97 protein-coding genes, 4 tRNA genes, 1 pseudogene and 1 riboswitch (2 of these 103 cut by a window edge) are annotated in these 115343 nt (G+C 67.0%); of the genes and pseudogenes, 34 read left to right on the forward strand and 68 right to left on the reverse strand.

Annotation, left to right across the window (positions count from 1 at the left end):
- The 6 genes from aceE to fabF all read left to right on the forward strand — a co-directional run.
- Window positions 1–1070 carry the 3' end of a pyruvate dehydrogenase (acetyl-transferring), homodimeric type gene (aceE, locus tag LDO22_RS05400; RefSeq protein ID WP_224026386.1) on the forward strand. Its footprint begins 1672 nt before the window's first position, so the window shows 1070 of its 2742 coding nt (coding positions 1673–2742); its start codon lies beyond the left edge, outside the window; it ends in the stop codon at window positions 1068–1070.
- Window positions 1071–1257: 187 nt separating this feature from the next.
- The gene (locus tag LDO22_RS05405) at window positions 1258–2502 is read left to right on the forward strand and encodes a helix-turn-helix domain-containing protein (RefSeq protein WP_224026387.1); all 1245 of its coding nucleotides are present in this window, start codon (window positions 1258–1260) and stop codon (window positions 2500–2502) included.
- Window positions 2503–2590: 88 nt separating this feature from the next.
- On the forward strand, window positions 2591–3520 hold the full coding sequence (locus tag LDO22_RS05410; protein ID WP_224026388.1) for an ACP S-malonyltransferase: 930 nt from the start codon (window positions 2591–2593) through the stop codon (window positions 3518–3520).
- Window positions 3517–4578, forward strand: a complete 1062-nt coding sequence (locus LDO22_RS05415) for a beta-ketoacyl-ACP synthase III (protein WP_224026389.1) — start codon at window positions 3517–3519, stop codon at window positions 4576–4578. Before LDO22_RS05410 ends, LDO22_RS05415 begins: the two co-directional genes overlap by 4 nt.
- A gap of 77 nt (window positions 4579–4655) precedes the next feature.
- Window positions 4656–4901 carry an acyl carrier protein gene (locus LDO22_RS05420; RefSeq protein WP_009359314.1) on the forward strand — a complete coding sequence of 82 codons (246 nt, stop codon included), beginning with the start codon at window positions 4656–4658 and terminating at the stop codon, window positions 4899–4901.
- Window positions 4902–5075: 174 nt separating this feature from the next.
- Window positions 5076–6311, forward strand: a complete 1236-nt coding sequence (gene fabF, locus LDO22_RS05425) for a beta-ketoacyl-ACP synthase II (RefSeq protein ID WP_224026390.1) — start codon at window positions 5076–5078, stop codon at window positions 6309–6311.
- Window positions 6312–6428: 117 nt separating this feature from the next.
- On the opposite strand, the gene LDO22_RS05430 is transcribed toward fabF, so the two are convergent.
- The 17 genes from LDO22_RS05430 to LDO22_RS05510 all read right to left on the reverse strand — a co-directional run bounded on the left by LDO22_RS05430 (window position 6429) and on the right by LDO22_RS05510 (window position 19796).
- Entirely contained in the window at window positions 6429–6932 is a 504-nt protein-coding gene (locus tag LDO22_RS05430; protein ID WP_159631751.1) for a DUF3145 domain-containing protein, read from the reverse strand.
- 241 nt (window positions 6933–7173) lie between these two features.
- Window positions 7174–8100: a tyrosine recombinase XerC gene (locus LDO22_RS05435; protein ID WP_224026391.1), complete on the reverse strand. Its 927-nt coding sequence runs from the start codon at window positions 8098–8100 to the stop codon at window positions 7174–7176.
- A gap of 46 nt (window positions 8101–8146) precedes the next feature.
- The gene (gene dprA, locus LDO22_RS05440) at window positions 8147–9283 is read right to left on the reverse strand and encodes a DNA-processing protein DprA (protein ID WP_224027167.1); all 1137 of its coding nucleotides are present in this window, start codon (window positions 9281–9283) and stop codon (window positions 8147–8149) included.
- Window positions 9284–9399: 116 nt separating this feature from the next.
- Window positions 9400–10944 carry a YifB family Mg chelatase-like AAA ATPase gene (locus LDO22_RS05445; protein WP_224026392.1) on the reverse strand — a complete coding sequence of 515 codons (1545 nt, stop codon included), beginning with the start codon at window positions 10942–10944 and terminating at the stop codon, window positions 9400–9402.
- A complete protein-coding gene (locus LDO22_RS05450; RefSeq protein WP_159631748.1) occupies window positions 10944–11300 on the reverse strand; it encodes a YraN family protein in 357 nt (118 codons plus the stop codon). Before LDO22_RS05450 ends, LDO22_RS05445 begins: the two co-directional genes overlap by 1 nt.
- 108 nt (window positions 11301–11408) lie before the next feature.
- Complete coding sequence (locus tag LDO22_RS05455) at window positions 11409–11735, reverse strand: DUF2469 domain-containing protein (RefSeq protein ID WP_159631747.1); 327 nt, start codon at window positions 11733–11735, stop codon at window positions 11409–11411.
- 49 nt (window positions 11736–11784) lie between these two features.
- Window positions 11785–12570, reverse strand: coding sequence for a ribonuclease HII (locus LDO22_RS05460; protein ID WP_224026393.1), 786 nt, complete (start codon window positions 12568–12570; stop codon window positions 11785–11787).
- Window positions 12571–12572: 2 nt separating this feature from the next.
- The gene (lepB, locus tag LDO22_RS05465) at window positions 12573–13400 is read right to left on the reverse strand and encodes a signal peptidase I (protein WP_224026394.1); all 828 of its coding nucleotides are present in this window, start codon (window positions 13398–13400) and stop codon (window positions 12573–12575) included.
- A complete protein-coding gene (gene lepB, locus LDO22_RS05470) occupies window positions 13401–14078 on the reverse strand; it encodes a signal peptidase I (RefSeq protein WP_159631744.1) in 678 nt (225 codons plus the stop codon). It abuts the gene before it with no gap.
- An 85-nt stretch (window positions 14079–14163) separates the two neighbouring features.
- Window positions 14164–14523, reverse strand: coding sequence for a 50S ribosomal protein L19 (gene rplS / locus LDO22_RS05475; RefSeq protein WP_018768283.1), 360 nt, complete (start codon window positions 14521–14523; stop codon window positions 14164–14166).
- A gap of 234 nt (window positions 14524–14757) precedes the next feature.
- A complete protein-coding gene (gene trmD, locus LDO22_RS05480; protein ID WP_224026395.1) occupies window positions 14758–15570 on the reverse strand; it encodes a tRNA (guanosine(37)-N1)-methyltransferase TrmD in 813 nt (270 codons plus the stop codon).
- Window positions 15571–16116 carry a ribosome maturation factor RimM gene (gene rimM / locus LDO22_RS05485; RefSeq protein WP_201302412.1) on the reverse strand — a complete coding sequence of 182 codons (546 nt, stop codon included), beginning with the start codon at window positions 16114–16116 and terminating at the stop codon, window positions 15571–15573.
- Window positions 16117–16232: 116 nt separating this feature from the next.
- The gene (locus tag LDO22_RS05490) at window positions 16233–16475 is read right to left on the reverse strand and encodes an RNA-binding protein (protein ID WP_013601399.1); all 243 of its coding nucleotides are present in this window, start codon (window positions 16473–16475) and stop codon (window positions 16233–16235) included.
- 1 nt (window position 16476) lies between these two features.
- Window positions 16477–16899, reverse strand: coding sequence for a 30S ribosomal protein S16 (gene rpsP, locus LDO22_RS05495; protein ID WP_043453174.1), 423 nt, complete (start codon window positions 16897–16899; stop codon window positions 16477–16479).
- Between the two features lie 246 nt (window positions 16900–17145).
- Complete coding sequence (locus tag LDO22_RS05500) at window positions 17146–17598, reverse strand: hypothetical protein (protein WP_224026396.1); 453 nt, start codon at window positions 17596–17598, stop codon at window positions 17146–17148.
- 141 nt (window positions 17599–17739) lie between these two features.
- A complete protein-coding gene (locus LDO22_RS05505) occupies window positions 17740–18615 on the reverse strand; it encodes a VOC family protein (RefSeq protein ID WP_141160153.1) in 876 nt (291 codons plus the stop codon).
- Between the two features lie 98 nt (window positions 18616–18713).
- Entirely contained in the window at window positions 18714–19796 is a 1083-nt protein-coding gene (locus tag LDO22_RS05510) for an amidohydrolase family protein (protein ID WP_224026397.1), read from the reverse strand.
- Between the two features lie 77 nt (window positions 19797–19873).
- Window positions 19874–19981: riboswitch (TPP riboswitch) on the forward strand.
- Between the two features lie 16 nt (window positions 19982–19997).
- On the opposite strand from LDO22_RS05510, the gene thiC reads away from it, so the two are divergent.
- The gene (thiC, locus tag LDO22_RS05515; RefSeq protein ID WP_275967215.1) at window positions 19998–21803 is read left to right on the forward strand and encodes a phosphomethylpyrimidine synthase ThiC; all 1806 of its coding nucleotides are present in this window, start codon (window positions 19998–20000) and stop codon (window positions 21801–21803) included.
- On the opposite strand, the gene LDO22_RS05520 is transcribed toward thiC, so the two are convergent.
- A complete protein-coding gene (locus LDO22_RS05520; RefSeq protein WP_224026398.1) occupies window positions 21800–22534 on the reverse strand; it encodes an alpha/beta hydrolase in 735 nt (244 codons plus the stop codon). The two genes, thiC and LDO22_RS05520, sit on opposite strands and share 4 nt — an antisense overlap.
- Window positions 22535–22631: 97 nt before the next feature.
- Window positions 22632–24215 (reverse strand): signal recognition particle protein, encoded by a 1584-nt coding sequence (gene ffh / locus LDO22_RS05525; protein WP_159631738.1) that lies wholly within the window; start codon window positions 24213–24215, stop codon window positions 22632–22634.
- 84 nt (window positions 24216–24299) lie between these two features.
- Here ffh and LDO22_RS05530 point away from each other — a divergent pair, with 84 nt between their 5' ends.
- Window positions 24300–25703: a glucose-6-phosphate dehydrogenase gene (locus tag LDO22_RS05530; protein WP_224026399.1), complete on the forward strand. Its 1404-nt coding sequence runs from the start codon at window positions 24300–24302 to the stop codon at window positions 25701–25703.
- A 97-nt stretch (window positions 25704–25800) separates the two neighbouring features.
- Here LDO22_RS05530 and LDO22_RS05535 read toward each other — a convergent pair whose 3' ends face one another.
- Window positions 25801–26139 (reverse strand): P-II family nitrogen regulator, encoded by a 339-nt coding sequence (locus LDO22_RS05535; RefSeq protein ID WP_159631736.1) that lies wholly within the window; start codon window positions 26137–26139, stop codon window positions 25801–25803.
- Window positions 26136–27488 carry an ammonium transporter gene (locus LDO22_RS05540; RefSeq protein ID WP_159631735.1) on the reverse strand — a complete coding sequence of 451 codons (1353 nt, stop codon included), beginning with the start codon at window positions 27486–27488 and terminating at the stop codon, window positions 26136–26138. Before LDO22_RS05540 ends, LDO22_RS05535 begins: the two co-directional genes overlap by 4 nt.
- Before the next feature lie 226 nt (window positions 27489–27714).
- Between LDO22_RS05540 and LDO22_RS05545 the strand changes: the two genes are divergently transcribed.
- Window positions 27715–28956 (forward strand): MFS transporter, encoded by a 1242-nt coding sequence (locus LDO22_RS05545; protein ID WP_224026400.1) that lies wholly within the window; start codon window positions 27715–27717, stop codon window positions 28954–28956.
- A 9-nt stretch (window positions 28957–28965) separates the two neighbouring features.
- On the opposite strand, the gene ftsY is transcribed toward LDO22_RS05545, so the two are convergent.
- Both ftsY and smc read right to left on the reverse strand, forming a co-directional pair.
- Complete coding sequence (ftsY, locus tag LDO22_RS05550) at window positions 28966–30171, reverse strand: signal recognition particle-docking protein FtsY (protein ID WP_159631734.1); 1206 nt, start codon at window positions 30169–30171, stop codon at window positions 28966–28968.
- A 62-nt stretch (window positions 30172–30233) separates the two neighbouring features.
- A complete protein-coding gene (gene smc / locus LDO22_RS05555) occupies window positions 30234–33821 on the reverse strand; it encodes a chromosome segregation protein SMC (RefSeq protein ID WP_224026401.1) in 3588 nt (1195 codons plus the stop codon).
- A 229-nt stretch (window positions 33822–34050) separates the two neighbouring features.
- Between smc and LDO22_RS05560 the strand changes: the two genes are divergently transcribed.
- The 4 genes from LDO22_RS05560 to LDO22_RS05575 all read left to right on the forward strand — a co-directional run bounded on the left by LDO22_RS05560 (window position 34051) and on the right by LDO22_RS05575 (window position 43888).
- A complete protein-coding gene (locus LDO22_RS05560; RefSeq protein WP_224026402.1) occupies window positions 34051–35073 on the forward strand; it encodes a 3-oxoacyl-ACP synthase III in 1023 nt (340 codons plus the stop codon).
- Complete coding sequence (locus LDO22_RS05565; RefSeq protein WP_224026403.1) at window positions 35067–37769, forward strand: alpha/beta fold hydrolase; 2703 nt, start codon at window positions 35067–35069, stop codon at window positions 37767–37769. The genes LDO22_RS05560 and LDO22_RS05565 overlap by 7 nt, the downstream gene beginning before the upstream one ends.
- A complete protein-coding gene (locus LDO22_RS05570) occupies window positions 37766–38737 on the forward strand; it encodes an NAD-dependent epimerase/dehydratase family protein (RefSeq protein WP_224026404.1) in 972 nt (323 codons plus the stop codon). Before LDO22_RS05565 ends, LDO22_RS05570 begins: the two co-directional genes overlap by 4 nt.
- A gap of 393 nt (window positions 38738–39130) precedes the next feature.
- Window positions 39131–43888 (forward strand): DUF4082 domain-containing protein, encoded by a 4758-nt coding sequence (locus tag LDO22_RS05575; RefSeq protein ID WP_224026405.1) that lies wholly within the window; start codon window positions 39131–39133, stop codon window positions 43886–43888.
- A 14-nt stretch (window positions 43889–43902) separates the two neighbouring features.
- Here LDO22_RS05575 and LDO22_RS05580 read toward each other — a convergent pair whose 3' ends face one another.
- The 8 genes from LDO22_RS05580 to coaD all read right to left on the reverse strand — a co-directional run bounded on the left by LDO22_RS05580 (window position 43903) and on the right by coaD (window position 50090).
- Entirely contained in the window at window positions 43903–44946 is a 1044-nt protein-coding gene (locus LDO22_RS05580; RefSeq protein WP_224026406.1) for a hypothetical protein, read from the reverse strand.
- Entirely contained in the window at window positions 44943–46217 is a 1275-nt protein-coding gene (locus LDO22_RS05585) for an MFS transporter (RefSeq protein ID WP_224026407.1), read from the reverse strand. Before LDO22_RS05585 ends, LDO22_RS05580 begins: the two co-directional genes overlap by 4 nt.
- 2 nt (window positions 46218–46219) lie before the next feature.
- On the reverse strand, window positions 46220–46864 hold the full coding sequence (locus LDO22_RS05590) for a hypothetical protein (protein WP_224026408.1): 645 nt from the start codon (window positions 46862–46864) through the stop codon (window positions 46220–46222).
- A gap of 116 nt (window positions 46865–46980) precedes the next feature.
- Window positions 46981–47946 carry a bifunctional DNA-formamidopyrimidine glycosylase/DNA-(apurinic or apyrimidinic site) lyase gene (mutM, locus tag LDO22_RS05595; protein WP_224026409.1) on the reverse strand — a complete coding sequence of 322 codons (966 nt, stop codon included), beginning with the start codon at window positions 47944–47946 and terminating at the stop codon, window positions 46981–46983.
- Between the two features lie 6 nt (window positions 47947–47952).
- A complete protein-coding gene (gene rnc / locus LDO22_RS05600; protein WP_224026410.1) occupies window positions 47953–48681 on the reverse strand; it encodes a ribonuclease III in 729 nt (242 codons plus the stop codon).
- 21 nt (window positions 48682–48702) lie between these two features.
- A complete protein-coding gene (gene rpmF, locus LDO22_RS05605) occupies window positions 48703–48906 on the reverse strand; it encodes a 50S ribosomal protein L32 (protein WP_009356569.1) in 204 nt (67 codons plus the stop codon).
- Window positions 48907–48942: 36 nt separating this feature from the next.
- On the reverse strand, window positions 48943–49467 hold the full coding sequence (locus LDO22_RS05610) for a YceD family protein (protein WP_159631723.1): 525 nt from the start codon (window positions 49465–49467) through the stop codon (window positions 48943–48945).
- 122 nt (window positions 49468–49589) lie between these two features.
- Window positions 49590–50090 carry a pantetheine-phosphate adenylyltransferase gene (coaD, locus tag LDO22_RS05615; RefSeq protein ID WP_159631722.1) on the reverse strand — a complete coding sequence of 167 codons (501 nt, stop codon included), beginning with the start codon at window positions 50088–50090 and terminating at the stop codon, window positions 49590–49592.
- A gap of 43 nt (window positions 50091–50133) precedes the next feature.
- On the opposite strand from coaD, the gene LDO22_RS05620 reads away from it, so the two are divergent.
- Complete coding sequence (locus LDO22_RS05620) at window positions 50134–51363, forward strand: aminotransferase class I/II-fold pyridoxal phosphate-dependent enzyme (protein ID WP_224026411.1); 1230 nt, start codon at window positions 50134–50136, stop codon at window positions 51361–51363.
- Window positions 51363–52151: a fused MFS/spermidine synthase gene (locus tag LDO22_RS05625; RefSeq protein WP_201302409.1), complete on the forward strand. Its 789-nt coding sequence runs from the start codon at window positions 51363–51365 to the stop codon at window positions 52149–52151. The genes LDO22_RS05620 and LDO22_RS05625 overlap by 1 nt, the downstream gene beginning before the upstream one ends.
- On the opposite strand, the gene rsmD is transcribed toward LDO22_RS05625, so the two are convergent.
- The 4 genes from rsmD to thiL are packed head-to-tail and all read right to left on the reverse strand — an operon-like array spanning window position 52148 to window position 57150.
- Complete coding sequence (rsmD, locus tag LDO22_RS05630) at window positions 52148–52792, reverse strand: 16S rRNA (guanine(966)-N(2))-methyltransferase RsmD (protein ID WP_224026412.1); 645 nt, start codon at window positions 52790–52792, stop codon at window positions 52148–52150. The two genes, LDO22_RS05625 and rsmD, sit on opposite strands and share 4 nt — an antisense overlap.
- Before the next feature lie 42 nt (window positions 52793–52834).
- Window positions 52835–55105 carry an ATP-dependent DNA helicase RecG gene (locus LDO22_RS05635; protein ID WP_224026413.1) on the reverse strand — a complete coding sequence of 757 codons (2271 nt, stop codon included), beginning with the start codon at window positions 55103–55105 and terminating at the stop codon, window positions 52835–52837.
- Window positions 55095–56081, reverse strand: coding sequence for a DAK2 domain-containing protein (locus tag LDO22_RS05640; RefSeq protein WP_159635397.1), 987 nt, complete (start codon window positions 56079–56081; stop codon window positions 55095–55097). Before LDO22_RS05640 ends, LDO22_RS05635 begins: the two co-directional genes overlap by 11 nt.
- Before the next feature lie 22 nt (window positions 56082–56103).
- Complete coding sequence (gene thiL / locus LDO22_RS05645) at window positions 56104–57150, reverse strand: thiamine-phosphate kinase (protein WP_224026414.1); 1047 nt, start codon at window positions 57148–57150, stop codon at window positions 56104–56106.
- Between the two features lie 69 nt (window positions 57151–57219).
- On the opposite strand from thiL, the gene LDO22_RS05650 reads away from it, so the two are divergent.
- Window positions 57220–57723 carry a DUF3515 domain-containing protein gene (locus LDO22_RS05650; protein WP_224026415.1) on the forward strand — a complete coding sequence of 168 codons (504 nt, stop codon included), beginning with the start codon at window positions 57220–57222 and terminating at the stop codon, window positions 57721–57723.
- Between the two features lie 128 nt (window positions 57724–57851).
- On the opposite strand, the gene LDO22_RS05655 is transcribed toward LDO22_RS05650, so the two are convergent.
- From LDO22_RS05655 to leuC, 6 genes are all read right to left on the reverse strand, one after another.
- The gene (locus tag LDO22_RS05655) at window positions 57852–59000 is read right to left on the reverse strand and encodes a D-alanine--D-alanine ligase family protein (protein ID WP_224026416.1); all 1149 of its coding nucleotides are present in this window, start codon (window positions 58998–59000) and stop codon (window positions 57852–57854) included.
- Window positions 59001–59002: 2 nt separating this feature from the next.
- Entirely contained in the window at window positions 59003–60052 is a 1050-nt protein-coding gene (locus LDO22_RS05660; RefSeq protein WP_224026417.1) for an NAD(P)H-dependent glycerol-3-phosphate dehydrogenase, read from the reverse strand.
- Complete coding sequence (locus tag LDO22_RS05665; RefSeq protein WP_224026418.1) at window positions 60049–60819, reverse strand: lysophospholipid acyltransferase family protein; 771 nt, start codon at window positions 60817–60819, stop codon at window positions 60049–60051. The genes LDO22_RS05660 and LDO22_RS05665 overlap by 4 nt, the downstream gene beginning before the upstream one ends.
- A 9-nt stretch (window positions 60820–60828) precedes the next feature.
- Window positions 60829–62154 carry a UDP-N-acetylglucosamine 1-carboxyvinyltransferase gene (gene murA / locus LDO22_RS05670; RefSeq protein WP_026265620.1) on the reverse strand — a complete coding sequence of 442 codons (1326 nt, stop codon included), beginning with the start codon at window positions 62152–62154 and terminating at the stop codon, window positions 60829–60831.
- Window positions 62155–62302: 148 nt separating this feature from the next.
- Window positions 62303–62905, reverse strand: a complete 603-nt coding sequence (gene leuD, locus LDO22_RS05675) for a 3-isopropylmalate dehydratase small subunit (protein ID WP_159631713.1) — start codon at window positions 62903–62905, stop codon at window positions 62303–62305.
- 9 nt (window positions 62906–62914) lie between these two features.
- Entirely contained in the window at window positions 62915–64369 is a 1455-nt protein-coding gene (gene leuC / locus LDO22_RS05680) for a 3-isopropylmalate dehydratase large subunit (protein WP_224026419.1), read from the reverse strand.
- A 113-nt stretch (window positions 64370–64482) separates the two neighbouring features.
- Here leuC and LDO22_RS05685 point away from each other — a divergent pair, with 113 nt between their 5' ends.
- Both LDO22_RS05685 and LDO22_RS05690 read left to right on the forward strand, forming a co-directional pair.
- Window positions 64483–65202, forward strand: coding sequence for an IclR family transcriptional regulator (locus LDO22_RS05685; RefSeq protein ID WP_009356552.1), 720 nt, complete (start codon window positions 64483–64485; stop codon window positions 65200–65202).
- Between the two features lie 43 nt (window positions 65203–65245).
- On the forward strand, window positions 65246–65791 hold the full coding sequence (locus LDO22_RS05690) for a DUF1697 domain-containing protein (protein ID WP_224026420.1): 546 nt from the start codon (window positions 65246–65248) through the stop codon (window positions 65789–65791).
- A 10-nt stretch (window positions 65792–65801) separates the two neighbouring features.
- On the opposite strand, the pseudogene LDO22_RS05695 reads toward LDO22_RS05690, so the two are convergent.
- The 5 genes and pseudogenes from LDO22_RS05695 to LDO22_RS05715 all read right to left on the reverse strand — a co-directional run bounded on the left by LDO22_RS05695 (window position 65802) and on the right by LDO22_RS05715 (window position 70638).
- Window positions 65802–67417, reverse strand: a pseudogene (locus LDO22_RS05695) (GTPase).
- A complete protein-coding gene (locus LDO22_RS05700) occupies window positions 67414–69183 on the reverse strand; it encodes a dynamin family protein (protein ID WP_224026421.1) in 1770 nt (589 codons plus the stop codon). Before LDO22_RS05700 ends, LDO22_RS05695 begins: the two are co-directional and overlap by 4 nt.
- A 7-nt stretch (window positions 69184–69190) precedes the next feature.
- Window positions 69191–70255 carry an acyltransferase gene (locus LDO22_RS05705; RefSeq protein WP_224026422.1) on the reverse strand — a complete coding sequence of 355 codons (1065 nt, stop codon included), beginning with the start codon at window positions 70253–70255 and terminating at the stop codon, window positions 69191–69193.
- A 107-nt stretch (window positions 70256–70362) separates the two neighbouring features.
- A tRNA-Glu gene (locus LDO22_RS05710) sits at window positions 70363–70438 on the reverse strand.
- A 128-nt stretch (window positions 70439–70566) separates the two neighbouring features.
- Window positions 70567–70638: transfer RNA gene (locus LDO22_RS05715), tRNA-Gln, on the reverse strand.
- Between the two features lie 383 nt (window positions 70639–71021).
- Here LDO22_RS05715 and LDO22_RS05720 point away from each other — a divergent pair.
- Entirely contained in the window at window positions 71022–72506 is a 1485-nt protein-coding gene (locus tag LDO22_RS05720; protein ID WP_224026423.1) for a hypothetical protein, read from the forward strand.
- Between the two features lie 73 nt (window positions 72507–72579).
- On the opposite strand, the gene LDO22_RS05725 is transcribed toward LDO22_RS05720, so the two are convergent.
- The 4 genes from LDO22_RS05725 to LDO22_RS05740 are packed head-to-tail and all read right to left on the reverse strand — an operon-like array spanning window position 72580 to window position 76476.
- On the reverse strand, window positions 72580–73317 hold the full coding sequence (locus LDO22_RS05725; RefSeq protein WP_224026424.1) for an HAD family hydrolase: 738 nt from the start codon (window positions 73315–73317) through the stop codon (window positions 72580–72582).
- Complete coding sequence (gltX, locus tag LDO22_RS05730; protein WP_224026425.1) at window positions 73317–74831, reverse strand: glutamate--tRNA ligase; 1515 nt, start codon at window positions 74829–74831, stop codon at window positions 73317–73319. The genes LDO22_RS05725 and gltX overlap by 1 nt, the downstream gene beginning before the upstream one ends.
- Before the next feature lie 57 nt (window positions 74832–74888).
- Window positions 74889–75665 (reverse strand): fumarylacetoacetate hydrolase family protein, encoded by a 777-nt coding sequence (locus LDO22_RS05735; RefSeq protein WP_224026426.1) that lies wholly within the window; start codon window positions 75663–75665, stop codon window positions 74889–74891.
- A 10-nt stretch (window positions 75666–75675) separates the two neighbouring features.
- Entirely contained in the window at window positions 75676–76476 is an 801-nt protein-coding gene (locus LDO22_RS05740; RefSeq protein WP_224027169.1) for an MBL fold metallo-hydrolase, read from the reverse strand.
- Window positions 76477–76627: 151 nt separating this feature from the next.
- Between LDO22_RS05740 and LDO22_RS05745 the strand changes: the two genes are divergently transcribed.
- A complete protein-coding gene (locus LDO22_RS05745; RefSeq protein WP_224026427.1) occupies window positions 76628–77221 on the forward strand; it encodes a hypothetical protein in 594 nt (197 codons plus the stop codon).
- An 82-nt stretch (window positions 77222–77303) separates the two neighbouring features.
- Here LDO22_RS05745 and LDO22_RS05750 read toward each other — a convergent pair whose 3' ends face one another.
- The 10 genes from LDO22_RS05750 to ilvD all read right to left on the reverse strand — a co-directional run bounded on the left by LDO22_RS05750 (window position 77304) and on the right by ilvD (window position 92311).
- On the reverse strand, window positions 77304–78416 hold the full coding sequence (locus LDO22_RS05750) for a branched-chain amino acid aminotransferase (protein WP_224026428.1): 1113 nt from the start codon (window positions 78414–78416) through the stop codon (window positions 77304–77306).
- Between the two features lie 103 nt (window positions 78417–78519).
- Window positions 78520–79572 (reverse strand): 3-isopropylmalate dehydrogenase, encoded by a 1053-nt coding sequence (locus tag LDO22_RS05755; RefSeq protein WP_224026429.1) that lies wholly within the window; start codon window positions 79570–79572, stop codon window positions 78520–78522.
- Window positions 79573–79665: 93 nt separating this feature from the next.
- A complete protein-coding gene (gene metG / locus LDO22_RS05760; protein WP_224026430.1) occupies window positions 79666–81222 on the reverse strand; it encodes a methionine--tRNA ligase in 1557 nt (518 codons plus the stop codon).
- Window positions 81223–81259: 37 nt separating this feature from the next.
- Window positions 81260–82015 carry an ATP-binding cassette domain-containing protein gene (locus LDO22_RS05765; protein WP_159631700.1) on the reverse strand — a complete coding sequence of 252 codons (756 nt, stop codon included), beginning with the start codon at window positions 82013–82015 and terminating at the stop codon, window positions 81260–81262.
- On the reverse strand, window positions 82012–84810 hold the full coding sequence (locus LDO22_RS05770; RefSeq protein ID WP_224026431.1) for an FtsX-like permease family protein: 2799 nt from the start codon (window positions 84808–84810) through the stop codon (window positions 82012–82014). The genes LDO22_RS05765 and LDO22_RS05770 overlap by 4 nt, the downstream gene beginning before the upstream one ends.
- 216 nt (window positions 84811–85026) lie before the next feature.
- Entirely contained in the window at window positions 85027–86616 is a 1590-nt protein-coding gene (serA, locus tag LDO22_RS05775) for a phosphoglycerate dehydrogenase (RefSeq protein ID WP_224026432.1), read from the reverse strand.
- Window positions 86617–86741: 125 nt separating this feature from the next.
- Entirely contained in the window at window positions 86742–87767 is a 1026-nt protein-coding gene (gene ilvC / locus LDO22_RS05780; RefSeq protein ID WP_159631698.1) for a ketol-acid reductoisomerase, read from the reverse strand.
- Between the two features lie 85 nt (window positions 87768–87852).
- A complete protein-coding gene (ilvN, locus tag LDO22_RS05785) occupies window positions 87853–88365 on the reverse strand; it encodes an acetolactate synthase small subunit (RefSeq protein WP_141160110.1) in 513 nt (170 codons plus the stop codon).
- A gap of 2 nt (window positions 88366–88367) precedes the next feature.
- Entirely contained in the window at window positions 88368–90275 is a 1908-nt protein-coding gene (locus tag LDO22_RS05790; protein WP_159631697.1) for an acetolactate synthase large subunit, read from the reverse strand.
- A 314-nt stretch (window positions 90276–90589) separates the two neighbouring features.
- Complete coding sequence (gene ilvD, locus LDO22_RS05795) at window positions 90590–92311, reverse strand: dihydroxy-acid dehydratase (protein ID WP_159631696.1); 1722 nt, start codon at window positions 92309–92311, stop codon at window positions 90590–90592.
- A gap of 258 nt (window positions 92312–92569) precedes the next feature.
- Between ilvD and LDO22_RS05800 the strand changes: the two genes are divergently transcribed.
- The 3 genes from LDO22_RS05800 to LDO22_RS05810 all read left to right on the forward strand — a co-directional run bounded on the left by LDO22_RS05800 (window position 92570) and on the right by LDO22_RS05810 (window position 95049).
- A complete protein-coding gene (locus LDO22_RS05800; RefSeq protein ID WP_224026433.1) occupies window positions 92570–93706 on the forward strand; it encodes a hypothetical protein in 1137 nt (378 codons plus the stop codon).
- Window positions 93660–94859 (forward strand): PQQ-dependent sugar dehydrogenase, encoded by a 1200-nt coding sequence (locus tag LDO22_RS05805; protein WP_224026434.1) that lies wholly within the window; start codon window positions 93660–93662, stop codon window positions 94857–94859. Before LDO22_RS05800 ends, LDO22_RS05805 begins: the two co-directional genes overlap by 47 nt.
- A gap of 114 nt (window positions 94860–94973) precedes the next feature.
- Window positions 94974–95049: transfer RNA gene (locus LDO22_RS05810), tRNA-Lys, on the forward strand.
- A gap of 206 nt (window positions 95050–95255) precedes the next feature.
- Here the strand turns inward: LDO22_RS05810 and LDO22_RS05815 are convergent.
- Entirely contained in the window at window positions 95256–95714 is a 459-nt protein-coding gene (locus LDO22_RS05815; RefSeq protein WP_159635391.1) for a MarR family transcriptional regulator, read from the reverse strand.
- Between the two features lie 96 nt (window positions 95715–95810).
- Here LDO22_RS05815 and bcp point away from each other — a divergent pair, with 96 nt between their 5' ends.
- The 8 genes from bcp (at window position 95811) to LDO22_RS05855 (ending at window position 105863) form a co-directional block, all read left to right on the forward strand.
- Complete coding sequence (gene bcp / locus LDO22_RS05820; protein WP_224026435.1) at window positions 95811–96284, forward strand: thioredoxin-dependent thiol peroxidase; 474 nt, start codon at window positions 95811–95813, stop codon at window positions 96282–96284.
- 96 nt (window positions 96285–96380) lie between these two features.
- Window positions 96381–96462, forward strand: a tRNA-Leu gene (locus LDO22_RS05825).
- Between the two features lie 234 nt (window positions 96463–96696).
- Window positions 96697–97389, forward strand: coding sequence for a fasciclin domain-containing protein (locus tag LDO22_RS05830; protein WP_159631693.1), 693 nt, complete (start codon window positions 96697–96699; stop codon window positions 97387–97389).
- Between the two features lie 163 nt (window positions 97390–97552).
- On the forward strand, window positions 97553–99220 hold the full coding sequence (locus tag LDO22_RS05835) for an ABC transporter substrate-binding protein (protein WP_224026436.1): 1668 nt from the start codon (window positions 97553–97555) through the stop codon (window positions 99218–99220).
- A gap of 79 nt (window positions 99221–99299) precedes the next feature.
- Entirely contained in the window at window positions 99300–100802 is a 1503-nt protein-coding gene (locus LDO22_RS05840) for a malate:quinone oxidoreductase (protein ID WP_224026437.1), read from the forward strand.
- A gap of 69 nt (window positions 100803–100871) precedes the next feature.
- On the forward strand, window positions 100872–104102 hold the full coding sequence (locus tag LDO22_RS05845; RefSeq protein ID WP_224026438.1) for an efflux RND transporter permease subunit: 3231 nt from the start codon (window positions 100872–100874) through the stop codon (window positions 104100–104102).
- Between the two features lie 190 nt (window positions 104103–104292).
- Complete coding sequence (locus LDO22_RS05850) at window positions 104293–105402, forward strand: LLM class flavin-dependent oxidoreductase (RefSeq protein WP_224026439.1); 1110 nt, start codon at window positions 104293–104295, stop codon at window positions 105400–105402.
- On the forward strand, window positions 105402–105863 hold the full coding sequence (locus LDO22_RS05855) for a MarR family transcriptional regulator (protein ID WP_224026440.1): 462 nt from the start codon (window positions 105402–105404) through the stop codon (window positions 105861–105863). The genes LDO22_RS05850 and LDO22_RS05855 overlap by 1 nt, the downstream gene beginning before the upstream one ends.
- On the opposite strand, the gene LDO22_RS05860 is transcribed toward LDO22_RS05855, so the two are convergent.
- Both LDO22_RS05860 and LDO22_RS05865 read right to left on the reverse strand, forming a co-directional pair.
- Window positions 105860–106666, reverse strand: a complete 807-nt coding sequence (locus LDO22_RS05860) for a transglutaminase family protein (protein ID WP_224026441.1) — start codon at window positions 106664–106666, stop codon at window positions 105860–105862. The genes LDO22_RS05855 and LDO22_RS05860 overlap by 4 nt on opposite strands.
- Window positions 106667–106737: 71 nt before the next feature.
- Entirely contained in the window at window positions 106738–107565 is an 828-nt protein-coding gene (locus tag LDO22_RS05865; RefSeq protein WP_224026442.1) for a hypothetical protein, read from the reverse strand.
- A gap of 180 nt (window positions 107566–107745) precedes the next feature.
- Between LDO22_RS05865 and LDO22_RS05870 the strand changes: the two genes are divergently transcribed.
- Both LDO22_RS05870 and LDO22_RS05875 read left to right on the forward strand, forming a co-directional pair.
- Window positions 107746–108408 (forward strand): DUF1684 domain-containing protein, encoded by a 663-nt coding sequence (locus LDO22_RS05870; RefSeq protein WP_224026443.1) that lies wholly within the window; start codon window positions 107746–107748, stop codon window positions 108406–108408.
- Window positions 108409–108433: 25 nt separating this feature from the next.
- A complete protein-coding gene (locus LDO22_RS05875; protein WP_159631687.1) occupies window positions 108434–108922 on the forward strand; it encodes a GtrA family protein in 489 nt (162 codons plus the stop codon).
- A 13-nt stretch (window positions 108923–108935) separates the two neighbouring features.
- Here LDO22_RS05875 and LDO22_RS05880 read toward each other — a convergent pair whose 3' ends face one another.
- Genes LDO22_RS05880 through LDO22_RS05900 form a run of 5 tightly spaced genes read right to left on the reverse strand, consistent with a single transcriptional unit; the run spans window position 108936 to window position 114812 of the window.
- Window positions 108936–110102, reverse strand: a complete 1167-nt coding sequence (locus LDO22_RS05880) for a cysteine desulfurase family protein (protein WP_224027170.1) — start codon at window positions 110100–110102, stop codon at window positions 108936–108938.
- Between the two features lie 7 nt (window positions 110103–110109).
- Window positions 110110–111027 carry a carboxylating nicotinate-nucleotide diphosphorylase gene (gene nadC / locus LDO22_RS05885; protein ID WP_224026444.1) on the reverse strand — a complete coding sequence of 306 codons (918 nt, stop codon included), beginning with the start codon at window positions 111025–111027 and terminating at the stop codon, window positions 110110–110112.
- Window positions 111020–112792, reverse strand: coding sequence for an FAD-binding protein (locus LDO22_RS05890; RefSeq protein ID WP_224026445.1), 1773 nt, complete (start codon window positions 112790–112792; stop codon window positions 111020–111022). Before LDO22_RS05890 ends, nadC begins: the two co-directional genes overlap by 8 nt.
- Window positions 112792–114096 (reverse strand): quinolinate synthase NadA, encoded by a 1305-nt coding sequence (gene nadA / locus LDO22_RS05895; RefSeq protein ID WP_224026446.1) that lies wholly within the window; start codon window positions 114094–114096, stop codon window positions 112792–112794. The genes LDO22_RS05890 and nadA overlap by 1 nt, the downstream gene beginning before the upstream one ends.
- Window positions 114093–114812, reverse strand: a complete 720-nt coding sequence (locus LDO22_RS05900) for an NUDIX domain-containing protein (protein WP_224026447.1) — start codon at window positions 114810–114812, stop codon at window positions 114093–114095. The genes nadA and LDO22_RS05900 overlap by 4 nt, the downstream gene beginning before the upstream one ends.
- A gap of 284 nt (window positions 114813–115096) precedes the next feature.
- On the opposite strand from LDO22_RS05900, the gene LDO22_RS05905 reads away from it, so the two are divergent.
- Window positions 115097–115343, forward strand: the 5' end (the start) of a protein-coding gene (locus LDO22_RS05905; RefSeq protein WP_159631682.1) for an amino acid permease. It continues 1151 nt past the right edge of the window; 247 of the gene's 1398 nt are visible here — the first part of the coding sequence; the start codon lies at window positions 115097–115099; its stop codon lies off the right edge, out of view.

The raw sequence follows: 115343 nt of genomic DNA on the forward strand, positions 1-115343 counted from the left end.
CCAAGGGGCAGAACTACCTGTCGGTGGACCGGGACCTCGTCCTGGCCTACAAGGAATCCCCCGCCGGCCAGCTGATCCACCCCGGCATCAACGAAGCCGGCGCCGTGGCAGCCTTCACCGCCGCCGGAACCTCTTACGCCACCCACGGCGTACCCCTGGTCCCGGTCTACGTGTTCTACTCCATGTTCGGCTTCCAGCGCACCGGCGACGCCTTCTGGGCCGCCGGAGACCAGATGACCCGCGGCTTCATCATCGGCGCCACCGCAGGACGGACCACCCTCACCGGCGAAGGCCTCCAGCACGCCGACGGACACTCCCCCCTGCTGGCCTCCACCAACCCCGCCGTCCTCACCTACGACCCCGCCTACGGCTACGAAATCGGACACATCATGCGCTCCGGCCTGGAACGGATGTACGGTGCGGATTCGACGGACAAGAACGTCATGTACTACCTCACGGTGTACAACGAACCCATCATCCAGCCCGCAGAACCGGAGAACCTCGACGTCGAAGGCGTCATCAAGGGCATCTACCTGCTCGCCCCGGCCAAGATCGACGGTCCCCGCACCCAGATCCTTGCCTCCGGCGTCTCCGTGCCCTGGGCCATCGAAGCCCAGCGCGTGCTGGCTGATGACTGGAACGTCTCCGCCGACGTCTGGTCCGTGACCTCCTGGAACGAACTGCGCCGCGACGGCCTCGCCGCCGAAGAGGAAGCCTTCCTCAACCCCGGCCAACCCGCCCGCGTCCCGTTCGTCACCCAGCAACTCGAAGGCGCCACCGGCCCCATCGTCGCCGTCTCCGACTACATGAAAGCCGTCCCCGACCAGATCCGGCAATTCGTCCCCAACGAATACGCCACCCTCGGCGCCGACGGCTTCGGCTTCTCCGACACCCGCGCAGCAGCCCGCCGCTTCTTCAAGAACGACACCCACTCCATCGTGGTCCGTGCCCTTGAAATGCTGGCGCGCCGCGGCGAGGTGGATGTCGACGCCCCGGTGAAGGCGATCGAGAAGTACAAGCTGCTCAACGTCAACGCCGGCACCACCGGCAACGCCGGAGGCGAAGCCTAGCCTTCCGGCTGGACATCGGAACCAGCAGCGCTACACGACGGCGGCCCTCACCCCACAAGGTGAGGGCCGCCGTCGTTCTGTCCCGGGGTAAGCCGCCGGCAGGTGACGGAGGCTGTGACGCAGCGCAAGGCGCGTTGTAGCCTTCGCACAAATGGAGCTTGCGCGGCGGTGGCCGTATGCTCAGAGAATGCCAGCACCAGCCAGCCAGTCCTCGAAGCGGAAACCCTCGCCGCCGAAGGTCACGCCGGAGAAGTCCGAAACCCTAAAGCAGCTCCGCGCCAACGTGGGCCAGCTGTCCACCACCACCATGCGCAAGCTCGAGCAGTCCCTCCCCTGGTACAGCCGGCTCAGTGCAGACGAGCGTTCCGCACTCGGGATGGTGGCGCAAAACGGTATTGCAGCCTTTGTCACCTGGTACGAACGGCCCAGCTCACCGTCGTGGATCCTGACCGACGTTTTCGGGACGGCACCTACGGAGCTGACCCGTTCCATCAGCCTGCAGAAAGCGCTGCAGCTGATCAGGATCGTGGTGGAGGTGGTGGAGGACCAGGTTCCCGTCATTGCGCCCGAGGCCGACCAGCCATCCCTGCGGGAGGCCGTGCTGCGCTATTCGCGGGAAGTCGCATTCGCTGCCGCGGACGTCTACGCCCGCGCCGCCGAGTCCCGCGGCTCCTGGGACACCCGGCTGGAAGCTTTGATTGTGGATGCGATCCTGCGCGGCGAAAACACGGACGCCCTGCGCTCCCGTATCGCCGCGCTGGGCTGGAAGGCGCAGGAGCGCTTCACCGTCATGGTGGGCAACTCCCCGTCTGAGCCCAGCGCCAGCTATGTCAGTGAACTGCGTCGGATGGCCGGCCGTTATGCCGAGGACGCGCTGGTGGGCATCCAGGGCGACCGGCTGATCCTCATCCTCGGCGGGGTGCAGGACCGCGAAACCGCCTATGTGAAGCTGAGCGACATGTTCGCCCCCGGGCCGGTGGTCTATGGACCCGAGGCCAGTTCGCTGCTGGAGGCCAGCGGATCCGCCCAATCCGCCTTCGCCGGATTGACGGCAGCCCGGGCGTGGCCGTCTGCGCCGCGTCCGGTGGCCGCGGACGACCTGTTGCCGGAGCGGGTGATTTCCGGGGATGACGCTGCCCGGCGCTCACTCGTTAAGAACATCTACCGGCCGCTCCTGGCCGCCTCCAACGGGCTGGTGGAAACCCTGGGAACCTACCTGGAACTGGGCCACTCGCTGGAGGCCACGGCCCGGGAACTCTTCGTCCATGCCAACACGGTGCGCTACCGGCTGAAGCGGGTCTGCGATGTTACAGGCTGGGACCCGCTGCTGCCGCGGGAGGCATTCGTGCTGCAGGCAGCACTGGTGGTGGGCCGCCTTTCGGCGCCGCCGAAGGCCGCCACGGAGCGCCAGGCGTCCCGGAACCAGGCCTGAGGCATTGTAGACTTCCTACAACCTGACCCCGTGAGCTTGGTGCGGAGAAACACCGCTGGATCACACAGTAATTTGGAAAGCTGGTTACGTGCTTGCAATAGTCTGCCCTGGACAGGGCTCACAGACCCCGGGTTTTCTTGCCCCCTGGCTGGAACTTCCCTCGGTGGCAGGCCAGCTGGCCTCCCTGAGTGACATCGCAGGCATCGACCTGATAGCCCACGGAACCACCTCCGATGAGGAAACCATCAAGGACACTGCCGTGGCGCAGCCCCTGATCGTTGCTGCCGGGCTTGTCGCCGCGGCTTCCCTCTTCGACGTGGAACTCAACTCCCTCCCGGTGATCCTCGCCGGCCATTCCGTGGGTGAGATCACCGCAGCAGCCCTGGCCGGTGTGCTGACCGAACAGGAAGCCATGACGTTCGTCCGTGAACGGGCCAACAGCATGGCCGCCGCGGCAGCCGTCACCCCCACCGGCATGAGCGCCGTCGTCGGCGGCGACCCCGCCGAGGTGCTGGCCGCCATTGAAGCCGCCGGCGCTGCCCCCGCCAACGTCAACGGTGCCGGCCAGACGGTGGCGGCAGGAACCTTCGAACAGCTGAAGGCCCTTGCCGACAACCCTCCGGCCAAAGCCCGGGTCATCCCGCTCAAGGTGGCCGGCGCGTTCCACACCAGCCACATGTCGCCCGCCGTCGATGCGCTCAAGGCGCTGGAACCCACCTTGAACCCGGTTGCCCCCAAGGTGCCCCTCCTGTCGAATTACGACGGCGGCGAAGTCACCGACGGTGGTGCCGCCGTCGCAAGCCTGATCGCCCAGGTTTCCCGGCCGGTCCGCTGGGACCTGTGCATGGAAACCATGGTGAAGCGCGGTGTTACCGGCGTGATCGAACTCGCGCCTGCCGGCACGCTGGCGGGCCTGGCCAAGCGCGGCATGCCCGGCGTCAAGACCGTTGCCGTCAAAACCCCCGATGACCTGTCCGCCGCACTGGCGCTCTTCGCAGAACTGGAGGGCAACGCATGAGCGTTCCCACGCTGAAACAGGCTCCCATCCAGGAGCACACCCGCATCCTCGGCCTCGGCGCCTACCGGCCGGACGTCATCGTCACCAACGAAGATGTTTGCCAGTGGATTGATTCCTCCGACGAATGGATCCGCCAGCGCACGGGCATCGTGACCCGCCACCGTGCCGCGGCCGACGTCAGCGTGATCGATATGGCCGAAGGCGCAGCCCGTGAAGCCATGGCGAAGGCAGGCATTGAAGCCTCTGAACTCGGTGCAGTCATTGTGTCCACCGTGACCCACCCCTACGCCACTCCCTCCGCCGCGGCCAGCCTGGCCGACCGCATCGGTGCCACTCCGGCCCCTGCCTTCGATATCTCCGCTGCGTGCGCCGGTTACTGCTACGGCATTGCCCAGGCCGACGCGCTGGTCCGGTCCGGCACCGCGAAGTACGTCCTCGTGGTCGGTGCGGAGAAGCTCTCCGACGTCATCGACAACCGGGAACGCACCATCTCCTTCCTCCTCGGCGACGGCGCGGGCGCCGTCGTCATAGGCCCTTCCGACACGCCGGGCATTGCCCCGTCCGTGTGGGGCTCGGACGGCAGCAGGTGGGACGCCATCGGCATGACGCGCTCCATGCTTGACGTCCGCGACCTCGGCCTGGCTGCCCGCCAGTCGGACTCCACGGGCGATCTCGCACTGCTGGAAGAAGCCCAGGAGCTGTACCCCACCCTTCGCCAGGACGGACAGACCGTGTTCCGCTGGGCCGTGTGGGAGATGGCCAAAGTGGCCCAGCAGGCACTCGATGCCGCCGGGATCCAGGCGGAAGACCTGGTGGCCTTCATCCCCCACCAGGCCAACATGCGCATCATCGACGAGATGGTGAAGAAGCTGAAGCTGCCCGAGACGGTTACAGTGGCACGGGACATTGCCGAGGCCGGCAACACGTCCGCTGCCTCCATCCCGCTCGCAACCCACCGGCTCCTGCAGGAGAACCCCGGACTGAGCGGCGGGCTGGCCCTGCAGATCGGTTTCGGTGCCGGACTGGTCTTCGGCGCACAGGTAGTTGTCCTTCCCTAGATACGCCCAAGGGTCGCAACCGCGGCCCGGACCGTTTCCGGCAGCCCCTGCCGGCAATACAAGAAAAGGAGCCACCAATGGCTAGCAACGAAGAGATCCTGGCCGGCTTGGCTGAAATCGTCAACGAAGAAACCGGCCTGGCCCCGGAGGCCGTCGAGCTGGACAAGTCCTTCACCGAGGACCTGGACATCGACTCCATCTCCATGATGACCATCGTGGTCAACGCTGAAGAGAAGTTCGGCGTGCGCATCCCCGACGAAGAGGTCAAGAACCTCAAGACCGTTGGCGACGCCGTCAGCTTCATTGCCGGAGCACAGGCCTAATAACAGGCTTTCCGCCGTCTCACGGCTTGGCAGGGCTGCCGGTCCGGACTGACCGGACCGGCAGCCCGCCGCATTTATCCGGGCAGAACCCCGACCGGGACTGGCCGATCATCAACATGTGCGGGACCCTGCGACAGGCGCAGACGGACTCCCCACCGACGAAAGAGTGATCCCATGACGCGCAAAGTAGTCATTACCGGTCTGGGTGCCACCACGCCCATCGGCGGCGATGTACCCACGATGTGGAACAACGCCCTTAAAGGGGTCTCCGGTGCCCGCACCCTCGAGGACGACTGGGTAGCCAAGTACGAGCTCCCCGTCCACTTCGCCGCCCGCTGCAGCACCCCGGCACTGGACGTGCTCAGCCGTGTTGAAGCAAAGCGGATGGACCCCTCCACCCAGTTCGGCGTCATCGCTGCCCGGGAAGCCTGGGCCGATTCCGGCATCACGGAAATCGACCAGGACCGGCTGGCAGTCGCCTTCGCCACCGGCATTGGTGGCGTCTGGACCCTCCTGGACGCCTGGGACACCCTGAAGGAAAAGGGCCCCCGCCGGGTCCTGCCCATGACCGTCCCCATGCTGATGCCCAACGGCGTTGCCGCAGCCGTCAGCCTGGACCTCGGCGCCCGCGCCGGCGCCCACACCCCCGTCTCCGCTTGCGCTTCCGGGACGGAGGCCATGCACCTGGGCCTGGAACTCATCCGCTCGGGCAAGGCAGACGTGGTGATGTGCGGTGGAGCAGAAGCCGCCATTCACCCCATGCCGCTGGCGGCCTTCGCCTCCATGCAGGCACTCTCCCGCCGGAACGACGATCCGCAGCGCGCCTCCCGCCCGTACGACACCGCACGTGACGGCTTTGTCATGGGCGAAGGTGCCGGCGCCCTTGTCCTCGAAGCCGAGGAGCACGCCCTGGCGCGCGGCGCCCGCATTTACGCCGAACTTGCCGGCACGTCCGTCACCGCCGACGCCTACCACATCACCGCACCGGACCCCGAAGGTCTGGGTGCCACCCGTGCACTCAAGGCTGCCATGTTTGATGGCCGCATCCAGGCTGAAGACGTGGTTCACGTCAACGCCCACGCAACCTCCACTCCTGTTGGTGACAAGCCGGAGTACACGGCCCTGCGTGCCGCCTTGGGCAACCACGTGGACAATGTGGCCGTTTCCGCCACCAAGTCGCAGATGGGCCACCTCCTGGGCGCGTCCGGCGCGGTGGAGGCTGTCCTCACCGTGCTGGCCGTCCATGAGCGCAAGGCACCGGTCACCATCAACCTTGAGAACCAGGATCCGGAGATCCCGCTCGACGTTGTCACCTCCGCCCGCGACCTGCCTGCCGGCAATATCGTGGCGCTGAGCAACTCGTTTGGGTTCGGCGGCCACAACGCCGTCGTGGCAATCCGCAGCGTCTAGGCATTGCCGGGGAAGCGCCCCGGAAACGCAAGGGAGGCCCCGCCAACTGGCGGGGCCTCCCTTTTTTGCTATGGAAGTGTTGCAGTACCCCAGGTCACCGGGGACGGACGACGGCGGTCAGCCCACCTGGTGGAGCCAGCGCACCGGGGCGCCTTCGGCAGCGTGGCGGAACGGTTCGAGTTCCTCGTCCCAGGCTTCCCCGAGGGCCAGCGAGAGTTCGTGGTACACCGCAGCCGGGTCCCCGGCGCCGGACTCATAGGCGTAACGGATCCGGTCCTCGGACACCATGATGTTGCCGTGGACGTCCGTCACGGCATGGAAAATCCCCAGTTCGGGAGTGTGCGACCAGCGGCCGCCGTCCACGCCCTGGCTCGGCTCCTCCGTCACCTCATACCGAAGATGCGCCCAGCCACGGAGGCAGGACGCCAGTTTGGCTCCCGTGCCGGGGGTACCGGTCCAGGACAACTCGGCCCGGAACATGCCGGGCGCGGCAGGCTGCGGGGTCCACTCAAGGTCCGTCCGCTTGTCCACCACAGCGCCAACCGCCCACTCAACGTGGGGGCACAGCGCCGTAGGGGCCGAGTGAACGAACAGCACACCGCGGGTCATTGCAACAGACATTCCATCCTCCATAGCTATAGGTACGTCTTCCCCAACGACCTCTGCCTGGATGGAACTGCCGTGCCCTGCTCTGCGGCGGTGGTTCCCTGCGCGTATTCAGATGTATCACATAAAGCTGAGTCCGGACTTGCCGCGCCGCACAAAGCTCAGGGAGCTTCAAGCGACACTTGAAAGTTGCCGGACGTGACTCTTATTGTGCCGTACCCCGCAGAATTACGCCAGTGCGATTAGCCACACCGGATCAGGCCCTTGGATGCGCCTGCTGATAGCTCTTCCGAAGGCGGTCAACCGAGACGTGGGTGTAAATCTGGGTGGTCGCCAGGCTGCTGTGGCCCAGGATCTCCTGCACCGCGCGCAGGTCCGCGCCCCCATCAAGCAGATGCGTGGCGGCCGAGTGCCGCAGCGCGTGGGGCCCGGACGCCGAGGTGTCGCCCAGTGCCGCGAACAGCGTGTTGACCAGGGCACGGACCTGCCGTTGATCAATGCGGCCGCCGCGGGCTCCAAGAAAAAGGGCAGGCCCGCTGTTGCCTTTCGCCAGCGCCGGACGCCCCCGCCGAAGCCAGTCGTCGACCGCCACGGCAGCGGGAACGCCGAAGGGAACTGTGCGTTCCTTGTTGCCCTTGCCGATCACGCGGAGCGTGCGCCGGTCAGGGTCAAGATCGTCGACATCGAGCCCGGCCAGTTCGCCCACCCGGATGCCCGTGGCGTACAGGAGTTCCACCAGGGCGCGGTTTCTGACAGCGAGTGGCTCACCGTCCGTGGCGGAGGCCTCCAGACCATCCAGCAGGCGCGTGAGCTGCGGCGCCTGAAGCACCCCCGGCAGGGATCCTTCCCGTTTGGGTGCCTTCAGGCGAAGGGCGGGATCTGTGTCGATGAGCTCTTCCCGGAGTGCCCAAGCTGTAAAGACCCGCGCCGTGGCGGACCGGCGGGCAAGGGTCGCCCGCGAGGCGCCCGCAGAGCTTTGGCTTCCGAGCCACCGGCGGAACGTTCCCAGTTCAAGGTCCTTCAGTTCTGCCACGCCTTCCGATGCCGCATGGACCAGGAGGCTGTGCAGGTCGCCCAGGTAGGCGCGCCTGGTGTGGCCTGACACCGCACGCTCCCCCGACAGGTAGCCGGCGAACGCGTCCAGTGCCTTGCCGAGTGCCCCGGGCAGTTCTTCATGTTCCACTCCTCTACTTTCCCAGTTGCGGGCCCTGCACCGTGCGCGGACACGGCTATCCTTTGCCGCGTTTCCAGCCTCCCCGCTCCGACACGGCCAGGCCCAGCAGCCCCAGCCTGCCAAGTCCGGCCCGCACCGAGTCCTGTCCCAGGCCGGCCACGGCGGAGAGCTTTTCCACGGATGTGGTGGAGCGAAGCGGCAGTGCGTCCAGCAGGATCAAGTCCTCCAGGGTCAGGCCGTCCTGGACTGCCGCTTCCGTAGTCCGTTGCCCTGGCAGGGCAGTTCCGCTGGGCGAGGCAAGTTCAGCCACCTCCGCCGCATCGGTGACGCAGACCGCCCCTCCGTCCCGCAGAAGACGGTGGCAGCCGGCGGAGTTGGCGCTGTGGACTGATCCGGGAACGGCACCAACCGCACGGCCCAGGGTCTCGGCGTGGTGGGCCGTATTAAGAGCTCCCGAACGCCAGCGGGCCTCGACCACCACCGTCACCGCGGAGAGGGCGGCAATCAGCCTGTTCCGCTGCAGGAACCGGTAGCGGGTGGGGGCCGATCCCGGTGGCACCTCGGCCAGGACGGCTCCCTGGTTGGCCACGGCGCGCAGCAGGTCCTCATTGCCGGACGGATAGAACCTGTCCACTCCCCCGGCCATGACGGCGACCGTTGGTACCGCCGTGGAGCTGCCGGCGAGGGCTGCCCGGTGCGCATGGGCGTCGATGCCGTAGGCTCCTCCCGAAACGACCGTGAAGCCCCGCTGCGCCAGCGAGTAGGCCAGGTCGCCTGTGACCGCCGCTCCGTAGCTCGTGCTGTCCCGGGACCCCACCAGGGCGATGGATTTATCCAGTGCGGGCAATGGCTGTTCCTCTCCCCGCCACCAGAGGCAGATGGGCTCCTGGATGCCCAGGTCTGCGACCTGGGCCGGCCATAGTTCGTCGCCCGGGATGATGATGCGGCCGCCCAGCCGGGCCATGGTGGCAAGGTCACGTTCGGGTGCGAGGTCAGGGATCCGTGGCTGCCACCGCTTCAACGCTGCGGCAAGGCCGGCCCAACTGCCGGCCGCCGCGGTGTCCGCCAGCAATGCGGTGATTTCCCGCTCAAGGCCAGGGCCGGCCGACACCTGTCCGGTAGCGATGAGCAGGGCGTCTGTTGCCCCCGCAGTCCGAACGAGGGCAAGGCCCGCCGCGTCCTGGGGTTCCATCAGCCGTGAGAGGGCGGCCCGGGCCAGCCGTTCCTTATCAATGCTTCGCGTCTTTTCCACGACCCGTTCCTTGTCCACCCGCAGTTCCTTTGGTTCGTTCCGTTCCTGGAGGCTTGTCATGCCGCGGCCGCCGTAGCCTGCCGCAGGCCCAGTGCCTGTCCGATGTCGTTGGTGTCCGGCGTATCCCGGCGACCCAGGTCCGCCAGGGTCCAGGCGAGCCGAAGGACGCGGTCGTACCCGCGGGCGGTCAGGATGCCGCGCTCAAGGGACTGGTCCAGGATCCGGGTTGCTGCCGGCGCGAGCCGCAGGTCACCGCGGAGGATTCGCCCCGGTACCTGGGAGTTCGTCTCAAGCCCGAAGCATCGCAGGCGATCCGCCTGCCGCGCACGGGCACCCCGCACCCGGTCCGCCACGGAAGCGGTGTCCTCCTCGGCCCCTGCCTGGCCGAAGTCAGCCAGGGAAACCCGCTCCACCTGGAGCTGGATGTCCACTCGGTCCAGCAGGGGCCCGGACATTCTGGCAAGGTAGCGGCGGCGCATCACGGGAGTGCAGGTGCAGTCCAGCCCTTTGCCGGAGGCCTTGCCGCACGGGCAGGGATTAGCTGCAAGCACCAGCTGGAACCGGGCCGGGTACGCCGCAGTCCCGGCGGATCGGTGAATCACCAGTTCCCCGCTCTCCAGGGGCTGCCGCAGCGCGTCCAGGACGCGCCGCTCGTATTCCGGCGCCTCGTCCAGGAAGAGCACGCCCCGGTGCGCACGGGATGCCGCTCCAGGCCTGGGCAGGCCCGACCCGCCGCCGATGATGGCTGCAGCGGTGGCGGAGTGGTGCGGGTTCTCGAAGGGCGGCCGGCGCAGGAGCTGCACGGTGGACGACGGGAGGCCGCACAGCGAATGGATGGCCGTGACCTCCATGGACTCATGGTCGCCAAGGTCGGGTAAAAGACCGGGCAGCCGCTCCGCCAGCATCGTCTTGCCGGCGCCCGGCGGCCCGGTGAGCAGCAGATGGTGGGCACCCGCGGCGGCCACCTCCAGGGCTTTGCGGGCGTCGCCCTGGCCGGAGACATCTGCCATGTCGGGAGACGGGCCGGGAAGGGCGGGCCCGTCGCCGCCCCCATCCGCGTCATCGGGTTCGAAGTCCAGGGCAAGTTCCTGCGGATCTGCCCCGAAGTCGAGGGCGAGCCGGGCAAGCGTGCGGTATCCACGCACCACGGCACCCGGGACAAGGGAGGCCTCGGCGAGATTGGCCTGCGCCACCACGACTTCGGGATAGCCGGCCTGCACCGACGCCATGACGGCCGGCAGGATTCCGCGCACGGGGCGGAGCCTGCCATCGAGCCCCAGTTCCGCGATGAAGACACTGCGCCCCGTGGGCTTGATGTCGTTCGCGGCCCGGAGTACGGCCATGGTGACGGCAAGGTCGAAGCCGGAACCGCGCTTGGGAAGTGAGGCGGGAATGAGGTTGGCGGTGATCTTCCGGCGGCTGAGCGGGATCCCGGAGTTCTTGGCGGCTGAGCGGATGCGCTCCTTGGCCTCGTTGAGGGAGGCATCCGGCAATCCCAGGAGGACGAAAGCGGGCAGCGTCTGGCCGATGTCCGCTTCCACCTCAACCATGTAGCCATTGAGCCCTACGAGGGCGACGGAATAGGTCCGGCCCAGCGCCATCACCCCACCCCCTTGAGGTGTTCCACCAGGGGTTCCCCGCCGCCGTCGTCCAGCACCGCCACAACGTCCACACGCCGCAGCGGCATCCGCAGCTCGCGGTCGCGGCACCACGCGGCGCCAAGCCGGTGCAGCCGCGCCAGTTTTTCCGGACCCACCGCCTCAAACGGGTGGCCGTAATCCAGGGAGCGGCGGGTTTTGACTTCAGCGATGACCAGCGCGTCACCGTCCAGGGCAACGATGTCGATCTCGCCCCCGGCGCACCTCCAGTTGCGCTCCACCACCAGCATGCCCAGCGATTCAAGGTACCCCACGGCGAGGTCTTCGCCGTGCCTGCCCAACAGGTCTTTCGATTTCATTTCTACCTCCGCAACCAGCCTGGCGGCGGAGGCAAGCGGAGAACAGAAGGCCCCTGTCCTATGTGGACAGGGGCCGGTGTGGAGGGAAAGTCGGGAATTCCGGGGTGTCTAGTTCCCCAGGTCCACGTCCTTGGGCAACGCCAGGTCCTCGTTGCGGGGCAGTTCCTCGACGTTGACGTCCTTGAACGTCAGGACCCTGACGCTCTTGACGAAGCGGGCTGAACGGTAGACGTCCCAGACCCAGGCGTCCTGCAGGGTCAGGTCGAAGTAGACCTCGCCGTCAGCGCTGCGGGCCTGGAGGTCAACGTGGTTGGCCAGGTAGAAGCGCCGCTCGGTCTCGACAACGTAGCTGAACAGACCGACCACGTCGCGGTATTCACGATAGAGCTGAAGCTCCATGTCGGTTTCATAGTTCTCAAGATCCTCAGCACTCATGCTTCCATCTTGCACCATGTCCGGCACGGCTGGCGCCGGGCGGCGGGAGTCAGTCTCCGTAGGGCCCGTCCCCGTCGGGGACCTCCGCGGCCTGCAGTTCCCCGCCGAGGAGCCGCCAGCTGACCCGGTGGTAGGGGGTGGGTCCCGCTGCGCGAAGCACGTTCCGATGGGCTGCCGTGGCATAACCCTTGTTGATGTCCCAGCCATAGTCCGGGTACTCGGTGTGCAGTTCGCGCATCATCCGGTCCCGCTCCACCTTGGCGATGACGCTTGCGGCGGCCACGCTGAGGCACTGCATGTCGGCCTTGACCTTGGTGTGGACCGGGGCCTCGCACGCGGCCTCCAGGACGGGCTGGTCGAACAGGGACAGCTGCTCCGCCGGGGAAAGCCAGTTGTGGCTTCCATCCAGCAGGACCGCTTCCGGGACAATGCCTGAACCGAGGATGCTCCCCCAGGCCCGGGTTCCGGCCAGCCGCAGGGCCGCGATGATGCCGAGCGAATCGATCTCGCCGGCGGTGGCGTGCCCCACCGCGGATGCGACGCTCCAGCGCCGCACCAGCGGATCCAGCCGTTCCCGTTCAGCCGGGCTCAGGAGTTTGCTGTCCCGCACGCCGGCAAGCGGTTTTTGGCGCTCCAGGTCCACGACGGCGATTCCCACGCTGACAGGGCCCGCGAGGGCACCGCGGCCAACCTCGTCAACGCCTGCCAGGAACCGTATCCCCTGTGCCTTGAAGGTTCGCTCGTGCCGCAGCGTCGGCGCCTTGGCTCCGCGGGGCGCGGGCTTGGTGGCGGGACGGGACGTGGCGGCCGGGGAGGCCTGTACTGCGGAAGACATGGTCAGCGGGCCGCCGGCACGTTCTTGAAAACGTCCGGGTAGTTGTCCAGCGTCTTGATCCTGTTCAGCGGCCACGCGATGATTGCGGCCTTGCCCTCGAGGTCCTTGAGGTCGACGAATCCGCCGTCGGTCTCCATGTGCGCGCGGGAGTCCGCAGAGTGGTTCCGGTTATCACCCATCACCCACACCTTGCCCTCCGGGACGGTGACGTCAAAGTTGCGGACCTGCGGGACTTCGGCGGGATTGATGTAGGTCTCGTCGACGGAGGTCCCGTTAATGGTCAGTTTACCGCCCGCGTCACAGCAGACCACGTGGTCGCCCGGCAGTCCGATGACCCGCTTGACCAGGTGCTGCTCTGAATTGTCCGGCAGGAGGCCTACGAAGGTCAGGCCGTCCTGGACCCAGGTGAACGGGCCCTGTGCCTTGGCCGGGGCGGGACCGAGCCAGCCCTTGGTGTCACGGAACACCACAACGTCCCCGCGGCTGAGGGCAAAGGGCTCGGGGACCAGGAGGTTGACGAAGATCCGGTCATCCACGTCCAGGGTGTTCACCATGGACTCGGAGGGGATGAAGAAGGCCCGGAACAGGAAGGTCTTGATGAGGAAGGACAACACCACCGCGATGACCACCACGGTGGCAATTTCCTTCAGCCATCCCAGCAAGGGATTGCCGGCGGACTTCCCGGCAGCTTTGGACCCCTGCCGGTCCCGCCGGTGGACGGGTTCTGACGCCTCCGGACCCTCGGCGGGCGTGGAGGAAACTGGAACGGTCGGTACTTCTGAAGCGCCGTCGTGGCGGGGCTCAGGTTTCCGCGCGTGGTTCTCGGGCATTTACCGTCCGTTCTGTGTTGTCGGCCCCGGTGCGGGCGGCCGTGCTACTGGGGCAAATCTATCAAGCGGCCAGAGGATCTGGACCGGCCTGCCGATGACCCGGTCCAGCGGGACGAGTCCGCCGCCGGGGGCGCCGAGCAGGCTCCGTGAATCGGCGGACACCGAACGGTGGTCCCCCATCAGCCACAGCCTGCCTTCGGGAACCACGGTGTTGAACTTCTGCGTACTTGGCGCATCTCCCGGGAAAATGTAGGGCTCATCCAGGGCAGCCCCGTTCACGGTGACCTTTCCGCCGGCGTCGCAGCAGACCACCGTGTCACCGGGGAGGCCGATCACCCGCTTGACGTAGGTGGTGTCGCTGCCGGTCAGCCCGAGCCATTGCATGGCGGAGGCTGCGGCATCCACCAGCGGGCCCTTTCCGCTGTTCAGGGGCGCAAAGCTGCCACGCCCGTCGAAGACCACAACGTCCCCGTGCCGGATGGGGTCGGACTGGAAATCAGTGCGCGAAACCAGGATCCGGTCCCCGCCTTCCAGGAGCGGCTCCATGGACTCGGACGGAATGAAGTAGACATCCAGCCACAAAGACCTCACCAACCCGCTGATGGCGACCGCAAGGAGCAGCGCCAGAAAAACAAAACGCCAGCCCATTTTGCGGGGCTGGCGTTTTGTCTGGTGCATGGTCCGTATCCTGGCGCTGGTGCATGTGCTCCGGCGCTTGCCGGGTACGGCCGCGCTCCTGCCTGGCGGTAAGTCCGGTAAGGACTTACTTGGCGGAGCTGAAGTCGCGCTTTTCCTTGATCTTGGCGGCCTTGCCACGCAGTGCACGCATGTAGTACAGCTTGGCGCGGCGGACGTCACCCTTGGTGACAACCTCAATCTTTTCGATGATCGGGGAGTGCACCGGGAAGGTACGCTCCACGCCGACACCGAAGGAAACCTTGCGGACGGTGAAGGTTTCGCGCACGCCATCGCCCTGGCGGCCCAGGACGAAGCCCTGGAAGACCTGGACACGGGTGTTCTTGCCTTCGATGATGTTCACGTGCACCTTGAGGGTGTCACCCGCGCGGAATTCGGGAACATCGTTGCGCAGCGAGGCTGCATCGACGGAATCGAGAATATGCATAATTGCACTCCTGGTGAACGCCACAGGTCATTCACTTTGGGTCACGGCAGGCAAGTCGGGCTGCTGGAATGCAGGCCGGGTCTCGCCGCCGAAGTAAAGTCTCCGGCCGCTTCAAGGGTTGATGGGGCCGGTTGTCCGGCTGTTGGCCGCGCAACCCCCTGTGGCAGGTGCGGACCCAGCAGACACAAGGGTTAATTTTGCCACAACGGCAGGGTTACGCCAATTCCGGCGGCGCTAGTCCTGGTGCTCAGCGGCCGTCCCGGGGCGGCGGGAGAGCCTGCCGTCCACGACGTCGTAGCCAAGGTTGTGCAGTTCGGTGCGGTCGGCGCGCGGGAGGCTGCCGGCATCGAACCCTTCCAGCAGGTCCGGACGGCGCTCCGCGGTGCGGCGGTACTGTTCGTGGCGGCGCCACTGGGCGATCCGGCCGTGGTTGCCGCTGAGGAGCACCGGGGGCACTTCGCGGTCCCGCCAGACGGAGGGCTTGGTGTAGACCGGGTACTCCAGGAGCCCGTCAGAGTGGGATTCCTCCACCAGCGACTCGGGATTTCCCACCACCCCGGGCAGCAGGCGGCCAATGGCCTCCACCATGGCTAGGACGGCCACTTCCCCGCCGTTGAGGACGTAGTCGCCCAGGCTCACCGGACGGACAGTGAAGTGCTCCTGCGCCCATTCGATGACCCGCTCATCGATGCCCTCGTACCGTCCGCACGCAAAAGCGAGGTGCTGTTCCTCAGCCAGTTCGTAAGCAAGGGCCTGGGTGAACCGCTCGCCGGCGGGCGAGGGGACGATCAGCACGGGCTTGCGGTCCGGGTCCGGGCGCCCGTCGGCCACTGCCGCGAGTGCCTGAGCCCAGGGCTCGGGCTTCATGACCATGCCGGCGCCGCCGCCGTACGGGGTGTCGTCGACGGAACGGTGCTTGTCCGTGGTGAAGCTGCGCAGGTCGTGGACGTGCAGGTCCAGGATGCCGTCCTGGCGGGCCTTGCCGATCAGTGAGAGTTCGAGCGGGGCAAGGTATTCGGGGAAGATACTGACGACGTCGATCCGCATCTAGGCGTTGCCTTCGGCTTCCGGGGCGGCGGCTTCGTCCGAGTTGACGTCGAAGAGGCCGTCCGGCGGGGTGAGGAGGATGAAGCCTTCCTCGATGTTCACCTCAGGGACGATCTGCTCCACGAACGGGATGAGGATTTCGTCGCCGCCCGGGGTGGTGACCACCAACAGGTCCTGGACCGGCATGGTGTTCAGGGCTGTCACCTTGCCCACCACCTGGGACCCGACCCGTGCTTCCAGGCCGACCAGTTCGTGCTCGTACCAGCCCTCGTCGTCGTCCTCGTCCAGCTCTTCGGTTTCGATGAAGAGCTTGGCTCCGCGGAGGGTCTCGGCACGGTTCCGGTCCGCCACTTCCTCAAAACCGAGCAGCAGGATGTCCTTGTTCCAGCGCGCACTGCTCACGGTCAGGGGACCGGCCGCGGCAGGCTCGACCACGAACTCCGTTCCGGGGACAAACCTGTCCTCCGGGGCGTCGGTCAACACCTGGACGGTGACTTCCCCGCGAATGCCGTGCGGCTTGCCAATCCGTGCCACCTGTAGCTGCATCTGTTCCTCTGTTCCGCGTTCTGGTGTTTCTACTGAAAGCACTTTGTTGTGAAAGAACTCCGGCCCCTCCACCTGGTGGTGGAGGGGCCGGAGCAAAAACTGGTATTGCCGAGCGCTCAGCGGCGACGGTCGGTGTCGACGACGTCGACCCGTACCGGTTCGCCGCCGGCCAGTGCAGCCACCACGGTGCGCAAAGCGCGCGCGGTGCGGCCCTGGCGGCCAATCACCCGTCCGAGGTCGTCCTGGTGAACGCGCACCTCGAGGGTGTCCCCGCGGCGGTTGCTCTTGGAACTGACCTTGACGTCGTCCGGGGAATCAACGATTCCGCGGACCAGGTGCTCCAGCGCTTCTGCCAGCAATCTACTCAGCCTCGGTGGTCTCAGCTTCGGCGTCGGCCGGGGCCTCGGCAGCGTCAGACTTGGATGCCTTCTTGGTGATGGCTTCCGGGATGATGACCGAACCCTTTTCCGGGGCAACGAAAGCTTCCTTCTCGACCTTGGTCTTGAGGGTGCCTTCCTGGCCCGGCAGGCCCTTGAACTTCTGCCAGTCACCGGTGATCTTCAGGATCGCGGCAACCTGCTCGGACGGCTGGGCGCCGACGGACAGCCAGTACTGTGCACGCTCGGAGTTGACCTCGATGAACGAGGGCTCTTCGGTGGGGTGGTACTTGCCGATTTCCTCGATGGCGCGGCCGTCACGCTTAGTGCGTGAGTCCGCGACGACGATGCGGTAGTACGGGGCGCGCATCTTGCCGAAGCGCTTAAGGCGAATCTTTACGGCCACTTTTGTGGTCACTCCTGTTTCAGAAAAGGGGTGAACCCGGCGTTCTGCACCCGTGGGGCGGGCCATACTTGCGGGCTCGAAGGACAGGATCCGGACGCGGAGAGAGGGGCCACGCAGATCGAGTACCTGTTTATTGTGCCAGATGAGCGCTGTTATTTCGACTTGGCACTGCCGTCCGTGGCGCCGCAGGCCGCCCGAAGACTGCCTGCGGCCCGCAGGGCAGTTCCGAAAACGGGCCGGGAAGGGTCAGGCGGACCAGACGTACAGCCCGGTACGTTCGGAATCGTCGATTCCGGCAGCAAGTTCCGCCAGCTGCTGCACGTACGTCCGCGCCTGGGCGGCATCAAACGGCATGTCCTCCTGGGCGGCCCATTGCTCCGCCACGTCGTCAAGGACGTTGCCTTCGCCCTCGGTTTCATAGGTGAGCAGGTCGGCCAGAGCCCGGACCATTGCCGGCGGAACGGCAAGGAGGGAGTCGCTGGCGACATCGACCATGGTCAGCTCATAATCGGCCCCGCCGGCGTGGACGGCCGTCCCGGCAAGATCGCCGAGCTGCTCCACCTCGAAGTCGCTAATGCCCTGGATCCGCACGGCCTGGCCGGCAGCTGCGCCGTCCGCGGAGCCGCGTCCTTCATCAAGGAGGCCGGCGCGTTTCAGCGCGGCGTCATGGGTGGCGACAAAGATCTCGGTGAAGCCCATGGCTGGTGCCCTTCTTCCGTTGGCGGAGCTGCGCGCCGGGCGCTGCCTGCCGCCCGGCCGTACGGGATTAGCCTAGTAGCTGCGGGGCGGCCGGCGCACACCCGCGGGCCGCCCGCGCAGTGCGGCCCGGGGCGGGATCAATCAGCGGACGGCCACGCGGATCCGGTTCCGCCACGGGTCCTCGAACCTGAGTTCCGAACCGGTGTGGTGGGCGGGCACCCCGGCAACCTTCAGGCGGTCGGTCAGCGCCCCGACGTCGTCCCCTGACGGAACCTCGATGAGCACCTCACCCAGCCCAAGGGTGTCCTTGCGCGGACCTGCGCCGCGGCTGTTCCAGACGTTCATGGCCATGTGGTGGTGGTAGCGGCCTGCGGAGACGAACAGTGCCTGCCCGTGCCAACCCGCGGTCTTTTCGAAACCGAGCGTTCCCACATAGAAGTCGCGGGCGGTCTGCACATCGCCAACCTGGAGGTGGACGTGGCCTACGCCGGCCGCCGTCTGCCGCTGGCCTTCCAGGGACTCCTCGGTGAGGTACTGCTCAAGGTAGCGCTGCGGCGGGAGCGCCAGGCTGTCCATGACCACGTCGGTCCCGTTCCAGGACCAGTTGCTGCGGGGGCGGTCCCAGTACAGCTCGATGCCGTTGCCCTCGGGGTCGGTGAAGTAGAAGGCTTCGCTGACCAGGTGGTCGGCACTGCCCGTGAAGGCCCGCGGCTCGTACTGGGCAGCAGTGGCGACGGTCGCGGCCAGGGAGGCCTGGTCCTCGAAGAGCAGCGCGGTGTGGAACAGGCCCGCCTCTCCCCTGCCGGGAAGGTGCAGTCCGGGAGCCGGCGCAAGGTGGACCAACGGCCGGCCCAGGCGGCCAAGGTAGAGCCCGCCGTCCTGCTCTGCCACCACCTCAAGGCCCAGCGCACGCTGGTAGTAGTCGGTCATGACCTTCATGTCGCCCACCTTGAGCATCACGGTGCCCATGGCGAGGTCGGCAGGAAGAAGATCCTGGCTGCTGGCTGATGCGGTCATTGAAGGCTCCTTGCATTGGCGGCCGTCCCATTGGCGGCCTGTCACCTATTAAAATTACTTGAAGCTTCAATTTATTCCAAGTCCCCGGGAACCGTTTGTCAGCGAATGATCCGCCCGCCCAGCACCACGTGCTCCAGCGCCGTAATGGTCTCCGGTACAGCCCGCGGATCTTCCCGGCATACGACGACGTCGGCGCGGGCCCCCTCTTCCACTCCATCCGCTCCCAGCCAACTGCGTGCTGCCCAGCAGGCGGAGTCGAGGGCCGCGTCCATGGGGAGGCCGGCGCCGTGCAGGGCGAGGATTTCGTCGGTGATCCTGCCGTGCCGGATCACGCTGCCGGCATCGGTGCCGGCAAAGATGCGCACACCCGCTGCGTGGGCTTCCGCCACCCGCTCGAGCCTGCGTTCCCATAAGGCGCGCATGTGGGCTGCATAGCGCGGGAATTTCGCGTCCGCCTGGGCGGCAATGTCGGGGAAGGTGGCGATATTGATGAGCGTGGGCACGATCGGTACGCCCTGCTCCACGAACCGGGGCAGGTGGCGGGACAGGAGCCCGGTGGCGTGCTCGACGCAGTCGATGCCGGCGTCCAGCACCTGGTCCAGGGTGTCTTCGGCGAAGCAGTGCGCCGTCACCCTGGCGCCTTCGTCGTGCGCCGCCTGGACGGCATCGCGGACGACGGCGGCGGGAAACGATGGCGCCAGGTCACCGGCGCTGCGGTCAATCCAGTCACCCACCAGCTTGACCCAGCCGTCGCCGTCGCGCGCCTGCTTGCGGACGGCCTCCACGAGGCCGTCCGGTTCAACTTCCTCAGCGAAGCCGCGCAGGTAACGGCGCGTCCGGGCGATATGGCGCCCGGCACGGATCAACACCGGGAAGTCCCTGCCACCCTGCATCCAGCGGGTATCCGCCGGCGAGCCGGCATCCCGGACCAGGAGGGTTCCGGCGTTGAGGTCCGCCTGCGCCTGGTCCCTGGCGGCTGCGGGCTCCACGGGGCCCGCGGGGCCCAGGCCGATGTGGCAGTGGGCGTCCACGAAGCCCGGCAGGACCCAGCCGTCGAGTACCCGGCCGGGAGGAGTGTCCGGCTTGTTGAACGTGAGCCTTCCGTCCACCGACCAAAGTCCATGCCGCACCCGGTCCGGCGCGGTCAGGACGGGTCCACGGAAGTGGATGATGTCTGCCATGGGGCTCCTTTCGATGCCCGGTCAGGCTAGCACCGCAATTATGACAAGCCTGGTTCAGGGGCCTGTGGTAGCTTCGTTCCTGACCACACGGGTGCCCTTGCAGGGGCTGAGATCGGGCTGACGCAGCCTGCGACCGTTGAACCTGTCCGGGTAATGCCGGCGAAGGAAGTGAGTATTCCCTTGAGTACGCAAAACACGCAGTTGAACCCTGCCCTGCTGCCGTCCGCCGGGGAGCCCGGCGACACATCCGTTCCGCAGGTAACCCAGTCCCTGAAGTCCCATTCCCTCGCCTACCTTGCGGATGAGGCGTCCGGGATCCGGGTACCGGTGACGGAAATTTCCCTTGAACCATCACCCAACGGCCAGCCGAACGCACCCTTCCGGACCTACCGGACTGCCGGACCCGGCAGCGACCCCGTCCGCGGGCTGCAGCCCTTCCGCGCAGAGTGGATCGCCGCGCGCGGGGACACCGAACCCTACGGCGGCCGGGAGCGCAACCTGCTCGACGACGGCCGCTCGGCCGTGCGCCGCGGTGCTGCCTCCGCGGAGTGGAAGGGCGCACAGCCGGTGCCACGCCGCGCCGTCGACGGCCGGACGGTGACGCAGATACACTATGCCCGGCAGGGAATCGTGACGCAGGAAATGCGCTTCGTGGCGCTGCGCGAAAACTGCGACGTTGAGCTGGTCCGCAGCGAGGTTGCTGCCGGCAGGGCCATCATCCCGAACAACATCAACCATCCGGAATCCGAGCCGATGATCATTGGCAAGGCTTTCCTGGTGAAGATCAACGCGAACATTGGCAACTCCGCGGTGACGAGTTCCATCGCGGAGGAGGTGGACAAGCTGCAGTGGGCCACCCAGTGGGGTGCCGACACCGTCATGGACCTCTCCACCGGCGACGACATCCACACCACGCGGGAGTGGATCATCCGCAACTCCCCCGTGCCGATCGGGACGGTGCCGATCTACCAGGCGCTGGAAAAGGTCAACGGCGAGGCCAACGCCCTCACGTGGGAGATCTTCCGCGACACCGTGATCGAACAGTGCGAGCAGGGTGTGGACTACATGACCATCCACGCCGGCGTGCTGCTCCGCTATGTCCCGCTGACGGCCAACCGGGTGACCGGCATCGTCTCGCGCGGCGGCTCCATCATGGCCGGCTGGTGCCTGGCCCACCACCAGGAGAACTTCCTGTACACGCACTTCGACGAGCTGTGTGAAATCTTCGCCAAATACGACGTCGCCTTCTCCCTGGGTGACGGCCTCCGCCCTGGTTCCACGGCGGACGCCAACGACGCCGCGCAGTTCGCGGAGCTGGACACGCTCGCCGAGCTGACGCAGCGGGCCTGGGGGTACGACGTCCAGGTGATGGTGGAGGGGCCCGGCCACGTTCCCTTCCACCTGGTCCGTGAGAATGTGGAACGGCAGCAGGAGCTGTGCAAGGGTGCGCCCTTCTATACCCTGGGCCCGCTGGTCACCGACATCGCTCCCGGCTACGACCACATCACGTCGGCAATCGGCGCCACCGAGATTGCCAGGTACGGGACCGCCATGCTCTGCTACGTCACGCCAAAGGAACACCTGGGCCTGCCCAACAAGGACGACGTCAAGACGGGTGTCATCACCTACAAGATCGCGGCGCACGCGGCGGATCTGGCCAAGGGCCACCCGGGGGCGCACGAACGGGACGACGCCCTGTCCAAGGCACGGTTCGAATTCCGCTGGCGCGACCAGTTCGCCCTGTCCCTGGATCCTGTGACCGCGGAGGCGTTCCACGACGAGACGCTTCCCGCTGAACCGGCCAAGACGGCGCACTTCTGTTCCATGTGCGGCCCCAAGTTCTGCTCCATGCGGATCAGCCAGGACATCCGTGACGAATACGGGTCGGCAGACTCGCAGGCGGCACTGGCGGACATGGCATCCGGCATGCGGGAGAAGAGCCAGGAGTTCCTGGCCAAGGGCGGCAAGGTGTACCTGCCGGAACCGACGGTCGCTGCCGGCAGCTAGGACGCCCGGGCGGGCTGGCTTCGGCTGACCCCGCTGATGAACTGGCGGATGGCCCGGTCCCCGTCCAGGGAGTCCTGGGGCCGGTGCCCTCCCGCGGCAACGCGGTGCAGGGCACCGGTCTCCCTGAGGTACCCGGCAATTTCCTCATAAAGCGGCTCCCAGCCACCGGTCAGGACCAGCGTGGGGACACCGGGAACAATATGCAGCGGCGCATCCCAGGACGGCGCCTGAAGGCGCAGCCTGCGGGCGGAGCGTTTTTCCTCGATGGTGGCCGGCTGCTGGAGGTCGGTGGCGTAGACGCGGCGGACGAATTCGCGCTGGAAGTCGTCGTCACTGAGCTGGTGGCGGACGTCGAAAAGCGGCTGCATCAGGCTGATATGCGCGGCCGTGGCCGGCAGTTCCGCCGTCAGCGACAGGCAGGCCGGTTCCACCAGGGTCAGGGAAAAGACCAGGTCCGGGCGTTCCACCGCGGCCATCATGGCGGGGATCGCCCCCTGGGAGTGCGCCACCACATGTCCGCCGGCGGCGCCGCGGCCATCGTCGGCAAGCGACCTTAGGATGATCGCGGTGTCTTCCGTGAAGGAGGATTCCAGCGGCTCCGCGGCGGAATCGTAGCCGTGCCTGCGGAGGAACAGGGCATCATAGGCAAGTCCCATGCCGTGCTGGCGGGGCCATGCGGCGGCGCCAAAGGTACCGGCGCCGTGCACGAACACTACCCTCTGCTTGAACATATCCCAACCCTATTCCACGGTGCCGGCATCCCAACGAAAAAGCGCCAGGTGTCGTCTTGAGCGGTCAAAACGGCACCTGGCGCTACTCAGTTGGTTGCTACTTGCCCATGAACTTGTCGAAGCCCTTGGGAAGGTTCAGCTGGGACGGGTCGAAATCGCCGCCCTGCTGGCCGAAGGCCGCGCCGGTGGGCAGTGCCTTGGCAGCGTTGGCCCGGCGGGCCTCGGCCTCCTTGCGCTCCTGCGCAGCCTTGGCCGGGTTTCCCGACTTCGGCTTCTTTTTCGGCGCGTTCTTGGCGTTCTTGCGCGCACCGCCGCCGGCTCCGGGCAGGCCGGGCATCCCGGGCATTCCCGGCATGCCGCCCTGTGCCATCTTCTTCATCATTTTCTGGGCCTGGGCGAAGCGCTCCAGCAGGCCATTGACCTCGGAGACGTGGACACCGGAACCACGGGCGATGCGGGCGCGCCGTGAGCCGTTGATGATCTTGGGTGCCAGCCGCTCGTGGGGGGTCATGGACCGGACGATCGCCTCGACGCGGTCAATCTCCCGCTCGTCGAACTGTTCGAGCTGCTGCCGGATGTTCTGCGCGCCCGGCATCATCATGAGCATCTTCTTCATAGAGCCCATGTTGCGGATCTGCTGCATCTGGGCCAGGAAGTCTTCGAGGGTGAAGTCTTCCTGGTCGGCGAACTTCTTCGCCATGCGGGCAGCTTCGTCTTTGTCCCAGGCCTTTTCGGCCTGCTCGATGAGCGTGAGGATGTCGCCCATGTCCAGGATGCGCGAGGCCATCCGGTCCGGGTGGAACAGCTCGAAGTCGTCCAGGCCTTCACCGGTGGAAGCGAACATGACCGGCTTGCCGGTGACCGACGCAACGGACAGTGCGGCACCACCGCGGGCATCGCCGTCGAGCTTGGACAGCACGATGCCGGTGAAGTTCACGCCTTCGTCGAACGCCAGGGCCGTGTTGACGGCGTCCTGGCCGATCATGGAGTCGATCACGAACAGGACTTCGTTGGGGACGATGGCCCGGCGGATCTGGCGGGCCTGCTCCATCATGCCGGCGTCCACGCCAAGGCGGCCGGCGGTGTCCACGATGACGACGTCGTGCAGCTTCTGTCGTGCTTCCTCCACACCGGCGCGCGCGACGGCGACCGGGTCACCGGCGGGCTGGTCCAGCTCCGTGGAGGTGGCTCCCGGGTGCGGGGCGAAGACCGGCACGTTGGCGCGCTGGCCCACCACCTGGAGCTGGGTGACGGCGTTGGGGCGCTGGAGGTCGCACGCCACCAGCAGGGGGCTGTGGCCCTGGGCCTTCAGCCACTTGGACAGCTTGCCGGCCAGGGTGGTCTTGCCCGCACCCTGGAGGCCGGCCAGCATGATGACGGTGGGGCCGTTCTTTGCCAGCCGGATCCGCCGGGTCTCGCCGCCGAGGATCTCCACGAGTTCCTCGTTGACGATCTTGACGATCTGCTGGCTGGGGTTCAGGGCAGCCGAAACCTCGGCGCCGAGTGCGCGTTCGCGGACGCGGCCCGTGAATTCACGGACCACCGGAACGGCGACGTCGGCGTCCAAAAGGGCACGGCGGATCTCGCGGACAGTGGCATCAACATCGGCCTCCGTCAGGCGGCCCTTGCCGCGGAGATTCTTGAAGGTTGCTGTCAACCGGTCAGAGAGTGAATTGAACACGCGCCGTGAACTTCTTTCAGGAGATGATCGGGACTCGACTATCTAGGGTATCAAGTCAGGCACGGTAGATGGCATGCTGGCAAAATGACGAGCCAAACAACTGTCAAGACCCTGCTTATCCTCGGCGCCTCGGGCGACCTCACGGGCCGGCTCCTCCTGCCGGGCCTCGCCCGCCTTGTCGCGGCAGGCCGGGCGGAGGGCCTCAGCCTGGTGGGCGCAGGTTCGGATCCGTGGACACCGGAACAATGGCGGGAGCGGGTGGAGTCGTCCTTTGCCGCGGCGGCCGGCACAGCTGACCAGCCGGGGAAGGACGCCTTGGAGGCCATGCAGAAGGAGACGGCCTACCACCAGGTGGACGTCACGGCCGAGGGTGCCCTTGCTGCCCTGCTCGCCGGGCTGCACGGCCCGGTGGCCGTCTACTTCGCCCTTCCGCCCCGGATCAGCCAGCTGGCCTGCGAGACGCTCCAGCCGGCGGAGGTTCCGGAAGGGACCCGCCTGGTGATGGAGAAGCCGTTCGGCTCCAGTGAGGAGTCGGCCCGTTCCCTGAACCGGACCCTGAGCCGTCTTGTCCCGGAGGACCACATCCACCGGGTGGACCACTTTTTGGGCAAGGCCACGGTCCTGAACATCCTGGGCCTGCGGTTTGCCAACAACTTCCTTGAACCCGTGTGGAACCGGCAGCACGTGGAAAAGGTGGAGATCTTCTTCGACGAGGACCTGGCGCTGGAAGGGCGTGCCCGGTACTACGACGGCGCCGGCGCGCTCCGCGACATGATCCAAAGCCACCTCCTGCAGGTCATGGCCATCATGGCGATTGAACCGCCCGCCACCATCGGCGAGCGCGACCTCCGGGACGCGGTCTCCGCCGTCCTCCGCGCCAGCAGCGTCAGGACCCCCTTCACCGACTCAACGCGGCGGGCCCGCTACACGGCGGGTTCCGTGGCAGGCAAGGAGGTGCCGGACTATGCCAAGGAGGACGGGGTGGACCCGGCCCGGGGCACGGAAACCCTCGCCGAGATCCAGGTGGACATCGACAACTGGCGCTGGCGGGGCGTCCCCTTCATCCTCCGCTCGGGCAAGGCCCTGGGCGACAAGCGGAAGGAAGCGGTGGTCACCTTCCTTCCGGTGCCCCACCTCCCGCAGGGCTTTACCGGGGTGGACTCCCCCAACCAGCTGCGGATCGGCTTCGGTCCCGACACGCTGGAGTTCGACGTCGACGTCAACGGTCCCGGGAACATTTTCAGCCTGGGCCGGGTCACCCTGGAAGCGGAACTGAGCGCCTCCGACCTCCTGCCCTACGGTGAAGTGCTCGAAGGTGTCCTGACCGGCGACCCGCTGCTGTCCGTCCGGAGCGACACTGCCGAGGACTGCTGGCGGATTGTCGAGCCCGTGCTCAAGGCCTGGGAACAGGGCAAAGTTCCCCTGGAGGAGTACGACGCCGGATCGGCCGGGCCGGCGTCATGGCCCACCAACCGGCACAAGGACTGAGCCTTCACGGCAGACAGGACGGGCGGGAACCTTTCGGTTCCCGCCCGTCCTGTATCACTCTTCAGTTGTTGCCCTGCAGGGGACCGTGCCGCCCCGCCTAGATGGCGGCCACTCCGCGTTCCCCGGTCCGGACGCGCACTGCCTCATGGACGTCCATGGTCCAGACCTTGCCGTCCCCGGCCCGGCCGGTGTTGGAACTGGCAATGATCACGTCCAGGATGTCGTCGGCCTGTTCGTCAGTGGCCAGGACTTCCACCCGGATCTTGGGCAGGAGGTCCACGTTGTATTCCGCTCCGCGGTAGACCTCGGTGTACCCGCGCTGCCGGCCGTACCCGCTTGCCGCGCTGACGGTCAGGCCCTGCACGCCGTAGGCTTCCAGGCCCTCCCTGATGGCTTCGAGCTTTTCCGGCCTGACGATTGCAGTGATCAGTTTCATGCCCCCACGCTTTCCTTACCTGTTGCCGGCTGTGCCTTTTGCGCACCCGGTGCTGCCTGAACCGTCTCGCCCTGGCCCTTGCCGGTGATCATGTCGTGCAGCGGCTGGAAGCTTCCACCGTGGCCGCTGAGACCGAACTCGTAGGCAGTCTCGGCGTGCAGGCTGAGGTCCACACCCACCGTTTCCTGTTCCTGCGAGACCCGGAAGCCCATGGTCTTGTGGATGGCCAGCGCAATGATGGACGTCAGGACCGCTGAGTAGGCAATCGCGATGCCGGCTGCCGCGAGCTGCGCCCACAGCTGGGTGAGTCCGCCGCCGTAGAAGAGGCCGCCGCCAACACCGTCGGTGGGCAGTGCGATGAAGCCCAGGGCCACGGTGCCGATGATGCCGGAGACGAGGTGGACGCCGACGACGTCCAGGGAGTCATCGAAGCCCCAGCGGAACTTGAGTCCAACGGCGAGGGCTGAGGCGACACCGGCGACCACGCCGAGGCCAAGGGCACCGACCGGGCTGACGTTGGCGCAGGCGGGGGTGATGGCCACGAGGCCAGCCACGACGCCGGACGCGGCACCGAGAGAGGTGGGGTGTCCGTCGCGGATGCGCTCGGTGACGAGCCAGCCGAGCATGGCCGCGGCCGGGGCTGCGAGGGTGTTGATCCAGATGAGGCCGCCCTGTTCGGCAGTGGTGGCCGCGCCGCCGTTGAAGCCGAACCAGCCGAACCAAAGGATGGCTGCGCCGAGCATGACGAACGGGATGTTGTGCGGGCGGTGGTTGGGGTCCTTGCCGAAGCCCTTGCGGTTGCCGATGATCAGGACCAGGATCAGTGCTGCCACACCTGCGTTGATGTGGACCACGGTGCCGCCGGCGAAGTCGATGGCCGGGCCGAGGGCCTTGCCGATGGCGCCTTCGGGGCCGAAGAGGCCGCCGCCCCACACCATGTAGGCCAACGGGCAGTACACCAGCGTGACCCAGATGGGAACGAACACGGACCAGGCGCCGAACTTGGCGCGGTCGGCGATGGCGCCGCTGATCAGTGCCACGGTGATGATGGCGAAGGTGGCTGCGTAGCCCACCTTGATCAGCCCGTCGGGGGTGGTGATCCCTTCAAGGCCGAATGTGGCGAACGGGTTGCCCACAATTTCCATGAACCCTTCCCCGGAGCTCATGGAGGCGCCCCACAGGACCCAGACAACGCCCACCATGCCGATGGAGATGAAGCTCATCATCATCATGTTCAGGGCTGCCTTGGCGCGGGTCATGCCGCCGTAGAAAAATGCCAGACCGGGTGTCATGAACAGCACGAGAGCTGCCGCTACCATGACCCAAACGTGACCTGCGGTAAGTTCCATGGTGCACGTCCTCTCTCATCGAATCTTGCGGAATACTCCGCCTGCCAACGCCTTTTTGCGTCCTGTAATGAGTGTGTGGTCGGCGTGTTTCGCCCGCGGAGGATTTAGATTGCGGGCCTGTTACAACAACCTCTAGGAAGTAAATGGTGCATATCCGCCTTGTTACGGTTATGTTTCCGCACCCGCGCAGCCACCCGGCTCCCTTTCCAGCAAGGACTCCTGCACCATGACGGCACCACCCCGCGCAAGCGGCGCCACTTCGAGGTTTTTGGCCCGGCTGAGGCCCCAGCGGGAGAAACTCCCCCGGGACATTAAGGTGATGCTGGCCGCTGCGTTCCTGATCGCGCTTGGCTTCGGGCTTGTTGCGCCGGTATTGCCGCAATTCGCAACAACCTTCGGGGTGGGGAACACTGAGGCCGCTGTCATTGTGGCCATCTTCGCCTTCATGCGCCTGGCGTTCGCCCCTGCCGGCGGCGCCCTGATCGGCAGGCGCGGGGAACGCCCCATCTACGTTGCCGGGCTGCTGATCGTGGCGCTGTCCACTGCGGCGTGCGCCTTTGCCCAGGACTACTGGCAGCTGCTGCTTTTCCGCGGGCTGGGCGGGGCCGGGTCTGTGATGTTCACGGTGGCATCGATGGCCCTGGTGGTCCGGCTGGCGCCGCCCCGCAGCAGGGGCAGGGTCTCGGGGGCCTACGCGTCGGCCTTCCTGATCGGAAATGTGTGCGGGCCGATCGTGGGCGGCCTGCTGGCGGGACTGGGCCTGCGGGTCCCGTTCCTTGCCTACGCCGCCGCACTGCTTGTGGCCGCGTTCGTCGTCCAGACCCAGCTGAGCCACCAGCGCCGGGGAGGCGCCGAGGTACAGGACCGCGCCCCGGACATGCGCTTTGGCGAAGCGCTGGCTGCCGGAACCTACAGGTCCGCCCTGGTCTCCAGCTTTGCCAATGGGTGGGCGACCTTTGGCGTCCGGATGGCAACGGTGCCGCTGTTCGCTGCGGCGGCCTTCGGAGCAGGTCCGCAGGCCGCCGGCCTGGCACTGGCAGTATTTGCAGCCGGCAATGCCGCTGCCCTGACCTTCTCGGGACGGCTGGCGGACTCGGTGGGGCGGAAGCCCATGATGATCTCCGGCCTCCTGGTGGCGGCCCTGTCCACTGCAGCCATCGGCATCACCTCAGACCTGCCCTGGTTCCTGGCAGCGTCGACGCTCGCCGGCGTGGGGTCCGGTCTTTTCGGTCCCGCCCAGCAGGCCGCCGTCGCCGATGTCATTGGCAACGGGCGGTCCGGGGGCAAGGTGCTGGCGGTGTACCAGATGACGTCCGACGTCGGAGCGATCGTTGGGCCGCTCGTGGCGGGGATGCTGGCCGACAGGCTGGGGTTCGGCTGGGCTTTCGGCGTGACCGGCGGGGTCATGCTCCTTGCAGCCGCCGGCTGGCTGCCCACCCGCGAGACACTGCGCGCGGCCGGCTCCTAAGCGCCCCTGTCAGTTCAGCAGGGCGTCAACAAAGCCTTCGGTGTCAAAGGGGGCAAGGTCGTCGGCGCCTTCGCCCAGCCCGATGAGCTTGACGGGCACACCGAGGGTCTTCTGAATGGCGACGACGATGCCGCCCTTCGCAGTTCCGTCCAGCTTGGTCAGGACGATGCCGGTGATGTTGACCACCTCCGAGAAGACCCGCGCCTGGTTGAGCCCGTTCTGGCCGGTGGTGGCATCCAGCACCAGCAGGACCTCGTCCACCTCGGCCAGCTTCTCCACGACGCGCTTGACCTTGCCCAGTTCGTCCATCAGGCCCACCTTGTTCTGCAGGCGCCCGGCGGTGTCGATCATGACCACGTCGACTTCCTGCTCGATGCCGGCCTTCACTGCCTCGTAGGCAACCGATGCCGGGTCGGCGCCGTCGATGTCCGACTTCACGGTGGGAACGCCCACGCGCTGGCCCCACGTGGCCAACTGCTCAGCGGCAGCGGCGCGGAACGTGTCCGCGGCGCCCAGCAGGACGTCCTTGTCCTCGGCTACCAGCACGCGGGCAAGTTTGCCCACGGTGGTGGTCTTGCCCACCCCGTTCACGCCCACCACCATCATCACGGCGGGCTTGTCGGCATGCCGCTGTACGTTGAGGCTGCGGTCCATGGTGGGGTCCACAAGCTTGATGAGTTCTTCCCGGAGCATGGTCTTGACGTGTTCGGGGGTGCGGGTGCCCAGTACCTTGACGCGCTCCCGGAGGGCGTCCACCAGCTGCATGGTGGGTTCGGTGCCCAGGTCCGCGAGCAGGAGGGTTTCCTCCACTTCATCCCAGACGCTCTCGTCGATCCGGTCGCTGGACAGCAGCGCCAGCAGGCCCTTGCCCATGACGTTGTTGGAGCGGGCCAGCCGTTCCCGAAGCCGGGCCAGGCGGCCGGCGACGGGCAGCGGGGTTTCGACGGGAATGGTTTCCAGCCCGGCCGCATTGTCCGGAACGGTGGTGGTGTCCAGCCCTTCGAGGTCCACACCCTCCGGAGCCCTGCCTTCGATGGTTCCTTCGCGGTCCGCCACCGCCGTGCTTCCGCCGGAGCGGATTTCGGGGTCGTTGGCATCCCTGGTGCCCGGGTAGCGGGTGATGTTCCTCCGCGTCTTCAGCAGGACCGGAATCAGCCCGCCGATGACCACCAGCGCAGCAAGAATGGACAGAACAATGGGAAGGATGTCATTCACTCCCCTAGCTTCTCACAAACGGGCCGCCCGCTTCCGGCAGCCATCAGGCAGCTGACCAGCCGCTATACCTCGGCCCCCAACCGCTGGCTGATGACAGTGGAGACGCCGTCGCCCCTCATGGTGACCCCGTACAGCGCGTCCGCCACTTCCATGGTCCGCTTCTGGTGCGTGATGACGATCAGCTGGCTGGATTCCCGGAGTTCTTCGAAAATGGTGATGAGCCGGCCGAGGTTGGTGTCATCCAGGGCCGCCTCCACCTCGTCCATGACGTAGAAGGGCGAGGGCCGCGCCTTAAAGATGGCCACCAGGAGCGCCACTGCGGTCAGGGAGCGTTCGCCGCCGGAGAGCAGGGACAGCCGCTTGATCTTCTTGCCGGCAGGGCGGGCCTCCACTTCGATGCCGGTGGTGAGCATGTCCGCCGGGTCGGTCAGGACCAGGCGTCCCTCGCCGCCGGGAAAGAGCCGCCCGAAAACCCGGACGAACTGGGCCTGCGTGTCCTCGAACGCTTCGGCAAAGACCCGCTGGACCCTGTCATCCACTTCCTTGATGATGTCCAGCAGATCCCGCCGGCTCGCCTTCAGGTCCTCAAGCTGGGTGCTGAGGAACTGGTGCCGCTCCTCCAGCGCCGCGAATTCCTCCAGCGCCAGGGGGTTGACCTTGCCCAGGCTTGCGAGGTCCCGCTCAGCCTTCCGCAGCCGTTTCTCCTGCTCCTGCCGGACATAGGGCTTGCCATCCCTGATCTCTTCCCCGTCCGCGTCAACCGGGGCCCGCAGGGCCGCCCATTTGTCACCGGATTCCTCCGCCGGAACGGGCACCGGCACGTGCGGCCCGAATTCGTTGACCAGCGCTTCGGGGGTGATGCCCAGCTCATCCACGGAGCGGGTTTCCACCGCCTCGATCCTGGCGCGCTGCTGGGCGCGGGCGAGTTCGTCGCGGTGCACGTTGTCGGTGAGTTGGGCCAGCTCCCTGGCCAGGGCATCGTTCGCCTCCCGGATCTCCCGCAGCCCGCGGTCGCGGAGTTCGCGGTTCTCCTCGGCCAGGTCCCGTTCGTGCCGCGCACGGTCCACGGAGACGTCCACAAAGCCAAGAGCCAGTTCCACCCCCGAGGAAACGGCGGCCGCCCGCCGGGCCTGGATGCGGCGGCGGCGGGCGCGCTCTGCCGCCTCCTCACGGGCGCGGCGTTCGGTGGCGGCGGCGCGTTCCAGGGACGCCACCCTGTTGCGGGTGGCCACCAATTGCTCTTCGGCACTGCGCAGCGACAACCGTGCCTCGACCTCGGCCGCGCGGGCGGCGGAGGCTGCACGCGCCAGGGCGTCGCGCTGCTCCGTGGACGGCTCCTCTTCCACCGGCGCTTCCTGCGCCGCGGCCAACCGGGCAGCGACGGCGGCGAGCGCTTCCTCCTCCGCCGCGACGTTGCCTTCGGCCCGTGCCAGGGACGCTGCCAGCCGTTCGCTCTCGCCAACGGCGCTGCGCAGGACAGAGTTCAGGTGGCCCAAACGTTCGGCTACGGCGGCGAGGCGGGCGTCGGATTCGTGCAGTTTGTCGAGCGCAGCGTCCGCCTCTTCCTGCGCCCCCGTGCGCCGTGCCTCCGCGGCGGCCAGGGCGAACCTGTTCCGCTCCAGGTCTGCCGTGACCGCGGAAAGTCCGCGCCCGGCGTCGTCCACGGCCGCCTGCACCTCGAGGAGGGACGGCGCCTTGGCAGAGCCGCCCGTGGCGGAGACGGCGGTGAAGACGTCCCCTTCGCGGGTGACGGCGGTCATGTCCGGCAGTGCGTCAACCAGGGCAGCCGCGGCGTCGATGCCGGTTACGACGGCGGTCCGGGACAGCAGGTGCCGGACCAGGGCGACGTGCCCCGAAGGCCCATCGACCAGGCCCGCGGCCCACTGCGCTCCCTCAGGCAGCGTCACCTGGCCGCCATCCCCCTGGCGGGGTTCCGCGGCGGATGCGAGGAGCAGCGACGCCCGCCCGGCGTCGTCGTCCTTGAGCCGCCTCAGCACAGCGGCCGCCGCCTCCCCGTCCTGGACGAGCACTGCCTCTGACGCTTCCCCCAGGGCCGCGGCGACGGCCGGCTCGTACCCGCCCTGCACGGTGATCCCGGCAGCGAGGCTTTCCTGCACGCCGGGGAGCCCGGACTCCAGCACGTGCCTGGCACCGTCCTTGCGGTCAAGGCCGAGCTTCAGGGCATCGAGGCGCGCGGCGAGGGCGTCCCGCTTGCGGACCCCCTCGTTGACGGCGGCTTTGAGGTCCGCGATCTCCCCCAGCACGGCGTCCAGGACATCGCTGGCGGCCTCATAGTCGGCGTCAAGGGATTCCTCTCCCTCCTCCACGCCGGCCACCTGGTTTTCCAGCGCCGTGAACTCGGCCTGGGCACGGGCCCGGCGTTCAGTTCCGGCGGCAAGGGATTCACGCAGCCTTCCAAGTTCCGCCTGGGCGGACTCCACCCGGGACCTGGCCGCCGCGACCTGGCCGGCCAGCCGCGCCAGGCCCTCGCGCCGGTCCGCTGCGGCACGGAGCTGGGCGGTGAGCCGCTGGTCCTCGGCCTGTGCGGCCCGCTCCGCTTCCACCTTCGCTGCGCTGGCCGCGTCCAGGGTGCTCCGCCTGGACTGGATGTCCTGTTCGAGTTCGGCCAGTTCCTGCCGCACCCGGGCTGCCTGGCGCTCCAGCTGTTCGGGGTCCCGGCCGGAAGACGGCGCGGCATCGTCGGAACCCAGCAGCCGGCTCCGTTCCGTGGCGAGCGAGCCGAGCGACCGAAGCCGTTCACGGGCCGTGGACAACCGGTACCAGGTGTCCCTGGCGGCATTGAGCCGCGGTGTGGCCTCGGCTGCGAGCTGTTCCAACGCTGCCTGCTGCCTGCGCCCGGCCTCGAGTTCCTGCTCGACGGCGGTCCTGCGCGCCTTGAGCGCCGCTTCGTCCGCCACATCCTGCTCCAGGGCCTGCTGCAGCTGCACCAGGTCGTCGGCGAGCAGGCGCGCCCGGGCGTCCCGGACGTCGAACTGGACCCGCTGCGCGCGGCGGGCCACCTCGGCCTGCTTCCCAAGGGGCGTGAGCTGCCGCCGGATCTCCCCGGTGAGGTCGGTCAGGCGCTGGAGGTTGGCCTGCATGGCCTCGAGCTTCCGTACCGTCCGTTCCTTGCGGCGCCGGTGCTTGAGGATCCCGGCAGCCTCCTCAATGAAGCCGCGGCGGTCCTCGGGAGTGGCGTGCAGGACGCGGTCCAGCTGGCCCTGGCCCACGATGACGTGCATTTCCCGGCCCAGGCCGGAATCGGAGAGCAGTTCCTGGATGTCCAGCAGGCGGCAGCCTGCGCCGTTGATGGCATATTCGGACCCGCCCGTCCGGAACAGCGTCCGGGAAATCGTGACTTCGCTGTACTCGATGGGGAGTGCGCCATCGGTGTTGTCGATGGTGAGCGAAACGTGGGCGCGGCCCAGCGGCGGACGCCCGGACGTGCCGGCAAAAATGACGTCCTCCATCTTGCCGCCGCGCAGGGTTTTGGCCCCTTGCTCGCCCATGACCCACGCCAGGGCGTCCACCACGTTGGACTTGCCGGATCCGTTGGGACCCACGACGGCGGTGACGCCGGGTTCGAACTCGAAGGTGGTGGACGACGCAAAGGACTTGAACCCCCGGACGGTGAGGCTTTTGAGGTGCAAGGCTTTTCTGGTCTCCTGGAGCGGGTGGGGCATTTTGCTGGAACCGGGTTACTACAATCTACTGCGCAGGACCGACATTTCCCGGCAGCAGCACCCGGGAACCGGCGCGGGCACCGGAGGTGGATATGCGTGTTCCGGCACTGCAAAGGCATAGTTAAGCTCTTGAGCCTGCGCAGATGTGGGTACGGTCACCGCAGGAACGCGGGACGAAAACGAAGAGGGGCTTGAATTGGCAGGTAATGCAACCTTCCGCCACAGCAACACCGCGCTGCTCTCGGTGAGCAGCGTCGAGGCTCCAAGGATTGTGAGCTCCACGGACTTTGACCGGCGGCTGGCATCGACCCTGCAGCGGCTCAAGTTTCCGCCGCGGCTGCTCGAGCGCGTGGCGGGCATCACGCACCGCCGGTGGTGGGCTGCCGGTACATCGTTCGACGACGCCGCGGTGGAAGCCGGCGCCAAGGCCCTCGCCGAGGCCGGCATCGAAGCCTCCGACGTCGGACTGCTGATCAACACCTCGGTGACCCGGCGCAACCTTGAACCATCAGTGGCGGTGAAGATCCACCACAGCCTGAGCCTGCCGTCGTCAGCCATGAACTTCGACCTTGCCAACGCCTGCCTGGGCTTCGTGAATGCCCTGACCCTGGCAGCCAACATGATCGACTCGGGCCAGATACGCTACGCCGTCATTGTCAACGGCGAGGACGCCCAGCTGACGCAGGAGGCCACCCTGGCCCGGCTGCAGCGGCCCGAGACAACGCGCGATGACTTCAACCGGGAGTTCGCCACCCTGACCCTGGGATCCGGGGCGGCCGCGGCCGTCCTGGGGCCCGCCGACGAGCACCCGGGAGCACACCGGGTGGTGGGCGGCGTAATGCGCGCCGGCACCGAACACCACGAGTTGTGCGTGGGCGGCATCGACGGCATGAACACCGACACGAAGGGGCTGCTCGACGGCGGCCTCCAGCTCGTGGTCGATGCATGGCAGGAAGCCCAGCCCGAATGGGACTGGGCCGCGATGGACCGCTACGTCACGCACCAGGTCAGCAACGCCTACACCCAGGCCATCATCGATGCGATCGACCTGGACCCGGACAAGGTGCCCATCACGTTCCCGCACTGGGGCAATGTGGGTCCGGCATCGCTCCCCATGACGCTCGCAGCCGAGGCGCAGTCGTTGGGCAGCGGTGACAGGGTGTTGTGCATGGGCGTCGGATCCGGCCTGAACACCGCAATGCTGGAAATCGTTTGGTGATCGCGGACTGGCCGGGCGTCAACCCCGAGTGGTCGCGCCACATCGATGTCCCCTCCACATCGGGGGCTGACTCCCCCGGCACGGTGCGCCGCTGGCACCTGCTGGACAATGGCGGGGAACTGGCACGCCGCGGCCTGGCTCCCCAGGGAACCCTGTTGTGCGTTCACGGCAATCCCACGTGGTCCTACCTGTGGCGGAGCCTGCTGGCCGCCGGATCGGATCCCGCGCACCCGTGGCGCGTGGTGGCCGTGGACCAGCTGGACATGGGTTTCTCGGAGCGGACCGGGACCTTCCGGCGGCTGGCGGACAGGATCAACGACCTTGGCGACGTGACCGCCGCCCTGGACCTGGCAGGGCCCGTGGTCTCGGTGGGCCACGACTGGGGCGGGGTCATCAGCCTCGGCTGGGCGCTGGCCCACACCGACCAACTGGCCGGCGTGGTCCTGACCAACACCGCCGTCCACCAGCCCGCCGGCTCCCCCATCCCGCCGGCGCTGCGCCTTGCCCTCCACCCTGCCGTGCACCGCTGGGGCACCACCACTACCGATGCTTTCCTGCGGGTGACGCATTCGCTGGCACACCCGCCGCTGCCCGCGGACGTGCGGAACGCCTTCATGGCCCCGTACCGCAGCGCCCCACGCCGTGCGGGGGTGGGCAACTTCGTGGCGGACATTCCCGTTGACGCCTCACACCCCAGCTTTGCTGCCCTCAACGGCGTGGCGGACGGCGTGCGCGGCCTTGAGGTGCCGGTCCTGATGCTGTGGGGCCCACGGGACCCCATCTTCTCCGACCGCTACCTGAAGGACCTGCTCACCCGCCTCCCCCACGCGGACGTGCACCGCTACGAGGGTGCGGGGCACCTGGTGGCAGAGGACCGGAACATCGCGCCGGCGGTCTTCGACTGGCTTGCCGGCCGCCTCACGCACGGCGGGGTCAGTGTTGCTGACCGTGGCCCAGCTGCTGAAGGCGACGCGGTCACTGGACCCGCCGCCCCGGCTGACGGCCGTGGCTTCACGCCCTTGTGGACGCTTCTTGGGGAGCTGGCCGGCGGCCCGTCCGCGGGCGGAAGGGCCGTCGTCGAAATGGCACCGGATGGCACGGTGGCCCGTTCGCTCACCTGGCGGCAGCTGGAAGAAAGCGTCGGGCACCTCTCCGCAGGCCTGCAGGGGGCCGGAGTAGGACCGGGCAGCCGGGTGAGCCTGATGGTCCCGCCCGGGGTGGACCTGACCGTGGCCCTGTATGCCTGCCTGCGGCTGGGAGCCGTGGTGGTGGTTGCCGACGCCGGCCTGGGCACCAAGGGACTGAGCCGGGCGGTCAAGGGAGCGACGCCCGATGTCCTGATCGGGATTGACAAAGCCCTTGCCGCTGCCCGGGCACTGGGCTGGGCGTCCAGGCGCATCAGTGTGCAGGACCTGCCGGCAGGTCGGCGCCGGCTCCTCGGGGTGGAGACCTCACTCGCCGCCCTGGCCAGGGCAGGCGCGGGGCGTGCCGCTGCCGGCACCGCTCCCGCCTCCAGCCCGGACGCAGACTCCCCGGCCGCCGTCCTTTTCACGTCCGGCTCCACCGGTCCCGCCAAGGGCGTGTTGTACACCCACCGGCAGCTTGCGGCCATGCGGGACACCGTGGCGGGAACCTTCGGCATCAAGCCGGGCCAGAAGCTGGTGGCAGGCTTTGCGCCGTTCGCCTTGCTGGGGCCGGCGCTGGGAACCGTATCCGTAACGCCGGCCATGGATGTCACAGCGCCCCGGACCTTGACCGCGCGCGCCCTGGCCGATGCTGCAGCGGCCATCGACGCCACGGTGGTCTTCGCGTCCCCTGCCGCCCTGCGCAACGTCGTCGCCACCCGGGACGGCCTCAGCCCGGAGGGCACCGCTGCACTCGGCCGCGTCCAGCTGCTGCTCTCTGCCGGCGCACCGGTTCCGGAACCTCTCCTTGCGGAGGTGCAGCAGCTGCTGCCCGCCGCCTCGTTGCATACCCCCTACGGCATGACCGAGGCCCTGCCTGTCACCGATATCAGCCTCGAACAGGTCCAGGCCGCGGCGGCCGACGCCGAAGCCGGAAGAACGCCAGGGGCCGGCAACGGCGTCTGCGTAGGGCATCCCGTCCAGGGCGCCCGCATAGCCGTGATCCCGTTGGCGGCTGACGGTACCGCCCCGGGGGCTGAGCCGGTGACGGAACCGGGGGTAACGGGGGAAATCCTGGTCAGCGCGCCGCACGTCAAGGACGGCTACGACAGGCTTTGGCTGACCGGGCAGGCGAGCGCCGGGCCGGCCGGCTGGCACCGCACCGGAGATGTGGGCCATTTCGACGCCGATGGCCGCCTGTGGGTGGAAGGGCGCCTGGCGCACATCATCACGGCGCCCCCTGGAGTGGTCACCCCGGTCGGCGCCGAACAGGCCATCGAACGGCTGGACGGTGTCCGGATGGCAGCCGTCGTGGGCGTGGGGCCCGCGGGCACCCAGGCCGTCGCCGCCGTCGTCGAAACCGTACCGCCGGCCCGTAAGGCCGGCCCTGCGGGCACGGACCTGGCCAGGAAGGTACGGAGCGCCGCCCAGGGTGCAGGCGTGTCCGTGGCGGCAGTCCTGGTTGTCCCCGCGCAGCCCACCGACATCCGCCACAACGCAAAGATCGACAGGTCGCGGCTGGCCCAATGGGCCTCGTCAGTGCTGGCCGGCGGCCGTCGGGTGGCGCCGTGAAAATCCTGGTCACCGGGGCAAGCGGCCTGCTGGGACGAGAAGTGGCAGGGCTGCTGGTGCGCAGGGGCCACGCCGTCACCACCTTCCAGCGGCGTCCCTCAGAGATCGACGGCGCGGCGGACCATTGCGGTTCGCTCACCGACGACGCCGCCGTCAGGACTGCCGTGAGGGACACCGAGGCAGTCATCCACCTCGCGGCCAAAGTATCCTTCACCGGCCGGGCCGACGAGTTTGACCGGGTGAACGTGGAGGGAACGCGGCGCCTGGTCCTGGCGGCGCGCGAAGCCGGAGTCAGCGACTTTGTATTTGTCTCCTCACCGTCGGTGGCCAATTCAGGCGCCGCCATCGCCGGACTCGGCGCAGAACCGGCCGATCCGGCACGCGCCCACGGCGACTACGCCCGCACCAAAGCGCAGGCGGAGCTTTTGGCCCTCGACGCGGACGCCCCGGGCTTCCGCGTCGCCGCCGTGCGGCCGCACGTGGTCTGGGGACCCGGTGACACCCAGCTGGTGGAACGCGTGCTGGCGCGGGCGGCCCGGAACCGCCTGCCGCTGCTGGACGCGGGCGCCGCGCTTATCGACACCACGTACGTGGACAATGCGGCGGCGGCGATCGTTGCGGCCCTGGACCGTATCAGTGAAATCCACGGGAGGGCGCTGGTTGTCACCAATGGCGAACCGCGGCCGGTAGGCGAACTGATTGCCGGCATCTGCGCCGCCGGGGGCGTTCCCGCGCCGTCGTGGTCCGTACCGGGAAAGCTTGCCCGAATTGCGGGATCAGTGGTGGAAAAAGCGTGGCCCAGGCTCGGCAAAGAGGACGAACCGCCCATGACCAGGTTTCTTGCTGAACAGCTGTCCACGGCACACTGGTTCGATCAGCGTGAGACCCAAAAACTCCTTGCCTGGACTCCCGCCGTCTCCATCGATGAAGGCCTTGAGCGGCTGGCGGACTACTACCGCTCCCGCTGAGCCGCTTCACCGGCGCTGGGGCGCCAGGCTCCCGTGACGTTGCCGGGACAGCTCATGGGCGCAGGGCCCATATCCCGGTGACGACGGGCCCCAGGGGCCTGTGTGGATTTCCACACACCTGCCCGAAATGGTTTTCCATTTCCTGCAGGCGCGTCCCGGCCGCCCCTAGACTCTCGCTTACAGGGCTGCCTGCTGGCTGGCGTTGGTGGTCTCAAAAGGTCTTTCGGACCGGTTCCCGCCAACGCTTTCCAACTGCCAGTGCAGACAGCTCCGGTTATTGGGTCCTGACGCAGGGACAACTGAATATCTTGGTTTGGCTGCCCCGGGGGGAGCGGCTTTCGGCAGGGACGCCAATGTCCCGCCGATACTTTCGCTTCAACCCAGGAGTTCACAATGCCAGCATCGAAGGCGCATCACCGGCTGGTCCTGAAAAGGACAGCTGCCACGTTGGTACTCGCTCTTCTTGCAGCATTGCTTCCCGCATTTGCACCCCTGGGAGTCCTCCAGTCCGCCTACGCCGCGGACCCTTGCGCGCCGCTGCTCAATCCCATTGCGTGCGAGAATTCGAAACCGGGCAGCCCGTCCTCGGAATGGGACATCGACGGAGCCGGTGACAGCACCCTGCAGGGCTTTTCGACGGACATCAGCGTCAACGCAGGCCAACCGCTGCAGTTCAAAATCGATACAACCGCCAGCAACTACACCATCGCGATCTACCGGACCGGGTGGTACCAGGGACTTGGTGCCCGGAAGGTCGCCGATGTGGTTCCCTCCGCGCTCCGGCAGGCCCAGCCGCAATGTACTTCGGACGTGGCCACCGGACTTTACGACTGCGGCACGTGGGCCGTCTCCGCCACGTGGCAGGTCCCGTCCACAGCCGTCTCCGGCATCTACCTTGCAGTCCTCAACCGTCCCGACACCGGCGGCCGGAGCCACATCACCTTCATCGTCCGCAACGACAGCAGCCAGGCCCCTGTGGTCTTCCAGACCTCCGACCCGACCTGGCAGGCCTACAACACCTACGGCGGTTCCGATTTCTATGAAGGCGGCAGCAACGGGCGCGCCTACAAGATCAGCTACAACCGGCCCGTCGCCACCCGCAGCGGTCCCGATGGACGTGACTTCTACTTCAGCAATGAGTACCCCCTGGTCAGGTTCCTCGAAAAGAACGGCTATGACGTCTCCTACATCAGCGGCGTGGACACTGACCGGAACGGTTCGCTGCTGCTCAACCACAAAGTGTTCCTGTCCGTGGGCCACGACGAGTACTGGTCCGGCGCCCAGCGCGCCAATGTCGAGAAAGCGCGCGATGCCGGAGTGAATTTGCAGTTCCTGTCCGGCAATGAAGCCTACTGGCGCACCAGATATGAACCGTCGAAAACGGACGGGGCGGCGTACCGCACCCTGGTCTCCTATAAGGAAACCTGGTCGAACGCCAAAATCGATCCGAGCACTGAATGGACGGGAACGTGGCGCGATCCCCGCTATGCCGCACCCGCCAATGGCGGCGGACGGCCGGAGAACGGCCTGACAGGCACGATGTACATGTCCAACTTCACGGACCTGCCGGTCACGGTGAGCGCAGCGGAGGGGAAGTCCCGTCTGTGGCGCAACACGTCCCTTGCCTCGCTCCCCGTGGGAGGCTCCGCCCAGCTTGCGCCCCACACAGTGGGCTACGAATCGGACGAAGATCTGGACAACGGTTTCAGGCCTGCAGGACTGGTCAGGCTCTCCACCACTACCGGGGCCGTGGACCAGTACCTGCAGGACTTCGGCAATACCGTGAAGCCCGGCACAACAACCCATAACGTCACGCTGTACAAGGCCGCCAGCGGGGCCTTGGTGTTCTCTGCAGGCAGCGTGCAGTGGACCTGGGGGCTCGACCAGCAACATGACGGCCCCGGCGCGGCTCCTGATCCCCGGATGCAGCAGGCGCAGGTCAACCTTCTGGCGGACATGGGAGCCCAACCCGCCACTCTTGACGCGGCATTGACGGCTGCGAGCGCCAGCACCGACACAGCAGGACCGACGGTGTCCATCACCTCCCCCGCAGACGGCACCACCATCGCGCACGGATCGTCCGTGACGGTATCCGGAACCGCCACCGACACCGGGGGCATCGTGGCCGGCGTCGAGGTGTCAACGGACGGCGGCAACACCTGGCACCCTGCCCAGGGAAAGCAGAACTGGACGTACACCTACATCCAGAAGGGCCTGTCCACCGCCAGCATCCGGGTCCGGGCAATCGACGACAGCGCGAACGCCGGCACCGCGGCTACCCGGAGTATTTCGCTTAGCGGCCCGTACACCGTCTTCGGGCAGCAAGTCCCCGCGGTGGACGACGGCCAGGACGGCGGAGCCTACGAACTCGGCATGAAGTTCACCCCCACCACCGACGGTTTCATTACCGGCGTGCGCTTCTACAAGAGCACGTCCAACACCGGAACCCATGTCGGTTCGCTGTGGAGCCCTGACGGACAGCGGCTTGCCAGCGCTACTTTCGCTTCCGAGACCGCAACCGGCTGGCAAAAGGTTCTCTTCACCCAGCCTGTGGCTGTCACCGCAGGGACGACCTACACCGTCTCCTACACCGATCCGAAAGGACATTACGCGGTCAAGGACTACCAGTGGGCGTACTTCGGCTTCAGCGATCCGCCCATGACGGTGGCGGGAGGATTCGGAAGCCCGGCGGCAGGCGTCTACGGCAGCCCTGATACGTATCCGTCCGCCTCGTACGGCAACGGAAACTACTTCGTGGACGCAGTCTTCGACACCACGGACAACACTCCCCTGACGGCCTCGGGACAGTGGCCGTTGCCGGGATCCTCAAGCGTTCCCCAGTCGACCACCGTGGGCGCTGTATTCTCCAAGCCCGTGACGGCCTCCAGCGTACAGCTCAACCTCACGGCCGCGAACGGTACCCAGGTGGCCGGAACAACGGTGTACGACTCCGTGAGCCGCAAGACGACCTTTACGCCGTCCTCCCCGTTGGCGCTGGCGACGACGTACACCGCCGTACTCTCGGCGACTGCTTCCACGGGCGGCACCCTGACGGCGGGAGGGACGTGGTCGTTTACCACAGTCGTCTCTCCACCGACCCCCGGCACCTGCCCATGCAGCTTCTACGACGACTCGGTCCAGCCCGGCATCCCGGAGGTCAAGGACGGGACGCCGCTGACCCTGGGCATACGCTTCTCCAGCACCGCTGACGGCACTGTGACCGGCGTGCGGTTCTACAAGTCGGCAGGCAACACCGGAACCCACACCGGAACGCTCTTCTCGGGGTCGGGCACCGCCCTGGCGACTGTCACGTTTGCGAATGAGTCAACCTCGGGATGGCAGACGGCCTACTTCAACCAGCCAGTGGCAATGACCGCAAACACCGAATACATCATGGCGTACAAGAGCACCACCGGCACGTATTCGGCCACTGTCAACGGCTTTGGTTCCGGCCTCTCGTCGGGCAACCTCCGGGCGGTGTCCGACGCCGGAGCCTACTCCTACACCAGCGATTTCCCGGCCAACCGCTCGACAACGAGTTACCTGGTGGACGTCGTGGTCCAGTATCCGGATCCGCCGTTCACCGCGACCGGCCAAACGCCGCTTCCCGGCTCGTCGAGTGTTCCCCTTAACACCCTGGTATCGGCTACGTTCTCCAAGCCGGCCACAGCCTCAACGGTTGCCCTGGTCCTTACCGGGCCTGATGGAGCGGGAGTGCCAGGGGCCACGGCTTTCGACTCCACGGCCGGAAAGGTGACCTTCACACCGTCCGTTCCCCTGAACCCGTCCTCAACCTACACGGCAACCGTCACTGCCACGTCCAGCACAGGGCAGCAGCTCAGCGCCGGCGGCAGCTGGACCTTCACCACGGTTCCTCCGCCACGGGTCGAAGGCACGTGCCCCTGCACGCTCTACCAGGACACGGTGACGCCCACCACCCTCGAGGTCAAAGACGGTGTCCCGCTGTCACTGGGAGTGCGGTTCGCCAGCTCCGCCAGTGGCAACATCACCGGAATCAGGTTCTACAAAGCCGCTGGAAACACCGGAACGCACACGGGAACGCTGTTCACCGCGGCAGGGCAGCAACTGGCCAGCGTCACGTTCTCCGGGGAATCCACCGCCGGGTGGCAAACGGCAACCTTCAGCCAACCAGTGGCCATAGCCGCCGACACTGAATACATAGCCGCCTACAAGTCCCCCACCGGCACCTACTCCTACACCCAGGGCGGGTTCTCCACCGGCTTCACCAGTGGCCCGTTGCGCACCACGCAGGGCTCGGGCGGATACTCGTACAGCAGTGATTTCCCCGGCAACTCGTCCAGCAACAGCTACCTTGTGGACGTGGTCTTCACAAGCACAGCCACAGCGTCGCTGACGGTCAGCTCCCTCTCACCCGCAGCTAACGCAACGGGGGTGGCGGTGGACACCAAACCCGCACTGACGTTGTCAGCGGCGGTACAGCCGGGCTCGGCGTTGCTGCTTTCCACCGGAGGAACCAGCATTACGGGCAGTTCCGCCCTGTCGGCCGACGGGCGGACCATCACTTTCAGCCCCGCGCAACTCCTGCCGGCGGGCGCTGCCATCACGGCAAGCGCCAGTAACGTGGTTTCCACGAGCGGCGCCGTCCTCGCGCCCACCTCCTGGCAGTTCACCACCGCGAGCCCCCCGCCACCCAGCCAGACGCTCTTCTCCAGCATTCAGCCGCAGGTTGCGACGTCTACGGAGACCCGGGCCATCGATCTGGGTACTGCGTTCCGGACCACGGCGCCCGGGACGGTTACTGCCCTGCGCTTTTACAAGGGGCCAAACAATACCGGAGTCCATACGGGCGCCCTGTGGGATCCGTCCGGCGTCAAGGTGGCGGGGGTGACCTACGCGAACGAGACAGCGAGCGGATGGCAGACAGCCGTCCTCTCAACGCCCGTCAGGCTCACGGTGGGGTCCACGTATGTGGTGTCCTACAACGCCCCAGCGGGCAAGTACTCGTACACCAGCAACTTCTTTACCAAAGACTGGACCAGCGGGGTGCTCGTGGCTCCAGCCGCAAAAAACGGTCTCTTCAGGTATGGGACGGGAACGGCTGTGCCCAACCGGACATCGTCCGGCACCAACTACTTTGTCGACGTTGTCTTCGCGCCGGATCCGGCCTGAACGTCCGCCGCGAATCAGCGGACAACGGAGGGTGACCAGGCATGTTCGATAAACAGCGCAGGATTGGCGGCCGGGTCCACGCCGATCTGCCAGATATCGCTGTCGCCCGCCTCATCGGACCGCGGAAGTCCATAAAGCAGGGTGGCGTTGTCGAGCCACTCCACCTGGTCATCAACACTCGCTGTCTCCCGAAGAACGGTCTCCCTGCCGCTGACCAGGTCAAGGACAGCGATACTCCAATGGGGATCGAGCGGGCCGGCGGCATTCTTCTTGTAGGCCACGCGTGTTCCGTCCGGAGAGATGGAGGGGCACTCCGCTCCGTCGTAGACAGCAGTGAGGGTGCGTTCCGAAACGCTGCCCTTGACCAACCAGATCCGGCCGCTGGATGCAGCCGTGGCATAAAAGGCATCCGGTTGGCCGGGGACGAACGTCACCCCCCAGATGTTGCGGTCGTTGGCCATGACCTTTTCTCCGTTCACCACCAGGGCAAACTCCTCCAGGCTGCCCGATTCACTGCCGGCCCCGAGCGGGGTGATTGAAGTTTCGGTTGAAAAACCTGCGCCGGCGTAGGAATGGCCTGTGACGAAGACTGTGGTGGCGACCGAGTTTCCCGTGCTGTCAATCCTGGCCCGGCTGGGTATGCCGCGCAGCGCCCAACTGCGTTGTTGCTGCCAATTCCTGTCGTACAGGGAAGCCTCAAAACGGGTAACGAGGCCCCGCTGGGTGCGCAGGCAGATGACCGCGCTCCTGGTTCCATAGGTCCGGTCGCAGTCCACGCCGCTGACCGCACGGGCGCCGGCCGGATCGGACAAGGAAACCGTGGCGGCCTGACCGTAGGCCTGGCCCGAGGCCGTGTTGCGGAAGAGGACGAACGGTTCCGCGGGCAACGGAGACCCTCCCGCGGAGACGTCGGATTCGGAGGCCGCCGCCTGGCTTTCCTGGAAACGCTGGACGGCTTGGAAGGCGAAGAAACCGGCTCCCGCAAGGGCCATGGCAGCGACAAGCAGCATTACGGCCCACCGGCCTTTGTCACCGGTGGGCCTGGCACGAAGGATCATGCATGCACCTTAGCTGCTTTGGCGCGGCCAAGGAGCAGCGGCGAGGCCAGCACTGCGAGGGCCAGCAGGCAACCCACGAGGATCAGAGCTGCGGTGGGCCCCACCGCGAACCACAGGACACCGAATCCGGCCGAAGCAACCATCCTGCTCACCGCCACAACCGTCTGGGCTGCACCTATTCCTGTGGCCAGACGCTCCGGAGAAACCAGTTGGCTTGCCAATGCGGTCAGGACCCCGTCAGTCGCCGCGTAAAAGATGCCGAGGAGGACCAGGCACCCTGCAACTGCTCCTGCGCCCGTGAAAGGGAGGGCAGCCAGCAGGTAGCAGGCCAACAGGGCAAGGTGGCCGGCGACGAACACCTTGGTCCGTCCCCAGCGGTCGGCGAGCCTCCCGAGCGGGATGGCCAGCGCCAGGAAGACGGCGTTCGTGCCCACGTACAGCATGGGAAACCATTGCAGTTCGAAGGCATTGCGGTCCTGGAGTGCCAGGTAGATGAAGCCGTCACCGACCGTTAGCAGGCCAAAAAGTCCCGCGGTGATCAGGAGGCGGCCGAGTCCGCTGCGGTGCAGCGTCCTCCACCGGATGATGGGTGCAGGACCCGCCTTTCTGCTTCCGGACGCGGTGCGCAGTTTTAGGGCCGGCAGGTCCGGGACAAATAGCGCCAGTGCCGCCACACCAATCACGGCAAAGGCCAGGGAAACCACAAAGACGGTGGAATATCCGGACGGTATGAGAAGCAGGATGGCGGCGGCCAGCAGGGGACCGAGCGCCGCACCGACGGTGTCGAGCATGCGGTGGACGCCAAAATGCCGTGCAAGGTGCTCAGGCTGCGCGTTGACTGTGATCAGGGCGTCCCGCGGCGCGGTCCTGATTCCCTTGCCGATCCTGTCCGCGGTGATAGTGCCGGTGAGGCTCCAGAATCCCCCGGCAAAAAGCAATGCCAACCTCGCCGTGGCGGACAGGCCGTAACCGGCCAGTGCAACATATTTCGGCCGGCCGGCGCGGTCCGAATACCATCCGGCCGCGATCCGGACCAGCGAACCCGCGCCCTGGTTTATACCGTCCAGGACACCGAAGGCGATCACCGAGAGGCCCAGGTAGCCTGTGAGGTACAGGGGAAGAACCGCCGCCACTGACTCCGAGGAGACATCGGTAAACAGGCTGACGATACCGAGCCACACGATGGTCGAGGCGAACCTGAAGGGAACAGCAGCGCGTGCCTGTTCTGTCCCGCCTTGGCCGCCGTTACGGTCAGAGACGGAAATATACATGCTTACTTACCCGCACTGGTGTGGAATCTTCCGAGCAGGCTGAAGTGGGTGGCGCCGGTTCCCGTGCTTGTGGCGGAAACAGTTATCTGGTCCTTGCCCCGGACAAGATTTATGGCAGCCCCGCTCTGGCCGGCCTGGGCAGCTTCGCTTCGGAATCCAGTCTTGAACAGGCTCTGTTGGAAGTGCGCAAGGGCCTGGTCGATAGTCAACGGAGTGATGCCTTCCGCTGTGAACTCCATGGCCCCCTCCCCCGGACTTACGGCGGTGAAGACCGGCACGGTCTTGTCCGGAAAGGAAACAATGTTGGACGGAAAGCCACGGACTACCGAATTCCTCGCCGACGCCGCCGCCGGAAGCGGGGCCCGCACCAGCGGGGCCGGAGCGGCGGGCAGCGGAAGGGCGCGCGGCGGGGCCTGGACGGGTGGCAGAACTTCCAATGGCCGTTGCCCCTGCCCGGAACCGGATGCAGCAGGCAGGGACGCCTGCGGCTGGCTGAGCGCGGCAACTCTTCCGGTTTCCGTGGACGCCAGCATTACTGCCGACGTCTTCAGGGGTTCAGCCGTGGCCTGGTTCAGCACCAGGGCAACGCCGGCAAGCGCGACGGCTGCACCCGCCCCTGTAAGACACAAACGTTTCAGGACCGTCATGAGGGCCACCTCGTGCTGGTGAATGGAACCGCGGGCTTCATCACCCCAGTGTTCCAGCGGATTCCACATTCAGGAACCGCAGAATCCGCAGAGTCCCGCCGTTTCGTCAGGCCAAGTTACCAGCGGCCGTTGCGTGGCCGTGGCTGGCAGACCGGGCAGGTGTGGGACGAGCGGTTCATGAACTGGTCCCGCCGAATGACCGCGTTGATCCCCGCCGCGGCACACCGCTTGCACGGCTCACCCTGGCGGCCATAGGCGTTGAGGGACCGGTCAAAGTAGCCAGAGGCGCCGTTGACGTTGACGTACAGCGAGTCGAAGCTGGTTCCTCCTGCGGCGAGGGCATCGAGCATGACCTCCCGGGCGCTGTCCAGGACGCGCCGCGCCTCGCTGCGGCGAAGGGTGTCGGTGGGCCGGGCGAAATGCAGGCGGGCCCGCCACAGGGCTTCGTCGGCGTAGATGTTGCCAATGCCGGACACCAGCCCCTGGTCCAACAGAGCCCGCTTCAAGCCCGTCTTGCGCTTGCGGAGGCGTTGGTAGAAGAGGTCGAAGGAAAAGGACGGGTCCAAGGGGTCGCGCGCGATGTGGGCAGCTTCAGCGGCGATCAGCGGAAGGGGGGACTCTGCCAGGCCGCCGGGGCCGTCGTCGTCCGTGGGAATTAAAGCGGTAACGAACAGGCCGCCGAAGATCCGCTGGTCCACGAACCGCAGCTGGTCCGGCATGCCCTCCCGTGGACTCAGGCGGAGGCGGACCTTGAGGTGCTTTTCATCGGGGACGTCCGGATCCTGCATCAGGAGTTGCCCGCTCATCCCCAGATGTGCCATGAGCGCGACTTCCGGTACCGGTGCGGTCCCAGGATTTTCCAGTGCAGCGGGGCCGTCCGTCAGCGGCATCCAGAGGAACTTGCCGCGGCGCACGACGTCGGACACCGTTGCACCCTCGAGGTTGCCGGCAAAGTCCCCGGGCCCAAGGGCATGGCGCCGGACGGAGCGCGGATCCAGGACGTCGACAGCACTGATGGTCCGGCCTCGGACCCAGCTCACCAGGCCGCGGCGCACCACTTCGACCTCGGGCAGTTCAGGCATGGAACACTACGTGGCGGTCACGGAGCCCGCGGACGTGCCGGCTGCACTCCGTGTCTCGGCGCCCGAAAGTACACGCCAGGCGTCGGCCGCGGCTTCCTGCTCCGCTTCCTTCTTGGAATGCCCGGAGCCCTTGCCGTAGGCCGTTCCACCGATGTTCAGCACAGCGGTGAAGGTGCGGGCATGGTCCGGGCCGGAACCATCCACTGCGTAATGGATGCTGCCCAGCTGCCGGCTGGCCGCGAGTTCCTGGATGCTGGTCTTCCAGTCGGTGCCGGCGCCCAGGACGGCGGCATCCTTCAGTAGCGGTCCGATCAGCCGCATGACCAGCTGCCGCGCGGTCTCGATGTCGTTGGAGACGTAGGTTGCCCCGATCAGGGCCTCCATGGTGTCCGCGAGGATGGATGCCTTGTTTTTGCCGTGGGTAAGTTTCTCGCCCTGGCCCAGGTAAATGTACTCACCAATGCCCAGGCTGCGTCCGATGCCCGCAAGGGCACGGGTGCTGACGACGGCGGACCGGCGCTTGGCGAGTTCGCCTTCGGGCAGGTCCGGGTTGTCCCGGTACAGGGCATCAGTGACGGAAAAGCCCAGGATGGAGTCGCCCAGGAACTCGAGGCGCTCGTTGGTGGGGATACCGCCGTTCTCGTACGCGTACGAGCGGTGGGTAAGCGCAAGACGAAGCGTCCCGGCGTCAATAGAGACACCGAGACGCTTCAGAAGCTCTTCAGTTGAAGACATCAGTCAGCCTGTTGGGGCCGATTAGACGTCAGCGACCTTGCGGCCCTTGTACTCAAGGAACAGCGCGGTGCCAGCAGAGTCGGTAACGACCTTTGCCTGGTGCGGCAGGCTGTAGGTGACCTGGCCGTTCTCAACGGTCTTCACCAGGTGGGGGGCGGTCGCCTTCCACTGCGAGCGGCGGGCGCGGGTATTCGAGCGAGACATTTTCCGCTTGGGAACAGCCACGGCTAACTCATTTCTCTCTAGACAAACACGTACAAATCAATTTTGCCGGTCAGGCTTAGCCATATCAGCTAGGGCAGCCCAGCGAGGATCCAGGACCTCGTGGTGGTGCCCCGGCTCGTCTTCCAGGCGAACTCCACATTCGGAGCAAAGGCCCTGGCAGTCTTCCCGGCACACCGGCTGGAACGGCAGATTGGTGACAACCGCGTCCCGCAACACCGGTTCAAGATCGATTACATCGTGCTCGACTCGACGTTGCTCTTCATCTTCTTCTCCATCCGAGAGCTCAATGCCCTCGTAGAAGAAAAGTTCTTGCACATTGACCTCAAGGTCATACGCAAGGGGATCCAGGCATCGGCCGCACTCGCCGGTTACTTCGGCGATAACGGTTCCTGATACCAGAATTCCTTCGTGTACGGCCTCCAGCCTCAGGTCGAGCTCGACATCCGAGCCTTCCTGAACACCAATGAGCGCCACACCAAGATCACCCGGTGCGGGTACATGTTCCTTCAGTGTCCGCATGCTTCCCGGGCTGCGCCCGAGGTCCTTGACGTCGAACGCCAAGGGCGAACCAGCATCTCTGTTAATGAGAACTCCTGTTGAACATATGACCGACGTACCATCTTAGCCTGAAGAGCCATGGTGACTCAAACCGGCAGCGGGCAGCGCCGAAGTACCGATCCAGCCTACCGCTTTGGCTGCTGATCCGGCGAAGGCTCGCCGGAAACCATGCGCCGGTGCACCGACCGGGGCACATAGTCCGAGACGCTGCCGCCCAGGACAGCCACCTCCTTGATCAGGGTGGAGGACAGATGGACGTAGCTGGCCTCTGCCGGGAGGAAGACCGTCTCCACCCCGCTCAGCTGCCGGTTCATGGTGGCCATGGGAAGCTCGTAGTCAAAGTCCGACGACGACCGCAGTCCTTTGACAATGGCGGAGACACCACGCTGGCGGCAGTACTCCGCCAGGAGCCCCTCGCCCACCGGTTCCACCACGATTCCCTTAAGCGACGCCAGGGTCTCGCGCGCCATCTCCAGCCGCTCTTCCAGGCTGAACATGTACTTTTTCGCATAGTTGGTGGAGATGGCCACAATGACCTCATCGAAAAGACCGGCAGCCCGTGCAATGACTTCGAGATGGCCGTTGTGGATGGGGTCGAAGGATCCGGGGCACACAGCGCGTCTCATGCTCCGAACCTACCTCATGGAAAGGCCGGGATACCATGACTGGATGCATCGAGCACGGGAACTTTCCACACCCCTGGCACCTGCTCCGTGGCAGCGCACCGCGCTCGGAGCAAACCTCCTGGCCCCGGACGGCGGACTCGGAGTCACCATCTTCGAAGAGATGACCACCCTGGCCGTCCAGACGGGGGCCATCAACCTGGGACAGGGCTTCCCCGATGAGGACGGGCCGGCGGAAATCAGGGAGGCGGCGCGGGCCGCCATTGCGGCCGGTGCCAACCAGTACGCACCGGGCAAGGGCCTTCCGGAACTCCGGGAGGCGGTGGCCGCGCACCAGGAGCGCTTTTACGGGCTGGCGCCGGACCCGGCAACGGAAGTCATCATCACTACCGGGGCTACCGAGGGCATCGCCGCCTCCTTGCTGGCGTTCGCCGGGCCGGGCGATGAAGTCCTCACGTTTGAACCGTTCTACGACTCCTACGGCGCGGTGATTGGACTCTCCGGAGCCACCCACACCACTGTCCCCCTGGCGGCCCCGGACTTCATGCCGGACCTGGCGGCGCTGGAGGCAGCCTTCAACGAACGGACGCGGGTGGTGCTGCTGAACAACCCGCACAATCCCACGGGAGCCGTTTTTCCGCCGGCAATCCTGCAGCGGGTGGTGGATCTTGCGGCCAGGCACGGCAGCATGATCATCACCGACGAGGTGTACGAGCACCTCACCTTCGGCGTGAGCCATACCCCCGTGGCCACTCTTCCGGGCGCCGCTGACCGGACCATCACCATTTCCTCCGCCGGCAAGACGTTTTCCCTCACCGGCTGGAAGATCGGCTGGCTGAGCGGCCCCGGGGAACTGGTCGCGGCGGTCCGGACGGTAAAGCAGTTCCTCACCTACAGTTCCGGCACCCCCTTCCAGGCAGCGATCGCCCGGGGACTGGCCCTGCCGGATGGCTTCTACACCGGCATCGCCTCTGCTTTGGAGCAGAAGCGGGACATTCTCAGCGCGGGGCTCCGGGCTGCCGGCTTTGACGTCTTTTCTCCGCAGGGAACCTACTTCGTCAATGTGGATACAGCCCCGCTGGGCATCACGGACGCGCTGGACCTGGCCCGGCGCCTGCCGGCACTGGTGGGGGTCGCCGCCATCCCTGTTCCGGTCTTCTGCCACCCGGAAGGCGCGGAACGGACACGAAGCCTGCTCCGCTTTGCCTTCTGCAAGAGGACCGAAGTCCTGGAGGAGGCCGCCGAGCGGCTGGCAACCCTGCGCGGCAGGCTCTGATGTCCGGCCGCGGCGGCAGTGGCGCCAGCCGCTTCCTGCGGACCACCGGCCAGCACGCCACGATCGAACCCGACGCCTTTACCGATGGCGGTTACGTCCTGCGCATCGGCGGCGCCGAACAGTCACACGTCAACCTTGACCGGCCGGAAGACATCTTCTACGAGTACCTGCGCCGGATCGGGCACCTGGTGGATCTGGCGGCACCGGCCGGGGAACCGATCAGGGCGCTCCACCTGGGGGCAGGGGCTCTGACGCTGGCGCGGTACATCCAGGCGACCCGTCCGGGCTCGACCCAGTACGCGGTGGAGCTGGAACGTGAACTGCTGGACTTTGTCCTGCGGCACCTTCCGATGCCCGAGGGGACAAACCTGACCACCGTCATCGGCGATGCCCGCGAAGCACTCGGTGCGCTTGACCCGCGCCTCACGTTCGACGTCGTGATCCTCGACATCTTCTCCGGCCCGGAGGCACCGGCGCACATCGCCAACAGCGGTTTTTACCGCGAGGCCGGGGAGCGCCTGGGCCCGGAAGGGCTCCTGATCGTGAATGTGGGTGACGAGCCGGCGCTCACGCTCGTCAGGAGCCAGGTGGCGGCGATGCGCGGGGCCATGGCCGATGTGGGCGCCGTTGCCGAGGCCGGCATGTTCCAGGGCAGGTATCCGGGAAACATCATCCTTGCGGGGACCCAGGGCCCTTGGCCGGAATCGTGGACAGCTGAGCTGACATCGCGGGGCCCCCACCCCGCAAGGGTCCTGGCCGGAGTGGACCTGGACCCTTTCTCGGCCTAGGCGCCCGGGGACTCAGCCCCGTCAGCGTCAGCCAGGTCACCGTCAGCCAAGTCACCGGGGGCGATGGCGTCGGGAACAAACGGCTCCGCGAACCACAGCCTGGTCTCCCCGTATTTCTTTTCGGCGAACCTGGTCATCCCCTCGGGCCAGCCCGGTTCCGGTGACCGCGAGGAGCGTTCCACCACCACCACGGCTCCGGGGCCCAGGTGGACCGCGAGCTTCTGCAGCACCGCCGACAGCGTGCCGTCCTCCAGCGGATACGGCGGGTCCAGGAACACCAGGTCCCAGGCAGCCGTTGCCGCCGCGCGGTCAAGGAACGGCTCCACCTTGGAGCGGTGGACGGTTACGGTTTTCTGGCCCAGCACTCCATTGATGAGGTCAGCGTTGCGCTGGCACACGGCGCTGGCCTTGGCGTCCGACTCGACCAGGTCCACCGCCCGCGCTCCCCTGCTGCCGCTTTCCACGCCCAGGGCACCGGAACCGGCATAAAGATCCAGCACCCGGGCGCCGGCGATCACGTCGAAGGCATCGAGGCGGGAAAAGAGCGCTTCCTTGACCCGGTCCGTCGTAGGCCGGGTCAACGATCCTGGAACAGCTGCCAGCGGTGTGCCGCCGGCGGACCCGGAGATGATCCGCGTCACGGCGCCCACCGCGATCCGGCGGCGCCCGGTGCGCCCTCGTTGCTAACCGCGTTCAAGGAACGCCTCCTTCTCGGGGTTGAGGTACTGCTCAATGGCATCGGCGAGGCCGGGGTGGCCGGCCAGCAGCGGGTCACCGCCGACGATTGCCTGGGCGTCGTCCCTGGCCCGGGCTATTACGTCTTCGTGTTCGAGGACCCGCAGCAGCTTCAGGGTGGACCGGCCGCCGGACTGGGAAGCACCAAGGATATCGCCCTCGCGCCGCAGCTTGAGGTCTTCCTGCGACAGGACGAAACCGTCAGTGGTTGCAGCCACGGCCTCCAGCCGCCTCCGACTGGGGTGGCCGGGTTCAAGGGCGGTGACCAACAGGCAGGTTCCGGGCAGCCCGCCGCGGCCCACCCGCCCGCGAAGCTGGTGCAGCTGGGAGATCCCGAACCTGTCGGCGTCCAGGATCACCATCAGGGTGGCGTTGTGCACATCCACCCCCACCTCGATCACGGTGGTGGAGACGAGCAGTTTGATGCGGTTGGCGGTGAACCCGGCCATGGTGTCCGTTTTCACCTCGGGGTCCTGGCGCCCGTGAAGGGGCGCCAGCGGAACCCCCGCCAGTGAGGGCTCAGCCAGCAGGTGGTCCACGACGGCGGTGACGGACGCCAGTTCCCTGGCCTCCTCCGCCTCCACCCCCGGTGGTGCGGCCTCCCCGGGGCTGAAGTCGCCGTCGTCGTCCGTTCCGATCTTGGGACAGACCACGTACACCTGGTGGCCGGCGTCGATCTCCTCCCGGGCGCGCGCCCAGATCCGTCCCGCCCAGGCGGGGTTCTCGGCGAGGCCCACGAGATGGGTGGTGATGGGGGCCCTGCCCTTGGGCAGTTCATCGAGGGTGGAGGTTTCGAGGTCACCGAACACGGTCATTGCCACGGTGCGCGGAATAGGGGTGGCGGTCATGACCAGCAGATGCGGCGGCTTCCGGGCCTTGGCCCGCAGTGCATCGCGCTGTTCCACTCCGAAGCGGTGCTGCTCGTCCACCACGATCAGGCCCAGGTCGTAGAACGAGACGTTGTCGCTGAGGAGCGCGTGGGTGCCGATGATGATCCCGGCCGTCCCTGAGGCCGCATCCAGCATGGCTTGCTTCCGTGCCGCCGTGGGCATGGACCCGGTCAACAGGGTGACCTGGACGGACGGCCCGTTGCCTCCGGCCAGGCCGCCCAGGAGTCCGTCGCTGGACAGCGGACCCAGCGTGCGGCGGATGGAGTCGTAATGCTGGGCTGCGAGCACTTCGGTGGGGGCCAGGAGCGCGGCCTGGCCGCCGGCGTCCACCACCTGGAGCATGGCCCGCAACGCCACGACGGTCTTTCCGGAGCCCACTTCGCCCTGGAGCAGCCGGTTCATCGGCGTGTCCTGCGCCAGCTCCCCGGCGAGGGTCCTGCCGACGGCGGCCTGGCCGGCCGTGAGGGTAAAGGGCAGCGCCTGGTCGAAGGCAGCCAGGATGCCTTCGCCGACAGGGCGCCGGGCGGTGGCTTCCTCCGCGGCGAGCTGGGCCCGGCGCCGGGCAAGCGCTGACTGCAGCACCAGGGCTTCCTGGTAACGGAACCGGTCGCGGGCACGCTTCCAGTCGGCGGCGGTTTCAGGCACGTGGATGAGTCGGTAGGCGTCGGCCACGGGCAGGAAGTTTTCCCTGGCCGCGACCAGCGGGGGCACCGGGTCCGGCACCCCGCCCAGGTCCGAGGTCTCAAGCAGCGTGGCGATCACCTTCTGGATCTTCCAGCTGGGCAGCTTGGCCGTGGCCGGATAGACCGGGATGGGCATGGCCGCAAGTTTCTCGGGGTCCTGGCCCCCATCGCTGAAGGGATCCTCGTCCAGGAGCTGGAAGTCCGGGTTGGTGAGCCCAAGCTTCCCTTTGAAGCTGGTGACCCTGCCCGAAAACAGGGCGCGGCGTCCCTGCAGGAGTTCGTTTTTCGCCTTGAACCCGTTGAAGAAGCTGATTTTGAGGGTCCCCGGAACTTTTCCGGTGTAATCGCGGCCACCCACCAGACGAAGCCCCTGCTGCCCGTCGTCATCGGAAACGATGACGTCGGTGATGGTCCCGCGCCGTGCCTGCATATGCCGGGTGCTGCTGGACAGAACCCTGGCAATAAGGGTGACGTCCTCATCCAGCGGCAGCTCCGTGATGGGGGTCAGCTCACCGCGGCTCATGTAGCGGCGCGGGAAGTAGTTGAGGAGGCCCTGCACGGTGGTTATGCCGAGATGTTTCTCAATGACTGCCGCCGAACGCTTCCCGATCCGCCGCTCCAGGGCCAGTTCCAGCTCAGCGTTCATGCCCGCCGGTGTTCACCGCATCGGCATCAGGATCCCTGGGCAGCGCCAGTTCGCTGATGGTGATCTGGGAGGGCTCGCCCAGGGACCGGATGATTGCTGCAGCCGGAGCAGCGTCCGGCACGTGCACGTGGACCCGCCACCTGTAGTTCCCTTCGGCGTCCGGCCCGTTGCCAACCTGGCTCATGATCACGGACTCGCCAATCTCGTCCAGCCGCTGCCGGAGGGTTGCGGCGTTCAAGGGCGAAAGGCTGATGGTGCACATGACTTCCACGCCGTCGTCGTCCGGCATGGAGGTGTGGATGTGAGGATCGGAGACATCGTAGCCGTGCAGGCCGTCCAGGAGCTCGCCCTGCAGTTCCTGCCCCATGACGGCTGAGCGGAGGCAGTCGAGGATCAACAGCATCCCCACGCCACCGGCATCCACCACCCGGGCAGACTGGAGTGCATCAAGCTGCTCCTCGGTGTGGATCACGGCAGCCAGGGCTCCCTCCACGGCTGCGTCCAGCGCCAGGCCCAGGGCGTGGTTGCTGTCATCGCCGTCCTGGCCGGCGTCGACGGCCCCAGCCGCACGGGCTGCCGCCTCCATCACCGAAAGCATGGTTCCCGGAACGGGATCACTCAGCGCAGACCAGGCGCGGATCTGGGCACGGTTCAGGGCTGCCGACAGGAGGGTGGACGTCAGCCGGGTGTGCCCGGCCAGTGGCTCGGCGGCTGCGCACAGGAAGACGGAAAAGAGGGTTCCGGAATTTCCCCTGGCCTCCTCCATGGCTGCCTGCCCGGCCTTGGAAAGAACTTCCCCGACGTCCACAGGGGCCGGCTGGTCCGCGTCCAGCACCAGCGACCGGGCGGCAGCGCGGACCGTGAGGTAGAGGTTGGTGCCGGTATCGCCGTCAGCGACCGGGAAGATGTTGATGGCGTTGAGCCGGTCGCTGTGGTTTCCCAGGGCAGTTTCAGCCTTGCCCAGCCACCTCTTCATCGCCAGCGCGTTGGCGGCAACCTTAGTGTGCAAAGTGATCCCATCCCCCGGTGTCCGCGGCCCGGCCAGCTATCAGGACACCCGGGCCTTCGTCGGTGCCGAGTGCATGTACCGAGCCTATCGCAGTGAATCCGGGTGGCAGCTGAACGCCGGCCGGGAATGTGGCCAGCAGCCCGTGGTCCTCCCCGCCGCCCAGGACCCACGGTGCGGCATCTGCTCCCAGCCGCGCCGCGGCGGGGCCCAACAGGTCCGCCAACTGGGTAAGACGCGCTGGATCGAGGGCCACCGCGACATGGCTGGCCGTGGCCAGCCGCTTCCCGTCGCGCAGGAGTCCGTCCGAGATGTCCAGCATCGCCGTTGCACCTGCAGCGCGGGCTGCCGGGCCGGCTTCCAACGGCGGCCGCGGACGGCACTGCAGGTCGACAAAGGCCTGCTCTGCGGGTGTAAGGGAGTCCAGCGGCACGCCCGATTCGAGCAGGGCCAGGCCCGCCGCCGCGTGGCCGACGGTTCCGGCCAGTGCGAGGATGTCCCCGGGCCGTGCGCCGGACCTGAGGACGGGCCGCCCGCCGTCAAGGTTTCCCAGGACCGCGGCGGTCACCGAAATTTCCCGGCCCCGGCCAAGGTCGCCACCCGCCACGGAACAGTGGACTGCCCCGAGTTCCCGGATTCCGGCCCTCAGCCCGTCCGCCAGGTCCTCCACCCAGCGGACCGGCGTGTCAACGGGAAGCGTGAGGCTGACCACGATGGACGTGGCATGCGCGCCCATGGCGTTGATGTCGCTAAGGTTCTGCGCCGCGGCCTTCCAGCCGACGTCGAAACCGGTGGTGCGGTAGCCGTTGGGCCACAGGAGCCGGAAATCCTGGTCCTGGACCTGGGTGTCGATGCTGATGACGGTCTTCCCGTCCGGAGCCGCGACGATGGCGGCATCATCCCCCGGGCCGAGGAGCAAGTTGGAGTTGTGGCCGCCCTCCATGCGCAGGCGCGGAAAGATCCGGGCCAGCAGGTCGGCTTCGGAAAGGCCTGCCACGGTGGGCTGGCGGTCAACGCGGTTACGGAGGTCTTCAGGCACGCCACTACGCTACCGCGCCGGGCCGACATTGTGTCCGGACGGGGACTGCGGCGGCGATAGGCTGGAAGCATGCACCATCCCCAGCTGCCCCTGTCCGCCCGCGCCGCCAGGACCGCGGCGGTTGGGGCCATTGCCGCCCTTTCACTGACTGCCTGCTCCCCCACCGTTGATGTCACCGCCGCCAAGGACGCCGCCAACCCGGCGTGTGCGCCCATGATGGTGGCCCTGCCGGATGCCATCGGCGATTCCAAACTGCGGAAGACCAACAGCCAGGCCACCGCGGCCTGGGGCGATCCGTCCCTTGTCATTCTCCGTTGCGGCGTGAACGTTCCGGGGCCGACGACCGACCGCTGCGTCACCGTCAACGGCATTGACTGGGTGATCAAGGAAGGCGACCCGGTGTGGACGCTGACCACCTACGGCAGGGAACCCGCCACGGAGGTCCTGATGGACCCTGACAAGATCAGCTCCGCGACAGTGCTGGCGGACTTGGCAGCAGCGGCCGGCAAGGTTCCGTCGTCCCGGAACTGCGTAGGCCAGGAGGATCTGCAGAACCTGCCCAAGAGCCAGTAACCTGCCGGTGGGCCCACGCCGGCAGAGTTCCCTGGCCGAAGCGGAGCGAGGTTAGGGTGCCGGTGTGTGGGCCCACGCCGGCAGGGTTCCCTGGCCGAAGCGGAGCGAGGTTAGGGTGCCGGTGGGGATCAGCGGAGTCCGGTGTTGCGGTTCAGTGCCAGGTAGATCAGTTCGTCGATGAGGTCGGCGTAGCCCAATCCTGTTGCCGCCCACATCTGGGGGTACATGCTCTTGGGCGTGAAGCCGGGCATGGTGTTGATCTCATTGATGATCAATTCGCCCTCGGGAGTGTAGAAGAAGTCCACCCTGCTGAGCCCCTCGGCCCCAACTGCGTCAAAGGCGGCGGCAGCCAGCTCACGGACCCGGGAAATAGCGTCCGCAGGCATGTCGGCCGGGCAGCTGAGGGCTGCGGCGTCATCCTCGACGTACTTGGCGTTGAAGTCGTAGAACTCGTGGGTGCCCCCGGCGACGGAGATTTCGCCGGGCATCGACGTCCGAGGCGCGTCCGTGCCCCGGCCCTCCAGGACCGCGCATTCGATTTCGCGTCCAACAATGCCGGCTTCGATCACAAGCTTGAGGTCGTGGCGGCGGGCTTCCTCGATGGCGGCGTCCAGCCCCTCGAGGGAGTCGACTTTCGAAATGCCCATCGAGGACCCCGCACGGGCCGGCTTGACGAAGACGGGGAACCCGAGGCGGTCCACCTGCTTACGCACGGCTTCGGGGTCCTTGCGCCACTGCCGGTCGGTCACCACCACATACGGGCCCACGTGCAGCCCGGCAGCTTCGAAGACCACCTTCATGTAGTGCTTGTCCATGCCGACGGCCGATGCCAGGACCCCGGCGCCGACGTAGCGCGTATCCGAGAGCTCGAGGAGACCCTGGATGGTGCCGTCCTCGCCGAACGGGCCGTGCAGCAGCGGGAAGACCACGTCGACGGCGCCCAGTTCCTGCGGAACCTGGTTGGGCGCGGCCACGATCAGCTGGTGTTCCCCGCCGATCTCGGCCAGGGTGACGGTTTCCGACGACGGCACAACTTCCGGGAGCGATGATGCCGCCAGGGACCATTGGGCCGTCTCGGCGGGGGCGAGAACCCACTGCCCGGTCTTGGCGATCCCGATGGGGATGACCTCGTACTTGTCCTTATTGATGGCACCCAGCACACCTGCCGCCGTGACGCAGCTCACGGCGTGCTCGCTGGAACGGCCGCCAAAAAGCACGGCAACGCGCGGCTTCTTGGTGGGGGCCGTTTGGCCTGTGGTGGGTTTGTCTTGGGACATGGTCAGTAATCGCCTTCAGGTTTCAATTCCCGGGACAGCAGAACCGGCCCCAGTTGGTCAACGGACAGCTTGCCTGCCAGCACCGCCACGACGGCGGCAGTAATGGGCATTTCGACGCCGAGTTTGCCGGCAAGTTCATGGACGGCCTGGCCGGACTTGATGCCTTCGGCGGTCTGGGTCATCTTCCGGCCCACCTCTTCCAGCGTCAGGCCCTGTCCCAGCAGCCGGCCGGCCGTGTGGTTCCTGGAGAGCGCGGAGGAACACGTTGCCACGAGGTCGCCAAGCCCCGCGAGCCCGGCCATGGTTTTCGCTTCGCCGCCCAGTGCCAGCGCAAGGCGGGATGTTTCCGCAAGTCCCCGGGTAATCACCGAGGCTTTGGTGTTGTCCCCCATCTGCCTGCCCTCGCAGATGCCCACGGCCAGCGCGATGACGTTCTTGACGATGCCGCCAATTTCGACGCCGACGACGTCCGCCGTGGTGTACGGGCGGAAGTAGGGGGCGGTGCAGCTCCTGGCAAGCCAGCCCGCCGTCGCGGAATCCGTGCACGCCACAACGGACGCGGTGGGTTCCTCACGGGCAATTTCCATGGCGAGATTGGGGCCTGAGACGACCGCGATGCGTTCCTGCGGCAGGCCCAGTTCCTGGCTGATGACCTCACTCATCCGGGCGTCGGTTCCCAGCTCCAGGCCTTTCATGAGGGAGACGACGACGGCCCCGGGGGCGATCATGTCCTTCCACTCCCGCAGCTGGGGACGCAGCGACTGGGCCGGAACGGCCACCACCACCAGCTCTGCCCCTGCCAGGACCTCGCGGATGTCGGTCGACGCCGTGATGCTTTCCGGCAGGACGATGTCCTTGAGGTAGTCGCTGTTGCGGTGGCTGGTGTTGATCTCTTCCACCACTTCGGCGCGCCTGCCCCACAGCTTGATGGCGCGCGGCGTACCGGTGGCGGTGGCGGCGTCGGCCAGGATCTTCGCGAACGTTGTTCCCCACGATCCTGCACCGAGGACGGCCACTGTGCGGGCCGCTCCCGGCTTTGCGTCAGCGGTCACTGCGCTTCCGTTCCTGTGCCCGGCTGCTGCCCGCGTTCCACGAACCGCCCGTGCTTGGCCTGCTGCTGCTTGGCCGGATCCCAGCGTTCCGCGGGAGGCTGCTCACCGCGCAGGCCCGCCAGGAGCTCCGTGATGGCGTCCATGATCAGTTCCGTGGCCTCGCTCAGTGTGGCCTTATCCAGGGGACGGCCCTTGAAGGCGCTCAGGTCCACGGGATTGCCCACCACCACGCGGGAACGCTTCCGCGGGAACAGGTGGAACCGCTTGCCGTACCTGGGGAAGACCTCGTGCGCACCCCAGTGGGCGATGGGCACCACCGGGATACCCCCTTCGAGGGCAAGCCGTGCCGCGCCAGTGTGTCCCTTCATCGGCCAAAGCCCGGGGTCGCGGGTCAGAGTGCCCTCCGGGTAGATGATGATTGCGCCGCCCTCAGCCACAATCTCCTGGGCCACCTGCAGCGACCGGTTCGCTCCCGCCGTCGAACGCTCCACCGGCACCTGCTTGGTGGCGCGCAGGAGCGGGCCCAGGCCGGGCACCTTGAAGAGCCCGGCCTTGGCCAGGAAGTGCGGGGCCCGCTTCTGGTTGTAGAGCATGTGCCCCACCACCAGGGGGTCGATTTCGGTGCAGTGGTTGGGCGCGGCGATGAAGCCGCCTGCGGGAAGCTTCTCCGTGCCTTCCCATGTTTTGGACATCATGAGGTTCATCAGGGGCCGGACGACGCCGGCGATGAACACAAATGTGGCCCTGCTCTTGGCAGATTCCTTCACAGTCCCGCTCTACTTCGTGGTTGTGATGTCGAAATCGGCACCGAGGCCAGCAAGCTTCTCGGTGAAGCGCTCGTAGCCGCGGTTGATGATGTCGATGCCGGTGACCCGCGAAGTTCCCGTGGCGGCCAGGGCGGCGATCAGGTGGCTGAAGCCGCCGCGGAGGTCCGGAACATCGATGTCGGTTCCCTTGAGCTGGGTGGGGCCGGAAATGACCGCGGAGTGCAGGAAGTTCCGTTGGCCGAAGCGGCACGGGACGCTGCCCAGGCACTCCCGGTGCACCTGGATGCTGGCACCCATGCGGATGAGCGCGTCCGTGAAGCCGAAGCGGTTCTCGTACACCGTTTCGTGGACAATCGAGACGCCCTCGGCCTGGGTGAGTGCCACCACCAGCGGCTGCTGCCAGTCGGTCATGAAGCCGGGGTGGACGTCCGTTTCGAGGACCAGCGGGTTCAGCTTGCCGCCCTTGTGGTAGAACCGGATGCCGTCCTCTCCGATGTCCATTCCGCCGCCCACTTTGCGGTAGGTGTTCAGGAAAGTCATCATGTCGCGCTGGGAGGCACCCTCGACGAAGATGTCGCCGCGGGTCACCAGCGCCGCCGACGCCCAGGACGCCGACTCATTGCGGTCCGAAAGGGCGCGGTGGTTGTAGCCGCCCAGGTCGCGGACGCCCTCGATGCGGATGGTGCGGTCAGTCTGGACGCTGATAATGGCGCCCATCTTCTGCAGCACGGCGATGAGGTCGATGATTTCCGGTTCGGTGGCGGCGCCGGAAAGTTCCGTGATGCCTTCCGCGCGGGTGGCGCTCAGCAGGACCTGCTCCGTGGCCCCCACAGAAGGGTAGGGGAGGGAGATTTTGGCGCCATGAAGGCCTTTGGGCGCCGAGATGTGGATGCCGCCGGGGCGTTTCTCCACCACGGCACCGAACTGGCGCAGGACGTCCAGGTGGTAGTCGATGGGCCGGTCGCCGATCTTGCAGCCGCCCAGGTCAGGGATGAAGGCTTCGCCGATCGCGTGGATCAGCGGCCCGCACAGCAGGATGGGAATGCGGGAGTCGCCGGCGTGGGCGTCGATCGCGGTGCTCGGCGCCGTCTTGGCAGCCTTGGGGTCAAGGGTCAGGTCGCCGTTGACGGGGTCTTTCTCCACCGTCACGCCATGCAGCTGCAGCAGGGAGGTGACTACCTCGACGTCCTTGATTTCCGGCACGTTCCGCAACACCGAGGGTTCGTTGCCCAGCAGCGCCGCCACCATTGCCTTGGGGACAAGGTTCTTTGCCCCACGGACGCTGACGCGGCCTGTAAGCGGGACACCGCCGCGGATTGTCAGAACACTACTCATATACCGGTTTCCTCACGATCACTAGCCCCCAAAACCTTGCAAAGGCTCCAACCAAGCATAAAAGGTCGCGTTACCGAACCGAAATAAGGGGGCACCGGCGGCGGGGCGTGGCGGAACGGGCACCCGCCGCCGGATGGCGCACCCCAGGCTAGGAAAGCTTCGCCGGCAGGGTCTTGGGCTTGAAAGCCGGGCGGGTGGCCTCATAGGCCGTGATGTCGGCTTCGTGCTGCAGGGTCAGCCCGATGTCATCCAGGCCTTCCAGGAGCCGCCAGCGGGTGTAGTCATCGATCTCAAAGGGCGCCACGATGTTGCCGCACACCACGGTCTTGGACTCGAGGTCCACCGTGACCTGGGTGCCCGGGGCGTTCTCGAGTTCCTTCCAGATGAGCTCGATGTCGTCCTGGGCCACCTGCGCAGCCAGCAGCCCCTGCTTGCCCGAGTTGCCGCGGAAAATATCCGCGAAGCGGGACGACAGCACGGCCTTGAAGCCGTAGTCCTTCAACGCCCAGACGGCGTGCTCGCGGGAGGAACCGGTACCGAAGTCCGGGCCGGCCACCAGGACCGAACCGGCGTTGTACGGCTCCTGGTTCAGGATGAAGGAGGAGTCCTTCCGCCACGCCGAGAACAGGGCGTCCTCGAAGCCGGTCCGGGTGATGCGCTTGAGGTACACCGCGGGGATGATCTGGTCGGTGTCGACGTTGCTCTGGCGCAGCGGGACGCCAATGCCGGTGTGCTTGGTGAACTTTTCCATGGTGTTGTCCTAGGCTGCGTCGATGCGGATGGCTGCGGGTTCGGGAGCCGGTTCAAGGTCCGACGGCGAGCTGAGCGTGCCGCGCACGGCCGTGGCTGCGGCCACCACCGGCGAGACCAGGTGCGTGCGTCCGCCCTTGCCCTGGCGTCCTTCGAAGTTGCGGTTGGAGGTGGAGGCGCACCGCTCCCCCGGCTCCAGCTGGTCCGGGTTCATGCCCAGGCACATGGAGCAGCCGGCGAAGCGCCATTCGGCACCGAAGTCCTTGAAGACCTTGTCCAGTCCCTCCGCCTCGGCTTCGAGCCGGACGCGGGCCGAGCCGGGCACCACCAGCATGCGGACCTGCGGGTCCTTTTCGCGGCCGCGGATGATGTCCGCGGCAGCGCGCAGGTCCTCGATCCGGGAGTTGGTGCAGGAACCGAGGAAGACGGTGTCTACCCTGATGTCCTTCATCTGTGTGCCGGCCTCGAGTCCCATGTACTGCAGGGCGCGCTCGGCGGCAGCCTTGGCGTTCTCGTCGCCGAAGTCCTCGGGGGACGGAACGGCCTGGGACAGGGACACGCCCTGGCCGGGGTTGGTGCCCCAAGTGACGAAGGGCTCCAGCGTGTCGGCGTCCAGGTCCACCTCGACGTCGAAGGTGGCGTCGTCGTCGGTCCGCAGCGTGGTCCAGTACTCGACGGCGGCGTCCCAGTCAGCGCCCTCCGGCGCGTGCGGACGGCCCAGCATGTACTCGTAGGTGGTCTGGTCGGGTGCCACCATGCCGGCCCTGGCGCCTGCCTCGATGGACATGTTGCAGATGGTCATCCGCGCTTCCATGGACAACGCCCGGATGGCCGAGCCGCGGTATTCCAACACATAGCCCTGGCCGCCGCCGGTGCCGATCTTTGCGATCACGGCGAGGATAATGTCCTTGGCGGTAACGCCCGGGCGCAGGGTGCCCTCCACGTTGATGGCCATGGTCTTGAACGGCTTCAGGGACAGGGTCTGGGTGGCCATGACGTGCTCCACCTCGGACGTGCCGATGCCCATGGCCAGCGCGCCGAACGCACCGTGCGTGGAGGTGTGCGAGTCGCCGCAGACCACCGTCATGCCGGGCTGCGTGAGGCCCAGCTGGGGACCTACGACGTGGACGATGCCCTGTTCGGCGTCGCCCAGGCTGTGCAGCCGGACCCCGAACTCCGCGCAGTTGTTGCGCAGGGTCTGGATCTGGGTGCGGCTGGTGAGGTCTGCAATGGGCTTGTCGATGTCCAGGGTGGGGGTGTTGTGGTCTTCGGTGGCGATGGTCAGGTCCGGCCGGCGCAGCTTGCGCCCGGCCAGGCGCAGGCCTTCAAAGGCCTGCGGGGACGTGACTTCGTGGACCAGGTGAAGGTCGATGAAGAGAAGGTCAGGCTGGGCGTTGGCACCATCGCCGTCACCTTTGCGCACCACGTGTGCGTCCCAGACTTTCTCGGCCAATGTCTTTCCCATGGCCCTCTCCCTTCACTGCTGTTTGGCTGAATGGTCCAACTGAATCAGGAGGGCTCCACGCCGCGCCACCCGAAAGATTTGCATCTCAGATAATGAGACGGCAATATCATTACATGGACAATTCTAGTGGAGTCGGTGTCATTGATAAAGCGGCCCAGGTGCTCGATGCCCTCGAGGCAGGACCCACCACCCTGGCGCAGCTTGTAGCCGCCACGGGCCTGGCCCGCCCCACTGTCCACCGCCTCGCTTTGGCGCTGGTGCACCACCGGCTCGTCAGCCGCGACATCCAGGGCCGCTTCGTGCTCGGCAGCAGGCTTGTTGAGCTCGCCTCGGCAGCCGGCGAGGACCGCCTGATCGCCTCCGCCGGCCCGGTCCTGATGCAACTGCGCGACGCCACGGGCGAGAGCGCCCAGATCTTCCGCCGCCAGGGCGACTGGCGCGTCTGCGTCGCCTCCGCCGAGCGGCCCATCGGCCTGCGCGACACCATCCCCGTCGGCACCCAGTTGTCCATGAAGGCAGGTTCCGCGGCCCAGGTCCTGCTGGCGTGGGAAGACCACGACCGGCTCCTGGAGGGCCTGCAGTCGGCCCGCTTTACGCCCACCGTCCTGGCAGGAGTACGACGACGGGGCTGGGGGCAGAGCCTGGGCGAACGCGAGCCGGGGGTCGCGTCCGTCTCGGCACCGGTGCGGGGTCCGTCCGGCAGGGTGATCGCCGCCGTCTCCATTTCGGGCCCCATCGAACGCCTGACCCGCCAGCCGGGACGCCTCCACGCTGAAGTGGTCTGCAATGCAGGACGGATCCTGACCGAGGCCCTGCGGAAGAACAACGACTAGGACCTTCCCCTCTCCCGGCAGCCCGCGCGGCTAGGCTGTGGCCATGGGCAGCTATGCAGTGTTCCTCCGCGGCATCAACGTGGGCGGAATCAATATCAAAATGGCGGACCTCAGGGACGCATTGAAGACCTGTGGTTTCGAGGACGCGAAGACCCTCCTGGCGAGCGGCAACGTGGTGCTGTCCAGCAGCCTGGACGCCGCAGCCGTGAAGCGCGAATGCGAAAAGTGCCTCCGAGCGGCCTTTGGCTACGAAGCATGGGTGGTGGTCCTGGAAGCCGGGCGGGTGGGCCACCTGGTGGAAGCATGCCCTTACCCTGACGACGACAAGTCCACCCACGCCTACATCACCATCTCCTCGGACACCGCCGTCCTGGACGAACTGGAAGCAGCCGGCTCAGCCCTGGAAGGCCACGCCCAGCAGCGGCTGGCGCCGGAGGCGCTTGCCTGGCTGGCCCCCGTAGGCGGAACCCTGGACAGTCCCTTCAGCAAAATCAGCGCGAAGGCGAAGTTCAAAGCCGCGACCACCACGCGGAACCTCCGCACCATGATCAAGGTCCGCGACGCCGCACGGGCCGTCGCAGCGGGCTAGCGAACAGGCGCTAGGCCCGCCCGGCCTTCCTCAGTGCCTTGTTGAACGCCGCAAGCCTTCCGATTTCCGCTTCCACTGGTTCCACGACCAGCTCCTGAGCCGCCGCTGCAACGGCACTGTTGAGCCGTCGTCGCGCCCTTGCAGCCCTGGCCCGGGCAGCCGCGGCCGCAATGAAACGTCCGGTGATCGCCAGGAAGATCCCCAAAACCAATCCGAAGGCGATCATCAGGGTGGGCACCGGCCATCCCTCTACGCGCGGCACCTCCGGCACCGGCAGCTGGAGGTAGCCGAGCCCGGCCAGGACGCCCAGCCAGCCCAGACCGCCCAGCAGGATTAACAGTGCCAGCCACTGAACCACGTTGAAGGCACCCCACCACCATGCCTTCCGGTTGGCGGCCAGGTCGGTTCCGGCGATGGCCTGGTCCAGCGCATCGGGCAGGCGCTCCCGGCCGGCCCTTGCAGCCCCCCGGATCGCGGCCCGCCATGGGCCGGGTGCTCCGGCGCTGGCCGCGTCCGCGAACTCCCTGACAGCTGCATCGGTGCGTGCCCGCTCCGGCGCACCGGCCGGCGGCAGCGATGTCCGGTTCAGGCTGGCAGGAGAACTGCTTCGGAGGTTGAGCCGGCGCAGCGGGTCAACCCGGAACCGGGAGAGCCAGCGGGTTACCGGCCAGCCGGTGCGGCGCACGGACTCGAGTCGGTAGGACTGTCCCACAGCCCTACCACGGCAGGCACATTCGCCGCAACAGCCAGTTCGTCCGCAAGCTGTGTCCTGGTGGCAGAACGGATCCCTGCGGCGTCGCCGTCACCGGAGGCGAGCCGCAGGTCCTCTGCGGCCTTGCTGATGTCCGCTTCCAACCGCCGGGACTGGGCCTGCCGCTGCACGGCCACTTTCCGGATCGCTGCCCGCACCTCCCCAATTCCTGCACCCGTCAGGGCGGATGAAGCGAGTACGCGCACCTGTCCCAGCCCCTCGCCGGCAAGGATCGCGTGCAGCGAGTCAAGCACCGGCTGCACATCGTGCGCGGGAAGCCGGTCCACTTGGTTGAGGACCACCAGCGTGACGGCCCCGTGGGACGCCAACGGCGCCAGGAACCCGTTATGGAGTGCCGCATCCGCATATTTCTGCGGATCGAGCACCCACACCAGGACGTCCACCAGGCCCACCATGCGCTGCACGATCTCGCGGTTAGCGGCGTGGGTGGAGTCGAAGTCGGGGAGGTCCAGCAGGATCAGCCCGGTCCGTTCGTCCGCGAAGCCCTCCACGGGCTGGGCGTGGTGCCGGTTCCCCACCTCCAGCCAGTCGAGGAGCGCTTCACTGCCCGCCGCTCCCCAGACCCCTGCCAACGGTTCCGATGTGGTGGGCCGGCGCGCGGCCGCCGTCGCGATTTCCGCGCCGCTGACGGCGTTGAAGAGGGACGACTTGCCGCTTCCCGTTGCCCCAAAGAAGCCGACCACTGTGTGGTCACCGGACAGCGAACGGCGGGAACTTGCGCGTTCCAGGACGTCGAACGCTTCCTGCAGCGCCTGGTCCGGCAGGACCCCCTCCCCCAGTTCGCGGGCGTCCTGGAGTGCCTGGAGCCGGGTGTCCAGCCGCGAGGACTCCCGCGCTCCGCTGTGCCGGCTCACGCGCTCTCCGCCAGCCGCGCCAGTCTTCCGGCCTGCACTGCAAGTGTCTGTGCCAGGTCCGGGTTGTCCGCCGGCAGCCGCTGCAGAAACTTCTGCTGCTCGTCCATCAGCAGCTGCCGGCAGCGCACGGCCAGGTCCTCGCGCGCCTTGTCCGCCATCCGGCGCACGGCATCCTCGCCGAACACAGCCTCCAGCAGGCGCTGGCCCACGACGGCGGTTCCTCCGGCCACGCCGATCTCCAGTCCCGTAAGCCCCGCCGTCATCGAAAACACCACGATCATCAGCGCGGCACCGAGGCCGTTGATGCCGAACGACAGCCAGCGCGCCTGGGTGCGTTTGCCCTGGCCCTCGGTGCGGATCAGCTCCATCAATGCTTCCTGCCAGGCCCGGATCTCCGCAGCCGCCCGGTGAGCGAACCCGGGCGCCGTCCCTGACAGGTCGTCCGCGGCCAGCAGTTGCCGGCCGGCCGGGTCCGAGCGCCACCGCTGGTCGGTGTCTTCGGCAGCATTGGCTGCCTCGTCGACAATGACTGCCTGCAGGCCGGTTTCGATGGCCGCTTCCACCCGCACGGCCGGCGCGGGTTCGCCACGGAAGAATGCCCCCATCCGGTCCCTGAACCGGCCCACGTTCTGCTCCAGCGTGCGGAAGAATTCGCCGGTGCCCACGAAGTCCTGCCAGCGGGCCAGAACCTCGCCCCGCAGCAGGGCTCCGTCGCGGGTGGCGTCCAGGATCCGGGTGGCCGCATTTTCATAAGCCGCCACGGCGTCGGATTCGAGCCGGGCAGCGGCCTGTTCCTGTGCACGCACAGAATCGGCGAGGTCCGCAATCCGCTGGGCCAACGCACGGACCGTCCCGTTCAGCGTTCGGCGTGCCACGTCGGCCCGCCCCGCGGCATCGGACGCCAGCGACGCCAGCCACTCCCGCAACTCGTCCACGGCCCCGGCCGGCAGCATGCCGTGAGTATCCAGCATTGTTTCGGCGATGATGAACAGGCGGCTTCCGGCCAGGCCTTCGCGGTCCAGCAGGCCACGGAGGTCCTGGCTCACCTCCGCTTCGGCGCCCTGCGGCACCCGGTCCAGCACCACGGCCACCGTGATGTCCCGGGAAGCGGCATCGAGGAGGAGCTTCCAGGGGACGGCGTCGGCATACCGGTTTGCGGTGGTGACAAACACCCAGAGGTCGGCGGCGGCCAGCAGCTGTCCGGCCAGGAGGCGGTTCTGGTCCGAGATCGAGTCGACGTCGGGAGCGTCGAGGAGGGCGATGCCGGCGGGCACTGCTGCATCAGCCAGCAGGACCAGGGAATCGGTGGCAGTGGCCGGCTCCCCTGCGTGGCCAGTGGGCGCCGGATTGGCAGCCAGGGTTCCCCGCATCCGGCTTAGCCCCGGCAGGACGCGCTGGCCCTCAAACCAGGCAGCTTCGGCGGGGTTGTGCAGCAGGATTGGCTGGCGGGTGGTCGGCCGGATGGCTCCCGCGCGGGTTACCGGGTGCCCCGCGAGTCCGTTCACGAGGGTGGATTTGCCCGCGCCCGTGGAACCGCCGACGACGGCAAGCAGGGGTGCATCCAGGCTGCGGTAGCGGGGAAGGATGTAGTCGTCCAGCTGGGCCCTTGCGGCTGCGGCGCCGCGCCGCGCCTGGTCTGCACCCGGCAGGGCCAGCGGCAGCGTGACATCGTCCAGCCCACTGCGGATTTCCTCCAGCAGCGTCACCGCCGCCAAGGATTGCGGTGGCGGCTGGGCTGGGCGGCCGTGCTCGTCATGGGAGGTCACAGCAACATCATGCCAGTTGAGGAGCTCGTCTCGGATCCTTCCAGCGGCGGAACCAGCCCCGTGCCGGGATCTCCACATAACGGCACGACATCCAGGCCAGGGGAGCAACCAGCATGAGGGAGGCTGCGGCAAAAAGCTCAGGCGGGACAGCAGTATGAAGCCCAGTAGAAGCCAGGACCTGCTGTACCGGCCAGCCGTAGATATAGACCCCGTAAGAGATATCGAAGCGTGAACCCACAGTTGAAAGCGGCAGATGCAATGAGACGGCTACAAGGAAGATCGCCAGAGGTAAGTGAACCAACGACTGTGCGTAGCCAACCGAAGCGATCAACAGGACGAGAACCGCATAGAGGACCACAGCTCTGCGTCCCACCGGAATTCGATCCTGGTAAAGGAAAACCAAAGAACCCGCAAGGAAGGTGAGGACCGGAACAAGCGGCCAGTCGTAACGGGTAGGGGAGGCGACCCAGCCAGCATCAACAAAAAATACGGCAACAGTTCCTGCAATCGAGAGACAAAGCACTGCGATCCGGGCCAGTTCCGCCCGAAAGGCAAGAAACAACAAACCGACCAAGACGTAGCAGAATATTTCCCAAAACAGCGTCCACAGCGGTCCGTTCCAGAGACGGGGATCGGGAAGCCCGTCCAGGGATCCCGGAATGCCTCCCACGGCAACGCCTGGGAACCCGGCAGAAAGGTTGCTGGCGAAATAGAGTACGGCGTCGGGAAACCAATAGCGCCGCCCCGACAACACCGCCGTGAGTGGCGCTATAACAAAGGCTACTGCCGCCACGCAGGTGACAAGACCGGGGAATATCCTCAGAAAGCGGGCACGCCAGTAATCGCCCCCCGCTAGCCGCATCCTGCTCCTGGTGATCAGGTAACCGGAGATGCCGAAGAAACCGAGGACCGCCCAGCTGCCGAGCTTGACACCCCCGGGGGCCGGTTCCGGTCCGTACGCGCCCAGCCACCAGGAGTGCGACACGATCACAAGTGCCGCCAGAACCAGTCGGATCGCGTTCAGCGAATTCTTGCCCTCAGCAAAACGTTGTCCCAGCAAACTCTCCCCCAACCCGCGCCATTGTGTTCAATGTAGGCAGCGAACCGCAACGTGTGCGCTAGGGATGCTCAAGTTAAACGAAAAAATGGTCCCGGGCCGTTGCCCGGGACCATTTCCGATGGTGACCCCAGCGGGATTCGAACCCGCGTTACCGCCGTGAGAGGGCGGCGTACTAGGCCGCTATACGATGGGGCCGTGTACTTCCGGCAGCGTTTCCGCTGCTCAAGCTCAGTGAGTATTTCACACACTTTGCCGTGGTTTCAAATCGGCGAACCGAGTGGAAACCTACTGTTTTGCGGCTGAAATCAGCACTCAAACCAGAGCTGGGATACCAGGACTCGAACCTAGAATGACGGTACCAGAAACCGTAGTGTTGCCAATTACACCATATCCCAATGGCACTTTCGGGCCGGATTTCAGGGCGTTTTCCCTGCTCCGTGCGCCTCAGCACGAGAAATTACTTTACCCGAGACTTTCGGCTCGCACAAATCGAGAGTCGGCCGGCCCTGGAACCCGGAGTGAACCGGTTGCTCCAAACCCCTTGCCCACCTTCCGGTCACATGGTTACCCTCGAGTAAGTTACCCATCAGTAACAACCTCCCTGCCCCTTCTTGTGGGGACCCACGAGGAAAACGGGAACGCCTTACCAGCCACGGTTTTTCGCCCCCGGGCAGCGTCGTCCGGCGGAAGTTAGGAAGTGTCAGCGTTGACAACCCGCACAGCAACCATTGCCGCAGCCAGGCCCAGACCCCGGTCACAATCCATCGCAATCATCGCTTTGTCCCTCTTGCTCACCCTGTTCCTTGCGTTCTACACCTACCTCACCGGCCAGATCTCCAACGGTGCCGCCCAGCTCATGGACGGTGCCGGGCAGGCGGCGGCGGGGGCGTCGCAACTCAAGGACGGCTCCGGGCAGCTGGCCACCGGGGCGGGCGCAGCGAGCAAGGGCGCAGTCCAGGTCAAAGACGGCTCGGTCAAGGTCAAGGACGGAAGCGCCGAGCTTAATACCGGGGCTGCAGCCCTGCAGGCGGGTGCCGGGAAGATCTTCTCCGGAGTCCGCGACCAGCTGGCGCCCGGGGTAGACAAGCTGCATGCCGGCACCACCAAACTGCAGAATGACGTCCTGAACAAACTCGTTCCCGGCGTCTATCAGGTGGATGACGGCGCCCGAAAGCTTCAGGCCGGCGCCGTCGCCCTGTCCGCGGCGCTGACTCCCACTGCTGCCGGAAACGCGCCGAACAACCTGGCCGACGGTGCGGGACAGCTGGCGGCGGGCACGGGCCGGCTCGCCGCAGGCGCCGGTCAGCTCGACGCCGGCGCCACCAGCTTGAGCGCAGGGACAGCGGCGCTGAAGAACGGAACGGCGCAGCTGAAGGGCTACCCGGGCGCGGGGAACGATCCGGCCAAGGGAGACGGGCTCGCAGCGCTCAGCCAGGGCCTGGACCAGCTTGAAGCGGCTGCGAACGGGCCCCAGGGCCTGGTTCCCCTGGCCGTCATCAAGGACCAGATCGCCAAGTTGGCGGACGGCGGACGGCGCGCCTACGCGGGAGCGGGGCAGCTCGATGCGGGAGCAGCAAAGCTGAACGACGGCGCCGGGCAGCTCAAGGCCGGAACCGGCAGCTTGACCACGGGAGCCGCCCAGCTGGATGAAGGGGCCGGCCGGCTGAAGGCAGGCTTCGCCACGCTGGCCGGAAAGCTCAATGCGACGGACCCGCAAAATCCGGGCGTGGTACTGGGCGCCTCCATGCTGGCCGAGGGCACGGCCAAGATCAGGGTGGGAATGGACGGCGTCCCCGGCAACCCGGACAGCCCCGGGCTGATTTACGCGGCGAACAACCTCCAGGACGGCACCACCAAACTCAGCGCCGGAATCAACGGCGGCGAAGACCCCGCCAACCCGGGCCTGCTGGCCGGAACCGAGGCGTTGTCGGACGGAACAGTGGCCCTGAGCCGCGGCACAGGCCAGCTGCAGGCCGGATCCGCCCAGCTCGCCGACGGAACAGGCCAGCTCGCGGACGGCAACGGCAAGCTGGACGACGGCTCGGTCAAACTCGCCGACGGTGCGGGCAAGCTGGCGGACGGCAACGCGAAAATAGCGGCCGGCACGCAGGAGCTGCACTCGAAGGTGGCCGCTGTCTCGCCGTCGTCGTGGCTGGACAACCCTGCAGTCGCACTTGGGGTGGTGGCGCTGCTGGTGGCTGCCGCCGTCGGGGCCTACCTGGTCCTCCGCAGGCGTTCCCTCCGGCCGGAAGCTGCGGCCTGACACCTGGAGCACTTTCGCCGACACAGCGGCCGCCGCCCCTCAAGAAGGGGCAGCGGCCGCTGTGGCCGGAAGCTTATCCCAGCAGCTGGTCCAGGGAGGCGACCATGCCGCCCTCGAAATCCTCCACGACCTCCCCCACACGGTTGAGCCACACACCCACCAGGCCCGCCGCCGTCGACCCTTCTGCATCCAGCAGGCGATTGTCGCCTACATACAGCGTTTCGGCAGGGCCAGTGCCCAGGAGCCTGACGCCTTCGAGGTACATCGCCGGATGCGGCTTGGCGACGCCCAGGGTGTCGGTGCCCACGAGGTGGGTGATCCGCTCCAGCCCGGCGCCGTCCAGCTTGGCCCGCTGGTAGTCGTGGACGTTGTTGCTCACGGCGCCATACGGGATGCCCGCCTGGTCCAGGGCATCGAGCAGGGGCAGCACATCGGGAAACGGCTTCACATACGCGGGCTGCTTCTCCATGTAGGCGCTCAACCACTGGTGTGATTCCTCGCCGTCAGCCAGCTCCACGCCGAAATGGCCCAGCGCCGCCCTTCCCCGGAGCAGGCGCTGTTCGTTGAACGTCAGCTCACCTGCAAGGTAGCGGTCGTAGTAATGCGTGGTTTCGTGCGTGAAGATGCGGCCGAACCGCTCCCACCCTGCCTGGTCCAGGCCGGGCAGGAGGTGTTCACTGACCTCGCGCAGGGCGGTGGTCATCGAATATTCGAGGTCCACCAGGGTGTCGTCGATATCGAACAGGACACCCCGGACAGCGCCGAATGGTGTCTGCAGCACAGCGGCGGGTGCCTGGCTGGGGGCGGTCATCAGCCGCGGAAGGCTTGGAGCCGGCGCAGGGACGACTCTTTACCCAGGATCACCATGGACTCGAACAGGGGCGGCGACACGCGGCGGCCGGAAACCGCCGTGCGGACCGGACCGAAGGCGAGCCGCGGCTTGATGCCCATGTCCTCCACCAGGGCCTGCTTGAGGGCAGCCTGGATGTTCTCCGCCGTCCACTCGTCCACCGGTTCCAGGGCGGCGATGGCAGCGTCCAGGACCTCGGGAAGGTTGGCGGGGAGGCCCTTGCGGGCGTCATCGGCAACGTCGACGGCGTCGTCTGCCTTGAACAGGAATGCCAGCATCTCGGGTGCTTCACCCAGCAGCGTGATGCGCTCCTGGATCAGGGGTGCCGCTTCGGTGAGGATCTCCTCCTCGCGGTCGGTCAGGATCTCCCCCACCAGGCCCGCCTCGCGCAGGTAGTGCGCCACCCGGTCGCGGAAGACCCTGGGTTCGAGCATCCGGACGTGGGTGCCGTTGATGGCCTCGGCCTTCTTCAGGTCGAAGCGGGCCGGATTGCCCAGGACGTCGTGGATGTCGAAGTGCTCCACGAGCTGCTCCACCGTGAAGATGTCCTCGTCCGCGCTGAGTGACCAGCCCAGCAGGGACAGGTAATTGAGCAGCCCTTCCGGAATGAAGCCCCGCTCGCGGTGCAGGAAGAGGCTGGACTCGGGGTCCCGCTTGGACAGCTTCTTGTTGCCTTGGCCCATGACGTAGGGCAGGTGTCCGAACTCCGGCATGTACTCGGCAACACCGATGGCGTAGAGGGCCCGGTACAGGGCAACCTGCCGGGGCGTGGAGCTGAGCAGGTCCTCCCCGCGCAGCACGTGCGTGATGCCCATCAGTGCGTCATCCACGGGGTTGACCAGGGTGTACAGCGGCGCACCGTTGGCCCGCACCACGGCGAAGTCGGGGACCGACCCGGCCTTGAAGGTGATGTCGCCCCGGACCAGGTCGGTGAACGTGATGTCCTCGTCCGGCATCCGCAGGCGGAGCACAGCCTGCCGGCCTTCCGCCCGGTACTGCGCCAGCTGCTCATCGGTCAGGTGCCGGTCAAAGCCGTCGTAACCGAGCTTCGGGTCGCGGCCGGCGGCGCGGTGGCGTGCCTCGATCTCTTCAGGGGTGGAGAAGGACTCATAGATGAATCCGCCTTCATGCAGCCGCTTGATGACGTCCTGGTAGATGTCGCCGCGCTGGGACTGCCGGTACGGCTGGTGCGGGCCGCCCACCTCCACGCCCTCGTCCCAGTCGATGCCCAGCCACTTCAGCGCATCCAGCAGCTGGTGGTAGCTTTCCTCGCTGTCCCGCGCCGCATCCGTGTCCTCGATCCGGAAGACCAGCGTGCCCTTGGTGTGGCGCGCGTAGGCCCAGTTGAACAGGGCCGTCCGGATCAGTCCCACGTGCGGGGTGCCCGTGGGCGAGGGGCAGAAACGGACCCGCACGGGCGTTTCCGCGGTAACGGGGGGAATGGAGGCGGCAGGTGACGAAGAAGCGATACTCATAGTGGCTTCAACTTTACCCGCCCGGCCGCATGCCGCCTCCCGCCCTGCGGGCCGGTGCTAGCGGCGGACGATGGGGTTGGACAGCCGGCCGATGCCTTCGATTTCCACCTCGAAGCGGTCGCCCTCCTTGACCAGCCCCACACCGGCCGGCGTGCCGGTCATGATGACGTCGCCGGGCAGCAGGGTGAACGCCTGGGACACCACGGAGACCAGTTCGCGCACGCCCCGGATCATCTGGCTGGTGCTGCCGTCCTGGCGCACCTCGCCGTTCAGGCGGCCCTGGATCTGCAGGTCCTCCGTGTCCAGGTCGGTTTCGATCCAGGGGCCCAGCGGCGCTGAGGTGTCGAAGCCTTTGGCGCGGGTCCACTGCAGGTCGGTTTTCTGGACGTCGCGGGCCGTGAGGTCGTTGCCGCAGGTGTACCCGAAAATTACGTCGTCCACGCGGTCTTCCGGCACGTCCTTGCAGATGCGGCCAATGACCACGCAGAGTTCGGCTTCGAAGGAGACTTCCTCGGAGAACTCCGGCAGCACGACGGGGTCATTGGGACCCACGACGGCGGTGTTGGGCTTCAGGAAGAGCAGCGGCTGGGCGGGGACCTCGTTGCCGAGTTCATGGGCGTGCTCCACGAAGTTCCGGCCTACGCCGATCACCTTGCTGCGCGGAATGATGGGTGCAAGCAGCCGGACGTCCTCCAGCTTGTGGCGCACGGAGGTGCGCTCCACGCCGTTGAAGAAGGGGTCGCCGTGGATGACAGTGATTTCCTCACTGCCGGGGGCACCTTCCACAACGCCGTACAGGGGATCGGAATCGACGACAAACCTGGCAATACGCATGGCTCCTACCCTACCGTCCCGGCGGCGCCGGCTGCCCTTCACTCCCGCCGCGCAGGTACGAGAGCTGGGCCGCCACGGACAGTTCGGCGGCGCGCCGGACGGAAGGTCCGACGCCGGCGTAGACGGCGTCCGCCACCTCACCCACAGTTGCGTCCCGGCCCAGCCGGGCCAGTGCCGCGCGGATTTGCGCCAGCCGTTCCTCCCGGTGCGTCCGGTAGTCGCGGGCCGCAGACTCCAGGGACGGCAGCACCGGGCCGTGCGCAGGCAGTACCGTGGCGGGTCCCAGGGCCTCGAGCAGGTCCAGGGACGCGAGGTAATCGCCCAGCGTCCCGTCCGGATAGTCCAGCACGGTGGTCCCCCGGCCAAGGATGGTGTCCCCCGTCAGCACCGATCCGTTCCGCCCGTCCGCCGGCAAGTGGAAACAGGCGGAGTCGGAGGTGTGCCCCGGCGTGGCCACCACCAATATCTCCAGCCCCGCCGCCCGGATCACTTCCCCGGACGCCAGGGGTTTTCCCCCGCCATGGCAGTGGCTGGCATCCATGGCGCGGACGGGTGCGCCCGTGAGCCCGTGCAGGCGCGCGGACCCGGCAGTGTGGTCGGCGTGCCGGTGGGTCACCAGGATCAGCTCCACGGTGCCCACGCCGGCCAGTGCGGCCAGGTGCGTTTCATCCTCCGGCCCGGGATCCACCACCACCACGGCGGACTGCGCGGGGCCGCGCAGGATGTAGGAGTTGGTGCCGTCCAGGCTCATGGGGCCCGGGTTGGGGGCAAGGATGAACTGGGTGAGCCCGCTGCTGCGCTGCGGGCCCATGCCGGAAACTGACGTCACCACCCCATCCTTGCATCCGTGGGAGCCCCTCCCCCAGCGTGGCTTCTGCGCGCCGGCGGAATAAGAGGGCGCCGGCTGCGGGTTGGCACCAAAGACAGCACCACGATCTTCAGCAGGAAGCCGGATATCACCCATGAGCACAGCATCACTCGCAGACCTTCTCGCCCAGGCGGACGCCGACGGACACGACCACTCGGCCACCGAAAAAGCCACCGGCCTGCTGCACGTCCACAACCACGCCACGGGCAGCATCGTCTGGTTCCCGACGTGGCGGAAGTTCCGTGAAACCACGGACTGGTCGGAGGCCGTCGCCGGCATCGCCGCGGAACTGGATGCCGCCTCCGCGGCGGCAGACCAGGCCGGCGCCGCAATCGTTGCCGCGGACCTGGAATCCCTGCTGGACCAGGCTGCCCGGTCCGGCGATGCGAACGTCTTCGTCCAGGAGAACCTCACCCGGCACCTGACCAGGACCTGGGCTGTGGGCGATGCCGTGGCGAAGGCCACCAACAAGGACCCGTTCACCAGCGGCCCCACCCCCGCCGTCTTCGCCGGCTACCCGTACGACGTCTATGCCCAGGACGGTGGCGTGTTTGCCACGGCCCTCTGGAACGACCTTATCGACGCACGGCGCAACCGTGCTTTGGCGGAGGAAGCGGCCCGCAAAGCACTGAAACCGGTCTCCCGCAAAGCCATGAAGAACGCGGCCCGGAAGGCAGCACGCCGCTGACCAACCCGCCGCCGGCTGAAACGCAGAACGGCGCCTGACGGACCAAAGTCCGGCAGGCGCCGTCGTACGTTGAAGTTTGAAACTATGCCAGGCGGGTGAGCCAGCCGTGGGTATCCGGCTCGGCGCCGGTCTGGATGCCCAGGAGCTTCTCCCGGATGGCCATGGTGACCTCGCCGGCCTTGGCGTCCTCGGAACCGATGAACTCGGTATCGTCCTTGAGGACCCCGATGGGAGTGATCACAGCTGCGGTACCGCAGGCGAAGACCTCGGTGATCTCACCGGACGCCACGCCGTCGCGCCACTCGTCCAGGGTGATCTTGCGCTCGGCAACCTCGCGGCCCATGTCCTTGGCCACCTGGATGACGGACATGCGGGTGACACCTTCCAGGATGGTGCCGGTCAGCGCGGGAGTGGCCAGGGAGCCGTCCTTCATGACGAAGAACACGTTCATGCCGCCCAGCTCTTCCACGGCGTTGTCGTTGGCCTGGTCCAGGAACAGCACCTGCTTGCAGCCGTTGGCTTCGGCCTCCTGCTGCGCGATCAGGGAGGCAGCGTAGTTGCCGCCGCACTTGGCGTCGCCGGTGCCGCCGCGGCCTGCCCGGGCGTACTGGCGCGAGATCCAGATGGAGACCGGCTTGAGTTCGCCGCCGAAGTAGTTGCCGGCCGGCGATGCGATCACGCGGAAGGACACTTCACGGGCTGCCCGGACACCCAGGAAAGCCTCGGTGGCGATCATGAAGGGCCGCAGGTAGAGGGCTTCGCCGTCGCCGGAGGGCACCCATTCCTTGTCCACGGCCACCAGCTCACGGATCGCGCCAAGGAAGTATTCGGCCGGCAGCTCGGGCAGTGCAAGCCGGCGGGCGGACTTGTTCAGGCGTGCCGCGTTGGCTTCGGGACGGAAGGTCCAGACGGAGCCGTCCGCGTGCCGGTAGGCCTTGAGCCCTTCGAAAATCTCCTGGCCGTAGTGGAAGACCGCGGCGGACGGGTCGAGCACGATCGGACCGTAGGGTTCGATCCGGGCGTCGTGCCAGCCGCCGTCGCCGTCCGCGTCCACGCTGTAGTCGACGATGGCGGTGTGGTCGGTGAAGTAGTTGCCGAATCCCGGGTTTGCCAGGATGGCTGCACGCTCCTCGGCGGACTTCGGGTTCTCCGAGGGCTGCCGGGTGAATTCGACGCCATGGGCGGTCTGAGTCATGGTTCCTCCACGATCGGCCGCCCGGGGTTCAGCGCTGAACGGGAAGGCGGCATTTGGTGATTCGAGTAAAGCTTACGCCCGATGCCGGCGGCCCCGGCGCGGGCTACAGGCCGGCGGCGATGGCGTCGCCCACGGCGCTGGTGCTGCGTGCTGTGCCGTCGCGCTTTTCGACGTCGGCAACCACTGCGGCTTCGATCCTGCGGGCAGCGTCGGTGTAGCCGAGGTGGTCCAGCAGGAGCGCGGCGGAGAGGATGGCCGCGGTGGGGTCAGCCTTGCCCTGGCCGGCGATGTCCGGTGCGGACCCATGGACCGGCTCGAACATGGACGGCGCGGTGCGGTCCATGTTGATGTTGCCGGAGGCTGCCAGCCCGATGCCGCCGGTGACTGCCGCGGCGAGGTCGGTGATGATGTCGCCGAACAGGTTGTCCGTGACGATCACGTCGAAGCGGGACGGGTCGGTGACCATGAAGATGGTGGCGGCGTCCACGTGCAGGTAGTCGTGGGTGACCCCAGGGAATTCCTGGGCCACGGCTTCGACGGTGCGCTTCCACAGGTGCCCAGCGAAGACCAGGACGTTGTGCTTGTGCACCAGGGTGACGTGCTTGCGCTCCCGCAGGCTGGCGCGGCGGAATGCGTCGCGGACCACGCGCTCCACGCCGTGGGCGGTGTTCAGTGACACTTCGGTGGCTACCTCATGCGGGGTTCCCGCCCGCAGTGTGCCGCCGTTGCCCACGTACGGACCCTCGGTCCCTTCGCGCACCACGATGAAGTCGATGGTGCCGGGGTTGGCCAGGGGGCTGCCGACGGTTCCGTAGAGCCGTGACGGCCGCAGGTTGACGTAGTGGTCCAGGCTGAAGCGCAGCTTGAGCAGCAGCTCACGCTCGATGATGCCGGACGGGATGCGGGTGTCGCCGGGGGCGGCACCCACGGCGCCGAACAGGATGGCATCGCGGGTCCGCAGGTCTGCGAGGACTGCATCCGGCAGGGTCTCCCCCGTAGCCAGCCAGTGCTCGGCACCGAGCTCATAGTGCGTCGGCTTGAGCTCCACGTCCTCCGCCGCCACAGCCTTTTCCAGGACTTTGAGGGCCTCGGCAATGACCTCGGGGCCGATGCCGTCGCCGGGAATAACTGCAAGATCGATGGAGGATGCGCTCATGGTTTCAGGGTAGCCAAGACATCCATATGCTGGTCAAAACGTCTCAGCTTTTGGACATGAGCGCATCCGCCGGGAGCCCGCGGAGGAAGGAACCTACTCCGCGGGTTCCTCAAACTTGGGGAACACCGGGGTGGGAGCGGGCAGCGCCGTACCGGGCACGATCGGGGTTGGGATCGCCGCGAACTGCCGGGCGTCGCCTTCCGGCTGGCCGAGGGCATCCAGGAGCTTGGCCGTTGCGTCGGGCATGACGGGCTGGGCCAGGACCGCCACGATCCGCAGGACCTCCAGCGTCACGTACAGCACGGTGTTCATGCGTTCGACGTCGGTCTTCCGCAGCACCCAGGGTGCCTGCTCGGCGAAGTAGGCGTTGGTGTGGTGCAGCACGCCCCAGATGGCCTCCAGCGCGCGGCTGAACTCCTGCTTGTCGAAGGCGGCGCGGGCGGTTTCCAGCAAACCATTCGCCTGGGCGAGGATCGCGTTGTCCTCCGCCGTGAACGCTCCGGGCGTGGGAACGGCGGCCCCGCAGTTTTTCGCCACCATGGACAGGGAGCGCTGGGCCAGGTTGCCGAAGTTGTTGGCCAGGTCCGCGTTCATGCGGCCCACGATGGCCTCGTGGTTGTAGCTGCCGTCCGCGCCGAAGGGAACCTCACGCAGGAAGAAGAACCGCACCTGGTCCAGGCCGTAGCGGGCAACGAAGTCCGCCGGTGCCACCACGTTGCCCAGGGACTTGGACATCTTGACCCCATTGTTGTGCAGGAAGCCGTGGATCATGACGCGCTTGGGCAGTTCCAGCCCGGCGCTCATCAGGAAGGCGGGCCAGTAGATGGCGTGGAACCGGGAGATGTCCTTGCCGATGATGTGGACATCGGCGGGCCAGTACTTCCGGAACTTCTCCGAGTCCACGTCCGGGTACCCCACGCCGGTCAGGTAGTTGGTCAGCGCGTCCACCCAAACGTACATGACGTGCTTGTCGTTGCCCGGGACGGGGACGCCCCAGTCGAAGGTGGTCCGGCTGATGGACAGGTCCTCCAGGCCGCGCTTGACGAAGCTGATGACCTCGTTGAACCGGTATTGGGGTGCGCCGAACTCCGGGTGGGATTCGTAGAGGGCCAGCAGCTTGTCCTGGTAGGCGGAGAGCCGGAAGAAGTAGCTCTCCTCCGCCGTCCACGTGACCTCGGTGTCCGTCTCTTTCGAGTAGCGCACGCCGTCGTCCTTCACCACCGTCTCATCCTCGGCGTAGAAGGCCTCGTCCCGGACGGAGTACCAGCCCTCGTACTTGTCGAGGTAGATGTCGCCGTTGGCTTCCATCTTCTTCCAGATGGCCTGCGAGGCAGCGTAGTGGTCCGTGTCCGTTGTGCGGATGAACCGGTCGTAGCTGATGCCCAGGGCGGAGTGCGCCCCCTTGTAGACCGCAACGTTCCGGTCCACCAGTTCCTTGGGGGTAATGCCTTCCTTCTCCGCCGTCTGGGCAATCTTCATGCCGTGCTCGTCGGTGCCGGTCAGGAACATCACGTCAAAGCCGTCCAGCCGCTTGAAGCGGGCCATGGCGTCGGTGGCAATGTACTCGTAGGCATGCCCGATGTGCGGCACGCCGTTGGGGTAGGTGATGGCCGTGGTGATGTAGAACGGCGTTTTCTCTGGAGCAGTCACGGTGCGGACGGTTACCTTCGGTGCGTAAGGGGGCGGACTAGATCAGTTCTGTCAGGGTATCGCTCAGACGCACCAGTTCGTGGTCGTGCGAGGCCACCAGGACGGCGATGCCGTCGGAGGTGGTGTCCTTCAGGATGCTGATGATGCGGTTGGCGGAGGCACGGTCCAGGGAGGCGGTGGGCTCATCCACCACCAGCACCCTGGTGCCGAGGATCAGTGCCCGGGCGATGGCCACGCGCTGGCGTTCACCGCCGGACAGCTGGGCGGGGCGGTGCCGCATGCGGCGGCCCAGGCCCACCAGGTCCAGCAGGTCCTTGGCCATGTCCCGCCGCTGCTCCACTTCGCCGTCCGGAACGGCGGGCAGGAGGACGTTCTCCAGGGCGCTCATGCCGTCGATCAGGGCGCCGCCCTGGTCCACGTAACCGATCAGGGCACGACGGCGGTCGGCGATTTCGTCGTCGCCCATGCTTTCGAGCGAATCACCTTCCCAGAACACCCGGCCCGACGTCGGCAGGGTAAGTCCCGCGCCGACGGTCAGGATGCTGGTCTTGCCGGAGCCGCTTCGGCCGGCGACGCAGTGCATCTCACCGGCGTGCAGGGTCAGGTCGAAGCCTTCCACCACGCTGACGGCCTCGGCGCCGCCCTTGCCGCCGCCATAGCGGATGGTGATGTCGCGCATCTCCAGCGGCGTGGCGTGGTCGGCCGACTTGACGATGGTGTTGGCCCGGGTCTGCAGGGGGACCTCGTTGGAGCCGCTCCTGCGGCTGCGCTGGACGTTCGTCGGGTTTGTCATTGGACCACTTTCGTTGCAATCGGTATCCAGCAAATTACAGCCACCAGCCCGGCCACGGCAGCCCAGATGGCTGCATAGGGGGCCAGCAGCAGGCCGATGCCCAGGGCGCCCAGCACGCCCAGCGGCAGGGCCACGGTTCCCACCAGTGCGTTTTCGAACAACCGGACCTGGCGGAGCATGTCCGGGTTCCAGCCCATGGCCTGGAGGATGCCAAGGTACTGCCGTTTGGCATTGAGCTCGAACCGGCCCGTCACCAGGGTCAGCACCAGCCCCACGGCCACGCCGGCAAGTGCCAGCAGGATGCTGGGCAGCGTCACGCTCGCTGCGGCCAGCCCGCTCAGGGCGCTCGCACCGGCGGCGCGCGGAATGTCGATCAGCAGGGCGATCAGGCCGCCGACCGCGGCACCGAAGACACCAACCGCGACAGCCAGGGACAAGGTGTTGAACTTGTTGGTGCTCAGCTGCCGGTTGGCGAACGTCAGTGGCGAGTCGACCGGAATGAGGCGTTCGTCGTGCTGCGGTTCCTGGTCAATGACGTCGCGGTGCCGGAGCTGCCGGGCGGCAAACAGGGCCGCAGCGCAGTAGAGCACCAGGACGGCGGCGCACACCAGGGCGGTGGCCAGGCTCCAGCTCAGCAGGCTCAGCACGATGCCTGCTGCGGCGAGCAGCACGGCGCCGACGCCGAATTCCTCCAGCACCCAGCTGCGGATCCGCCGCTGGGTCCAGCCCATGGCCCGCAGTGTTCCGGCCTCGCTGCGGCGTTTGCGGATGTAGCTCACGGTCGATGCGCCCGTCAGGAGGGCGGCCCCGCACAGCGTCAGGAAGAGCAGGGTGATGTTGGTCCCGGAAAGAGCTCCGGCCACGGCTTCGGCGGCGTTCTGCCGGACCCAGGACTGCTGGACCGTGCCGAGGGCCGATTCCTTGCCGGCACCGTCCTTGGAGTAGCCCGGAACGAAGATGCTGGTGTCCTCACGGGCTGAGCCGGCCACCACGGTGGCGTCCAGGCCCATGTCCCGGATTTCGGCGGCAAGCTTCTCCACCTCGGGCTGGGCGTCCTTCCAGCTGCCCGGCGCCTTGGCGCGGACGCGGACGGCGTCGATGACGGCGGCGTTCTGCTTGTAGCCACGCGCTGCGGCGAGTCCGTAGTAGTCGGTGATGGCACCGGCGGACTGGCTGGCCAGGCCGGTGGCACTGAGTGATGGCTTCAGTTCCGCCGCCGGCACGTCCTTGCCGGCCGCGTCCTTCTCCAGGGTGAACGGCGTGGGGTCGTACCCGCCAAGCGGAAGCTTGTTGACGTCACCGGAGGCCGCCTCCACGGCGGCGGGGTCGAACGTTCCGTAGACCATGGGCAGCGGCGTAGCGGCCTGCTGCTGGCCGGTGGGCAGGTTGTCCCGGTAGGACCGCTCGTCCACGGGGTCGCGCTGGGTCTGGTCAACGGGAGCGCCGTTGGCGGCCTTGTCCGGCAGCCGGTTGACGGTGACCCATTCGCCGGGAACGGCGGTCTTGTCCACGGCGCCGTTGGCTGCCGTGTCACCGTCCGTGTACTTGGGGGCACCGGCAAAGTTCGTGCTCCACTTGGCCGGCGTGTACAGGCCGGGGTTGAAGTTCCCGTTGCTGCCCAGCAGGGACGAGTGGTCCGTAGAGCCAGGCCAGGACAACACGAAGGGGTCCTTGGAAACGAAGGGCAGGTAGTCCTTGCCCAGGGACTTCGAAACGGTCCCGATGTCCTTGACTACCTTGCCGGCGTCGTCAATTTCCTCGATCTTGACGTTGTACTTAAGGTCCAGTGACGTACCGGAGCGGACAATCAGCGGAACTGCCTGCGAGCCGCTGGTCAGCTGGCCGGCGCGCTTGGCCTGCTGGTACTGGGTCATCAAGGGGGCCCAGTACTTGAGCTTGACGCCCAGGAAGTCCGGCCCTTCCTTGAGCTGGTCCATGCTGATGCCCTTGGTGAAGAGCCCTTCGAGGTAGCGGCCCACGGCGCCTGCGTCCCGTGCATCAGCGGGCGGCGCCTTCTCCAGCGGAGCAAGGAAATCACCGGCGGAGCCGAGCAGTGCCCGTTCGGCGGCAGGGTCGACGGCGACGACGGACTCGGTGACCTCAGGGGCCAGCGGCAAGGCCACGGAGAGGTTGAAGAGGTTGTGCTCGGAGCCGCCGGCGGGGGCGGGGAACTTGATGCCGGTCTCCCCTTGCGCCGGGGCGATGCGGATGCTGCTGCCGCCCTGTGCCTTTTCCTCCACGAGGCGGGCCTTGCCCAGGCTGCCCTCGGCCGTGGTCTTGAAGAGCGTCTGTTCGGAGTGTCCGTCGGAGCTCACGGCGCTGGCGGTCAGGCGGTACTTCTTGGCAGCATCGGTCAGCACCGATTCGGCGGCTGGCCACTTGTCCGGGGCGGTGGCGCCGGCAGCCTGGTCCGCCGTGGCGGTGCCTGCCAGCCCGGCGTTGTAGCCGAGGTAGTCCATGGCGTCGAGGCGGGGGGTCTCAAGGTTCTGGGTGACGCGGGAGACCAGGCTGATGGGGGCCGCCACGGACGTGCCGGACAGCTTCCTGATGGAGTCCAGTTGGTCAAAGCCGATGCCGCCCGCGCCGTTGGCGATCTCGGGCTGCAGCAGCGCCCCGGAGGGCGCCTTCGCCTGGACCAGGATGTCGTAGAGCCCCCTCGAATTTTCATTGACCGTCCGGTTGAGCGCAGCCTGTGACTGGCTTTGGACGACGACCGACAAGCACATGGCTGCGATCAAGATGGCCGCGGTCAACAGCAGCACCCTGCTTCTGATGAACCTCTGGACGGCGTTCATGGAACTCCCTGAAACCTGGATTGCGTGCGCGCACATCCATCCCCCGGGCAGACGTGGGCAATGACGGACGGATGTGCAAAAGGTATTGGCCGGTCTGCCGGCTATGGCCCTGAATCAGGACGTAGCCATTGTAAGCAGACCGGCCAATCATACGTGGCTCCGCACGGACGTACCCTGCGGAGGAGCGGCTTTCGGCGTTTCGGCCGGTGTGTCGCGTTAGTCTTCCAGGTCCACTTCCCGGACCATCTCAGCGCCGATGCCGGCCTTGATGGCGTCCAGCACCTGCTGGGGAACGGAGCTGTCGATGGTGAGCAGGGCCAGGACCTGGCCGCCCTCGTTGGAGCGGGCCACCTGCATGCCGGCAATGTTGATGTTGTTCATGCCCAGGATGTGGCCGATGGTTCCGATGACGCCGGGGCGGTCGGTGTAGGCAACCACCACAAGGTGCTCGCTGATGGGGATTTCCACCTCGAAGCCGTTGATGCCCACGAGCTTCTCGATCTGCTTGGGGCCGGTCAGGGTGCCGGCCACGGAGATCTGGCTGCCGTCGCTGAGGGCGCCGCGCAGGGTCAGGACATTGCGGTAGGACTCGGTCTCCGGCGTGGTGATGAGGCGGACGTTGATGCCGCGCTGCTCGGCGATGACCGGGGCGTTGACGTAGGAAACCTGTTCGGTCACGACGTCGGCGAAGATGCCCTTCAGCGCCGCAAGTTCCAGCACCTTGACATCGAGGGAGGAGATTTCGCCGGCGACTTCAACGTCGAACTGCGTCAGGGACGCGTGGGTCAGCGCGGTGAAGATGCGGCCGAGCTTCTCGATCAGCGGGATGCCCGGACGGACGTCGGGGGCAATGACGCCGCCGGCGACGTTGACGGCATCCGGGACCAGCTCTCCCGCGAGGGCAAGGCGGACGGACTTGGCCACGGAGACGCCGGCCTTTTCCTGGGCTTCGTCGGTGGAGGCGCCCAGGTGCGGGGTGACCACCACGTTGTCGAGCTTGAAGAACGGCAGGTCGGTGCTGGGTTCCTTGGCGAAGACGTCCACGCCCGCGCCGGCGATTTCGCCGTCCTGCAGGGCCGTGAAGAGCGCTTCTTCGTCAACGAGGCCGCCGCGGGCCACGTTGACCACGTAGGCGGTGGACTTCATCTTCTTGAATGCGTCCGCACCAAGCATGCCCACGGTCTCGGGGGTCTTGGGCATGTGGATAGTGATGAAGTCGGACTGGGCCAGGAGCTCTTCCAGGGTGACCAGCTGCACGCCGAGCTGCGCGGCGCGGGCCGAGGTGATGTAGGGGTCGTAGGCCAGGATCTTGGTGTCGAAGCCCTTGAGGCGGGCGGCCACCAGGGCGCCGATGCGGCCCAGGCCGATGATGCCGATCTTCTTTTCGAACAGTTCGATGCCGGTGTACTTGGAGCGCTTCCATTCGCCGTCCTTGAGGGCGGCGCTGGCCTGCGGGATGTGGCGGGCCAGGCTGAGGATGTGCCCCACGGTGAGTTCCGCGGCGGACACGATGTTGGACGTGGGGGCGTTGACCACCATCACGCCGGCCTGGGTGGCGGCCTTGATGTCCACGTTGTCCAGGCCGACGCCGGCGCGGGCGATGACCTTCAGGTTCTTGGCCGCGGCGATCGCTTCGGCGTCCACCTGGGTGGCGGAGCGGACCAGGATGGCATCCACGTCGCTGATCGCCGAGAGCAGCTGGGAACGGTCGGCGCCGTCGGTCTGTCGGATTTCAAAGTCCGGGCCAAGGGCCTCGACGGTGGCGGGGGAAAGTTCTTCGGCGAGCAGTACTACGGGTTTTGACACGGCTGATCCTCTGCGTTGCAGTCCTGGGGATGGAAACAAGTCTAGGCCGACGGAAAGGCCGGGCTCACATTGTTAAGTGTGAACCCGGCCTCACCATTGGGGTCTATGCGGTTGCGCTGGCAGCCTTAGCGGGCTGCGGAGCCTTCCACGTAGTCCACGTCCTGCTGCTGCCAGGAGAACAGGGAACGCAGTTCGCGGCCGACAGCCTCGATGGGGTGCTGCTCAGCCTTGGCGCGCAGTTCCTTGAACTCGACGGCGCCGTTGTCCTGGTCTTCGATGAAGCGCTTGGCGAATGCACCGGACTGGATGTCGGCCAGGACGGCCTTCATGTTTTCCTTCACCTCGGGGGTGATGACGCGGGGGCCGGAGACGTAGTCGCCGTACTCTGCGGTGTCGGAGACGCTCCAGCGCTGCTTGGCGATGCCGCCCTCCCACATGAGGTCGACGATGAGCTTGAGCTCGTGCAGCACCTCGAAGTAGGCGATCTGCGGCTGGTAGCCGGCCTCGGTCAGGGTCTCGAAGCCGTACTGGACCAGCTGGGAAACGCCGCCGCAGAGAACGGCCTGCTCGCCGAAGAGGTCGGTTTCGGTCTCTTCGGTGAAGGTGGTCTTGATGACGCCGGCGCGGGTGCCGCCGATGGCCTTGGCGTAGGACTTGGCCAGCTCCCAGGCGTTGCCCGATGCGTCCTGTTCGACGGCGATGATGTCCGGGATGCCGCGGCCGGCTTCGAACTCGCGGCGCACGGTGTGGCCCGGAGCCTTCGGGGCCACCAGGATGACGTCAACGCCTTCCGGTGCCTTGATGTAGCCGAAGCGGATGTTGAAGCCGTGGGCGAAGGCCAGGGCCTTGCCGGCGGTCAGCTTGTCCTTGATGGAGTCGTTGTAGATGGCGCGCTGGTGTTGGTCCGGCGCGAGGATCATGATGACGTCGGCCCATTCGGCAGCGTCGGCAACGTTCTTGACCGTGAAGCCGGCGTCCTCGGCCTTGGCGGTGGACTTGGAGCCGTCCTTCAGGGCGATGACGACCTCGACGCCGGAATCGCGCAGGTTCAGCGCGTGGGCGTGGCCCTGGGAACCGTAGCCAACGATGGCAACCTTGCGGCCCTGGATGATCGACAGGTCGGCGTCATCGTCGTAGAACATTTCAGTCACTTGCGTAACTCCTCTTGAGTGGTTGTAGATAGTGGTCTTGCGGTGCTGCGGTTACGGGCGCGTGGTCTCGCCTGGACGCAAACGCCTAGGCGGAGCGGAGCGCCCGGTCACTCATGGAGCGGGATCCCCGTCCAACGGCCAGGGTGCCGGACTGCACAATTTCGCGGATGCCGAAGGGCTCCAGCACTGAGAGCAGGGCTGTGAGCTTTTCGGGGTGGCCGGTGGCCTCGATGACGACGGAGTCGGTGGACACGTCGACCACTGAGGCACGGAACAGGTCTGCGGCCTGGGTTACCTGCAGGCGTGTTGCGGCATCCGCACGTACCTTGACCAGGATGTGGTCGCGCTGTACGGAAGATTCTGGGGTCAGCTCAACGATCTTGATGACGTTGACCAGTTTGTTGAGCTGCTTGGTGACCTGCTCGATGAGGTCGCCGTCGGCGTCGACCACCACCGTCATGCGGGACACGCCCGGCACTTCGGTGGGGCCCACGGCCAGGGAGTTGATGTTGAAGGCGCGGCGGGCAAAGAGGCTGGCCACGCGGGTCAGGACGCCGGGCTTGTCCTCAACCAGGACGGAAAGTGTGTGGCGGGTCATGCTCAGTCTTCCTCTTCCCATTCCGGGGTCATGTTGCGGGCAACCTGGATCTGGTCGTTGCTCACGCCGGCGGGCACCATTGGCCACACCATGGAGTTGGGGCTCACCACGAAGTCGATGACCACGGGGCGGTCGTTGATTTCGAGGGCCTTCTGGATCGTGGCATCGATGTCTTCTTCGCGTTCAACACGGAACGACGCGCAGCCATAGGCCTCCCCCAGCTTGACGAAGTCCGGGATGCGGACCGTGTCATGGCCGGTGTTGAGGTCGGTGTTGGAGTAGCGGCCCTCGTAGAAGAGGGTCTGCCACTGGCGCACCATGCCCAGCGAGGAGTTATTGATGACAGCTACCTTGATGGGGATCTTGTTGATGGCGCAGGTGGCCAGTTCCTGGTTGGTCATCTGGAAGCAGCCGTCGCCGTCGATGGCCCAGACCACGCGGTCCGGGTTGCCCACCTTGGCGCCCATGGCTGCCGGGACGGCGTATCCCATGGTGCCGGCGCCGCCGGAGTTCAGCCAGGCGTGCGGCCGCTCGTACTTGATGAACTGGGCGGCCCACATCTGGTGCTGGCCCACGCCGGCCACATACACGCCCTCGGGCCCGGTCAGTTCGCCGATCCGCTTGATGACCTTCTGCGGTGCGATCAGGCCGTCGTCCGGTTCCGTCCAGCCCAGCGGGTAGGTTTCCTTGAGATTGTTCAGGAAGGCCCACCACGTGGTGAGGTCCGGGGTACCGGAAGCATCGAACTGGCTGCGCACGGCCTCGGTCAGTTCCGGGATGATCTCCTTGACCGACCCGACGATGGGCACATCAGCGGTGCGGTTCTTCGAGATTTCGGCAGGATCGATGTCGGCGTGGATGACCTTGGCGTTGGGCGCAAAGGTCTTCAGCACCCCGGTGACGCGGTCATCGAAGCGGGCGCCGAGCGTGATCAGCAGGTCTGACTGCTGCAGGGCCGTGACGGCGGAGACGCTGCCGTGCATGCCGGGCATGCCGACGTGCTGCGGGTGGGAGTCCGGGAACGCGCCTTTGGCCATCAGGGTGGTCACCACCGGAGCGCCGGTGGCTTCGGCGAGGGCCAGCAGCTCGGCCGAGGCGTGCGCCTTGACCACGCCGCCGCCCACGTACAGCACAGGCTTGGTGGATGCGGCAATGAGCTTGGCCGCTTCGCGGACCTGCTTGTTGTGCCCGCGGGTCACCGGCCGGTAGCCCGGCAGGTCGATCTTCGGCGGCCAGGAGAAGGTCATCTGGCCCACCTGGGCATCCTTGGCAACATCCACCAGCACGGGGCCGGGACGGCCGGTGGAGGCCAGGTGGAAGGCCTCTGCCATGACGTGCGGGATGTCGTTGGGGTCGGTCACCAGGAAGGAGTGCTTGGTGATGGGCATCGTGATACCCACGATGTCGGCTTCCTGGAACGCGTCGGTGCCGATCACGCCGCTGGATACCTGGCCGGTGATGGCCACCAGGGGCACGGAGTCCATGTGGGCATCCATGATGGCGGTAACGAGGTTGGTGGCGCCGGGGCCCGAGGTGGCGATGCAGACGCCCACCCGCCCGGTGACCATGGCGTAGCCTTGCGCGGCGTGGCCGGCTCCCTGTTCGTGACGGACCAGCACGTGGTTCATGGTGGAGGCCATCAGGGGGTCGTAGGTGGGCAGGATCGCGCCACCAGGCAAACCGAAAATGTCGTCGACGCCGAGTTCTTCGAGCGAGCGGACGATTGCTTGCGAGCCGGTCATCACCGTCGGGGGTACGACGTTGTTCGGCCCAAGGACAGGAGAGACGGCAGCAAGGTCGGCGACGACGGCGGCATGGTCAGCCGTCCGGTCGGCGCGTTCCGGAGCCTTGGGGGCTCCAGCGGACTTGGTGGCCATCAGCGAGGGGCTGATGGGCGATCCTTTGCTCATCGGACTCTTCCTTGTGGATCTTCTCTGGTTCTGGAACTGGTTTGGAACGGTGGGAATAAAAAAACCCCTCGGCCTGGCGGCTTGGTGAGGGGTTTGCGCGTGACTGTTCGTTACCAGGGGCTAATGTGCCACGCGCTTGGTAAGGACGACGACGACGGTGCCGGCGGTAACGAAAGTCATGCGTTCAGTTTTCCCTCTTGGCAAGATGGGTGTCAACGAGCAACAACCCTATCTCACCATGTGGACTCCGTTGTCCACCCTTTGATCCTATCCCGCCGGATGGGGCGGGCCGCACCGCATCCGTTGCGAACGGATCACACGCCGGTGTAGGCGCCTTGGCTGGCGCTGTGGACCAGCTTCGCGTACTTGGCGAGCACGCCCTTGGTGTACCGGGCGGGCAGCGGCTCCCAGCCCACCTTGCGGGCCTCAAGCTCAGCGTCATCCACCAGCAGGTCGAAGCTGCGCGCTGCGATGTCCACGCGGATCCGGTCACCGTCCTTCACGAAGGCGATGGGGCCGCCGTCGACCGCTTCCGGCGCCACGTGGCCGATGCACAGCCCGGTGGTGCCGCCGGAGAAGCGTCCGTCCGTCAGCAGCAGGACGTCCTTGCCGAGTCCCGCGCCCTTGATGGCGCCGGTGATGGCGAGCATTTCGCGCATGCCCGGTCCGCCCTTGGGACCTTCGTAGCGGATGACGACGACGTCGCCGGCCTTGATCTCCCCCTTGTCCAGGGCGTCCAAAGCGCCCTGCTCGCGCTCGAAGACGCGGGCGGTGCCCTCGAAGACGTCGGCGTCGAAGCCGGCACTTTTCACGACCGCGCCTTCCGGAGCCATCGAGCCGTGCAGGATGGTGATGCCGCCGGTCTTGTGGATCGGGTTGTCGAGTGCGCGCAGGATCTTGCCGTCGACGTCCGGCGGGTTGATGGCCGCGAGGTTCTCCGCGACGGTCTTGCCCGTGACGGTGAGGCAGTCGCCGTGCAGCAGCCCGGCGTCGAGCAGTGCCTTCATGATGACCGGCACGCCGCCGATCCTGTCGACGTCGGTCATGACGTAGCGGCCGAACGGCTTGAGGTCACCCAGGTGCGGGATCCTGTCCCCGATGCGGTTGAAGTCGTCCAGGGTGAGTTCCACCTCTGCCTCGCGGGCAATCGCCAGCAGGTGCAGGACGGCGTTGGTGGAGCCGCCGAAGGCCATGGTGACGGCGATGGCGTTCTCGAACGCCTCCCTGGTCATGATGTCGCGGGCCGTGATGCCCAGGCGCAGCAGGTTGACCACCGCTTCGCCGGACTTGCGCGCGAACTCATCACGACGGCGGTCTGCCGAGGGCGGTGCGGCAGAGCCGGGGAGTGACATGCCCAGGGCCTCCCCGATGCAGGCCATGGTGTTGGCCGTGTACATGCCGCCGCAGGCACCTTCACCCGGGCAGATGGCCTTTTCAATGCGGGTGAGGTCCTCCATGCTCATCTTGCCGGCAGCGCAGGCGCCCACCGCTTCGAAAGCGTCAATGAGGGTGACTTCCTTTTCGGAGCCGTCCTCGAGCTTGACCCAGCCGGGCATGATGGACCCCGCGTAGAGAAAGACGCTGGCAAGGTCCAGCCGGGCGGCGGCCATGAGCATCCCGGGCAGGGATTTGTCGCAGCCGGCCAGCAGGACGGAGCCATCAATCCGCTCGGCCTGCATGACGGTTTCCACGGAGTCGGCGATGACCTCGCGGGAGACCAGTGAGAAGTGCATGCCTTCGTGGCCCATGGAGATGCCGTCGGACACCGAGATGGTGCCGAACTGCATGGGGAAACCGCCGCCCGCGTGGACGCCTTCCTTGGCGCCCTGCGCCAGCCGGTTCAGCGAAAGGTTGCAGGGGGTGATCTCGTTCCAGGAACTTGCGACGCCCACCTGGGGCTTGGCGAAGTCGTCATCGCCCATTCCGACGGCCCGGAACATGCCGCGGGCGGGCGCCGCGTGGATGCCGTCGGTGACGACGCGGCTGCGGGGCTTGATGTCCGGCGTGCTTCCGGTTGTGGTCTGGGCGTCACTCATAGGGGAAAGTCTAGGGCTCGGATGCTGCCTGAACGACCTCCCGTGGCCGGATCCGGCGAAAATCCCGAAAGATCCCGGACCAACCAGAGGATGGGGATCTCATACTGTGAGACCCGGACGACGTTGCGTTCCACGGCAGCGCTCCGGCCGGTGTTTTCAGCGGGCCTGTCCGGCGTGCCGCGGCATCTCTGGACAGCAGTGGTGACCCGACGTAGCGTCGGGGACAGGACACCCGCCACCCGTAGAGAAGGGCCTGCCATGGACATTGTTTTCTGGATCATCCTCATAGCCGTCGTCGCCGTCATCATTTGGTGGCTGGTCAACCGCAACAAGTCTGCCAACGCGCCGGGTGGATCATCAGCCGGCGCGACGACTGACCGGCCCCGCGCCGATGGAGCCCTCGAAGGGGGCAGCGCCGCCGCGTCGGCCGCGGCCGCCGGGACCACCGGCATTCCAACAGCAGCCGGATTCGGAAAAGCCGCAGAACCGGCAGCGCCCGCCACAGCCGAAGAGCCGGCCGACTCGTCCGCCACGGCCTCGCCGGCGGCCGGGACCTCCACTCCCGCGTCCAGTGAGGCATCCGGCGAGGCAGGCCACGGCGCTTCCGGCACCGGGATGCCCGCCAGCGCCACCGGACACGACGAACAACGGTCGCAGGACCTGGATGCAGACCAGGCCGAATGGGAAACCCAGTGGTCCGAGGCCGGCTCCGGGTCCCGGTCCGGCTCCTCCGTTGCCGGTGGGGCGGCAGCCGCCCAAGAGGTCGCGCCCCACCCCGGGACCAGTCCGGATGCACCATCCGGACAAGCAGCCGCAGCGGCGACCCGCCCCGTCCACCACGACGAATACACGGCCCCCCATGCCCCCACACTTCCCGGCGCCGAAACAGCCGCAGTGGAGGGCGTGGACGACGGCGGCACGGCAGCCGGCGGGCAGGCGCCCCAGCACCTGGCGGACGGATACGGCGCAGCAGACCAGCACGAGCCCGCGCCGGTCTCCGGCGGCAGCCTCGGCGACGCCGGCGATGCCGAAACGCTGGAGCGCGCCCAGTCCTCCGCACTGGTGGAAAACGGCGCGGACCACCACCAGCCGTCCGGCCAGGGACAGGACGCCGTTCAGGGATTGACGCAGGGATCCGCACCCGGCCATGGCACCACTGCCGCCGAGCCTGCCGGACACCTTGCAGCCGATGAGCCCTACGGCGCGGGCTCGGCTGCACCCGGCCCCGACGGCAGCGGACCGGCGGACTACACGGTCAAGGGCGATGCCGCCGCAATGGTCTACTACGAAGAAGGACATCCGGACTATGAGCAGACCCGGGCGGAAGTCTGGTTCGAATCTGCCGCGCATGCGGAGGCCGCAGGCTTCCGCGCTCCACGGCGCAGACGGCTCTAGCAGGAGGAAGGCCCGCCGCATTGCGGCGGGCCTTCCGTGCCTTGCCCTGTTCCTGGTGCTGGCCGCCTGCACGGGCACGCCGGGGCCGCCTGCACCAGGCACAAACCCTGCCGCCGCGGGCACCCCGCCGGGAGCCGCCGTCGCCAGCTCCGCTCCCCCGGCCACCGAATCCGCCGGCACAGCCCCTGTCCATGCCCCACCCGCTGTGCAGGAACGGTTGGAGCTGCAGTTGGACACGCCCTGGGCGGCGGTCTTCCTCCCCGACGGCACCGCCGTCATTTCCGAGCGCGGGACCGCACTGCTGAAGGCCGTTCGGGACGGCGCCGCCCCAACACTGGGGAAGGTGCCCGACGTGGCGCCCGCAGGAGAAGGAGGCCTGCTGGGCCTGGCGCTTTCGCCGCATTTTGAGGCTGACCACTCCCTCTATGCCTACACGACCACCGGGGAGGACAACCGGGTGGTCCGGCTTACCGTCGAACGCGGCGCTGATGGTTCACTGACGCTGGGCCGGCCGCAGACCGTCTTTACGGGAATACCCAAAGCCGGCACCCACAACGGAGGCAGGATCCGGTTCGGCCCGGACGGGTTCCTGTATGTGGGCACCGGCGACGCCCAGCGCCGCGAGCAGGCCCAGGACCCCGCCGCCCTGGGCGGGAAGATCCTTCGGCTCACTCCGGACGGCGCCCCCGCGCCCGGCAACCCGTTCGGGAACGCCGTCTACAGCCTTGGCCACCGGAACGTCCAGGGCCTGGCGTGGGACGAAGCAGGCCGGCTCTGGTCCACCGAGTTCGGACCGGACGTGGACGACGAGCTGAACCTGATCCTGCCCGGCGCCAATTACGGATGGCCGGACGTCACCGGGGCACCGCACCGCGCCGGCTTCGAGGACGCAAAAGTCGTCTGGCCCTCCACCCGTGAGTCCTCCCCCAGCGGGCTGGAAATATCCGGCGGTACCGCCTACCTGGGTGCGCTCAGGGGCGAACGGCTCTGGACCGTGCCGCTCAAGGGAACAGACACCGGGCAACCTGTGGCCTATTTCACAGGTCAATACGGCCGGATCCGGGACGTCATCCGGGCACCCAACGGCAGCCTATGGATGCTCACGAACGGCAAAAACCCTGATTTTGCGCTGATTTTGCGGCTCCCACAGTGAATCAGGAACCCACTGGAGCGCCGATTTCACTTGCACCAAAAGTTCGTGTAGAGTTTCATGTCGTTGCGGAGATCAACGGGAAAGAAAAAGCCCGGGGATGGAAGCAAAAAAGATGCACCTCTAGCTCAATTGGCAGAGCAATTGACTCTTAATCAATGGGTTCCGGGTTCAAGTCCCGGGGGGTGCACCACTGGGAAAACAGCCTCCGGTTTGTGGAAACACAGACCGGGGGCTGTTTTGTTATGTGCCCCGATCATCGATTGCTCCGTACTTGTCTTTATCAGGGCTCAAAACGGCAAGTACGGAGCAATCGATGGTGCCGGGCACAAAAAAGCGCGGCCCTGGTTCTTCCAAACCAGGGCCGCGCTTTCCTGACGCTGCCTGCAGCGTCAACGGTTACTTGGCGACGTTGTCCATAAGGGCTCCGGCGTTGCTGGGCGTCGTGGAGAACTGGCTGGCCAGCTCCCGGACCACAGCTTTGAGTTCCTGGCGGAGCAGCTCAGGGTCGATTGACGCCGATGCCAGGACCGAGCGCTCCATCTCAACAGCCTGGGCAACGGCTTCCTTGCCCTGCTCGGTCAGCGACACCACGTGGCTCCTACGGTCCGAGGTGCTGCGCACCCGGGCAATGTGGCCGTGGGACTCAAGGCGGCTGAGGGTCTTGCCCATGGTCTGGGCCTGTACGCGGACGTACTGGGCAAGCTGGGCCTGGGTCATGGGCCCTTGCGCGGCAAGGACCTCGATGGCGATAACACCGGCATGGGTGAGGCCGATGGCGCCGAGTTTTTCGTTCCAGGAGTGCTCAACGAGTCGCGCAGCAGTGGACAGAAGGCGCCCTGTGGGCCAGTGATCCATATCAGGCATAGCAGCCAGTATAGCCAAATGCCGATTAGCACTCGTTCCACCTGCTTACTAGGCTGTTGTGTCCCGCCCGCAACAAGGAGAAAAACAATGGCTGAAAGACTCGTTACCGGCGACAAGGCACCGGCTTTCACCCTGCAGGATTCCACCGGCAAGGACGTCAGCCTGGCTCCCCGGCCTGGCCGCTCCACCATCGTCTACTTCTACCCGGCCGCCTCCACTCCGGGCTGCACCAAGGAGGCGTGCGACTTCCGGGACAGCCTTGCCTCCCTGCAGGCCGCCGGCTACGACGTCCTGGGGATCTCCCCCGACCCCGTGGAGAAGCTGGCAAAATTCGCGGACAAGGAGTCCTTGACGTTCCCGCTGCTTTCGGATGCCGACCATGCCGTGGCCGGGGCCTACGGCGCCTGGGGCGAAAAGAAGAACTACGGCAAGACGTACGAGGGCCTGATCCGGTCCACCATCGTGGTGGACCCGGACGGCAAGGTGGCACTGGCCCAGTACAACGTCCGGGCCACGGGCCACGTGGCCAAGCTTCGGCGGGACCTGAACCTGGACGCCTGACCCGGCCGGGGCCTGCCGGGGACACCGCCCGGCGCAACGCTACAATGGACTCTGGCATCCGGCGTCGAACGCTTGGCGTTCCCGTCAGGAAGCCGCGCGCGAGTGGTGAAATTGGCAGACACGCAGGATTTAGGTTCCTGTGCCTTCGGGCGTGGGGGTTCAAGTCCCCCCTTGCGCACACTGGGAATCCCCCGGCTCCGGCCGGGGGATTCCTGCGTTAAGCGCCCGGCGGTCCTGCCGGCTGGTTAGTGCCCCGAATCGAAAAACTCCAAAGATCCACCCATCCATTGCTGCCCACCGGCCGAATAGCCATTGAGACACCAGCCAAGGGCAGGTGCCCACCCCCCAGGCAGGCTGCACACCACGAACACACAGTCCGCAGTCGGCAGCAATCGATCCAAGGAGAACCACAATGCAGACCTTCAAGCGCACCACTTTCACCGTCGCAGGCGTTGCAGCAGCTGCTCTGCTCAGCCTCACCGCGTGCGGCGGTTCCGGCAGCACCTCCGGCTCCTCGGCCTCCTCCGCGCCGATGTCATCGGCGCCCAGCTCCAGCATGGCGTCCCCGTCCTCAAGCGCAATGGCCAGCTCCTCGGCGGGCACCATGGACCCGGCAGCAAACCTGGTTGGTCCCGGCTGCGCCGCCTACGCCAAGCAGGTTCCCACCGGTGCGGGTTCCGTGGAGGGCATGGCCCTTGACCCGGTCGCCGTCGCAGCCTCCAACAACCCCATCCTGACCACGCTTACCGCGGCAGTTTCCGGCAAGCTGAACCCCAAGGTTGACCTGGTGGACACGCTCAACGGTGGCGAGTTCACCGTGTTCGCACCGGTGGACGACGCCTTCAAGAAGATCGACCCCGCCACCATCGAAACGCTGAAGACGGACGATGCGCTGCTGAGCAAGATCCTCACCTACCACGTAGTCCCCGGCCAGATCACCCCGGACAAGATCGCCGGCACGCACGCCACGGTTGAGGGCGGCTCCGTCACGGTGACCGGCAGCGGCGACAACCTTAAGGTGGACAACGCCAACGTGGTCTGCGGCGGCGTCAAGACCAAGAACGCGACGGTCTACCTGATCGACTCGGTCCTCATGCCCAAGTAGGCCCTCTCTCCGCCCCCCAACACAGGGCCGGGTCCGCCAATAGACCGGCGGACCCGGCCCTGGCGCGTCATGTGCCAGCCTGGGGCCGGCCGCAAGCCCCGTCCTCTAGACTGGTCCCGGCCCGCAAGCGGCGGAGACGGCAGCATCCAGAGGTGATAAACGAGTGCCCAGCAGTACATCGCGGCGGACGGTCATCAAGGCCGGCGCCGTCCTCATGGCGCTGGGCGTGACGTCGTGCACGGGCATGCCGTCCCCCTCCCCCACGTCCGGCACTCCCAGTTCCCCTCCGGCCGAGCCCCAAGCCACCTTCAATTTCGGCACCGCGGCCCAGCCCCTGGGCCTGGACCCGGCCCTGTCCAACGACGTGGAATCCCAGCGCATCACCCGCCAGATCCTCGAAGGCCTGGTGGGCGTGGACCAGACCACCGGCAAACCCACGCCGCTGCTGGCAACCGAATGGAACGAGTCCAACGAGGGCCGGACCTACACTTTCAAGCTCCGCACCGGGGTCACCTTCCAGGACGGCACCCCGTTTAACGCCGACGCCGTCTGCGCCAACTTCAACCGCTGGTTTGCCTTCCCTGCCGAGCTGCGGAAGCAGGCTCCCGGCAGCTCCTTCAAGGGCGTGTTCAAGGCCCACTCCGACGAGCCCGGACTTTCGATTTTCAAGAGCTGTACCGCGGTGGCACCGGACACGGTACAGATCGACCTCACCCAGCGATTCACTGCCTTCCTCCAGGCACTGACCCTCCCGGCCTTCGCGATCGCATCCCCGGCCGCCCTGGCCTCGGGTAAAGCGGACGTCCTGGACCAGAACCGGGGCGGCCAGGCCATGTCGGCCTTCGCCACGAATCCGGTCGGCACCGGGCCCTTCACGCTTGCCGCCTGGGGCACCGCCAACGTCACCCTCGCCAGCAACAAGACCTACTGGGGCGACCGCGGCCAGATCGCCACCATCAACTTCCTGGCCTACAACCACCCCCAGACCCGCCTCCAGGCGCTGCTGGACGGCACGATCGACGGCTACGACGCCGTCACCGTGGGAAACTTCGACCAGTTGGTCAAGCGAGGCAAACAGATCGTGCAGCGCGACCCGTTCTCCGTGATGTATGTGGGCATCAACCAGGACATCCCGATACTCCAGAACCAGAAGATCCGGCAGGCGGTGGAGCTTGCCATCGACAAGGAAACGTTGATCCGGAAGTTCTTTATCGACAACACCGCCAAGGCCACGCAGTTTGTCCCGCCCAAGATCAGCGGCTTCAACAATGACGCGCCGGAACTTGGACACGATCCGGCCAAGGCCAAGGACTACCTCAAAGAGGGCGGCTACGCGGGCGAGGAACTGAAGTTCTACTACCCCTTGAACGTCACCCGGCCGTACCTGCCCACCCCTGAAAAGGTCTATGCCGAGCTCAGCCGCCAGCTCACCGCCGTCGGCTTCAACATCCGGCCCGTGCCGGTTGACTGGTCGGACGGCTACCTGCAGAAGGTCCAGTCGGCCGGCGACCATGCCCTCCACATCCTTGGCTGGAACGGCTCGTACTCCGACGCCGACAACTTCGTGGGCCCCCTCTTCGGGGAGAAGAACGGCGAGTTCGGGTACCAAGATCCCCAGGTCTTTTCAAAGATCAACCGTGCACGGGGGCTCCCTGACGGGAAAGAGCGGGATGAGCTTTATCACACCATCAACGCCCAGATCGCCGCGACGGTACCGGCGGTTCCCATCGCCTTCCCCATCTCCGCACTTGCCCTGTCAGACCGCGTGCTCAGCTACCCGGCTTCACCGGTCTTAAACGAAGTTTTCACGAAGGTCCAGCTAAAGCCTTGACGGCCCGGGCCAATTTCAGTATGCGGGCCGCGCGGGGATATTCTGTGACAGCCAGAGCCGCTGCAATCGGAGACTGATCGTGACCTTCATTTCCAAGACCCCACACGCCGACGTTGTCCTGATAGGCGGCGGCATCATGAGCGCCACGCTGGGGGCATTCCTCAAGCAGCTGGAGCCGGACTGGACCATTTCCCTGTTTGAGCGGCTGGACCAGCCTGGCCTCGAAAGCTCGGACCCCTGGAACAACGCAGGAACGGGCCACGCCGCCCTTTGCGAACTCAACTACTCGCCCGCAGCCAAAGACGGCTCCGTCAGCCCGAACAAGGCACTGCTCATCAACGAACAGTTCCAGCTCTCCCGCCAGTTCTGGTCCCACCTGGTGGACAACAACCTCATCGGTTCCCCCAAGGGCTTCATCAACACCGTCCCGCACATGAGCTTCGTGATCGGCGAAGACCACACCAGGTTCCTGAAGACCCGGTACGAGGCACTGAAGCCGCACCCCCTGTTCCGGAGCATGGAGTACTCCGAGGACCACGCCCAGATCGCCAAGTGGGCACCGCTGATCGTCAAGGGCCGCGACCCCCAGCAGCGTATTGCCGCCACCCGCGCCGCCGAGGGCACCGATGTGGACTTCGGCGCACTCACCCGCGAGCTGACCAGCTACCTGGGGAACAACGGCGTCGAAATCAACTACGGCCACGATGTCACCGGGATCTCCCGCGCCTCCGACGGCGGCTGGGACCTGACGCTGAAGCACCCCCGGTCAGGGGAACACGGCAAGATCCACGCCAAGTTCGTCTTCGTCGGCGCCGGCGGCGGTGCCCTGCACCTGCTCCAGGCCTCCGGCATCCCGGAAAGCAAGGGCTATGGCGGATTCCCGGTCTCCGGCCAGTTCTTCCGCTGCACGGACGAAACCATCGCCGCCCAGCACAGCGCCAAGGTCTACGGCCAGGCCTCCGTGGGCGCGCCGCCGATGTCCGTTCCGCACCTGGACACCCGCTACGTCAACGGGAAGCGTTCGCTCCTGTTCGGCCCGTACGCAGGCTTCTCCACCAACTTCCTGAAGAACGGCTCCTACCTGGACCTGCCCTTGTCCATCCGCCCCGGCAACATCATTCCGATGCTGGCCGTGGCCAAGGACAACATGGACCTCACGGCCTACCTGGTCAAGGAAGTGGTCAAGCGCCACGACCAGAAGGTCGAGGCGCTGCGCGAGTACTACCCCGAGGCAAAGGGCGGGGACTGGGAACTCATCACCGCCGGCCAGCGTGTACAGATCATCAAGAAAGACCCGCAAAAGGGCGGCATCCTCCAGTTCGGTACTGAAGTGATTGCCGGCCGTGACGGCTCCATCGGTGCGCTCCTGGGCGCTTCGCCGGGGGCGTCGACCGCTGTCCCCATCATGATCGAGCTGCTCCAGAAGACGTTCCCCAAGAACTTCAAGGGCTGGCAGTCCAAGCTCAAGGACATGATGCCCGGCTACGGGGTGAAGCTGGATGAGAATCCTGACCTTGCCGCGGAGCTGGAACGGGCAACGGCCGCGTCCCTCCAGCTGGAGAGTGTTTCCGCCAGCCACTGACCCTGCCGGGGCCAGCGGCTGGCACCCCCAGGGCTTGTACCAGTCACTTAGACCCCCAGGAGACCGCCCATGTTCCGGTTGGCGCACCTTTCCCTGGCGAACCGGGCCCTGATCGCGCTGATCACCGTCTTCGCCTCGGTCTTCGGCGTGATCACCATGTCGTCGCTGAAGCAGGAACTCATTCCCTCGATTGAGTTCCCGCAGATCACAGTGCTCACCTCCATGCCGGGTGCGTCGCCCGAAGTGGTGGACAAGCAGGTCAGCGGTCCGCTGGAAAAGGCGCTGAACGGCGTGGAGGGGCTGGAATCCACCTCCTCCACGTCGCGGACCGGCGTCTCCCAGATCACCATGGTGTTCACCTACGGATCGAACCTGGACCGGGCCCGGAACCAGATCGACCGGGCCATTTCCAATGCCAAGCGGACGCTGCCCAGCGACGTCCAGCCGCAGGCCATCGCCGGAAGCATCAGCGACTTCCCGATTGTTTTCCTCGCCGTCTCCTCGGACAAGCCACTCAGTGAACTGAACGCGGACCTCCAGCGCCTCAGCGTGCCCAGGCTGCAGAAGATCGACGGCGTCCGCAGCGCCGACGTCACGGGCGGCGCCTCCCAGCACATCGAGATCCTCCCCCGCACCGACGCCATGGCGGCGGCGGGGGCAGGCGTCACGGCCATCCGCGACGCCCTGTCCAACAACGGCGCGCTGATCCCTGCCGGAACACTCGAGGACCAGGGCAAGACCCTCTCGCTGCAGATCGGCAGCCCCGTCGATTCCCTCGATGCCATCAAGGCCCTGCCCCTTTCCGGCTCCAAGAACGCGGCGACCATCGGCTCCGTGGCCGATGTTTCCCTCAAGGACGACGAGCGCACCTCCATCACCCGCACCAACGGCGCCGAGACGCTGGCCGTCTCCGTGACCAAGAAACCCGAGGGTGACACGGTGGCGATCTCCCACGCGGTGCGGGACGCCCTGAATGAACTCGAGACGGAACTGGGTTCGAACGCCAAGTTCACCCCCGTCTTCGACCAGGCGCCGTTCATCGAAAAGTCCATCAAGGACCTCACCACGGAAGGCCTGCTGGGGCTGGGGTTCGCCGTCGCCGTCATCCTGCTCTTCCTGATGTCTGCCCGGTCCACCCTGGTCACGGCGGTCTCCATTCCCCTGTCCCTGCTGATCACGTTCATCGGCCTGTCAGCCACCGGCTACTCACTGAACATCCTGACGCTGGGCGCCCTCACCATCGCGATCGGGCGGGTGGTGGACGACTCGATCGTGGTCATCGAAAACATCAAGCGGCACCTCAGCTACGGCGAGGAAAAGTCGACGGCGATCCTCACCGCCATCAGGGAGGTGGCCGGCGCCATCACCGCCTCCACCCTGACCACGGTGGCGGTGTTCCTGCCCATCGCGTTTGTCGGTGAACTGGCCGGTGAACTGTTCCGGCCGTTCGCCCTGACAGTCACCATGGCCCTGCTGGCGTCGCTGCTGGTATCCCTGACCATCGTTCCGGTGCTGGCCTACTGGTTCCTGAAGAACCCCAAGGGCGGCCCCGCCGGCGCGGCCGCAGGATCCCCCGAGGCGCGGCGCATTGCCGATGAGGCCAAGGCAAGGGCCCACGACGCCGAGCAGCGCAGCCGGCTGCAGCGCGGCTACCTTCCCATCCTCCGGTCCACGCAGAAGCACCCCGTCATCACCCTGGTGGCGGCTGTCCTGGTGCTCGGAGCCACCGGTGCCATGACCCCGCTGCTGGCCACCAACCTCCTGGGAAATTCCGGGCAAAACAGCCTGACTGTGCGCCAGGTACTGCCGGCCGGAACCAGCCTGGCCGACACCAGTGCCGCCGCCATCCGCCTCGAAGGGGTCCTCCGCGGCATCGACGGCATCAAGGATGTCCAGGTCACGTCCGGCAACGCCCAGGCAGGCTTCGCCGCACTGACCTCCACCGGCTCCTCCAACTCGACGTTCACGGTGGTGACCGACGAAAAGGCCAACCAGGAACGGCTCCAGGACACTGTGCGCTCGGAGCTTGCGAAGGTCCCCGATGCCGGAAAGATCTCCGTAGGCACCCAGCAGGGCGGGTTCGGCACCTCGTCCACCGTCGACATCACGCTGAAGGCTGCCACCAGCGCCGACCTGCAGTCGGCCAGCGACACCATGGTGGCCGCCATGACGGGCGTCCCCGGGACCAGCGAGGTGGCCAGCAACCTTGCTGCCAGCAACCCCGTGGTGCAGGTCAAGGTGGACCGGGCCAAAGCCGCGGCCGCCGGCCTGAACGAGGAACAGGTGGCCGGCGTCCTGGCCTCCACCATCAGCCCCATCCCGGCCGGCACGGTCCGGATCGACACCAACGACTTCCCCGTCCGGATCGGCCAGGGCACCAAGTTCACCAGCATCGATGCCGTCCGCAACATCCCGCTTCCGGCGGGCGGCCGGCCGGTGACGCTGGGAAGCATCGCGGCCGTGGAGCAGGTGGACGTCCCCGTCTCCATCACTGCCAGCAACGGTGAGCGCACCGCCAAGGTGTCCATCACGCCGTCGGGCTCCAACCTGGGCGCAGTGAACACCGAAGTCCAAAAGCGCCTGACCGACGTCCAGCTGCCGCCGGGAGTCACCGCCACCATCGGTGGCGCCACCACCCAGCAGGCAGAATCCTTCCGGCAACTGGGCCTGGCCCTGCTGGCAGCCATCGCCATCGTGTACGTGATCATGGTGGCCACCTTCAAGTCACTCATCCAGCCGCTGATCCTGCTGGTCTCGGTTCCGTTCGCGGCCACCGGTGCCGTGGCCCTACTGCTGCTCACGGGCGTGCCGCTGGGCCTGCCGTCGCTCATCGGCATGCTGATGCTCGTGGGCATCGTCGTCACCAACGCCATCGTGCTGATCGACCTGATCAACCAGTACCGGCAGCCACGCGACGGCCGGCCGGGCATGAACGTGGCGGACGCCATCACGAACGGCGCCCGGCAGCGGCTCCGGCCCATCCTCATGACGGCACTTGCCACGGTCTTTGCCCTGACCCCCATGGCCCTGGGCCTCACGGGCGGCGGCGGATTCATTTCCCAGCCGCTGGCGGTGGTGGTCATCGGCGGCCTGGTGTCCTCCACGGCGCTGACCCTGATCCTGGTTCCGGTGCTCTACCGCCTGGTGGAAGGCCGGCGCGAGAAGAAGGCGCTGCTGCGGGACCTGCAGGCCCGCCCGGAACCCGGGCCCGGTGCGGACATCGACGCCGAATTCAGGGATTGGACCACCGGCCAGGTCCCCAAAGTCAGCGGCCGCCGGGCAGCGCCCGGCGCCGGATAAGGCCCAACGCTGCAGCGATGCCCGTACCAGATCCTGGTGCGGGCATCGCTGCGTTCCAGGGCATGGCACGGAAGCAGGGGCCGGGAATAATCCGCGGGACATGGTGTTACAGAAGGCAATAGATGCAAATGCATCTAAATTGGTCTACACTGGAACCAAGCCAGCAAGTCCAGGAACGGAAAGGCACGTCATGCAGATCGGTGTATTCAGCGTCAGCGACATCACCACGGACCCCACCACGGGCCGCACCCCCACCGAACACGAGCGCATCAAAGCCTCGGTGGCCATTGCCAAAAAGGTCGAGGAAATCGGCATGGATGTCTACGCCATCGGCGAGCACCACAACCGGCCTTTCTTTTCCTCCTCCCCCACCACCACCCTGGCGTACATCGCAGCCCAGACCGAACGCATCATTCTCTCCACGGCCACCACGCTGATCACCACCAATGACCCGGTGAAGATCGCCGAGGACTTCGCCATGCTTCAGCACTTGTCCGACGGCCGCGTCGACCTGGTCCTGGGCCGCGGCAACACCGCGCCGGTCTACCCGTGGTTCGGCAAGAACATCCAGGACGGCGTGGAACTGGCCATCGAGAACTACAGCCTCCTGCGCAAGCTGTGGGATGAGGACACTGTGAACTGGTCCGGCAAGTTCCGCACCCCGCTGCAGAACTTCACCTCCACCCCGCGCCCGCTCGACGGCGTGGCCCCCTTCGTGTGGCACGGTTCCATCCGCACGCCGCAGATCGCCGAGGTGGCCGCCTACTTTGGTGACGGTTTCTTCGCCAACAACATTTTCTGGCCCAAGGAGCACTACCAGCAGCTGATCGGCCTCTACCGGGAGCGGTACGAGCACTACGGCCACGGCAAGGCGGACCAGGCGATCGTGGGACTCGGCGGCCAGTTCTTCATGCGCAAGAACTCCCAGGATGCGGTGAAGGAATTCCGCCCGTACTTCGACAACGCCCCCGTCTACGGCCACGGCCCGTCCCTGGAGGACTTCACCTCGCAGACACCGCTGACCGTGGGGAGCCCCCAGGAAGTCATCGAAAAGACCCTGGCCTTCCGCGAGTACTTCGGCGACTACCAGCGCCAGCTGTTCCTGATCGACCACGCCGGCCTGCCGCTGAAGACCGTCCTGGAGCAGCTGGACCTCTTCGGTGAGGAAGTGCTGCCGGTCCTGCGCAGGGAGTACGCAGCCCTTAAGCCCGCCCACGTTCCGGAGCCGCCCACCCACGCAGGACGCGTGGCCGCCCTGCTGGCGTCACAGGACGCCGGCAAAGCCACCCCGGTGGCGTAATGGCTGCGGGAGGATCGGAATCGCCGGTGCGGCTGGCGGCGGAAACCTGGGAATCGCTGTTCCGGGCGCAGGTGGCTGTCATGCGGAAGCTGCAGTCCGGACCGGCGTTCCGGAAGCTTGCGGTGAACGAATACGACGTCCTGTTCACGCTCTCCCGCTGCCCGTCCGGCTGGCTGCGGCTCAACGAGCTCAACGACAACGTCCTGTTGAGCCAGTCAAGCCTCAGCCGGCTGGTGGAGCGGCTCGAAAAGCGGGGACTGGTGGCCCGGATGCCGGCGCCGGAGGACGGCCGCGGCGTGCTGCTCAAGCTGACGGACGAGGGCCGGGAACTGCAGAAGGAGATCGGCCGCGAGCACGTGCGGGACATCTCGGCCCTGGTGGGCCCCGCACTGACGGCCGCTGAGCAGAAGGAACTCATGCGGCTTACCGACAAGCTGCGGAACTCGCTGGGGAAGCGCTAGCCCAGCTGCACGAGCCGGGCGGGGTCCTCTGCCGGCAGGTCCCCGTCCACCACGGCGGTCACGCGCAGCTGGTTCAACACCAGGCTGCCGCCCACCGTGGAAAGGAAGGCCGTGTCGGACGAGTCCCGGCCCGCAGTGATGCGCAGCATCGACTCCCGCGGGGCAAGCCCCGTGGGGTCGATGACGTGCCAGGCACCCTCCACATAGGCTTCCGCCACGGCGTGGAAATCCATGGGATTCAAGCCGGGGGCGTAAACAGCCGTGAGGCGGGCGGGGATGTCCTTGGACCGCAGCAGGGCAATGGCCAGGTGCGCGAAGTCCCGGCAGACCCCGCGCCTGCTCAGGAGCGTCTCCACCGCGCCATCCGTGCCACGGGAGGAGCCGCTGATGTACCGCAGTTCGCCATTGACCCACTCGCGGACCGCATGCACCAGGTCGGCCCCGTGGACCCCGCCGAATTCCGCGTAGGCGGTCGGCAGCAGCCGGTCCGACTCGGCATACCGGCTGGGACGCACGTAGCGGATGCGGTCGGCCAGGCACGCCTCCTCGGGCACGGCGCGGCCGGTCACCGTGGCCGAATATTCCACCGTGACTTCGGCAGGCTCGGCGAACTCCATGTAGTGGAACCGGCCGCCGTGGTGGTCCGAAATTTCCGTCAGGGGAACCTCCGCACCCCCGGCCGTCACGGACAGGGATTCGTCAAAGGATGAGTAGCCGCTGTTCCTCGCCACGGCAATGGCCATGGCCACCTTGGTGTTGGCGATTGTCTTGAAGGCCAGGCGTGCGGAAACAGAGCGTTCCATGAATCTCCGGGGGTGTTGGGGGTGGAAGGCAAGTCGGGCGCACCGGCACCTGGTGGGCGCGGGCAGCGGGACTAGTTTTTGACCTTCAGCGACATTAGCATCCGCTGCACGTTGGCGAAGTCAGGGCTCCCGTTGACGTACTGGGCCGCCTGGTCCAGCGTGTCGAACGCCTTCGCCGGGGCCACCTTTTCGTCCGGCGCGAAGGCCTTGAGGGCCACCAGGTCCCCAAACGAGTAGTCCCCCTTCCCGGCCGGACCACGCACCACGTTGCGCAGCTCGCACGCCTTCCCGTCGGTTCCTCCCACCAGGTTGGTGATGCCGTAGGAACCGAAGTAGCGGTAACCCTGGATCACCCGGTAGACCATGCGTGGCGGGATGGTTCCCTCCCCACCCTGTGCGGCAAGGTCGAACGGTACGCTGCTGATCACCGTGTACGGGCGCTGCGCACTGTCCGGGCAGTCAACGGACGACGGCGGCAGTCCCGTCCGGAGCGAAGCCATGAAGGTCCCGTCGGGCTTCTTCACGTCGACCTTCAGTCCGCCCGCAAGGATGCCCTCCTCCGGCGCCACGGACTGGGCGATCCAGTCCGCCGGCAAATCGAAGCTGACGGTCTTTGCGGGATCGGAGAACGTCTTCCAGGACGTGGCGGTGGGCACCGCCTGGGGTTCGCCGGAGGCCGGTGCTGCTGTTGTTGCACTGCCGGCCGGCGCCGCTGCCGTGGCGCCGGCGGCCGCCCCGTCGGCCGGAGAGGCCGTTCCGGACGCTGCCGGCGCTGAAGGGTCCGGCTGCGCGGTCCATCCGGGGCCGGCCGCCTGCGGTGCCGAACATGCTGCCAGCAGAACGGCGCCGGCCACGAGGGAGATACCGGAAAGAACAGCCTTTACTGGCGCGCCTGTCATGAGGCCCAGCCTAACGGGGACCATCCCGCTCTCCCGCCTGCCGCGGCGGTGTTTCCTGCATCCGGGACACGCACCCCCGGCTCCTCCCGACCGGCCCCCGCCCAGCCGCAGGCCGGGCACCCGGCCCGGCGTGTCGCCGTCGGACGTTTACCACCCCGGCCTGGGACTAGGCTGGAGGCTATGTCGGAAGAGCAGCACGGCGCAGCCGAAGAGAATCCCGCGGACATTTCCGCCCTGGACATTGCCGACTGGCGGCTGCGGACGTTTGCGCTCTACGACAATGTCCGCCGGATCTCCGCCGAGAGCCCGTCCGAGGCGCACTCGTACTGGCGCCACCAGCGGGACCTGATGTTCGCAACGCACCCGGCCTCCGCCCTGACAGCGGCGGACAAGGCGCGCTTTTCCGGCCTCAAGACTGCTGACTACGATCCGATTTACCGCTTCCATGTCCCGCTCACCAAGGAAGGTGCAGGCCGGGAGATGAGCGTGGACACGGGAACCGACGGCGTGGTCAACTTCGTCCGGCTGGGAACGTTCGACCTGCCGGAAATGGGCCAGCTGGGGGTGTGGAAGATCCATGGGTACGGCGGCGGCATCTTCGTTCCGTTCCGCGACGCCACGGCCGGCCAGCCGGGTGGAACCTATGGGGCCGGCCGCTACCTGCTGGACACCATCAAGGGCGCGTTCCACGGGGTCAGCGGCACGGGTCCCGGCGCCACCTTTGTGCTGGACTTCAACTTCGCCTACAACCCCTCCTGCGCCTACAACGAGGCGTGGGCCTGCCCGCTGCCCGGGCCATCAAACCGGCTGGCAGTGGAAATTCCCGTGGGCGAGCTGTACTGATGCCGGCCGTCCCCGGTAACGCCGCGTGAGGGAGGGCCTGTCCGCACCCGCCGCCACGGAGACCGCTACCCGGCGCTTTCCCGCCACCAGGCACTACCGTGGTGTCCTGCGCTTTCCGGTCATCCGGCAGCTGCTGCGTTTTTCCGGCGTCGGGGTTATTTGCACCGCGGCGTCCCTGGGGCTTTACGCGCTGCTGCGGCCGTGGCTGGGCGCCCAGTTGGCCAACGCCGTGGCGCTGGTCCTCACATCGCTGCTGAACACGGCCCTGAACCGGCGGCTGACCTTCAAGATTGCCGGCCAGCAACGCCGAACCCGCGACCACCTCAACGGCCTGGTGGTGATTGCCGTGGCCTTGGTGATCACCGGCAGCAGCCTGGGCGTGCTGCACTGGTTCAACCCGGACGCCACCGTGGGTGACGAACTGGTGGCCACCACGCTTTCCGGCTTCCTGGCCACCGCCGTGCGCTTCAGCATGCTGCGGCACTGGATTTTCCGCCGCGCGCGCCACCGCTAGGGTCGTCCGGGGGCTACCGGCCCTGGCCCGCTCCCAGGTTCCTGACCCCGGCGACGGCCGCCTGGACGGCAGCCGCGGCAGCGTCGAGGTCCTCCTGCGTCACCGCGGCGTCGAAGCTGAAGCGGACCGCCGTCTGGGCCACCTCTGCCGGAATACCCATGGCGGTGAGCACGGCCGACGGCGCGTCCGAGCCCGCGGCGCATGCCGAGCCGCTGGAGCAGACCACGCCGCGGCGTTCCAGCTCGAGGAGCACCGACTCGCCGCTGGTACCGGGGAAGCAAAACGACGCCACTGATGGCAGCCGCTCGGACGGATGCCCGGTGAGGACGGCATCCGGCACGCCTGCCAGGACGGCTGCAATGAACCGGTCCCGCAGCGCTGCAACCCTTGCCTGCTCCCCTGCCTGCCGGTCCCGGGCAAGCGTGAGGGCGGCGGCGAGCCCCACCGCGCCGGCAACATTTTCCGTTCCGGACCGGCGGCCCCGCTCCTGGCCGCCGCCGTGGATGACCGGTTCCAGGCGCGTACGGCTCCGGACAAACAGCACTCCGCAGCCTTTGGGTGCGCCCAGCTTGTGCCCCGAGATGCTCATCGCATCCACGCCCAGCGGGCGGGTGTCGAGCGGCAGCCAGCCGGCGGCCTGGACGGCGTCGGTGTGGAACGGGATGCCCTGGGCGCGGGCCAGTTCCGCCAGCCCGGCGATGGGTTGGATGGTTCCCACCTCGTTGTTGGCGTACATGATGCTCACCAGCGCGGTTTCCGGGCGCAGCACCCGGGCAAGTGCTTCGGGCGTGACGCGGCCGGTTGAATCCACCGGGACCACGTCGACGGTAAAGCCGTGGAAGCGCTCCAGGTAGCGGGCGGATTCCTCCACGGCGGGGTGTTCGACGGCGCTGATCACCACCCGGTCCAGCAGCGGGTTTGCCGCCTGCCGGGCCAGGGCAATGCCTTTTACCGCCAGGTTGTCCGCTTCGGTTCCACCCGAGGTGAACACCACGTCGCCTTGCCGGCAGCCAAGGACATCCGCCACGGCCCTCCGCGCCTGCGCGAGAGCCGCGGCCGCCGCCTCGCCCAGGGTGTGGTGGCTGGAGGGGTTCCCGAATCCACCGGTGAGGTAGGGCCACATGGCGTCCAGCACCTCACGGCGGACCGGGGTGGTGGCGGCGGCGTCAAGGAAGATCACGGCAGCCTCACCCGGCGGCCAGTTCGACGTCGAGGCCCAGGTCCAGCGCGGCCACGGAGTGGGTGAGTGCGCCAACGGAGATGACATCCACACCAGTGGCCGCGATGGCCGCGACCGTGCCGGTGTTCACGTTGCCGCTGGCCTCCACCCGGGCACGTCCGGCCACGAGGGCAACCCCGGCTGTGAGCTCTTCGATGCTGAAGTTGTCCAGCATGATGGTGTCCACGCCAGCGGCCAGCACGGGTTCGATTTGTTCCATGCGGTCCACCTCGACTTCGAAGTGGGTAGTGTGTCCCAGCTGTGCCTTGGCGGCCAGGAGGAGGGCCGTGAGCTTGGCCGGGTCCCCGCCGGTCATCACGGCAAGGTGGTTGTCCTTGGCCAGCACGGCGTCGGAGAGGCTGTACCGGTGGTTTGCACCGCCGCCGCAACGGACCGCGAACCGTTCCAGGATGCGCAGGCCGGGGGTGGTCTTGCGCGTATCGGTGATGCGGGCCCGGGTGCCCTCGGCGAGCCGCACGAATTCGGCGGTCTTCGTGGCGATGGCGGACATCCGCTGGACAAGGTTGAGCGCCACGCGTTCTGCCAGCAGCACCGAGCGGGCACTGCCGGTGACCCGCGCAAGGTGCATTCCGGCGTCGAACGATTCCCCGTCCGCCACCAGCAACTCCACCTGCGTGGCGGGGTCCACCAGCTCCATGGCGTCGCGGAAGACGGTGGCTCCGCTAAGGACGCCCGGCACGCGGGCGTTCAGGACGGCGGTGGCGCGGGCACCGGCGGGGATGAGCAGCTGCGAGGTGATGTCGCCGGAGGGTGCGTCCTCGGCGAAGGCCCGCTCCAGGATGTCCCTGACGGGGGCCGACGGAAGGGTAAGGTCCAGCGGTGGGCGCCGAAACACGGCCTGGTCGATCACGGCGGGTTCAGTCATGGAGCAGGCTCGCTTTCGGGCGGAGGGAAGTCGGGTTGTCAGTTTCGACGGGTTCGTCGCTGCGATAATGCGCCCCCAGTGATTCACAGCGTTTGAGGGCAGCGCCCACCAGCAGCTGCGCGGCCAGCAGGAGGTTCCGGTTCTCGCAGGCAACAGGGTCAGCAGCGGACTCAACGGCATCAGGACGGACGACGGCGGCCCAGGACTCAAGCGTCCGGCCGGCCTCGGCCAACAATTGCCCGGAGCGCAGCACTCCGGCGTGCGAGGTCATGAGGCGGCGTAGAGCCTCCCGGGAAAACGGCCCAGACCCGCCCGCACCTTCAAAACCAGCAAGGACGGTGACGTGCGTACTCGCGTTTCGCGGCAGGGGTGCGGAATCGTGCGGCAGTTTCGGAGGTCCCGAAAGCGCCGTTGTCGCGTGAGCGTCCGCATCGGCCGCCGAGCTTGCGAGGCGTTCGCCGGTGCGAGGCGCGAGCGCAGGCGCCGAGGGACCTGCGGAGCTGCCCTCCAGAAAGTCTTCAACAGCGCGGCGGCCGAAGACGAGTCCCTCGAGGAGGGAGTTGCTGGCCAGCCGGTTTGCCCCTTGGACGCCGGTGCACGCGACCTCCCCGGCGGCGTAAAGGCCCGGAACGGTGGTGCGGGCGGAGAGGTCGGTGGTGACGCCGCCCATCCAGTAGTGGGCTGCGGGAGCGACGGGAACCAGTTCGCGGGTCCAGTCGATGCCGGCGTCGAGGGTTTTGCGGGTGAGGGTGGGGAACCTTTGCCGGAGGAAGCCCGCGCCCTTGGCCTGCTCGACACCCCGGGCGTCGAGGTAGACGTGGCCGTTGGGATCGCCCAGCTTGGCCAGGTGGAGGGCGATGCTGCGGGATACGACGTCGCGGGGCGCCAGTTCGGCATCGGGGTGGTAGGCCTGCATGAAGCGGCGTCCGCCGGAGTCCAGCAGGATGGCTCCTTCGCCGCGGACGGCTTCGGAGATCAGCAGTGGCCCGTCCAGCCGGGCCGGGTGCGCCGTGGCGGAGCTGACCAGGCAGGTGGGGTGGAACTGGAAGAACTCGAGGTCTGCCACTGCCGCTCCGGCGCGGACGGCGAGCGCCAGTCCGTCGGCGGTGGCAACAGCGGGGTTGGTGGTTTGGGCAAACAGTTGTCCTGCTCCCCCCGAGGCAAGCAGGACGGCATCCGCATCCAGGTCCGCGGGCCGGCCGTCCTGGAGGTAGTGGACTCCTGCCACCTGCCCGTCCCGGGTCACCAGGGCGGTGGCCTGGGCGTGCGTGAGAATGGTGAGCTTCCCGTCATCCCGCCGCGACAGGACGGCCTGGATCAGCGCCCCGGCGACGCGTGCACCTGTGGCGTCTCCTCCTGCATGCAGGATCCGCGGGGCACTGTGGGCTGCTTCGAGCCCAAGGGCCGGGCCGCCGTCGTGCGTGGCCCCGGCCGTCACCGCCCCGGCGTGGCCCGCATCGAAGGCAACACCGTAGCGCTGGAGGCCGGCAATGTCCCGCCGCGCCTCCGTGCACATCAGCCGGACTGCGGCCTCGTTGCAGTGCCCGGCCCCGGCGCGCAGGGTGTCGGCGATGTGCGCGGCAACGGTGTCCCCAGGTGCAGGTTCGGCGAGAACGGCCGAAATGCCGCCCTGCGCGTACCAGGTGTTGCTGTGGTCCAGCGCGCCCTTGGTCAGCAGCACCACGTCCGCGCCGGCATCGGAGGCAAGCAGTGCGGCGTAGAGCCCTGCGATGCCGCTTCCGACGACGGCCAGGCGGCGCGTCATCACGGCCTCGCGGCGAGCATGCGCTCGAGCGCCGTCCTGGCGTTGGCCTGCACGTTGTGGTCCACGGTGATGCGGTTGACCACGCGGCCGGCCACCAGTTCCTCCAGTACCCAGGCGAGGTAGCCGGGGTGGATCCGGTACATGGTGGAGCACGGGCAGATCACCGGGTCCAGGCAGAAGATGGTGTGCTGCGGGTACTCTGCGGCCAGCCGGTTGACCATATTGATTTCGGTGCCGATGGCGAACGTGGTGGGCTCGGTGGCGGCGGCGATGGCCTTCTTGATGAAGTCCGTGGAGCCGGCGGAATCCGCGGCGTCCACCACCTCCATGGGGCATTCCGGGTGCACGATGACCTGGACACCGGGGAAGTCCGCCCGGGCCTTGTCGATCTGGGCCACGCTGAAGCGCTTGTGGACGGAGCAGAACCCGTGCCAGAGGATCACGCGGGAGTCAAGGAGCGCCTGTTCGTCGTTGCCGCCCAGGTCCTTGCGGGGGTTCCACATGGGCATCTGGTCCAGGGGCACCCCCAGGGCCTTGGCCGTGTTGCGGCCCAGGTGCTGGTCGGGAAAGAACAGGACCCGCTGGCCCCGCTGGAAAGCCCACTCCAAGACCGTCTTTGCATTCGAGGAGGTGCAGACGATGCCGCCGTGTTCACCGCAGAACGCCTTCAGGGCTGCGGAGGAGTTCATGTAGGTCACGGGAATGACCGGGACCCGGCCCTCGGCGTCGGGCTCGGCGCCGAAGATCTCCGCGAGCTGTTCCCAGCACTCCTCCACGGAATCCGCGTCCGCCATGTCGGCCATGGAGCATCCGGCGGCCAGGTTGGGCAGGATGACAGCCTGGTCGAGGGTAGAGAGGATGTCCGCGGTTTCGGCCATGAAGTGGACGCCGCAGAAGATGATGGCTTCCGCCTCCGGCCTGGTCAGCGCGGCGTTGGCGAGCTGGAAGGAATCACCCACGAAGTCGGCGTACTGGATGACCTCGTCCCGCTGGTAGAAGTGGCCCAGGATGACGGCCCGCTCCCCCAAGGCGGCCTTGGCGGCCCTGATCCGCTCGCCGAGTTCGGCGTCGCTGGCCCGCTTGTACTCCTCGGGCAGCTGGCCCTGGCGCGGGGTGCCGGCAGGAGCAGGATCGGCACTTGACGCACCCGGGCCATAGGCGGGAACGCCCGCCAGTGCCTCGGCCAGGTCGTAGTCCCACGGGCCCTTGGCCAGCGCCGGGCTGCAGGTGCTGCCTTTAGCGGCCGCGCCCTTCTCGGCCTGTTCGCGCGTGATCAGCTGGATTGCCGTGTTGACGCTGCTCATGGTGTGCTCCTGTTGTCTGGGTCAAGGCCTGGCCGGCCGGTGTAGCGGTAGAGGCGGGGCGGGCGGTGCTTCCCGCCCTGGAGGTATTCCCCGGTTTCTTCGATTTCCGGGGTCGATTTGAGTTGGCGGCGGAAGTTGGCCGGGTCCAGCTGGCGGTCCAAAACGGCTTCGTAGACTTCGCGGACCTGGGCCAGGGTGAAGTACTCGCCCAGCAGGTGGTAGGCCACCGAGCCGTAGGCCAGCTTGTTGCGGAGGCGCCAGAGGGCGTAGTCCACGATGGCGTTGTGGTCGAAGGCAAGGTCACCCAGGCGGTCGGCCCGGAACCACTTCACGTTTTCGGATTCGTCCGCGAGCGCTGCCTCCGTGGGCTGGACCAGGGCCCAGTAGACGATGGAGACCACGCGCTGGGTGGGCGAGCGGTGCAGGCCGCCGAAGGCGTACAGCTGCTCCAGGTAGCGGGGCGCCAGGCCCGTGGTCTCCTGCAGGTTCCTGGCGGCGGCGCTTTGGAGGGACTCGTCGTGGCTGAGGGGTCCGCCCGGCAGCGCCCACAGCCCCTTGAAGGGTTCCCGGATGCGGCGCACGAGGGGAAGCCACAAAGTTGGCCGGCCTGAGGACTCGCTGGGCCGCAGCGCGAAGATCACCGTGGAGATGGCCAGCGACGGCGGCGCGGCCTGCCGCTCGGAAACGTTCGCCGAACTGTAGTACACCCGATCCACCGCCTTCCGTCACCCTCGACCGCCCCCGGGTGTTCTTTCGCTTAGTTATAGTCACCTTGACCAAAACTAATTCTACGGCCGGGCGCCCCCGAAACGGAAATATTTCTGCATCCCAGTCGCGGCCGCGGCCTGCCGCCTCCGAAACCCTCTTCCCGCATCCCGCGGCCCCCGTCCTCCCGTCCATTTCCGGGCGCGTTCCGGAGGCGGTAAATTCAAGAGGTCCCACGAGGACCCCGGACCCCAGAGGCCGGACCCCCAACCAGCCCCAGAAGGTGCATTGCCCCATGACGACGAAGTCCGGCGCGACCACGTCCGCCACATTCCCCACCAAAGCCACAGCCGGCCACAGCATGAAGCCCCGGCAGCTCACCATGATGGGGCTGGGCAGCGCCATCGGCGCGGGGTTGTTCCTGGGATCCGGTGCCGGCGTCCAGGCGGCCGGTCCGGCAGTGCTCCTTTCCTACCTCGTTGCCGGAACGCTGATCATCCTGGTGATGTGGGCCCTGGGCGAGATGGCCGCTGCCCATCCCA

Source organism: Arthrobacter sp. NicSoilC5 (assembly GCF_019977395.1).
GTDB lineage: Bacteria > Actinomycetota > Actinomycetes > Actinomycetales > Micrococcaceae > Arthrobacter.

Coding starts and splice junctions, on each gene's coding strand:
- ilvN (WP_141160110.1), bottom strand. CDS start 88,365: ATGACCCGCCACACACTTTCCGTCCTGGTTGAGGACAAGCCCGGCGTC.
- fabF (WP_224026390.1), top strand. CDS start 5,076: ATGACGCGCAAAGTAGTCATTACCGGTCTGGGTGCCACCACGCCCATC.
- LDO22_RS05860 (WP_224026441.1), bottom strand. CDS start 106,666: ATGGAACGCTCTGTTTCCGCACGCCTGGCCTTCAAGACAATCGCCAAC.
- LDO22_RS05850 (WP_224026439.1), top strand. CDS start 104,293: ATGCAGATCGGTGTATTCAGCGTCAGCGACATCACCACGGACCCCACC.
- LDO22_RS05510 (WP_224026397.1), bottom strand. CDS start 19,796: ATGGCAGACATCATCCACTTCCGTGGACCCGTCCTGACCGCGCCGGAC.
- nadC (WP_224026444.1), bottom strand. CDS start 111,027: ATGACTGAACCCGCCGTGATCGACCAGGCCGTGTTTCGGCGCCCACCG.
- LDO22_RS05800 (WP_224026433.1), top strand. CDS start 92,570: ATGGACATTGTTTTCTGGATCATCCTCATAGCCGTCGTCGCCGTCATC.
- LDO22_RS05590 (WP_224026408.1), bottom strand. CDS start 46,864: ATGACGGTCCTGAAACGTTTGTGTCTTACAGGGGCGGGTGCAGCCGTC.
- LDO22_RS05450 (WP_159631748.1), bottom strand. CDS start 11,300: ATGAAATCGAAAGACCTGTTGGGCAGGCACGGCGAAGACCTCGCCGTG.
- LDO22_RS05420 (WP_009359314.1), top strand. CDS start 4,656: ATGGCTAGCAACGAAGAGATCCTGGCCGGCTTGGCTGAAATCGTCAAC.
- LDO22_RS05805 (WP_224026434.1), top strand. CDS start 93,660: ATGCGGAGGCCGCAGGCTTCCGCGCTCCACGGCGCAGACGGCTCTAGC.
- LDO22_RS05635 (WP_224026413.1), bottom strand. CDS start 55,105: ATGAACGCTGAGCTGGAACTGGCCCTGGAGCGGCGGATCGGGAAGCGT.
- LDO22_RS05685 (WP_009356552.1), top strand. CDS start 64,483: ATGGACAATTCTAGTGGAGTCGGTGTCATTGATAAAGCGGCCCAGGTG.
- LDO22_RS05890 (WP_224026445.1), bottom strand. CDS start 112,792: ATGACGCGCCGCCTGGCCGTCGTCGGAAGCGGCATCGCAGGGCTCTAC.
- LDO22_RS05870 (WP_224026443.1), top strand. CDS start 107,746: ATGTCGGAAGAGCAGCACGGCGCAGCCGAAGAGAATCCCGCGGACATT.
- rimM (WP_201302412.1), bottom strand. CDS start 16,116: ATGCAGCTACAGGTGGCACGGATTGGCAAGCCGCACGGCATTCGCGGG.
- LDO22_RS05430 (WP_159631751.1), bottom strand. CDS start 6,932: ATGTCTGTTGCAATGACCCGCGGTGTGCTGTTCGTTCACTCGGCCCCT.
- LDO22_RS05790 (WP_159631697.1), bottom strand. CDS start 90,275: ATGAGCAAAGGATCGCCCATCAGCCCCTCGCTGATGGCCACCAAGTCC.
- LDO22_RS05405 (WP_224026387.1), top strand. CDS start 1,258: ATGCCAGCACCAGCCAGCCAGTCCTCGAAGCGGAAACCCTCGCCGCCG.
- lepB (WP_159631744.1), bottom strand. CDS start 14,078: ATGCACCAGACAAAACGCCAGCCCCGCAAAATGGGCTGGCGTTTTGTT.
- LDO22_RS05625 (WP_201302409.1), top strand. CDS start 51,363: ATGTCCGGCCGCGGCGGCAGTGGCGCCAGCCGCTTCCTGCGGACCACC.
- LDO22_RS05535 (WP_159631736.1), bottom strand. CDS start 26,139: ATGAAACTGATCACTGCAATCGTCAGGCCGGAAAAGCTCGAAGCCATC.
- LDO22_RS05460 (WP_224026393.1), bottom strand. CDS start 12,570: ATGTCTTCCGCAGTACAGGCCTCCCCGGCCGCCACGTCCCGTCCCGCC.
- LDO22_RS05455 (WP_159631747.1), bottom strand. CDS start 11,735: ATGAGTGCTGAGGATCTTGAGAACTATGAAACCGACATGGAGCTTCAG.
- LDO22_RS05445 (WP_224026392.1), bottom strand. CDS start 10,944: ATGGCGCTGGGCCGGACCTATTCCGTCGCCCTCGTAGGGCTCAATGGC.
- LDO22_RS05640 (WP_159635397.1), bottom strand. CDS start 56,081: ATGAAGAGGTGGCTGGGCAAGGCTGAAACTGCCCTGGGAAACCACAGC.
- LDO22_RS05855 (WP_224026440.1), top strand. CDS start 105,402: ATGGCTGCGGGAGGATCGGAATCGCCGGTGCGGCTGGCGGCGGAAACC.
- LDO22_RS05690 (WP_224026420.1), top strand. CDS start 65,246: ATGGGCAGCTATGCAGTGTTCCTCCGCGGCATCAACGTGGGCGGAATC.
- rnc (WP_224026410.1), bottom strand. CDS start 48,681: ATGTCTTCAACTGAAGAGCTTCTGAAGCGTCTCGGTGTCTCTATTGAC.
- LDO22_RS05735 (WP_224026426.1), bottom strand. CDS start 75,665: ATGCGTATTGCCAGGTTTGTCGTCGATTCCGATCCCCTGTACGGCGTT.
- rplS (WP_018768283.1), bottom strand. CDS start 14,523: ATGCATATTCTCGATTCCGTCGATGCAGCCTCGCTGCGCAACGATGTT.
- LDO22_RS05505 (WP_141160153.1), bottom strand. CDS start 18,615: ATGACCGCATCAGCCAGCAGCCAGGATCTTCTTCCTGCCGACCTCGCC.
- LDO22_RS05575 (WP_224026405.1), top strand. CDS start 39,131: ATGCCAGCATCGAAGGCGCATCACCGGCTGGTCCTGAAAAGGACAGCT.
- LDO22_RS05520 (WP_224026398.1), bottom strand. CDS start 22,534: ATGTTCAAGCAGAGGGTAGTGTTCGTGCACGGCGCCGGTACCTTTGGC.
- lepB (WP_224026394.1), bottom strand. CDS start 13,400: ATGCCCGAGAACCACGCGCGGAAACCTGAGCCCCGCCACGACGGCGCT.
- LDO22_RS05845 (WP_224026438.1), top strand. CDS start 100,872: ATGTTCCGGTTGGCGCACCTTTCCCTGGCGAACCGGGCCCTGATCGCG.
- LDO22_RS05745 (WP_224026427.1), top strand. CDS start 76,628: ATGAGCACAGCATCACTCGCAGACCTTCTCGCCCAGGCGGACGCCGAC.
- LDO22_RS05650 (WP_224026415.1), top strand. CDS start 57,220: ATGCACCATCCCCAGCTGCCCCTGTCCGCCCGCGCCGCCAGGACCGCG.
- LDO22_RS05770 (WP_224026431.1), bottom strand. CDS start 84,810: ATGAACGCCGTCCAGAGGTTCATCAGAAGCAGGGTGCTGCTGTTGACC.
- leuC (WP_224026419.1), bottom strand. CDS start 64,369: ATGGGAAAGACATTGGCCGAGAAAGTCTGGGACGCACACGTGGTGCGC.
- mutM (WP_224026409.1), bottom strand. CDS start 47,946: ATGCCTGAACTGCCCGAGGTCGAAGTGGTGCGCCGCGGCCTGGTGAGC.
- LDO22_RS05830 (WP_159631693.1), top strand. CDS start 96,697: ATGCAGACCTTCAAGCGCACCACTTTCACCGTCGCAGGCGTTGCAGCA.
- gltX (WP_224026425.1), bottom strand. CDS start 74,831: ATGAGTATCGCTTCTTCGTCACCTGCCGCCTCCATTCCCCCCGTTACC.
- LDO22_RS05815 (WP_159635391.1), bottom strand. CDS start 95,714: ATGGATCACTGGCCCACAGGGCGCCTTCTGTCCACTGCTGCGCGACTC.
- dprA (WP_224027167.1), bottom strand. CDS start 9,283: ATGGAACCCCAGGACGCGGCGGGCCTTGCCCTCGTTCGGACTGCGGGG.
- LDO22_RS05865 (WP_224026442.1), bottom strand. CDS start 107,565: ATGACAGGCGCGCCAGTAAAGGCTGTTCTTTCCGGTATCTCCCTCGTG.
- LDO22_RS05620 (WP_224026411.1), top strand. CDS start 50,134: ATGCATCGAGCACGGGAACTTTCCACACCCCTGGCACCTGCTCCGTGG.
- LDO22_RS05585 (WP_224026407.1), bottom strand. CDS start 46,217: ATGTATATTTCCGTCTCTGACCGTAACGGCGGCCAAGGCGGGACAGAA.
- trmD (WP_224026395.1), bottom strand. CDS start 15,570: ATGCGGATCGACGTCGTCAGTATCTTCCCCGAATACCTTGCCCCGCTC.
- leuD (WP_159631713.1), bottom strand. CDS start 62,905: ATGGAAAAGTTCACCAAGCACACCGGCATTGGCGTCCCGCTGCGCCAG.
- LDO22_RS05750 (WP_224026428.1), bottom strand. CDS start 78,416: ATGACTCAGACCGCCCATGGCGTCGAATTCACCCGGCAGCCCTCGGAG.
- LDO22_RS05755 (WP_224026429.1), bottom strand. CDS start 79,572: ATGAGCGCATCCTCCATCGATCTTGCAGTTATTCCCGGCGACGGCATC.
- LDO22_RS05500 (WP_224026396.1), bottom strand. CDS start 17,598: ATGGGCTTCACCGAGATCTTTGTCGCCACCCATGACGCCGCGCTGAAA.
- LDO22_RS05530 (WP_224026399.1), top strand. CDS start 24,300: ATGACGAGCCAAACAACTGTCAAGACCCTGCTTATCCTCGGCGCCTCG.
- bcp (WP_224026435.1), top strand. CDS start 95,811: ATGGCTGAAAGACTCGTTACCGGCGACAAGGCACCGGCTTTCACCCTG.
- LDO22_RS05740 (WP_224027169.1), bottom strand. CDS start 76,476: ATGGGCCCGCAGCGCAGCAGCGGGCTCACCCAGTTCATCCTTGCCCCC.
- murA (WP_026265620.1), bottom strand. CDS start 62,154: ATGAGTAGTGTTCTGACAATCCGCGGCGGTGTCCCGCTTACAGGCCGC.
- coaD (WP_159631722.1), bottom strand. CDS start 50,090: ATGAGACGCGCTGTGTGCCCCGGATCCTTCGACCCCATCCACAACGGC.
- LDO22_RS05655 (WP_224026416.1), bottom strand. CDS start 59,000: ATGTCCCAAGACAAACCCACCACAGGCCAAACGGCCCCCACCAAGAAG.
- LDO22_RS05540 (WP_159631735.1), bottom strand. CDS start 27,488: ATGGAACTTACCGCAGGTCACGTTTGGGTCATGGTAGCGGCAGCTCTC.
- ilvD (WP_159631696.1), bottom strand. CDS start 92,311: ATGAGTGACGCCCAGACCACAACCGGAAGCACGCCGGACATCAAGCCC.
- LDO22_RS05580 (WP_224026406.1), bottom strand. CDS start 44,946: ATGATCCTTCGTGCCAGGCCCACCGGTGACAAAGGCCGGTGGGCCGTA.
- LDO22_RS05545 (WP_224026400.1), top strand. CDS start 27,715: ATGACGGCACCACCCCGCGCAAGCGGCGCCACTTCGAGGTTTTTGGCC.
- LDO22_RS05725 (WP_224026424.1), bottom strand. CDS start 73,317: ATGACCGCCCCCAGCCAGGCACCCGCCGCTGTGCTGCAGACACCATTC.
- nadA (WP_224026446.1), bottom strand. CDS start 114,096: ATGAGCAGCGTCAACACGGCAATCCAGCTGATCACGCGCGAACAGGCC.
- LDO22_RS05415 (WP_224026389.1), top strand. CDS start 3,517: ATGAGCGTTCCCACGCTGAAACAGGCTCCCATCCAGGAGCACACCCGC.
- LDO22_RS05765 (WP_159631700.1), bottom strand. CDS start 82,015: ATGACAAACCCGACGAACGTCCAGCGCAGCCGCAGGAGCGGCTCCAAC.